The organism is Salibaculum halophilum, assembly GCF_002094885.1.
GTDB lineage: Bacteria > Pseudomonadota > Alphaproteobacteria > Rhodobacterales > Rhodobacteraceae > Salibaculum > Salibaculum halophilum.
Genome location: NZ_MSIT01000002.1, coordinates 57,672 through 171,368, shown reverse-complemented (window position 1 = coordinate 171,368; position 113,697 = coordinate 57,672). Strand labels below are relative to the sequence as shown.

At 64.9% G+C, this 113,697-nt stretch carries 109 protein-coding genes, 2 tRNA genes and 1 riboswitch (1 of these 112 cut by a window edge); of the genes, 45 read left to right on the top strand and 66 right to left on the bottom strand.

Features of this window, described 5'->3' with window-relative positions:
• Positions 1–592, bottom strand: the 5' portion of a protein-coding gene (locus tag BU124_RS02295) for a caspase family protein (protein WP_179141845.1). 1,133 nt of this gene lie to the left of the window's left edge; the window shows 592 of its 1,725 coding nt (coding positions 1–592); its start codon is at positions 590–592; its stop codon lies off the left edge, out of view.
• A 254-nt stretch (positions 593–846) separates the two neighbouring features.
• Between BU124_RS02295 and BU124_RS02290 the strand changes: the two genes are divergently transcribed.
• Complete coding sequence (locus BU124_RS02290) at positions 847–2,130, top strand: type VI secretion system protein TssA (RefSeq protein ID WP_084860830.1); 1,284 nt, start codon at positions 847–849, stop codon at positions 2,128–2,130.
• 545 nt (positions 2,131–2,675) lie between these two features.
• Here BU124_RS02290 and BU124_RS02285 read toward each other — a convergent pair.
• Positions 2,676–2,751, bottom strand: a tRNA-Lys gene (locus BU124_RS02285).
• A gap of 97 nt (positions 2,752–2,848) precedes the next feature.
• Here BU124_RS02285 and dapF point away from each other — a divergent pair.
• Both dapF and mtaB read left to right on the top strand, forming a co-directional pair.
• Positions 2,849–3,664 (top strand): diaminopimelate epimerase, encoded by an 816-nt coding sequence (gene dapF / locus BU124_RS02280; protein ID WP_084860829.1) that lies wholly within the window; start codon positions 2,849–2,851, stop codon positions 3,662–3,664.
• Positions 3,657–4,916, top strand: coding sequence for a tRNA (N(6)-L-threonylcarbamoyladenosine(37)-C(2))-methylthiotransferase MtaB (mtaB, locus tag BU124_RS02275; protein WP_084860828.1), 1,260 nt, complete (start codon positions 3,657–3,659; stop codon positions 4,914–4,916). The genes dapF and mtaB overlap by 8 nt, the downstream gene beginning before the upstream one ends.
• Before the next feature lie 271 nt (positions 4,917–5,187).
• Here the strand turns inward: mtaB and BU124_RS02270 are convergent, their stop codons facing one another.
• Entirely contained in the window at positions 5,188–5,973 is a 786-nt protein-coding gene (locus BU124_RS02270; protein ID WP_084860827.1) for an SDR family NAD(P)-dependent oxidoreductase, read from the bottom strand.
• 103 nt (positions 5,974–6,076) lie between these two features.
• Between BU124_RS02270 and BU124_RS02265 the strand changes: the two genes are divergently transcribed.
• From BU124_RS02265 to BU124_RS02245, 5 genes are all read left to right on the top strand, one after another.
• A complete protein-coding gene (locus BU124_RS02265; RefSeq protein WP_179141844.1) occupies positions 6,077–6,685 on the top strand; it encodes a TetR/AcrR family transcriptional regulator in 609 nt (202 codons plus the stop codon).
• 164 nt (positions 6,686–6,849) lie between these two features.
• Positions 6,850–7,449, top strand: a complete 600-nt coding sequence (locus tag BU124_RS02260; RefSeq protein WP_084860826.1) for a glutathione S-transferase — start codon at positions 6,850–6,852, stop codon at positions 7,447–7,449.
• A 215-nt stretch (positions 7,450–7,664) separates the two neighbouring features.
• Positions 7,665–8,231 carry a ubiquinol-cytochrome c reductase iron-sulfur subunit gene (gene petA / locus BU124_RS02255; protein ID WP_084860825.1) on the top strand — a complete coding sequence of 189 codons (567 nt, stop codon included), beginning with the start codon at positions 7,665–7,667 and terminating at the stop codon, positions 8,229–8,231.
• Positions 8,232–8,243: 12 nt separating this feature from the next.
• Positions 8,244–9,587: a cytochrome b gene (locus tag BU124_RS02250; protein WP_084860824.1), complete on the top strand. Its 1,344-nt coding sequence runs from the start codon at positions 8,244–8,246 to the stop codon at positions 9,585–9,587.
• Positions 9,588–9,604: 17 nt separating this feature from the next.
• Positions 9,605–10,426: a cytochrome c1 gene (locus tag BU124_RS02245; RefSeq protein WP_084860823.1), complete on the top strand. Its 822-nt coding sequence runs from the start codon at positions 9,605–9,607 to the stop codon at positions 10,424–10,426.
• Positions 10,427–10,476: 50 nt separating this feature from the next.
• Here the strand turns inward: BU124_RS02245 and BU124_RS02240 are convergent, their stop codons facing one another.
• Genes BU124_RS02240 through thiB form a run of 3 tightly spaced genes read right to left on the bottom strand, consistent with a single transcriptional unit; the run spans position 10,477 to position 13,611 of the window.
• Positions 10,477–11,172: a thiamine ABC transporter ATP-binding protein gene (locus BU124_RS02240; protein ID WP_245831586.1), complete on the bottom strand. Its 696-nt coding sequence runs from the start codon at positions 11,170–11,172 to the stop codon at positions 10,477–10,479.
• On the bottom strand, positions 11,156–12,658 hold the full coding sequence (locus BU124_RS02235; protein ID WP_084860822.1) for an ABC transporter permease family protein: 1,503 nt from the start codon (positions 12,656–12,658) through the stop codon (positions 11,156–11,158). The genes BU124_RS02240 and BU124_RS02235 overlap by 17 nt, the downstream gene beginning before the upstream one ends.
• A complete protein-coding gene (gene thiB, locus BU124_RS02230; protein WP_084860821.1) occupies positions 12,634–13,611 on the bottom strand; it encodes a thiamine ABC transporter substrate binding subunit in 978 nt (325 codons plus the stop codon). The genes BU124_RS02235 and thiB overlap by 25 nt, the downstream gene beginning before the upstream one ends.
• A 38-nt stretch (positions 13,612–13,649) precedes the next feature.
• Positions 13,650–13,750, bottom strand: a riboswitch (TPP riboswitch).
• Positions 13,751–13,826: 76 nt separating this feature from the next.
• On the opposite strand from thiB, the gene aroC reads away from it, so the two are divergent.
• Entirely contained in the window at positions 13,827–14,930 is a 1,104-nt protein-coding gene (gene aroC / locus BU124_RS02225; RefSeq protein ID WP_084860820.1) for a chorismate synthase, read from the top strand.
• On the opposite strand, the gene BU124_RS02220 is transcribed toward aroC, so the two are convergent.
• The 3 genes from BU124_RS02220 to BU124_RS02210 form a co-directional block, all read right to left on the bottom strand.
• Positions 14,927–15,829, bottom strand: a complete 903-nt coding sequence (locus BU124_RS02220; protein ID WP_084860819.1) for a DMT family transporter — start codon at positions 15,827–15,829, stop codon at positions 14,927–14,929. The two genes, aroC and BU124_RS02220, sit on opposite strands and share 4 nt — an antisense overlap.
• A gap of 127 nt (positions 15,830–15,956) precedes the next feature.
• Positions 15,957–16,244, bottom strand: a complete 288-nt coding sequence (locus tag BU124_RS02215) for an HU family DNA-binding protein (protein WP_084860818.1) — start codon at positions 16,242–16,244, stop codon at positions 15,957–15,959.
• Positions 16,245–16,374: 130 nt separating this feature from the next.
• Entirely contained in the window at positions 16,375–17,853 is a 1,479-nt protein-coding gene (locus tag BU124_RS02210; RefSeq protein ID WP_084860817.1) for an AMP nucleosidase, read from the bottom strand.
• 236 nt (positions 17,854–18,089) lie between these two features.
• Between BU124_RS02210 and BU124_RS02205 the strand changes: the two genes are divergently transcribed.
• Both BU124_RS02205 and BU124_RS02200 read left to right on the top strand, forming a co-directional pair.
• Entirely contained in the window at positions 18,090–18,944 is an 855-nt protein-coding gene (locus tag BU124_RS02205; RefSeq protein ID WP_084860816.1) for an SDR family oxidoreductase, read from the top strand.
• A 28-nt stretch (positions 18,945–18,972) separates the two neighbouring features.
• A complete protein-coding gene (locus BU124_RS02200; protein WP_084860815.1) occupies positions 18,973–19,746 on the top strand; it encodes an ion transporter in 774 nt (257 codons plus the stop codon).
• A 125-nt stretch (positions 19,747–19,871) separates the two neighbouring features.
• On the opposite strand, the gene dxs is transcribed toward BU124_RS02200, so the two are convergent.
• From dxs to BU124_RS02170, 6 genes are all read right to left on the bottom strand, one after another.
• The gene (gene dxs, locus BU124_RS02195; RefSeq protein WP_084860814.1) at positions 19,872–21,785 is read right to left on the bottom strand and encodes a 1-deoxy-D-xylulose-5-phosphate synthase; all 1,914 of its coding nucleotides are present in this window, start codon (positions 21,783–21,785) and stop codon (positions 19,872–19,874) included.
• Positions 21,785–22,642: a polyprenyl synthetase family protein gene (locus BU124_RS02190; RefSeq protein ID WP_425442440.1), complete on the bottom strand. Its 858-nt coding sequence runs from the start codon at positions 22,640–22,642 to the stop codon at positions 21,785–21,787. The genes dxs and BU124_RS02190 overlap by 1 nt, the downstream gene beginning before the upstream one ends.
• A gap of 3 nt (positions 22,643–22,645) precedes the next feature.
• Positions 22,646–22,888, bottom strand: a complete 243-nt coding sequence (locus BU124_RS02185; protein ID WP_084860813.1) for an exodeoxyribonuclease VII small subunit — start codon at positions 22,886–22,888, stop codon at positions 22,646–22,648.
• Complete coding sequence (locus BU124_RS02180) at positions 22,885–23,811, bottom strand: histone deacetylase family protein (RefSeq protein ID WP_084860812.1); 927 nt, start codon at positions 23,809–23,811, stop codon at positions 22,885–22,887. The genes BU124_RS02185 and BU124_RS02180 overlap by 4 nt, the downstream gene beginning before the upstream one ends.
• 174 nt (positions 23,812–23,985) lie before the next feature.
• A complete protein-coding gene (locus BU124_RS02175; protein WP_084860941.1) occupies positions 23,986–24,696 on the bottom strand; it encodes a response regulator in 711 nt (236 codons plus the stop codon).
• A gap of 4 nt (positions 24,697–24,700) precedes the next feature.
• Positions 24,701–25,201: a MarR family winged helix-turn-helix transcriptional regulator gene (locus BU124_RS02170; protein WP_245831585.1), complete on the bottom strand. Its 501-nt coding sequence runs from the start codon at positions 25,199–25,201 to the stop codon at positions 24,701–24,703.
• Positions 25,202–25,351: 150 nt separating this feature from the next.
• Between BU124_RS02170 and BU124_RS02165 the strand changes: the two genes are divergently transcribed.
• Positions 25,352–26,221, top strand: coding sequence for a branched-chain amino acid aminotransferase (locus BU124_RS02165; protein WP_084860810.1), 870 nt, complete (start codon positions 25,352–25,354; stop codon positions 26,219–26,221).
• Positions 26,222–26,614: 393 nt separating this feature from the next.
• The gene (locus tag BU124_RS02160; protein ID WP_143529860.1) at positions 26,615–27,475 is read left to right on the top strand and encodes an SH3 domain-containing protein; all 861 of its coding nucleotides are present in this window, start codon (positions 26,615–26,617) and stop codon (positions 27,473–27,475) included.
• Between the two features lie 333 nt (positions 27,476–27,808).
• Here the strand turns inward: BU124_RS02160 and BU124_RS02155 are convergent, their stop codons facing one another.
• The 8 genes from BU124_RS02155 to BU124_RS02120 all read right to left on the bottom strand — a co-directional run bounded on the left by BU124_RS02155 (position 27,809) and on the right by BU124_RS02120 (position 39,439).
• Positions 27,809–28,741, bottom strand: a complete 933-nt coding sequence (locus BU124_RS02155) for a DMT family transporter (RefSeq protein ID WP_084860808.1) — start codon at positions 28,739–28,741, stop codon at positions 27,809–27,811.
• 49 nt (positions 28,742–28,790) lie between these two features.
• On the bottom strand, positions 28,791–29,957 hold the full coding sequence (locus BU124_RS02150) for a PQQ-dependent sugar dehydrogenase (RefSeq protein ID WP_084860807.1): 1,167 nt from the start codon (positions 29,955–29,957) through the stop codon (positions 28,791–28,793).
• A complete protein-coding gene (gene queG / locus BU124_RS02145; RefSeq protein WP_084860940.1) occupies positions 29,954–30,988 on the bottom strand; it encodes a tRNA epoxyqueuosine(34) reductase QueG in 1,035 nt (344 codons plus the stop codon). Before queG ends, BU124_RS02150 begins: the two co-directional genes overlap by 4 nt.
• A gap of 102 nt (positions 30,989–31,090) precedes the next feature.
• Complete coding sequence (gene fzlA / locus BU124_RS02140) at positions 31,091–31,756, bottom strand: FtsZ-binding protein FzlA (RefSeq protein ID WP_084860806.1); 666 nt, start codon at positions 31,754–31,756, stop codon at positions 31,091–31,093.
• A gap of 64 nt (positions 31,757–31,820) precedes the next feature.
• Positions 31,821–32,564: a monofunctional biosynthetic peptidoglycan transglycosylase gene (mtgA, locus tag BU124_RS02135; protein ID WP_084860805.1), complete on the bottom strand. Its 744-nt coding sequence runs from the start codon at positions 32,562–32,564 to the stop codon at positions 31,821–31,823.
• A gap of 95 nt (positions 32,565–32,659) precedes the next feature.
• Positions 32,660–37,198: a glutamate synthase large subunit gene (gene gltB / locus BU124_RS02130; protein ID WP_084860804.1), complete on the bottom strand. Its 4,539-nt coding sequence runs from the start codon at positions 37,196–37,198 to the stop codon at positions 32,660–32,662.
• Positions 37,199–37,256: 58 nt separating this feature from the next.
• Complete coding sequence (locus BU124_RS02125) at positions 37,257–37,943, bottom strand: hypothetical protein (protein ID WP_084860803.1); 687 nt, start codon at positions 37,941–37,943, stop codon at positions 37,257–37,259.
• A 62-nt stretch (positions 37,944–38,005) separates the two neighbouring features.
• Complete coding sequence (locus BU124_RS02120) at positions 38,006–39,439, bottom strand: NAD(P)-dependent oxidoreductase (protein WP_084860802.1); 1,434 nt, start codon at positions 39,437–39,439, stop codon at positions 38,006–38,008.
• A gap of 215 nt (positions 39,440–39,654) precedes the next feature.
• Here BU124_RS02120 and BU124_RS02115 point away from each other — a divergent pair, with 215 nt between their 5' ends.
• Positions 39,655–40,458, top strand: a complete 804-nt coding sequence (locus tag BU124_RS02115; RefSeq protein ID WP_084860801.1) for an undecaprenyl-diphosphate phosphatase — start codon at positions 39,655–39,657, stop codon at positions 40,456–40,458.
• Here the strand turns inward: BU124_RS02115 and BU124_RS02110 are convergent.
• Complete coding sequence (locus BU124_RS02110) at positions 40,455–41,435, bottom strand: complex I NDUFA9 subunit family protein (RefSeq protein ID WP_084860800.1); 981 nt, start codon at positions 41,433–41,435, stop codon at positions 40,455–40,457. The genes BU124_RS02115 and BU124_RS02110 overlap by 4 nt on opposite strands.
• A 179-nt stretch (positions 41,436–41,614) precedes the next feature.
• Here BU124_RS02110 and BU124_RS02105 point away from each other — a divergent pair.
• The 8 genes from BU124_RS02105 (at position 41,615) to BU124_RS02070 (ending at position 46,500) form a co-directional block, all read left to right on the top strand.
• Positions 41,615–41,701, top strand: a tRNA-Leu gene (locus BU124_RS02105).
• 30 nt (positions 41,702–41,731) lie between these two features.
• Positions 41,732–42,343: a ribonuclease D gene (locus tag BU124_RS02100; protein ID WP_084860939.1), complete on the top strand. Its 612-nt coding sequence runs from the start codon at positions 41,732–41,734 to the stop codon at positions 42,341–42,343.
• A 13-nt stretch (positions 42,344–42,356) separates the two neighbouring features.
• Positions 42,357–43,325, top strand: coding sequence for a KpsF/GutQ family sugar-phosphate isomerase (locus BU124_RS02095; RefSeq protein ID WP_084860938.1), 969 nt, complete (start codon positions 42,357–42,359; stop codon positions 43,323–43,325).
• A 1-nt stretch (position 43,326) separates the two neighbouring features.
• Positions 43,327–43,923 (top strand): LPS export ABC transporter periplasmic protein LptC, encoded by a 597-nt coding sequence (locus tag BU124_RS02090; RefSeq protein ID WP_084860799.1) that lies wholly within the window; start codon positions 43,327–43,329, stop codon positions 43,921–43,923.
• Between the two features lie 4 nt (positions 43,924–43,927).
• On the top strand, positions 43,928–44,431 hold the full coding sequence (gene lptA / locus BU124_RS02085) for a lipopolysaccharide transport periplasmic protein LptA (RefSeq protein WP_342743712.1): 504 nt from the start codon (positions 43,928–43,930) through the stop codon (positions 44,429–44,431).
• A 1-nt stretch (position 44,432) separates the two neighbouring features.
• Positions 44,433–45,194, top strand: coding sequence for an LPS export ABC transporter ATP-binding protein (gene lptB / locus BU124_RS02080; RefSeq protein ID WP_084860797.1), 762 nt, complete (start codon positions 44,433–44,435; stop codon positions 45,192–45,194).
• 229 nt (positions 45,195–45,423) lie between these two features.
• On the top strand, positions 45,424–45,999 hold the full coding sequence (hpf, locus tag BU124_RS02075; RefSeq protein ID WP_084860796.1) for a ribosome hibernation-promoting factor, HPF/YfiA family: 576 nt from the start codon (positions 45,424–45,426) through the stop codon (positions 45,997–45,999).
• A 36-nt stretch (positions 46,000–46,035) separates the two neighbouring features.
• Positions 46,036–46,500, top strand: coding sequence for a PTS sugar transporter subunit IIA (locus tag BU124_RS02070; RefSeq protein ID WP_084860795.1), 465 nt, complete (start codon positions 46,036–46,038; stop codon positions 46,498–46,500).
• On the opposite strand, the gene BU124_RS02065 is transcribed toward BU124_RS02070, so the two are convergent.
• The 7 genes from BU124_RS02065 to cysQ all read right to left on the bottom strand — a co-directional run bounded on the left by BU124_RS02065 (position 46,488) and on the right by cysQ (position 54,403).
• A complete protein-coding gene (locus BU124_RS02065; RefSeq protein WP_084860794.1) occupies positions 46,488–47,912 on the bottom strand; it encodes a nodulation protein NodH in 1,425 nt (474 codons plus the stop codon). The genes BU124_RS02070 and BU124_RS02065 overlap by 13 nt on opposite strands.
• A 3-nt stretch (positions 47,913–47,915) precedes the next feature.
• Positions 47,916–49,613: a DUF5927 domain-containing protein gene (locus BU124_RS02060; RefSeq protein ID WP_084860793.1), complete on the bottom strand. Its 1,698-nt coding sequence runs from the start codon at positions 49,611–49,613 to the stop codon at positions 47,916–47,918.
• Positions 49,610–50,620 carry a glycosyltransferase family 2 protein gene (locus BU124_RS02055; protein ID WP_084860792.1) on the bottom strand — a complete coding sequence of 337 codons (1,011 nt, stop codon included), beginning with the start codon at positions 50,618–50,620 and terminating at the stop codon, positions 49,610–49,612. The genes BU124_RS02060 and BU124_RS02055 overlap by 4 nt, the downstream gene beginning before the upstream one ends.
• 128 nt (positions 50,621–50,748) lie before the next feature.
• Positions 50,749–51,792 (bottom strand): glycosyltransferase family 2 protein, encoded by a 1,044-nt coding sequence (locus tag BU124_RS02050; protein WP_342743711.1) that lies wholly within the window; start codon positions 51,790–51,792, stop codon positions 50,749–50,751.
• Between the two features lie 6 nt (positions 51,793–51,798).
• Complete coding sequence (galU, locus tag BU124_RS02045; protein WP_084860936.1) at positions 51,799–52,692, bottom strand: UTP--glucose-1-phosphate uridylyltransferase GalU; 894 nt, start codon at positions 52,690–52,692, stop codon at positions 51,799–51,801.
• Positions 52,693–52,805: 113 nt separating this feature from the next.
• Positions 52,806–53,606, bottom strand: a complete 801-nt coding sequence (locus tag BU124_RS02040; protein WP_084860791.1) for a 3-deoxy-manno-octulosonate cytidylyltransferase — start codon at positions 53,604–53,606, stop codon at positions 52,806–52,808.
• Complete coding sequence (cysQ, locus tag BU124_RS02035; RefSeq protein WP_084860790.1) at positions 53,606–54,403, bottom strand: 3'(2'),5'-bisphosphate nucleotidase CysQ; 798 nt, start codon at positions 54,401–54,403, stop codon at positions 53,606–53,608. Before cysQ ends, BU124_RS02040 begins: the two co-directional genes overlap by 1 nt.
• A gap of 131 nt (positions 54,404–54,534) precedes the next feature.
• Here cysQ and BU124_RS02030 point away from each other — a divergent pair, with 131 nt between their 5' ends.
• Positions 54,535–55,356, top strand: coding sequence for an ABC transporter permease (locus BU124_RS02030; protein WP_084860789.1), 822 nt, complete (start codon positions 54,535–54,537; stop codon positions 55,354–55,356).
• 12 nt (positions 55,357–55,368) lie between these two features.
• On the opposite strand, the gene BU124_RS02025 is transcribed toward BU124_RS02030, so the two are convergent.
• The gene (locus tag BU124_RS02025) at positions 55,369–56,004 is read right to left on the bottom strand and encodes an alpha-ketoglutarate-dependent dioxygenase AlkB family protein (RefSeq protein WP_084860788.1); all 636 of its coding nucleotides are present in this window, start codon (positions 56,002–56,004) and stop codon (positions 55,369–55,371) included.
• A gap of 155 nt (positions 56,005–56,159) precedes the next feature.
• Between BU124_RS02025 and dnaK the strand changes: the two genes are divergently transcribed.
• The 3 genes from dnaK (at position 56,160) to radC (ending at position 60,143) form a co-directional block, all read left to right on the top strand.
• Complete coding sequence (gene dnaK / locus BU124_RS02020; protein WP_084860787.1) at positions 56,160–58,079, top strand: molecular chaperone DnaK; 1,920 nt, start codon at positions 56,160–56,162, stop codon at positions 58,077–58,079.
• Between the two features lie 74 nt (positions 58,080–58,153).
• Complete coding sequence (gene dnaJ, locus BU124_RS02015; protein ID WP_084860786.1) at positions 58,154–59,305, top strand: molecular chaperone DnaJ; 1,152 nt, start codon at positions 58,154–58,156, stop codon at positions 59,303–59,305.
• Positions 59,306–59,351: 46 nt separating this feature from the next.
• Positions 59,352–60,143: a RadC family protein gene (gene radC, locus BU124_RS02010; protein ID WP_084860785.1), complete on the top strand. Its 792-nt coding sequence runs from the start codon at positions 59,352–59,354 to the stop codon at positions 60,141–60,143.
• 3 nt (positions 60,144–60,146) lie between these two features.
• On the opposite strand, the gene BU124_RS02005 is transcribed toward radC, so the two are convergent.
• The 3 genes from BU124_RS02005 to secA all read right to left on the bottom strand — a co-directional run bounded on the left by BU124_RS02005 (position 60,147) and on the right by secA (position 65,540).
• Complete coding sequence (locus tag BU124_RS02005) at positions 60,147–61,472, bottom strand: OmpA family protein (protein ID WP_143529857.1); 1,326 nt, start codon at positions 61,470–61,472, stop codon at positions 60,147–60,149.
• Between the two features lie 167 nt (positions 61,473–61,639).
• Entirely contained in the window at positions 61,640–62,698 is a 1,059-nt protein-coding gene (locus tag BU124_RS02000) for a hypothetical protein (protein ID WP_084860783.1), read from the bottom strand.
• 118 nt (positions 62,699–62,816) lie between these two features.
• Complete coding sequence (gene secA, locus BU124_RS01995; RefSeq protein WP_084860782.1) at positions 62,817–65,540, bottom strand: preprotein translocase subunit SecA; 2,724 nt, start codon at positions 65,538–65,540, stop codon at positions 62,817–62,819.
• A gap of 187 nt (positions 65,541–65,727) precedes the next feature.
• On the opposite strand from secA, the gene BU124_RS01990 reads away from it, so the two are divergent.
• From BU124_RS01990 to mutT, 3 genes are read left to right on the top strand one after another with little or no spacing between them, the layout of a single operon-like run.
• Positions 65,728–66,594, top strand: a complete 867-nt coding sequence (locus BU124_RS01990) for a peptidylprolyl isomerase (RefSeq protein WP_084860781.1) — start codon at positions 65,728–65,730, stop codon at positions 66,592–66,594.
• 3 nt (positions 66,595–66,597) lie between these two features.
• Positions 66,598–67,812 (top strand): bifunctional glutamate N-acetyltransferase/amino-acid acetyltransferase ArgJ, encoded by a 1,215-nt coding sequence (gene argJ / locus BU124_RS01985; protein WP_084860780.1) that lies wholly within the window; start codon positions 66,598–66,600, stop codon positions 67,810–67,812.
• Entirely contained in the window at positions 67,809–68,207 is a 399-nt protein-coding gene (gene mutT, locus BU124_RS01980) for an 8-oxo-dGTP diphosphatase MutT (protein WP_084860779.1), read from the top strand. The genes argJ and mutT overlap by 4 nt, the downstream gene beginning before the upstream one ends.
• 65 nt (positions 68,208–68,272) lie before the next feature.
• Here mutT and infB read toward each other — a convergent pair whose 3' ends face one another.
• The 6 genes from infB to pip form a co-directional block, all read right to left on the bottom strand.
• Positions 68,273–70,780 carry a translation initiation factor IF-2 gene (gene infB, locus BU124_RS01975; RefSeq protein WP_084860778.1) on the bottom strand — a complete coding sequence of 836 codons (2,508 nt, stop codon included), beginning with the start codon at positions 70,778–70,780 and terminating at the stop codon, positions 68,273–68,275.
• The gene (locus BU124_RS01970; protein WP_084860935.1) at positions 70,777–71,409 is read right to left on the bottom strand and encodes an RNA-binding protein; all 633 of its coding nucleotides are present in this window, start codon (positions 71,407–71,409) and stop codon (positions 70,777–70,779) included. The genes infB and BU124_RS01970 overlap by 4 nt, the downstream gene beginning before the upstream one ends.
• A gap of 21 nt (positions 71,410–71,430) precedes the next feature.
• On the bottom strand, positions 71,431–73,110 hold the full coding sequence (nusA, locus tag BU124_RS01965; RefSeq protein ID WP_084860777.1) for a transcription termination factor NusA: 1,680 nt from the start codon (positions 73,108–73,110) through the stop codon (positions 71,431–71,433).
• The gene (gene rimP / locus BU124_RS01960) at positions 73,110–73,703 is read right to left on the bottom strand and encodes a ribosome maturation factor RimP (RefSeq protein WP_084860776.1); all 594 of its coding nucleotides are present in this window, start codon (positions 73,701–73,703) and stop codon (positions 73,110–73,112) included. The genes nusA and rimP overlap by 1 nt, the downstream gene beginning before the upstream one ends.
• 142 nt (positions 73,704–73,845) lie before the next feature.
• Complete coding sequence (locus BU124_RS01955; RefSeq protein ID WP_143529856.1) at positions 73,846–74,355, bottom strand: hypothetical protein; 510 nt, start codon at positions 74,353–74,355, stop codon at positions 73,846–73,848.
• A 137-nt stretch (positions 74,356–74,492) separates the two neighbouring features.
• Entirely contained in the window at positions 74,493–75,467 is a 975-nt protein-coding gene (gene pip, locus BU124_RS01950; protein ID WP_084860774.1) for a prolyl aminopeptidase, read from the bottom strand.
• Positions 75,468–75,535: 68 nt separating this feature from the next.
• Between pip and ubiG the strand changes: the two genes are divergently transcribed.
• Positions 75,536–76,282, top strand: a complete 747-nt coding sequence (ubiG, locus tag BU124_RS01945) for a bifunctional 2-polyprenyl-6-hydroxyphenol methylase/3-demethylubiquinol 3-O-methyltransferase UbiG (RefSeq protein WP_084860773.1) — start codon at positions 75,536–75,538, stop codon at positions 76,280–76,282.
• Positions 76,283–76,289: 7 nt separating this feature from the next.
• Here ubiG and BU124_RS01940 read toward each other — a convergent pair whose 3' ends face one another.
• Genes BU124_RS01940 through BU124_RS01925 form a run of 4 tightly spaced genes read right to left on the bottom strand, consistent with a single transcriptional unit; the run spans position 76,290 to position 78,581 of the window.
• Positions 76,290–76,733, bottom strand: coding sequence for a MarR family winged helix-turn-helix transcriptional regulator (locus BU124_RS01940; protein ID WP_084860772.1), 444 nt, complete (start codon positions 76,731–76,733; stop codon positions 76,290–76,292).
• Positions 76,730–77,557 (bottom strand): carbon-nitrogen hydrolase family protein, encoded by an 828-nt coding sequence (locus BU124_RS01935; protein ID WP_084860771.1) that lies wholly within the window; start codon positions 77,555–77,557, stop codon positions 76,730–76,732. The genes BU124_RS01940 and BU124_RS01935 overlap by 4 nt, the downstream gene beginning before the upstream one ends.
• Positions 77,554–77,811 carry a glutaredoxin 3 gene (grxC, locus tag BU124_RS01930; protein ID WP_084860770.1) on the bottom strand — a complete coding sequence of 86 codons (258 nt, stop codon included), beginning with the start codon at positions 77,809–77,811 and terminating at the stop codon, positions 77,554–77,556. Before grxC ends, BU124_RS01935 begins: the two co-directional genes overlap by 4 nt.
• Before the next feature lie 29 nt (positions 77,812–77,840).
• Entirely contained in the window at positions 77,841–78,581 is a 741-nt protein-coding gene (locus tag BU124_RS01925) for a ComF family protein (protein ID WP_084860769.1), read from the bottom strand.
• A 14-nt stretch (positions 78,582–78,595) separates the two neighbouring features.
• Here BU124_RS01925 and BU124_RS01920 point away from each other — a divergent pair, with 14 nt between their 5' ends.
• A complete protein-coding gene (locus tag BU124_RS01920) occupies positions 78,596–79,429 on the top strand; it encodes a methyltransferase domain-containing protein (protein ID WP_084860768.1) in 834 nt (277 codons plus the stop codon).
• 55 nt (positions 79,430–79,484) lie between these two features.
• The gene (gene hemH / locus BU124_RS01915) at positions 79,485–80,549 is read left to right on the top strand and encodes a ferrochelatase (protein WP_084860767.1); all 1,065 of its coding nucleotides are present in this window, start codon (positions 79,485–79,487) and stop codon (positions 80,547–80,549) included.
• 87 nt (positions 80,550–80,636) lie between these two features.
• Here hemH and BU124_RS01910 read toward each other — a convergent pair whose 3' ends face one another.
• A complete protein-coding gene (locus tag BU124_RS01910; protein WP_084860934.1) occupies positions 80,637–80,828 on the bottom strand; it encodes a hypothetical protein in 192 nt (63 codons plus the stop codon).
• A gap of 148 nt (positions 80,829–80,976) precedes the next feature.
• Positions 80,977–81,570 carry a L,D-transpeptidase gene (locus BU124_RS01905; RefSeq protein WP_084860766.1) on the bottom strand — a complete coding sequence of 198 codons (594 nt, stop codon included), beginning with the start codon at positions 81,568–81,570 and terminating at the stop codon, positions 80,977–80,979.
• A 160-nt stretch (positions 81,571–81,730) separates the two neighbouring features.
• Between BU124_RS01905 and dalA the strand changes: the two genes are divergently transcribed.
• Entirely contained in the window at positions 81,731–82,297 is a 567-nt protein-coding gene (dalA, locus tag BU124_RS01900) for a divisome-associated lipoprotein DalA (protein WP_084860765.1), read from the top strand.
• Here the strand turns inward: dalA and BU124_RS01895 are convergent.
• From BU124_RS01895 to BU124_RS01860, 8 genes are all read right to left on the bottom strand, one after another.
• Positions 82,288–82,779 (bottom strand): L,D-transpeptidase family protein, encoded by a 492-nt coding sequence (locus BU124_RS01895; protein WP_084860764.1) that lies wholly within the window; start codon positions 82,777–82,779, stop codon positions 82,288–82,290. The genes dalA and BU124_RS01895 overlap by 10 nt on opposite strands.
• A gap of 82 nt (positions 82,780–82,861) precedes the next feature.
• Positions 82,862–84,058: a class I SAM-dependent RNA methyltransferase gene (locus tag BU124_RS01890; protein ID WP_084860763.1), complete on the bottom strand. Its 1,197-nt coding sequence runs from the start codon at positions 84,056–84,058 to the stop codon at positions 82,862–82,864.
• A 27-nt stretch (positions 84,059–84,085) separates the two neighbouring features.
• Positions 84,086–84,658, bottom strand: a complete 573-nt coding sequence (locus tag BU124_RS01885) for a LysE family translocator (RefSeq protein WP_084860762.1) — start codon at positions 84,656–84,658, stop codon at positions 84,086–84,088.
• The gene (locus tag BU124_RS01880) at positions 84,658–85,815 is read right to left on the bottom strand and encodes a CCA tRNA nucleotidyltransferase (protein WP_084860761.1); all 1,158 of its coding nucleotides are present in this window, start codon (positions 85,813–85,815) and stop codon (positions 84,658–84,660) included. The genes BU124_RS01885 and BU124_RS01880 overlap by 1 nt, the downstream gene beginning before the upstream one ends.
• A 1,262-nt stretch (positions 85,816–87,077) precedes the next feature.
• Positions 87,078–88,772 carry an AAA family ATPase gene (locus BU124_RS01875; protein WP_084860760.1) on the bottom strand — a complete coding sequence of 565 codons (1,695 nt, stop codon included), beginning with the start codon at positions 88,770–88,772 and terminating at the stop codon, positions 87,078–87,080.
• 84 nt (positions 88,773–88,856) lie between these two features.
• Positions 88,857–89,249 (bottom strand): hypothetical protein, encoded by a 393-nt coding sequence (locus tag BU124_RS01870; RefSeq protein WP_084860759.1) that lies wholly within the window; start codon positions 89,247–89,249, stop codon positions 88,857–88,859.
• A 75-nt stretch (positions 89,250–89,324) separates the two neighbouring features.
• Positions 89,325–90,284, bottom strand: a complete 960-nt coding sequence (locus BU124_RS14710) for a hypothetical protein (RefSeq protein WP_179141843.1) — start codon at positions 90,282–90,284, stop codon at positions 89,325–89,327.
• A gap of 131 nt (positions 90,285–90,415) precedes the next feature.
• Positions 90,416–90,949: a hypothetical protein gene (locus tag BU124_RS01860; protein ID WP_143529855.1), complete on the bottom strand. Its 534-nt coding sequence runs from the start codon at positions 90,947–90,949 to the stop codon at positions 90,416–90,418.
• Between the two features lie 125 nt (positions 90,950–91,074).
• Between BU124_RS01860 and BU124_RS14705 the strand changes: the two genes are divergently transcribed.
• Complete coding sequence (locus BU124_RS14705) at positions 91,075–91,242, top strand: hypothetical protein (protein ID WP_179141842.1); 168 nt, start codon at positions 91,075–91,077, stop codon at positions 91,240–91,242.
• A 643-nt stretch (positions 91,243–91,885) separates the two neighbouring features.
• On the top strand, positions 91,886–92,095 hold the full coding sequence (locus BU124_RS01855; protein ID WP_084860756.1) for a UDP binding domain-containing protein: 210 nt from the start codon (positions 91,886–91,888) through the stop codon (positions 92,093–92,095).
• Positions 92,096–92,225: 130 nt separating this feature from the next.
• Here BU124_RS01855 and BU124_RS01850 read toward each other — a convergent pair whose 3' ends face one another.
• Together BU124_RS01850 and hslO are read right to left on the bottom strand one after the other, a co-directional pair.
• A complete protein-coding gene (locus BU124_RS01850) occupies positions 92,226–92,807 on the bottom strand; it encodes a CoA pyrophosphatase (protein ID WP_245831584.1) in 582 nt (193 codons plus the stop codon).
• Between the two features lies 1 nt (position 92,808).
• A complete protein-coding gene (gene hslO, locus BU124_RS01845) occupies positions 92,809–93,795 on the bottom strand; it encodes an Hsp33 family molecular chaperone HslO (RefSeq protein WP_084860754.1) in 987 nt (328 codons plus the stop codon).
• Positions 93,796–93,865: 70 nt separating this feature from the next.
• Between hslO and BU124_RS01840 the strand changes: the two genes are divergently transcribed.
• Both BU124_RS01840 and BU124_RS01835 read left to right on the top strand, forming a co-directional pair.
• Positions 93,866–94,300, top strand: a complete 435-nt coding sequence (locus BU124_RS01840) for an NUDIX domain-containing protein (protein WP_084860753.1) — start codon at positions 93,866–93,868, stop codon at positions 94,298–94,300.
• A 46-nt stretch (positions 94,301–94,346) separates the two neighbouring features.
• Entirely contained in the window at positions 94,347–95,570 is a 1,224-nt protein-coding gene (locus tag BU124_RS01835; protein WP_084860752.1) for an argininosuccinate synthase, read from the top strand.
• Positions 95,571–95,662: 92 nt separating this feature from the next.
• Here the strand turns inward: BU124_RS01835 and BU124_RS01830 are convergent, their stop codons facing one another.
• Complete coding sequence (locus BU124_RS01830) at positions 95,663–96,508, bottom strand: esterase-like activity of phytase family protein (protein ID WP_179141841.1); 846 nt, start codon at positions 96,506–96,508, stop codon at positions 95,663–95,665.
• Positions 96,509–96,851: 343 nt separating this feature from the next.
• Between BU124_RS01830 and BU124_RS01825 the strand changes: the two genes are divergently transcribed.
• The 4 genes from BU124_RS01825 (at position 96,852) to BU124_RS01815 (ending at position 100,421) form a co-directional block, all read left to right on the top strand.
• Positions 96,852–98,213 (top strand): phosphohexomutase domain-containing protein, encoded by a 1,362-nt coding sequence (locus BU124_RS01825; RefSeq protein ID WP_084860750.1) that lies wholly within the window; start codon positions 96,852–96,854, stop codon positions 98,211–98,213.
• Positions 98,214–98,545: 332 nt separating this feature from the next.
• Entirely contained in the window at positions 98,546–98,809 is a 264-nt protein-coding gene (locus BU124_RS01820; RefSeq protein ID WP_084860749.1) for a spike base protein, RCAP_Rcc01079 family, read from the top strand.
• Positions 98,806–100,158, top strand: coding sequence for a hypothetical protein (locus BU124_RS14515; protein ID WP_143529853.1), 1,353 nt, complete (start codon positions 98,806–98,808; stop codon positions 100,156–100,158). The genes BU124_RS01820 and BU124_RS14515 overlap by 4 nt, the downstream gene beginning before the upstream one ends.
• On the top strand, positions 100,155–100,421 hold the full coding sequence (locus BU124_RS01815; protein ID WP_143529852.1) for a hypothetical protein: 267 nt from the start codon (positions 100,155–100,157) through the stop codon (positions 100,419–100,421). Before BU124_RS14515 ends, BU124_RS01815 begins: the two co-directional genes overlap by 4 nt.
• A gap of 45 nt (positions 100,422–100,466) precedes the next feature.
• Here the strand turns inward: BU124_RS01815 and BU124_RS01810 are convergent, their stop codons facing one another.
• Positions 100,467–101,351: a LysM peptidoglycan-binding domain-containing protein gene (locus tag BU124_RS01810; RefSeq protein WP_143529851.1), complete on the bottom strand. Its 885-nt coding sequence runs from the start codon at positions 101,349–101,351 to the stop codon at positions 100,467–100,469.
• Positions 101,352–101,683: 332 nt separating this feature from the next.
• On the opposite strand from BU124_RS01810, the gene BU124_RS01805 reads away from it, so the two are divergent.
• The 4 genes from BU124_RS01805 to BU124_RS14510 are packed head-to-tail and all read left to right on the top strand — an operon-like array spanning position 101,684 to position 104,982.
• Positions 101,684–102,637 carry a glycosyltransferase family 2 protein gene (locus BU124_RS01805; RefSeq protein WP_084860746.1) on the top strand — a complete coding sequence of 318 codons (954 nt, stop codon included), beginning with the start codon at positions 101,684–101,686 and terminating at the stop codon, positions 102,635–102,637.
• The gene (locus tag BU124_RS01800; RefSeq protein ID WP_084860745.1) at positions 102,627–103,295 is read left to right on the top strand and encodes an acylneuraminate cytidylyltransferase family protein; all 669 of its coding nucleotides are present in this window, start codon (positions 102,627–102,629) and stop codon (positions 103,293–103,295) included. Before BU124_RS01805 ends, BU124_RS01800 begins: the two co-directional genes overlap by 11 nt.
• Before the next feature lie 26 nt (positions 103,296–103,321).
• Positions 103,322–104,233 (top strand): NAD(P)-dependent oxidoreductase, encoded by a 912-nt coding sequence (locus tag BU124_RS01795; protein ID WP_084860933.1) that lies wholly within the window; start codon positions 103,322–103,324, stop codon positions 104,231–104,233.
• 56 nt (positions 104,234–104,289) lie between these two features.
• Positions 104,290–104,982 (top strand): O-methyltransferase, encoded by a 693-nt coding sequence (locus BU124_RS14510; protein ID WP_143529850.1) that lies wholly within the window; start codon positions 104,290–104,292, stop codon positions 104,980–104,982.
• Between the two features lie 173 nt (positions 104,983–105,155).
• On the opposite strand, the gene BU124_RS14505 is transcribed toward BU124_RS14510, so the two are convergent.
• The 7 genes from BU124_RS14505 to BU124_RS01760 all read right to left on the bottom strand — a co-directional run bounded on the left by BU124_RS14505 (position 105,156) and on the right by BU124_RS01760 (position 113,479).
• Positions 105,156–106,361: a hypothetical protein gene (locus BU124_RS14505; RefSeq protein ID WP_143529849.1), complete on the bottom strand. Its 1,206-nt coding sequence runs from the start codon at positions 106,359–106,361 to the stop codon at positions 105,156–105,158.
• An 89-nt stretch (positions 106,362–106,450) separates the two neighbouring features.
• Positions 106,451–107,827 carry a hypothetical protein gene (locus tag BU124_RS01785; RefSeq protein ID WP_143529848.1) on the bottom strand — a complete coding sequence of 459 codons (1,377 nt, stop codon included), beginning with the start codon at positions 107,825–107,827 and terminating at the stop codon, positions 106,451–106,453.
• Positions 107,828–107,872: 45 nt separating this feature from the next.
• Entirely contained in the window at positions 107,873–108,661 is a 789-nt protein-coding gene (locus BU124_RS01780; protein WP_084860742.1) for a 6-hydroxymethylpterin diphosphokinase MptE-like protein, read from the bottom strand.
• A 14-nt stretch (positions 108,662–108,675) separates the two neighbouring features.
• Positions 108,676–109,641, bottom strand: a complete 966-nt coding sequence (gene fcl, locus BU124_RS01775; protein WP_084860741.1) for a GDP-L-fucose synthase — start codon at positions 109,639–109,641, stop codon at positions 108,676–108,678.
• Between the two features lies 1 nt (position 109,642).
• Positions 109,643–110,761 (bottom strand): GDP-mannose 4,6-dehydratase, encoded by a 1,119-nt coding sequence (gene gmd, locus BU124_RS01770; protein ID WP_084860740.1) that lies wholly within the window; start codon positions 110,759–110,761, stop codon positions 109,643–109,645.
• 61 nt (positions 110,762–110,822) lie between these two features.
• The gene (locus BU124_RS01765) at positions 110,823–112,049 is read right to left on the bottom strand and encodes a glycosyltransferase family 4 protein (protein ID WP_245831583.1); all 1,227 of its coding nucleotides are present in this window, start codon (positions 112,047–112,049) and stop codon (positions 110,823–110,825) included.
• The gene (locus BU124_RS01760; RefSeq protein WP_084860738.1) at positions 112,046–113,479 is read right to left on the bottom strand and encodes a mannose-1-phosphate guanylyltransferase/mannose-6-phosphate isomerase; all 1,434 of its coding nucleotides are present in this window, start codon (positions 113,477–113,479) and stop codon (positions 112,046–112,048) included. The genes BU124_RS01765 and BU124_RS01760 overlap by 4 nt, the downstream gene beginning before the upstream one ends.
• Positions 113,480–113,697 lie beyond the last annotated feature (218 nt).

Genomic DNA, 113,697 nt, shown 5'->3' with positions numbered 1-113,697 from the left:
CAAGTTCGAGTGTGAAATCGGTTCCCGTCTCGCCCGATATCCGGCCGCCGGGTTGCGTGGCCATCACCAGAATTGCGTCGCGGACAGTTGCGGGCACACCGAGCCCGGATGCCATCCGTGCGGCCAATGGCGGCGTCAGGTCGATGCGGCGATTTGCGTCCAGCACAACGACCGCCGGTCGCGCGCCAGTTGCGAGCCGGTCCAGAAGCGGGGCCAGCGCCAGCCCTTTGGCAGCTGCCGTGCCAGGGTCGTCAAGCGGCAGGTCAATCGGGGCGATCAGGTTGGTGCCGTCAACGCGCAGCCCGTGACCGGCGAAGTAGAACAGAACCACGTCGGCGTCGGCAGCGCGGTTGGCAAAGCTGTCAAACGCCGCTGAAAAGGTGGCGCGATCGCTGTTAAGCAGCAATGATACCTCGAATTGCTGCTGCTCCAGCTGCGCGGCAATTTCTCGTGCATTTCGGCCGGCTTGCGGTCGCGGTGTTAGCGCGTCGTAATCGGCGTTTCCCACAACCAAGGCCAACCGTGTGCCCTCGGCACGGGCCACCGCACCGAGCGCAACCAGTGCCGCGCCGAGTATCAGGGCGTTCAGCAATGCCCCCGGGCGACAGCGACGGCGACCATTGACTAGGCGGGCGACCATTGACGACGCGTCCATCTTTATCCGAGTGCAGCTTATCGGAATTGTCCCGCCATGACGAGTCCCGCCGCGGCCTGTTGGCCAAGGGTTTGCCGGATTGTCTGGCGGCTGCTACCGTCCTAGGCGCAAGCTTTACGTCGTCTGGATTCCCGTATCATGCTCACCTGTCTGTCCCGATCAGCCGCCCTGCAGAGCGAGGCGCTCGTCCGATGAACCTGGAAGAATGTCTCGCACCGCTCTCCGAAGAGGACAGCTGCGGCCCCGATCTGTACGAGAAAGGTGACAGCGCCTTCGAAAGCTACCTGCTCGACGCCGAGGAACGGCTGCCGCAGAGCTTTTTCGGGGGCGATGGCAACCCGCGTCTTGCTCCGGGCGGGATCGACCTCGGGGCCGAGTGGGAACGGGTGGCCGGGCTTCTGGCGCGTTCGCGCGACCTGCGGCTATTGGCCAGCTACGCGCAGTTCTGTGCGTTGGCGCGCGACCTCGCGGCGCTTGCAGATTGTCTGGACCTGATGGCCGGCTTGCTCGAGGCGTTCCCCGACGCTGTACATCCGCGCATTGCAGAGGACATCATCGACCGAAACAATGCGCTCGAGCTTTTGGCCAGCCGTGCCACGGTCATCATGCCGCTGGAATTCACGCCGCTTGTGCGCGACCGACGGCTGCTCGATATCAGCCTTCGCAAGATCCTGCTGGGCCGTGGCGAGCGAGAACCGCAAGGCGATGAGGAGCCCGGCGATGCCGAGGCGATGGTCGCGGCGTTGCGCGCAGCGGAAAATGCCGATGCGGTGGCAGCGAACCATGCCGCGCTGACGCGCATCAAACAGGCGGTGGGTCGGCTCGAGGCGGTCTGCCTGACGAACGAGGCCCAGCCTTTTCGGCCCAATCTAGAGGATCTGCACGCACGGCTCGACGAGCTGATGACGCTGCTGGCCGAGGCGCGCCCGAAACTCGGGGACGGGTCTGACGATGAAACTACGGAAGCGGGCGAAGGCGATGATGTGCCCGCGCACACCGGTGCCGATGCGGCAGAGCCGGATACAGTGCCGGCGGCGGCCCCCGGGCGTATCGCGGACATGGCGCAGGCGCGCGCGGCGCTCGAGGCGCTAGAGACCTATTTCCGCACCCGCGAGCCGTCCTCGCCCAGCCTCATCTTGGTGCGCCAGGCCCGCAATCTCGTCGGGCGTCCGCTGATAGAGGCGATGGAGATCCTGGTGCCGGAAATGTCGGCGCGAGCGCGCATCGATTTCGGCCGCGAGAGCGGCTTCTTGCTGGGCATGGACCGGATGCGCGCCCTGTCGGAGATGGACAGCGAAGGCGAGGTGGCAAGCGCCGATCCCGCCGAATTCGCCTTGTCGGACCGCAAGGAGGCTGGGGCGCTGATGAGCGCGCTCGAGGCGTATTATACCAGTTATGAGCCCTCGAGTCCGATCCCGGTCCTGCTCACGCGCGCGCGACTCTCTCAACCAGAGCTTTACAGCCATCCTGGCTGAATTCCTGCCCGCGCCGGAATGAACGCTTCCCATGGATGATGCCGGGTGGCCGGCGGCCGACGCCCGGTTGGCTTCGATTGCAGCACGGCTTGGCGCTCTCAATGGACTCACCTCGGCCACGGTGTATGGCAGCGCTGCGGAAACCGACGTGCCACGACGCCAGGTTTCGCCGGCTCGCGCGGGAAAAGCTGGTCATCACACTGGGTATGCGGAAAGCGTTTGTGACCAGCATCCGGTGATCGTCGGCCAGCAGCGGCGCAGCCGTTTGTAGGTCCGACCCTCATTGAGGTCCCGGTGTCCCCATCGATCCGAGCGGGCGATATAATCATCGCAGCTCGATACGGAGGTTCCTGAAAGCGCCGATACGGGCTGAGACATCAGGTTACGGGCCCCCGCCGGCGCAGAAGACTATCGCAAACTGGCACGAGGGAGATCAGCATTACCAGGATCAGAACCGCCCAGTCAGCCCGTCACGCCAAACCGACCACGCGCGTCCTAGCAATTTACTGCAGCGTAGACGCTTGCAGCTAAGTTTCTGGAAACAGTGGTGAGCCGTGCAGGATTCGAACCTGCGACCCACTGATTAAAAGTCAGTTGCTCTACCAACTGAGCTAACGGCCCACTGAACCGCGTCTTTAGAAAGGGCATGGGCAGGGGTCAACCCCGGAATCGATACTATCGCTGGATTCGCCTCGCAGCCTCTACTATACGCCCCCGCATGGGCGTGACGGACCGCAAATCATTGGCCTTCATGAAGATGCACGGGCTCGGCAACGACTTTGCCGTCATCGACGCGCGGGCGGGTGCCCCGTGGCCGTCAGAGGCAACGATCCGGGCCATGGCCGACCGGCACAGGGGCATCGGCTTTGACCAGCTTGCCGTGATCGCGACAGCGGACGAGGCGGACGCCCATCTTACCTTCTACAACGCCGATGGCTCGCGCTCGGCGGCTTGTGGCAATGCGACCCGCTGCATCGCGCGGCACCTCATGGACGAAAGCGACATGTTGGCACTGACCCTGGCCACCGCCCGGGGGCAGCTGGCCGCGCGCGACGCGGGCGATGGCCTCACTTCGGTCAACATGGGGGCGGCCCTGACCCGCTGGGACGCGGTGCCGCTGGCCCGCGAGATGGACACGTTGGAATTGCCCCTCGACGGAACCCCGACCGCCACCGGCATGGGCAACCCGCATTGCACCTTCTTCGTGGCGGATGCCGAGGCCGTGGACCTGGCCGCGCGCGGCCCCGAGATCGAGCATCATCCGCTGTTTCCTGAGCGCACCAACGTGCAGTTCGTCCATGTGATCGGGCCGGATCACCTGCGCATGCGGGTCTGGGAACGCGGCACAGGGATCACCCTTGCCTCCGGCTCGTCGTCCTGCGCCACGGCCCATGCCGCGCACCGGCGCGGGCTGACGGGCCCGGACGTGCGCCTCGAGCTTGACGGTGGGACGATCCATGTGCGCATCGCCGCGGACGGCATCTGGATGACCGGGCCGACGGCGCATGTCTTCGACGGGGTCTGGCATGGCTGAGGCCCCGCAATTCACCACGCTGGGCTGCCGCCTCAACGCCTACGAGACCGAGGCGATGACGGACCTGGCCCGGCAGGCCGGGCTGGGCGAGGCCATGGTGGTGAACACCTGCGCCGTCACCGCCGAGGCCGTGCGCAAGGCGAAAAAGGAAATCCGCCGCCTGCGCCGCAGCAATCCCGCGGCGCCGCTGATCGTCACCGGCTGCGCCGCCCAGACCGAGCCCGAGACCTTCGCCGCCATGCCCGAGGTGACCCGCGTCATCGGCAACACCGAGAAGATGCAACCCGAGACCTGGGCCGGGCTGGCCCCTGACCTGATCGGCCGGACCGAAACAGTGCAGGTCGACGACATCATGTCGGTGCGCGAGACGGCCGGCCACCTGATCGACGGGTTCGGCACCCGCAGCCGCGCCTATGTGCAGGTGCAGAACGGCTGCGACCACCGTTGCACCTTCTGCATCATCCCCTATGGCCGGGGCAACTCGCGGTCGGTCCCGGCGGGGGTCGTAGTGGACCAGATCAAGCGGCTGGTGGGCAAGGGCTTCAACGAGGTCGTGCTGACCGGAGTGGACCTGACAAGCTGGGGCGCGGACCTGCCCGCGCACCCGCGCCTGGGCGATCTAGTCATGCGAATCCTTAAACTTGTGCCCGACCTGCCGCGCCTGCGCATCTCCTCCATCGACTCGATCGAGGCGGACCCGGCGCTGATGCAGGCCATCGCGGACGAGCCGCGCCTGATGCCGCATCTGCACCTGTCGTTGCAGCACGGCGACGACCTGATCCTGAAACGGATGAAGCGCCGCCACTTGCGCGACGACGCCGTCGCCTTTTGCGACGAGGCGCGCCGCCTGCGCCCGGACATGACTTTCGGTGCCGACATCATCGCCGGCTTCCCCACCGAGTCCGAGGCGCAGTTCGAAAGTTCGCTTAAGCTGGTCGCGGACTGCGGCCTGACCTGGCTGCACGTCTTTCCCTATTCCAAACGGGCGGGCACCCCGGCGGCGCGCATCCCCGACCAGGTGCCCGGCCCGGTGATCCGCGAGCGCGCGGCGCGGCTGCGCGCGGCCGGGGCGGACCGCGTGCAGGCACATCTGGCCGAGCAGGTCGGTCGGACCCATTCGGTGTTGCTGGAAAACAGCCGGATGGGCCGGACCGCGCAATTCGCCGAGGTCGCCTTTGACGCGGACCAGCCCGAGGGCGAAATCGTGACCGCCCGGATCACAGGCACGGCCGGAGAGCGGCTGGTCGCCTGACCGCCGCAGGGCCCGGGCCGCCGACGCGCTGAACGCCGCCGCCCTGCGCCCCGACGCGCGCCAGCTGGCTGCGCTGATGCGCGAGCCGCCCCACGAGGAGGTGTAGAGTGGAAAGGGGCTTTCGCTGCGCGATTCCCCAGGGCCTACCGGCGGGGCGAAGCGGACCTCGTCGCAGCTCGCGCCAAGGTCCGCTTTTACTGTTGTCCCCCAGTGCAAGAGCGCCGGGCCAGCATGAGTTTGGCGTATTGCGTAGCCTATTGACGCTCGCGCGTTACGCGGCCTTCTCCCCGAAAGCGCGCGCCAGGTTCAATACGCGGCGACGCGGCAAGAACGGCACGAGCCAGTTCATGGTAAAACGCAGCTTGCGGTCGTTGATGACAAGCAAGTCTCCTCGCGTCATCGCGTCATAGCCGATGCGGGCCACGTCCGGTGCCGTTGCGACGCCCTGTTGCACACCGTTCATATCTGTCATGTCGCCACGCTCGAAGAACTCGGTTGCCACGGCCCCCGGTGCCAGGTTCGTCACTGTAATGCCCTTTTCTTCAAGCTCGTTCGCCAAGGCGAGACTGAATGAATTCACGAAGGCTTTGCTCGCATGGTAGGTCGCTTGGAGAGGGCCCGGGATCATGCCCGCCGTCGACCCGACATTGAGAATGCGGCCGCTCCCACGCGCGATCATTTCGGGCAGGACCAGATGCGTAAGCGTCATGAGCGACTTGAGATTCACCTCCACGATGCCAAGCGCGGTGTCCAGATCAATGTCGGCGAACGCGCCGTGTTGGCTGAAGCCCGCATTATTGATCAGGATATCCACCGTCAGGCCGGCTGCCTTGATATCCGCATGAAGGCGCTTGGTTCCCTCCACGCTGCCGAGGTCGGCCGAAAAAACATGCGCCGTGATGCCATGGGCCTGTTCGAGTTCTGACTTAAGTTCGTCCAGCGCGGTCTGGCGTCGGGCGACAAGGATGACATCCCCACCGGCTTTTGCGTGCAGTCGGGCGAGTTCCTTGCCAATCCCGGCGGAGGCTCCGGTGATAAGTGCTGTATTGGTCTTCATCGTTTTTCCTTGCAGTTTGTCGGCGCTTGTTTACCCATGTATACGATCGCTTACATATAGCCGCTGCCTGAGTCAACAAGTGCTTACAAAAATGGGTGACGCCATGCAGGAAGATCAAACTCAACCCGACACCCCGAAACGCCGGAATGCCGAAGCAACGAAGGAGGCGATCCTTTCAGCGGCGCAGCGTCTGTTCAGCGCCCATGGCTACGATGGCGTTGGCACGCGCGAGATCGCAGCACAGGCCGGGTGCAATGTGGCGCTCGTCAGTCGCTATTTCGGATCAAAGACGCACCTGTTTCGCACGGCGCTCAAGGGCTGTGTGGATTTCGATCCCATGCTGGCGCTTCCCCGCGAACACTTTGCGGAAGCCCTCGCCGATCACCTGCTGTCCAAGGAAAAGAACCTTGCTGCTGCCGATCCCATGTACGCGGCGTTGCGCTCTTCCACCTCGCCGGAAGCGACCCTGATTGCGCGCGAGGAACTCAGCGACCGGATGACCCGTGTCTTGGCGGACTACCTGGGCGGCGGTCCGCAGGCGGAACGGACAGCTGCGCTGATCCTGAGCTTGATGGCCGGTTTTGATGTCGGGCGTCATCTTATTGGAAACCACGCCCTGGAACCCGTTCACGATCAGCATTTGCGTCCAATGCTGGCCGCGGCGATACGCGCAGTCATTGAAGCCGAACCTGAGGATCTGCCGAACGGCTGAAGGCACTTCGCCGCACAGCCTCGGGACAGGAACAAGATGACGCTCTGCGGCTGGCTTCAAGGGCCGGCGATTGCTGGCAATTGAACCTCCCCATCCAGACCATGGCCCAACACGCCAACCTGCACTACACTGACACACCGACGAATCCCGCAAGGACCGCTCCCATGAAACTCATCTGCGCCTCCGCCTCTCCCTATGCGCGCAAGGTGCGCGTGTTGATCCGTGAGGCGGGCCTCGAGGAGGCCATTTCCGAGCAGGCGGTGACGACAAGCCCTCTGGACAGCGCGCCTCAGGCCCTGGCCGCCAATCCGCTGGGGCGCATTCCGGCGCTGATCCGGGCCGAGGGACCGGCGCTATACGACAGCCGCGTAATCTGCCGCTACATCGACAGCCTGGCCGAGACCACCTTCTACCCCGAGGCCCGCCTGTGGGAGGTCCTGACACTGGAGGCGACGGCCGAAGGCATCCTCGACAGCGCCGTGGCCATGACCTACGAGGCCCGCCTGCGCGGCGACGCCGCCTGGCCGGACTGGATCGAGGCGCAATGGGCCAAGATCGACCGTGCGCTCGACGCGCTCGAGGCGCGCTGGATGAGCCACCTGTCCGGCCCCGTGACCATCGGCCAGATCGCCACCGGCTGCGCGCTGGCCTACCTCGACTTGCGCCAGCCGGACCGCGACTGGCGTGCGCAGCGCCCTGCCCTGGCCGACTGGGCCGGGCGATTCTCGGCCCGGGCGACGATGCGTGCCACTACTGCGGAGTGAGCCCGCGCAGCGCACCGGACCCCGTCATCGCGACAATTTGGCCCTCTGGACAGGGGTGCCACACGCCGCATCTGTTCCCTGCGACCGATTGGAAACTGGACTGCACCCGCATGGGGCGCTAAAAGCTGCGAGAATATCGCCATCTCAGGCGGCCCAAGACGATGCGAATGGCCCAGTCCCCCGGCCGGGCGTGAAGGAAATCGGAGTAGAACACCGTGTCAAACGCAGAAGACCACGAAGGAACCCGCCGCGACTTCATCTATTACGCGACCGCCGGGGCCGGCGCCGTCGTGACCGGCGCCGCCGTCTGGCCGCTGGTCAACCAGATGAACCCCTCGGCGGACGTGCTTGCGCTGGCCTCGATCCGGGTCGACGTCAGCACCGTCACCGCGGGCAGCCAGATGACCGTGCTGTGGCAGGGCAAGCCGGTCATCGTGCGCCGTCGCACCGAAGAGGAAATCGCCCGCGCGCGCAGCATTGACGACGTCGAGAGCCTGCCCGACCCGATGGCCCGCAACGAGAACCTCTCGACCGAAGTCGCCGCACTGGACGAAAATCGCACCCTCGACGAGGCTGGCGAATGGCTGGTCCAGATGGGCGTCTGCACCCACCTTGGTTGCGTGCCACTGGGCAACAATGCCGGTGATTTCGAGGGCTGGTTCTGCCCCTGCCACGGGTCGCACTACGACGCATCGGGCCGCATCCGGAAAGGACCGGCCCCGGAAAACCTTCCGATCCCCGTCGCATCCTTCGTCGACGACGTCACCATTCAGCTGGGTTAAGGAGAGCCGAAGATGTCCGGAATCCCCCACGATCACTACGAGCCGAAGTCCGGCGGCGCAAAGTGGCTAGAAAGCCGCTTGCCCGTCATCGGACTGATCCACGATACCCTCAAGATTCCCACACCCAAGAACCTGAACTGGATGTGGATCTGGGGGATTGTCCTGACGTTCTGCCTGGTGCTTCAGATCGCCACCGGCGTGGTGCTGGTGATGCACTACACCCCGCATGTGGACATGGCCTTTGCCAGCGTCGAGCACATCATGCGCGACGTGAACGGCGGACAGATGATCCGGTATTTCCACATGAACGGCGCGTCGCTGTTCTTCGTGGCGGTCTACCTGCACATCTTCCGCAGTCTCTACTACGGCTCCTACAAGGCCCCGCGCGAGGTCACCTGGATCATCGGCATGCTGATCTACCTGCTGATGATGGGCACTGCTTTCATGGGTTACGTGCTACCCTGGGGGCAGATGTCGTTTCACGGCACCGCCGTCATCACTGGCCTGTTCGGCGCCATCCCCTTCGTCGGCGAGGCGATCCAGACCTGGCTGCTCGGCGCCTCGTCGGTGGGTCAGCCCGCGCTGAACCGGTTCTTCTCGTTGCACTACCTGTTGCCCTTCATCATGGCCGGGCTGGTGATCGTTCACATCTGGGCCTTCCACTCGACCGGCAACAACAACCCCACCGGGGTCGAGGTGCGCCGCACCTCCAAGGCCGAAGCCGAGAAGGACACCCTGCCGTTCTGGCCCTACTTCGTGATCAAGGACCTGTTCGCGCTGGCGATCATCCTGGCCGTCTTCGTTGCCGTCGTCGGCTTCATGCCCAACTATCTGGGCCACCCCGACAACTACGTCGAGGCCAACCCGCTGGTGACGCCCTCGCACATCGTGCCGGAGTGGTACTTCCTGCCGTTCTACGCGATCCTGCGCTCGTTCACCGCGGATGTCTGGGTGGTGATGTTCGCCGAGTGGATCTCCTTCGGGATCATCGACGCCAAGTTCTTCGGTGTGCTGGCCATGTTCGGCGCAATCGTCGTGATGGCGCTGGCGCCCTGGCTGGACACCTCGTCGGTGCGGTCGGGCCGGTACCGCCCGATGTTCAAGTGGTGGTTCGCCCTGCTGGTCGTGGACTTCATCGTCCTGATGTGGGCCGGTGCCATGCCGGCCGAGGGTATCTACCCGATCATCGCCCTGATCGGGTCAGCCTACTGGTTCGCCTACTTCCTGGTCATCCTGCCCCTGCTTGGCGTGATTGAGAAGCCGGAAACCCCGCCGCAAACCATCGAGGAAGACTTCAACGCCCATCACGCGGCAGAGGACACGCCGGGCCGCCCCGTCGCCTCGCCGGCCGAGTGAGAAAGGACCGCACGACAATGATCCGCACACTCACCCTCTCTGCCGCTGTCGCCCTCGGGCTGGCCACTGGTGCCAGCGCCGCGGGTGGCGAGGCGCAGGTTACCGATTACGCCTTCTCCTTCGAGGGGCCCTTCGGCTCTTTCGACCAGTTCCAGCTGCAGCGCGGCCTTCAGGTCTACACCGAGGTCTGCTCGGCCTGTCACGGGATGAAATACGTCAACTTCCGCAACCTCAGCGACGAGGGCGGGCCGGACCTGCCCGAGGACCAAGTCCGGGCTTACGCGGAACAGTTCTTCATGAGCGACTTCCAGGCGCCTGAGAACCAGGATCTGATCGACCCCGAAACCGGCGACCAGAAGACCCTGACCCCGGCCGACCACTTCCCGGCCAACAACACCCAGGGCGCGCCGGACCTGTCGCTCATGGCCAAGGCCCGCGCCGGGTTCAGCGGCCCCTATGGCACCGGCATCTCGCAGCTGATCAACGGCATGGGCGGGCCGGAATACATCGCCTCGCTGCTGACCAGCTACACCGGGGAAACCAAGGACGAGGCCGGCACGGTCCTTTACGAGAACAAGGCCTATCCCGGCGGCTACATCAACATGGCCCCGCCGCTTTATCCCGACGGTGTTGTGTACGAGGACGGCACCGAAGCCACGGTCGAGCAGCAGGCGAAGGACGTCGCCGCCTTCCTGATGTGGACCGCCGAGCCCAAGATGATGGCCCGCAAGCAGGCCGGCCTGACCGGCGTCATCTTCCTGACGGTGCTGGCGGTGCTGCTCTATATGACGAACAAGCGCATCTGGGCGCCCCACAAGAAGGGCACTCGCGAGACCTGAGGGTAGCGCAGTACCGGATGAGGAAGGCCCGCCATCCCCGGCGGGCCTTTTCATTTGCCCAGATAGGCGCGGAGCGGGCCGGAGGGATCGTCCAGCACCTCGGCCACGGGGCGCGGCCGGGACACCTGCCCTTCCGTGACGACGCAGATCGCATCCGCCTGCGCGGCATCCTCGGGATCGTGGCTGACAAACAGCACCGTGCGCCCGGCCCCGCCGAGGACGTCCCGGCACAGCGCCATCATGTCGCGCCGCTGCCCCGGCCCGAGGGCGGCAAACGGTTCGTCCAGCAGCACCACGGGTTTGTCCTGCAACAGCACGCGCGCCAGCGCCGCCCGGCTTTGCTGGCCCCCCGACAGGGTGCCGGGCATCCGACGTCCCATGCCGCCCAGGCCGACGCGGGCCAAAGCATCCTCGACGCGGCGGGTCTCCTCGGCCGAGGCCCGCGCCCGGGTCGTCAGGGCCAGCGCCAGGTTGCGCGCCACGTCCAGGTGCGGGAAAAGGTTGTTGTCCTGAAACAGCATCGCGACCGGCCGCTCGGCCGGGGGCAGATCGTCGATCCGCGCCCCCGCCCAGCGCAGTGTGCCGGCGCTCAGCGGCACGAAGCCGGCAATGGCGTTCAGGGCCGTTGTCTTGCCCGACCCCGAGGGCCCCAGTAGCGCCACGAAACGGCCGGTTTCGACAGACAGGTCCGCCGCAAGGTCGAAGCCGCCCAGCGCAATCGAGATGCTCTCAAGTTTCAGCGCCAATGCGGCCTCCGCGATCAAAGAGCCAGAACAGCCCCAGGCTCAGCGTGACCAGCAGCAGCGCCGCCCCCGACGCCGCCTCGGTCTGGTAGGCGCCCATCAGGCGGAACATCGCCAGCGGCAGCGTCTCCTGCCCGCCCGAGGCAAAGAGCGTGATGACCCCCAGGTCGCCCATCGACAACGCCGCCGCCAGCCCGGCGGCGAACCCGAGGGGCCGGCGGATGCGCGGCAGGATCAGAACCCGCATGCGCGCCCAGCCGCGCAGGGCCAGCCCGTCGGCCAGCCGGCCGAACTGCGCCTCGGCGTCGTCGCGCGCCGCGGCCAGGATGCGCACCGCGAAGGGCAGCGCGAACAGCGCGTTCATCAGCGCCGTGACCGGCAGCGCCACGCTGGCAGGCCGGACAAAGGGGAAGACAACGATGAACAGCCCCGTGCCAAGCACCAGCGCCGTCACCGACAGCGGCACCACCGCCACCGCCCGCGACCAGCCCCGGCCATGGGTGACGATGGCCAGGGCCAGCGCCATGCAAAGCCCCGTCGACAGCAGCGCGACCGCAAGCGACCGCAAGGCTGCCAGCAAGACCGAGCCGGGCATCTGCGCCAGCCCCGGCACCCCGGACAGCAGGATCGCGCCCATGGGCAGGGCCAGGAACAGCGCCGCCGCCGCCAGCATCGCCGCATCCCGGCTGACCGCGCCGTCCCAGCGCGCGACCGTGCGGTCCAGCCCCGCCCCCAGCGCGTCGGGCACATCCACCAGCAAGAGCGCGCCCAGCGCGACCGCACAAACGCCAAGCTGCACCAGCGCGAGGGAGGCCGCGCCGCGCAGGTCGAACTCGAAGCGCACGGCCTGGTAGATCGCCAGCTCCAGCGTCGTCGCCTGCGGTCCCCCGCCCAGGATCAGGGCGACGGCGAAACTGGTGGTGCAGACAAGAAAGATCACCGCGAAGGCCCCCGGCACCGCGCGCCGCAGCATCGGCCATTCCAGCAGCCGCCCCACCGGCTGGCCCAGTTGCGCCGCCACGCGGAAGCGTTCCGCCGGGATGGCCAGCCAGCCGTGCAGCAGCATGCGCACCGCAAGCGGCAGGTTGAAAAAGACATGGGCAAGGATCACGCCATGAGCCCCGTAGATCGAGACGGGCGGCAGACCCAGCCCGCCCAGCACGGTATTGACCAGCCCCGCACGGCCGAAGATGGCCAGCAGCCCCATGACCGCAACGATCACCGGCAGAACGAAGGGCGCGCCCAGCAGGGTGATCAGCGCGCTGCGCCCGCGAAAGCGCCGCCGCGCCAGCGCGCGCGCGACGGGAATAGCCAGCCCCACGCTCAGCGCCGCCGAGACCAGCGCCTGCCACACGGTAAAGCGGAGCGCCGCCCAATCGGCGGCACCCAACCCGGCGATCCCCCCGGCCGTCCGGATCACGGCCCCGACGGGGATCGCGATCAGGGCCAGAACGACAAGCGCCGCTACCGGGCCAGCGCTGCGCGCCATTCCTCGAGCGCCGCGTCACGCTTGGCCGCGGCCTCCTGTGGGGACAGCAACAGCGCCTTGTCCGGCTCGATCAGCGTCTCGAAGCCGTCCGGCAGGCCCCCCGCGGGCACCACGGCCGGGTACATCCAGTTGGTCGTCGGGATGGCCGACTGGAAATCCTCGGTCAGCATGAAGGCCATGAACTGATCGGCAAGGTCGGGCACGTCGGTGCCGGCAACCTTTCCGGCGACCTCGACCTGCATGTAATGGCCTTCGTCAAAGGCCCAGGCCACCTTGCTGTCGTCCTCTTCCGCGATCAGGTGATAGGCAGGCGAGGTCGTGTAGGACAGAACCGCGTCGGCCTCGCCCTCGAGGAACAGGCCATAGGCCTCGGACCAGCCGGGCGTGACCGTCACGATGTTGTCGGACAGGTCCTCCCACAGTGCGCCGGCCGCATCGCCATAGGCGGTCTTGACCCACATCAGGAGGCCCAGCCCCGGCGTCGAAGAGCGCGGGTCCTGGATCACGATCGAGATGTCGCTGTCGGCCAGCGCGCGAAGCGAATCCGGCGCCGGGTCCTTGGCGTTGCCGACGAAGGCGAAATAGCCCCAGTCGAAGGGAAGGAAGTGATCGTCGGTCCAGTCCACGGGCAGGTCCAGATCGGGGGTGATCCCGTGTTCGGCGAACAGGCTCGTCTCGCGCGCCGCGGCCGTCAGGTTGGTGTCGAGGCCCAGCACGATGTCGGCCTCGGTGCGCGGGCCTTCCAGTTGCAGCCGCGACAACAGCGCGGCCCCGTCGCCCGCCGCCTCGAATTGCAGGTCGCAGTCGCAAGTCTCTTCAAAAGCCTCCTCGATTACGGGACCCGGGCCCCATTCGGTGACGAAGCTGTCGTAGGTATAGACTGTCAGCACGTTGTCCTGGGCCACGACGGGCGTGGCCAGAAGTCCTGCGATGACGGAAAGGGGGGTCTTCATGCGTATCCTCCATATCGCCGGACGGACGTCGGGGATTGAGGATCGCTCAACACCTTCCCTCCGCCGGTCTTAACCGGTTCAGGTTCAACGGGTTCGCATCGCGCGTCTCAGCCCATCACGGGCACCCCGAGGTAGATTGTAACCTAGGCCCTGCCGCCGGGCTTGGCAAGGCCGGGGCGGGCGGCTAGACGGGGCGGGTCAAGGGAGCGCCCGCCATGAGCCTGAACACCTACGGTCACCTGTTCCGCGTCACCACCTGGGGCGAAAGCCACGGCCCCGCGCTGGGGGCGACGGTGGACGGATGCCCGCCGGGCGTGCCGCTGACGGCGACGGCGCTGCAGCACTGGCTGGACCGGCGCCGCCCCGGCCAGAACAAGATGACGACCCAGCGCAACGAGCCCGACGCGGTCGAAATCCTCTCGGGCGTGTTCGAGGACACCACGACCGGCACCCCGATCCAGCTGATGATCCGCAACACCGACCAGCGCTCGAAGGACTATGGCGAGATCGCGCGGACCTTCCGGCCCGGCCATGCCGACATCACCTATCACCAGAAATACGGGCTGCGCGACTATCGCGGCGGCGGGCGCAGTTCGGCCCGGGAAACCGCCGCCCGCGTGGCCGCCGGCGGCGTCGCGCGCGCAGTGATCGAACAGTTGGCACCGGGCGTGCAGATCCGGGGCTACATGGTGCAGATGGGCGAAAAGACCATCGACCGCGCCCGCTTCGACTGGGCCACCATCGACGACAACGACTTCTGGTGCCCCGACCCTGGGGCCGTGCCCGAATGGACCGACTACCTAGACTGGCTGCGCAAGGACGACCACAATTCCGTCGGCGCGATGATCGAGGTCGTGGCGCGCGGCGTGCCCGCCGGGATCGGCGCGCCGATTTACGGCAAGCTGGACGCCGACCTGGCCGCCGCGATGATGAGCATCAACGCCGTCAAGGGCGTCGAGATCGGCGAGGGACTGGCCGCCGCCGCCCTGACCGGCCGCGACAACGCCGACGAGATTTTCATGGGCGACACCGGCCCCGAATACTCCAGCAACCACGCCGGCGGCATCCTCGGCGGAATCAGCACCGGGCAGGACATCGTGCTGCGCTTTGCCGTGAAACCGACCAGTTCGATCCTGTCGCCGCGCCGGTCCATCCGCACCGACGGCAGCGCGACCGAAGTCGTCACCAAGGGCCGCCACGACCCCTGCGTCGGCATCCGCGCCGTGCCCGTGGGCGAGGCGATGATGGCCGCGGTGCTCCTCGATCACATCCTGCTGGACCGGGGCCAGACCGGCGGCGACCGGGGCCGGATCGGCTAAGCGGCCTGCTTGGCCGGGCGTGCCGGTTTCTGCCTGGACAGTTGCACGGCGAGGATGCCGACGGTGATGATCGCCACGCCGATCAAGTCGCCCCGGCCCAGCGGCTCGCCCAGCAGCGCCCAGGCGGTCAACACCCCGAAGAAAGGTGTCAGAAAGTGGAACACCGCCGCGCGCACCGCGCCGATACGGTTGACCAGAACGAACCAGACCAGAGTCGCCATCAGGCCCGGCACGATCACGGTATAGCCGAACGCCACCCCCAGTTGCCATGTCCAGGTGACGCGGAAGGTTTCAAGCGACAGCGCCGCGACCCAGAGCAGCGCGCTGCCCACCAGCATCTGCAAGCCCACGATCATCAGGAAATTCCCGCCCGACGAGGCCCCGCGCACGGACATCGTCGCCACGGCCAGCGACAGCACGGCAACCGCGCACAGCGCGATCCCGTAAAGGTCGGCCCCGCCCTGCACGCGCGTGCCCATGATGATCGCCACCCCGGCGATGCCCGCCAGCAGCCCCATGACGCCCGGCACGGGCAGCTTTTCGCGGAAGACGGCCCAGCCCGCGATGGCCACGATGAGCGGCATGGTCGAGGCGATGATCGCCGCGAGCGAGGCCTCGACCGTCTGCATCGCCACGAAATTCAGCCCGAGGTAGAGCGCGTTCTGGCACACCCCGAAAACGATGGTGGCCATCCACTGGCGCCGGGTCAGGTGCCAGCTCTGGCCCATCATCCGCGCCAGGGCCACGCCGATCAGTCCCGAGATCAGGAACCGGATCGCCAGCGCGTGAAGCGGCGCGGCATATTGCACGATCACCCGCGCCGAGGTGAAGGCCGAGGCCCACATCACCGCGAAGGCAAGGCCTAACGCGATGGCCCTGATGTCGACCTCGGTCTTCATGGCGTCTGGATGTCCTTATCGTGGAGGCCGCGCTAGGGGACCACGAACCGCCCCCCTTGGAAAGGGCGCCCGGCACGAAAAAGGGCCGCCCCGGCGGGCGGCCCCGTTCCGCCGATCCGGTCAGGGATCAGGAATTCACGCTGTCCTTGAGCGCCTTTGCGATGGTCATCTTGACCACCTTGTCGGCGTCCTTCTTGATCTGCTCGCCGGTGGCCGGGTTGCGGACCATGCGCTCGGGGCGCTCGCGGCAGTAGATCTTGCCGACGCCGGGAAGGGTGACGGCCCCGCCGCCGGACACCTCTCGGGTGATGACCTCGCTCATCGCGTCCAGCGCCGCGCCGGCGGATTTCTTGTCGGTGCCCATTTCCTCGGCCAGTGCTGCGACCAGCTGCGTCTTGGTCAGGGGTTTTGCCATGTGTCGTCTCCTCGCTCTGCCCGATTTTTGGGGCTATTCTGCCGCTATTAAACGGCATCTTGTGTGTGCCCACAACGCCTAGTGTAAATCGGGGCGCAAAAAAACCCTATTTTGTTGGCATTTTTGCCGATCAGAGGAAGGCTGTCTCCTCGAACGAGCGCAGTTTCCGGCTGTGGATACGCTCCAGCGGCATCTCGCGCAGGTGTTCCATCGCCCGGATTCCGATCATCAGGTGCCGCGCCACCTGCGTCTTGTAGAAATCGCTCGCCATGCCCGGCAGCTTGAGTTCCCCGTGCAGCGGCTTGTCACTGACACACAGCAGCGTGCCGTAGGGCACCCGGAACCGGAACCCGTTGGCGGCGATGGTCGCGCTTTCCATGTCCAGCGCGATGGCGCGCGATTGCGATAACCGCTGCACCGGGCCGGTATGTTCGCGAAGCTCCCAGTTGCGGTTGTCGAGCGAGGCGACCGTGCCGGTCCGCATCAGCCGCTTGAGCTCGTAGCCCTCCAGCGCGGTTTCCCCGGCCACCGCCGTTTCCAGGGCGATCTGGATCTCGGCCAGCGCCGGGATCGGCACCCAGACGGGCAGGTCGTCGTCGAGCACCTTGTCCTCGCGCAGATAGCCGTGCGCCAGGACGAAATCCCCCAGCCGCTGGGAATTGCGAAGCCCCGCGCAGTGGCCGACCATCAGCCAGGCATGGGGGCGCAGCACGGCGATATGGTCGGTCGCGGTCTTGGCGTTCGACGGCCCCACCCCGATGTTGACCAGCGTGATCCCGGCGTTGCCCGGCCGTTTCAGGTGATAGGTCGGCATCTGCGGCAGCTTCTCGGGCATGGGCAGCGGCGCCTGCGGGTCGGTGATCTCGTCACAGCCCGGCGCGACGAAACCGGTATAGCCGCTGTCGGGATCGGCCAGCATGGCGCGGGCGAAGGCCTCGAACTCCTGCACGTAGAACTGGTAGTTGGTGAACATCACGTGGTTCTGGAAATGCTCGGGCGCGGTGGCGGTGTAATGCTGCAGGCGGGCCAGTGAATAGTCGATCCGCGGCGCGGTGAAGGGCGCGAGCGGGGCCGAGCCGTCGGGGTAGCGAAAGCCGATCCCGTTGACGATGTCATCATTCATCTGGGCCAGGTCCGGCACGTCGAAGACATCGCGCAGGGCATAGCGGATCGCCCCGTCCTGGGGCACATTGATCTCGCCGCGCACGGCGAAATGCACCGGCATGGCGGTGGTCGAGACCCCCACCGTCACCGGCTGATCATGGTTCTGTATCAGCAGGTCGATCTGCTGGGTCAGGTAGCCCTCGAACAGGTCCGGCCGGGTGATCGTGGTGGAATAGGTGCCCGGCTCGGCCACGTGCCCGAAGGACAGGCGCGTGTCGTTGTGGGCAAAGGTCGTCGTGGTCAGGCGCAACTCGGGATAAAAGGCGCGAAACCGCGTGTCGGGCCGCTCTCCCACCACGTTCTCGTTGAACGACCGGGTCAGGAAATCCACCGCGATGTCGTAGAGCTCGCGCAGCCGCGCCACGGCGCCGGCCGCGTCCGAGAAAGTCTCGGCTCCCGGCACCTCGGGCGTGCGGACAGGCAGGTCTGCGTCGGACGGGATCATCGCGGCTCTCCCCTTGGCGGCTATCAAAAAGCACCGCCTGCCCCTTGCAAAAGCGGTGCCTGTCGTGTGGCGGATCAATCAACGCTGACACTGACACCACATTGCCGCCGGCCGCAAGCCGTTGATCCGGGCGTTTCGCCGTCCTTTTCGTCACCCGGACCCGGGGTCGGACAGCGCCCGACGGGAAAGCGGACGCGCCTCTTGCCAGTCCGACGCGCCTGCCCCAACTAGGGGCCATGACGTGGCTCATTTCCTTCGGACACGGCTATTCGGCCCGCGCACTGGCGCAGCGGCTGGTGCCGCGCGGCTGGGACATCGCCGGGACCACGCGCAACCCCGACCGGGCCGCGGCGTTACGCGCCGAAGGGGTCACCCCGCTGCCCTGGGCGCGCGACGCGATCGATGCCGCGCTCGACGGAGCGACGCACCTGCTGATCTCGGCCGGGCCGACCGAGGATGGTGACCCGACGCTGGCCCTGATGGGCGATGCCTTGCGCACCCGCGCCGGGCAGTTCACCTGGGTCGGCTACCTGTCCACCACCGGCGTTTACGGCGATCACGGCGGCGCCTGGGTGGACGAGAGCACGCCGCTGACCCCCGGCACGGCCCGCGGCGAACGCCGCGTCGCCGCCGAGGCCGCCTGGGCCGACCAGGGCCTGCCGCTGCACATCTTCCGCCTGGCCGGCATCTACGGCCCCGGCCGCGGCCCCTTCGAGAAGGTCCGCCAGGGCACGGCGCGGCGCATCATCAAGCCCGGCCAGGTCTTTTCGCGCATCCATGTCGAGGATATCGCGCAGGTGCTCGACGCCTCGATCGCCCGGCCCGACCCCGGCGCGGTCTACAACGTCTGCGACGACGACCCGGCCCCGCCGCAGGACGTGCTGTCCTTCGCCGCCCGGCTGCTGGGCCGCCCCGAGCCCCCCGCGGTGGACTTCGACACCGCCGAGATGTCGGCCATGGCGCGCAGCTTTTACGCCGAATCCAAGAAGGTCAGCAACGCCCGCATCAAGACCGAGCTGGGCGTGACCCTGCGCCACCCCGATTACCGCAGCGGCCTGCGCGCCCTGCTGGCCGACGAGGCCGCCGAGTGACCGCGACAGATTTGCAGGATTGCGCGTGATGACCCTCAGACACAGAACCGCCCGTTTCATGGACCGGCCGCTGGTGCGCAACGTCATCATCGGCGTGATCGTCTTCAACGCGATCGTGCTCGGCCTGGAAACTTCCGACGCGGTCATGGCGCGCTGGGGGCCGGTGATCTACGCGCTCGACCGCGCCTGCCTTGCCGTCTTCGTGGCCGAGATCGGGGCCAAGCTCTTTGCCCACCGGCTGCGGTTCTTCGCCTCGGGCTGGAACCTGTTCGATTTCACCATCGTGGCCATCGCCCTGATCCCGGCGGCGCAGACCCTGTCGGTGCTGCGCGCGCTGCGCATCCTGCGGGTGCTGCGCGTCATCTCGGCCGCTCCGCGCCTGCGCCGCGTCGTCGAGGGGTTCGTCACCGCCCTGCCGGGCATGGGCAGCGTCTTCATGCTGATGGCGATGATCTTCTACATCGGCGCGGTGATCTCGACCAAGCTCTTCGGCGATACCTTCCCCGAATGGTTCGGCTCGCTGGGCCAGTCGGCCTACACGCTGTTCCAGATCATGACGCTGGAAAGCTGGTCCATGGGCATCGTCCGCCCGGTGATGGAGGTTTACCCCCAGGCCTGGGTCTTTTTCGTGCCCTTCATCCTGCTGACCACCTTCGCCGTGGTGAACCTGCTTGTCGGCCTGATCGTCAACTCCATGCAGGACGCCCACCACGAAGAGGCCGACGCCGCCACCGACAGCTACCGCGACGAGGTGCTCAGACGGTTGGAGGCGATCGAGAAGCGGCTGGACGACCGGCGCTGACCGCGCCCCTTCATCTTGGCAAATAAACTCATGGCCCCGGGGTCAGGGCTGGCGCGGCCGCGGGCTTGATGCGTTGCGCCGCAGATATCCCCGAAAAACCTGCGCGGCGCAGCCGCCCCGCTGGATCACGCCCGCTTGTCCATGACCCCGACGCCCAGCACGTCCAGCACCTTGGCCTCAATATGCGCAGCGTTCATCCCGGCCACGTCGTACATGTCGCGCGGGCTGGCCTGATCGATGAAGATGTCGGGCAGCACCATGGAGCGGTATTTCAGCCCCCGGTCGAACACGCCGTCCTCGGCCAGCAACTGCGCGACATGGCTACCGAAACCGCCGATGGCGCCCTCCTCGATCGTGATCAGGGCATCGTGATCCGCCGCCAGCGACAGGATCATCTCGCGATCCAGCGGCTTGGCGAACCGGGCGTCGGCCACCGTGGGGGTGATCCCCTTGCCGCGCAGCGCCTCGCAGGCCTTTTCAACCTCGGCCAGCCGCGTGCCGAACGACAGGATCGCCACACCCTGACCCTGCTGCACGATCCGGCCCTTGCCGATCTCCAGTGGCGCGGCCTCGGCCGGAATCTCCACACCCACGCCCTCGCCGCGCGGAAAGCGAAAGGCGATGGGGCCATCGTCATGCGCCGCCGCCGTGGCGACCATGCGCACCAGCTCGGCCTCGTCGGCGGCCGCCATCACGGTGAAGCCCGGCAGGGCCGAGAGGTATCCGATATCGAAGGACCCGGCATGCGTCGCCCCGTCGGCCCCCACGAGCCCGGCGCGGTCGATGGCGAAGCGCACAGGCAACCGCTGGATGGCGACGTCATGCACCACCTGGTCGTATCCGCGCTGCAGGAAGGTCGAGTAGATCGCGCAGAAGGGTTTCATCCCCCCCGCCGCCATGGCCGCGCTGAAGGTCACGGCGTGTTGTTCGGCAATGCCCACGTCAAAGCACCGGCTGGCATAGCGATCCATGAAGCGCGCCAGCCCGGTGCCGTCGGGCATCGCCGCCGTCACCGCGACGATCCTGTCGTCCGCGTCGGCCTGCTTGATCAGCGCCTCGGAAAACACGCTGGTATAGCTCGGCGCGTTGGAGGGGGCCTTCTTCTGCTCGCCCGTGACCATGTCGAACTTGGCGGTGGCGTGGCCCCGATCCTTGGCGCCCTCGGCCGGGGCGTAGCCCTTGCCCTTCTGCGTGATGGCATGGATCAGGACCGGCCCTGTCGCGCGCGCGTGCACCGTGCGCAGCACGGCAAGCACCTGGTCAAGGTCGTGCCCGTCGATCGGGCCGACGTAGGAAAAGCCCAGCGCCTCGAACAACGTGCCGCCGACTGTCATGTGCTTGAGCGCGTCCCGGGCCCGGCGCGCGCCCTCTTGCAGGGGCGGCGGCAGGAACGACACCGCCCCCTTGGCCGCCGCCTTGAGGTCCTGGAACGGCGCGCCCGCGTAAAGCTGCGACAGGTAGGACGACATGGCCCCGACCGGCGGGGCGATGGACATCTCGTTGTCGTTGAGGATGACGATCAGCCGCTTGCCAAGGTGGCCGGCGTTGTTCATCGCCTCGAAGGCCATGCCCGCGCTCATGGCGCCGTCACCGATCACGGCAACGGCGTCACCCCCTTCGCCGCCAAGATCGCGGGCGACGGAAAAGCCCAGCGCCGCGCTGATCGAGGTGCTGGAATGGGCCGCGCCGAAGGGGTCGTAGGGGCTTTCGGACCGCTTGGTGAAGCCCGACAGGCCGTCCTTCTGGCGCAGGGTGCGGATACGGTCGCGCCGCCCGGTCAGAATCTTGTGCGGATAGGTCTGGTGACTGACGTCCCAGACGATCTTGTCGCGCGGCGTGTCGAAGACCGCGTGCAGCGCTACGGTCAGCTCCACCACGCCCAGCCCCGCGCCGAGGTGCCCGCCGGTCTCGCTGACCGCCGAAATCGTCTCGCGCCTCAATTCGTCGGCCAGTTGCCGCAATTGCGCGTCCGACAGCCCCCTCAGGTCCGCCGGGATACGCACCTTGTCCAACAACGGGGTTTCGGGTGGCTGGCTCATCACTTCTTCCGCGCGATCACGTAGCGGGCCAAGTCCCGCATCATCTCCGCGTCTTCACCATAGACAGATAGGGCATCGCAAGCCTCTGTCACCAGGTCGGCCGCGCGGCGCTTGGCCGCTTCCAGCCCCAGCAGTGACACGTAGGTCGCCTTGCCCGCGGACTCGTCCTTGCCAATGGCCTTGCCCAGGGTCGCGGCATCGCCCTCGACATCCAGAACGTCGTCCCAGATCTGGAAGGCGCGGCCCAGCGCCGCCCCGTAGCGCCCCAGCGGCGCGGTCTCCGCCCCGGCCAGAACCGCCCCGGCCGTCGCCGACCACTGGATCAGCGCCCCGGTCTTGCCCGCCTGCAGCGTTTCGACCTGCGCGAGCGTCAGGGGCACTGGCGCGTCTTCGGCGGCAAGATCCATCGCCTGGCCGCCAACCATGCCGTGCACCCCGGCGGCGCGGGCCAGCCCGCGCGACAGGGTCAGGACATCGGCCGCTTCCCCCTCGGCCTGCGCCACCAGTTCGAAGCCCAGTGATTGCAGCGCGTCGCCCGCCAGCACCGCCGTGACCTCGTCCCAAGCCGCATGCACCGTCGGCTGGCCGCGCCGCAGCGCGTCGTCGTCCATGCAGGGCATATCGTCATGGACCAGCGAATAGCCGTGGATGCACTCGATCGCCGCGGCCGCGGCGATGGCATCAGCGATCCCGTGCAGGCGCGCACTCTCGGCCACAAGGAAGGCCCGCAGCCCCTTGCCACCCCGCACGGCATAAAGCATCGCCCGCGCCACGGGCAGGTCCACACCGCCAAGCTCGGCGGCGATGCGCGCCTCGGCCGCGAAACGCGCGCGCTCGACCGCCGCCTGCAACGCCAAGGCTCAGCCCGCGTCCAGCGGTTCGGTGCCGGTCGGGGTGCCATCGCCATCCAGCGTCAACTTGGCGACCTTCTCCTCGGCCTCCTTGAGCTTGGCCTCGCAACGCTTGCGCAGCTCGGCGCCGCGCTCGTAAAGGGCAATGCTCTCGTCCAGCGGCACCTCGCCGCGCTCCAGCTTGCCCACGACCTCCTCCAACTCGCGCAGGGCCTCTTCGAAACTCATCTCGGCAACGGGGCGGTCACTCATCGGGCATTCTCCATCAGGGCAGTAACATGGGCGGCCACGCTGGCGCCCAGGGCCTCCAGATCATACCCGCCCTCCAGCGCCGAGACCACACGCCCGCCGCATGTCTCGCGCGCGATCTCGCAAATCTTCCCGATCAGCCAGGCAAAATCGGCCTCGTCCCAGTTCAACTGCGCCAGCGGATCGGCCCGGTGCGCGTCGAACCCCGCCGAGACCAGGATCAACTGTGGCGCGAAATCCCGCAAACGGGGGAATATCTCGGCCTCATAGACCCGCCGCATCTCCGCGCCATCACTGTCGGGCGGCAGGGGCCGGTTCACGACAGTGTCGAAGGCGCCGGTCTCGTCCGGCCGTCCCGTCCCCGGCCAGAGCGGCATCTGGTGCGATGATATTACCAGTGCGCGCGCCTCGTCCCACAGCAGATCCTGCGTGCCGTTGCCGTGATGCACGTCGAAATCCACCACCGCCACGCGCGACAGGCCATGATGGTCGAGCGCGTGTTTTGCGGCCGCGGCGACACTGCCGAACAGGCAGAACCCCATGGGCGTCTCGGTTTCGGCGTGATGGCCGGGCGGGCGCACCGCGGCGAAGGCGTTGCCCGCCTCACCCGCCAGCACCATGTCCACGCCGCGGATCACCGCGCCCGCCGCCCGCCACGCCGCCGCGAGCGACCCCGGGGAAACATGCGTGTCCGCGTCCAGCGCCCGCGTGCCGGCCTCGGGCACCGCCCCGGCGACCCGGTCGAGGTGGGCCCGGGGGTGCACCCGCAACAGGTCGGCCTCGGCGGCCATGGGGGCCTTGACCCGGCGCAGGTCCATGCCCTCGAGCGCGCCGAGAACGGCATCCATCCGCGCCACCTGCTCGGGGTGGCCCGGTGGCGTCGCATGGCCGAGGACATCGTCGTGGGTAATCAGGGCCGTTGTCATGCCCCTTAGAAACCGCATCCGGCGGCGCGGCACAAGACCGCCCTTCATCTTGGCAAATAAACTCAAGACGCGACGGTCGCCGCCCGCACCCGGCCTGGCCCGCTAACCCGCCCGGTGCAGATGTCCCCGAAAACCTGCGACGCCGCAGCCGTCACATCTTACCAGCCGCCCGCTTCAGTCCGGGGCCAGCATGTAGCCGGCCCCGCGCACGGTCTGCAGATAGCGCGGCTGCTTGGGGTCGTCCTCCAGCTTGCGGCGCAGCCGGGTGATCTGCACGTCCACCGCCCGTTCCTGCGCCTGGCCGCCGCTGCGCCCCAACCGCGCGACCAGGTCGGCCCGGCTGACCGGCGCACCCGGCTGGTCCGAAAAGATCTGCAACAGCTGGCTCTCGGTGGCCGTCAGCCGCACCAGCTCGGCCCCGCGCCACATCTCGCCCCGCGCGATGTCATAGCGCAGCGGCCCCATGTGCAGCACCTTGGGCACCCCCGCGCCGGGCTCGGCCGCGGGCATGCGCCGCAGGATCGAGTTGATTCGCAGCAGCAGCTCCTTGGGCTCGAACGGCTTGGGCAGGTAATCGTCCGCCCCGGCCTCCAGCCCCGAGATCCGATCCTCGGTCCCGGCCCGCGCGGTCAGCAGCAGGATCGGCGTGGTTTGGTGCGCGCGCAGCTCGCCGCACAAGGTGATCCCGTCGTCACCGGGCAGCATCACGTCCAGAACGATCAGGTCGAAATCCAGCCCGGACAGGATGCGCCGCGCGTGATCGGCATCGCGCGCCGTGGTAACCAGGAAATCGTTCCGCGCCAGGAATTTCTGCAACAGCGCCCGGATGCGTTCGTCGTCATCCACCACCAGCAGGTGCGGGCTGTCCCCCGGTTTCTCCACCATCATCTCACACCTTCACATCCTTCATCTCGCGATAGTGGTGATGCAGGTCCTCGTCCATCATCGCCTCCAACACCTGGCGGAACCCGGCCACCGCTTCTGGGCCCGCGGCACGATAGGCCGCGCGCATCCGGTCGCGCTGGGCATCCGACAGGCGCTGTTCCAGCGCCCGGCCCGCGTCGGTGAGGTAGAGGTTGCGCTCGCGCTTGTCGGACCGCCCGATCTCGCTGGTGACAAGGCCATCCTTGATCAAGGTGCGCAACACGCGGTTGAGGGATTGCTTGGTGACCCCGAGGATCGACAACAGGTTGTTCACCGTCGTCCCCGGCCGGCGCCCGATGAAGTGAACTGCCCGGTGATGGGCACGGCCATAAGCCATTTCCGCCAGTATGCGGTCGGGATCGGCGGTGAAGCCGCGATAGGCGAAGAACATCGCCTCGATCCCCTTGCGCAGCTGGTCGTCGGTCAGGAACAAAAGCGCCTGTCCGCCCTCGGGTCCCTCCGCCACGTCTGCCTCCTCTTCACGCTTGCCGTAACAATACGTCAGTGTTGTTGACATTCCAAGACGTGATCAGTATCGAATCTAGGATTTTGCGAAATATTATGTCCGGTTCGGACTTAACCTGCGCAACAAATGCAAATCCTGGAGGAGAGTGCGATGACAGGGTCCTACGACGATCGCGACGGGAAAATCTGGCTGGACGGCCAGCTGGTGGACTGGCGCGCGGCCCAGGTGCACGTGATGACCCACGCGTTGCACTATGCCTCGTCGGTGTTCGAAGGCGAGCGCGCCTACGGCGGCACCATCTTCCGCAGTCGCGACCACTCGGAGCGGCTGCACTTCTCGGCCGGCGAGCTTGACTTCCAAATCCCCTACTCGGTCGACGAGATCGAGGCGGCCAAGGCCTCGGTGCTCGCCGCCAACGGTCTGTCCGATGCCTATGTCCGGGCGGTTGCCTGGCGCGGCGCGGGCGAGGACATGGGCGTCGCCTCGGCGCGCAACCCTGTCCGGCTCGCCATCGCCGCCTGGGAATGGGGGGCCTATTACGGTGACGCCAAGTTCAAGGGGGCCAAGCTCGACATCGCCAAGTGGAAGCGCCCCAGCCCGGAAACCATCCCGGTGCACGCAAAGGCGGCCGGGCTATACATGATCTGCACCACCTCCAAGCATGCGGCCGAGGCCAAGGGCTGTTCGGACGCACTGTTCATGGATTACCGCGGCTATGTCGCCGAATGCACCGGGGCCAACATCTTCTTCGTCAAGGACGGCGAGGTGCATACACCCAAGGCGGATGTCTTCCTCAACGGGCTGACCCGTCAGACCGTGATCGACATGCTGCAAGAAAGAAATATCCCCGTGCACGAGCGGGCCATCATGCCCGAGGAGCTGGAAGGGTTCGAGCAATGCTGGCTGACCGGCACGGCGGCCGAGGTCACGCCCGTCGGCCAGATAGGCGACTATCGCTTCGAGGTCGGCACACTTGCCCGGGAGATGGTCGAGGCCTACGAGACACGCGTGCGCGGCTAGGTCAGGCAGGCGCGGCGCGTGACACCCCCGGGATCAGCGCCGGGGGTGCCGGGGGCCGGGGTCAGGCCGAGCGCCCCCGTTCGATGCGCAGGAACTGCCTGAGTCGCCCGACACCATGCCCGCGGCGTTCGCGCTGAAGCTGCCGCGTTGCGGCGTTGGGGTGAACATTCCTCTGAATTTTCAGGAATGCCTTGGCCCGGGACGTGTCGTCACGGGGTTGCGGACGGTCCAAGATATGACGGGTCATATGGTCCTCCTCTCCGGTTTCATTCCGTTAGGTTACCATTTACGGGGTCCGATTGCACGCCTTCAACTGGACGCGGCAGTCGCGCAGGCCGTTCCGCGACAACAAGGTCGGGCTGCACGATGCCAAGCGCGGTCCGGAGATAGGGAGTGCTTGACCGCTCGGCCTCGTCCGGCGATCATTTCGCCACGACGCAGGCCACTTGGGGAATGCCGGAAAGGAAGGACCATTCCGTGCTCGGCAGGTTGAAATCAATATCCGCTACCATCTTGCTGTCACTTTCTGCTGCAGGTGCACCGGTTCAGGCGACGGCGCAGTTCGACGGGCACGGCCCGGATGCTTGGCAGGTGACCGGGGTTGCCGGTGATGACTGGTTAAACGTGCGTATGGGGCCGGGCAGCGACTACGCCATCATCGGGTCTTTTCCAGCGCGAGCCACAGGACTGGCACTGACCACCTGCGTGCCGTTCATGTCCGAACGCCAGGGAGTCATGTTGTCGAACGCTGAACGCAATTTACTCGATCTGCCGCCGCGGTGGTGCCTCGTGAGCGACGGGCAGACTCACGGCTGGGCCGCGGCTCGATTCTTGCAGGAGGCGCAGGAGCCGGCTGAGCAGGACCGAAACACTGACAGGATGACCGCCGACGCGGTTCTTCTCGTAGAGCGTCTTTATGCTCACCATAAACAGGCCATGCGTGGTGACGCTCTTGATCCGTTGGGCGCGTCGCGTGCGACGGATTTCTTCATGGCGGACATCGCATACGACCTGTCTCAGAGAACATGGCAGGCCAATCCGCTTTACGATGCTCAAGATACCGATATCAGCGATTTCCGCGTCACCCCTGACCCGCACCGCCCAATGTTTCGCGGCATGATCACGGTGCGGGCGGAGTTCTCGAACTTCGGGCAGCCGGAAACTGTGATTTTCAACCTTCGCGCGGATCCTGCGCAGCACGGCGCGCCGGTGCGCATCATGCGTATTGACCATGGTGGATGGAGGATTCCGTAAGGTTGGCAGCGCGATCGGCGGCAGTGCTCGGCTAATGTGACCCTTTGACGTCCACATTTCCTCTTGGGGTGCGGCCGATTATCGTACAGGCGCGAAATTACGCCGCGATCTGATGACCTTCCATTCTGGAACCCGCCAGCCTCTGCGCCAAAGCCGCCCTCCGACGTTTATGCGGACCAAGTAATAGCAAGTCGCGCAAAAGTGCGAACCGATTTCGCGCGCCTCAAACATGCGTAATCAAGAAGTTAGAGTGTGACGGGGGAATGCGAATGACCGCGACACGTTCCACTCAACTATTGGCGTGTGGACTATGAGCGTTAGGCCTCGGGACCATTATTGCAACCCCTTAGCGCTGACCTTGCGGCGGGCGGTGTGCTCGTTGCCCAACTGCCGTTCGCGCAGGACGATGACGATGCCAGCCAGGATCACAAGGGCCGCGCCCGCCATCATCGGCCCCGTCGGCACCTCGTCGAACCAGACGTAGCCGATCACCACTGACCACAACATCGAGACATAGGTGAAGGGCGCGACCACCCCCGCATCGGCCAGCCGGTAGGACGCGGTCAGCAGGATCTGGCCCAGACCGCCCACAAGACCCGCGCCGATCAGGAATGCCGCCTCGGCCGGATCGGGCCAGACCCAGCCGAACGGCAGGGTCAGAAGCGAGGCGCCCGTCGAGGTCAGCGAAAACCAGAAGACGATGGCCGCCGTCGTCTCGGTCCCGCTCATGCCCTTGACGAAGACCTGCGCCAGCGCGGCCAGGCAGGCAGAGCCCAGCACCATCAGCGCGCCCAGCGCCTCGGTCGTGTCCAGCCCGAAGCTCAGCCGCGGCCAGATGATGATCAGAACCCCCGCCAGGCCCAGCGCCACGGCGCCGATGCGGATCAGCCGCAAGCGTTCGCCCAGCATCAGCGCGGCCAGCACCACGAGGATCACCGGCGTGGCGAAACGGATCGCCGTGACCTCGGGCAGGGGCAGGTATTTCAGGCCGGCAAAGCCCAGCCCCATGGCCGCCGACCCGACCAGACCGCGCACCGCGTGATTGCGGATGCTGCGGGTGCGGATACCCCGCGGCCAGTCGCCGCGCCAGATCAGCCACGTCAGGATGATCGGCATCGCCAGGACCGAGCGGAAGAACATCGCCTCGCCTGCCGGCACACCCGGTGCGGCCTTGATGAAGGCGGACATCACGGTAAAGACCGTCACCGCGGATATCATCAGGAAAATACCCCGGACGGGGCTGGTGGCGGGCGTGGCGGCGAACATGGGGCGTGTCTACGCCCGGTGCCGCGAAATGGCCACCCAAGCGCGCGGGTCAGTCCGCCGGACGCACCCGCAGGATGCCGCCGTCATCCGCGTCGATAAGCAGCAGAACGGTGCCGTCCTCCAGCACCTCGACATCGCGGACCCGCCCGATGTCGCGCAACAGGCGCTCTTCGCCTGCAACGCGGCCCTGGGCAAAGCGCAGCCGCACCAGCCCGCCGGGATTGAGCGACCCGATCAGCAGATCGCCATCCCAGTCGAACCCACCGCGGCCGTTGTGAAACGCGATGCCGCCCGGCGCGATCACCGGGTCCCAGTAGTAAACCGGCTGCTCCATCCCCTCGCGCACGGCCGCGCCCGAGCCGACGTCGGAGCCGTTGTAGTTCACCCCGTAGGAGATTACCGGCCAGCCGTAGTTGCGCCCGGGCATGGGGCGGTTCAACTCGTCCCCGCCGGCCGGGCCGTGCTCGATCGTCCAGAGCCGCCCCCGCGGCCCGATCGCCGCGCCCTGCATGTTGCGATGACCATGGGACCAGATGGTATCCAGTCCCTCGCGCCCGACGAAGGGATTGTCGGGGGGCACCTCGCCCTCGGGCGTCACGCGCACGACCTTGCCGTAGGTGGTTTCAAGATCCTGGGCCAACTGCCGGTCGGCGCGGCCGAAATGCTCTCCGGTGGTGATATGCGCCAAGCCGTCGGGGCCGAAAACGATGCGGCTGCCATAGTGCATCGGGTTCCGCGAGGGCGGCTGTTGCACGAAGATATCGCGCACCTGCTCCATGCGGGGGCCATCGGCGCTCAGCGTACCGGTCGCGGCGGCAGTTACGGTGCCGCCCGTCACCCGCTTTGCATAGGTCCACCAGACACGGCGCGTCTGCGCAAAGTCGTCGCGAACGGCGACGTCCAGCAACCCGCCCTGCCGGCGTGCATCGACATCCGGCAAGCCGCTGATCGGGGCCGAGACCCCATCGGACCCGACCAGCCGCATCCGCCCCGGCCGCTCGGTGACCAGAAACCGGCCGCCGGGCAAGACGGCGATGCCCCAGGGATGCTCTAGGCCGCGCACCAGCCACCCGGCCTGAACTTGCGTGCTCTCCAGCGCCGGGGCGCGCGTCTGCGCCGGAAAGGCCGGCTCGAAGTCGGCGTTGGGGCGCCCCTGCTCCACCTGCGCGGCAAGCGGCGTTGCCAGCAGCGCCACGATCATGGCCAGTCGTTTCATTCGGTCCTCCCGTCCCTCAATCGCCCGACCGCCCAGCGCGCCGCATCCGCGACCGTCGCATCGGCGTCATCGCACAGCCCCTGCGCCACCGGCACCAACGCCGGATCGCCCGAATTGCCGATCGCGTAGGCGACATTGCGCACGAACCGGTTCCGGCCGATCCGCTTGACGGGGCTACCCGAGAACATGGCACGGAATTCCGCGTCGTCCAATCGCGCCAGCTCGCCCAGCCGCGGCGCATGCAGGTCCGCGCGCCCGGCATAGCGCATCTCGGTGGCCGTCTGGGCGAACTTGTTCCAGGGGCAGATCGCCAGGCAATCGTCGCAGCCATAGATGCGGTTGCCCATCAGCGGGCGCAATTCGGCGTCCACCGGGCCGGCGTGCTCGATCGTCAGGTAGGAAATGCAGCGCCGCGCATCCAGTTGGAACGGCGCGGGAAAGGCGTCGGTCGGGCAGATGTCCAGGCAGGCGGTGCAGGAGCCGCAGTTTTCCCGCCCCGGCGCATCCGGCTCGAGATCGGCCGTGGTGAAGAGCGCGCCCAGAAAGAACCAGTTGCCCAGGTCACGGCTCAGCAGGTTGGTATGCTTGCCCTGCCAGCCCAGGCCCGCCGCCTGCGCAAGCGGTTTTTCCATCACCGGGGCCGTATCCACGAAAACCTTGATCTCGCAGTCTTCCTGCGCAACCAGCCAGCGCCCGACCCGCTTGAGCCGCTTCTTGACGATGTCGTGGTAGTCACGGTTCTGGGCATAGACGGAGACCGCCGCCCGGTCGCGCTGCTCCAGCACCGCCAGCGGATCGTGGTCGGGGGTATAGGGCTCGGCCAGCATCACCACCGATCGCGCCGAGGGCCACAACGCCGACGGGTCCCCCCGCCAGCCCATGCGCTCGGCCATCCAGCCCATCTGCCCGTGCCGGCCCTCGGCAACGAAACGCTTCAGCCTTTCGGCGATCTCGGGAACGGCATCCGGGCGGCACACGCCCACACTGGCGAAGCCCTCGGCCAGGGCCTTGTCCACGAGCCGCGCCTTCAGATCCGACACACCGCCCCCTGCATCTTCTGGCCCGAAATATCCCGGGGAGCGCGAGGGGCAGCGCCCCTCGCCCGGGTCGACGCCGAAGGCGGCGAGACGGGATCAGAAATCCAGATCGGCATAATGATCCGGCTGCGGAAAGCCCGGCACCTGGTCGGCCAGGATCGACCGGAAAGCCGGGCGCGACTTGATCTTGGCATACCAGTCCTTGACCACCTGCGCGCGGTGCCAGTCCACGTCCGAGATGTAGTCCAGACAGCTCAGATGCGCGGCGGCGGCGAAATCGGCCAGGCTCATCTGGTCGCCGGCCAGCCAGCGGCGCTGGTCCAGCAGCCAGGCCATGTAGTCGATGTGATACTTGATCGCCTTCGCCCCGGCCTTGACGTTGGTGCTGTCGGGATAGCCCGTGCCCATGACCTTGCGGAACATCCGCTCGCCCATCAGCTTGGTCGTGACCTCGTCGTTGAACTTGTCGTCGAACCAGGCCACCAGGCGGCGCACCTCGTAGCGCGCCTCGGGCGTGGCGGGAAAAAGCGCCGGGTCGGGATGCGTCTCTTCCAGGTATTCGCAGATCGCCGTGCTGTCGGCCATGGTGCGGTTGCCCATCTTCAGCACCGGCACCTTGCCCGCCGGGTTGCGGCGCAGGAAATCCGGGTCCTTTTCCCAGTAGCGTTCCTCGACCAGTTCCACCTCGATCTTCTTTTCGGCCAGGCTCAGGCGCACCTTCCGGCTGAACGGCGAAAGTGGATAATGGAAAAGACGGTTCATCGCGGCGGTCTCGGTCAGGGGTCCTCCTTCCATGCCCGATGCGCGGGGCGGGTTCAATCCCGGGTCAGCGCTCGAAACAGTCGGCCCGGCCATCCCTGCGGATCGTCGCCGCCCCGTCCAGGATGCTCGTCGCCCGGCGGCGCACGAACTCCGAAGGGCGCGCCGCCGACCGGCCCTTGGGGTCGGGCAGTATCGCGGCAAGGCGCGCGGCCTGGACCGGCGTCAGCTCCGCTGCGCCGACCCCGAAATACTGCGCCGCTGCCGCCTCGACGCCGAAGACACCGTCGTCGAACTCGGCCACGTTGAGGTAAACCTCGAGGATGCGCCGCTTGGACCAGATCGCCTCGACCAGCGGCGTGACCAGCGCCTCGATGGATTTGCGCGTCCAGCTGCGCCCCTGCCAGAGATAGACGTTCTTGACCGTCTGCTGGCTGATCGTCGAGGCCCCGCGCCGGCCCCCGTCGGCCATGGCCGCCCGGATCGCCGAGATGTCCAGCCCCCAGTGCAGGCAGAAATTCGCGTCCTCGGCCGCCACGGCCGCGCGGGCCATGACCGGCGCGACATCGGCCATGTCGACCCACTCCTGCGCCACCCCGCCAAGGCGGCGGCTTTCCGACCACATGTACGGTGTGGTCGGCGGATTGACCGCCGAGAAAAGCGCAACAAGGAGAAGGATCGCGCTGACCACGGCAAACGCCCCCCTCCGAAGCCAGCGCCGCACTGCCGCGCGGAGGCGCGTCAGCCACGGCCCGCCGTCGTGCGGAACGCCCGGAGCAGCGTTCCCCTTTTCCGCGCGCTTCCTAGCCATGCGCCCATTCACACCGTTCGGCCCGGCCGGTCAAGCGCACGCATCGCCCCGCTTGCCCGGCCCCGCGAGGGCCGGGCGCGAAGGCCGTGGCCCGCTCACTCGGCCGGAACGGCGCTGTCCTCCTGGCCCAGCGGCGCCGACAGATGCGGCAGCATCTCCTTGGGACAGACCTGCACGAAGTTCGGCTTCTCGACGTCCCAGTGCTGCAGCAGGTCGGCGGCCTTGCGGCTGCCGGTTTCGGCGGCGTGGCGTTCGATCAGGCCCTTCAGTTCGGCCTCCCAGTGATCCACCGTGACCGGGCAGGTCACCAGCGTTTCCATGTTCATCAGGTTGCGTGCCGTGCCGTCGGGATCGTGCAGATAGGCCATGCCGCCGGTCATGCCCGCGCCGAAGTTCGCCCCGATCTCACCGAGAATCACGGCGACCCCGCCGGTCATGTATTCGCAGCCGTTCGACCCGCAGCCCTCGATGACGACATGCGCACCCGAGTTGCGCACCGCGAACCGTTCCCCGGCGCGCCCGGCGGCAAAGAGGTAGCCCCCCGTCGCCCCGTAAAGCACGGTATTGCCGATGATCGTGTTCTCGCTGGCCACAAGCGGGCTGACCTGCGGCGGGCGCACCACCACGGTGCCGCCCGACAGACCCTTGCCGACGTAGTCATTGGCATCGCCCGAAACCTCGAGCTTGAGCCCCGGCGCGGCAAACGCGCCCAGCGACTGGCCCGCGCTGCCCTTGAGCTTGACCGTCAGGTGGTCGGGCTGAAGATCGTTGTTCATGCCGAAGTTGCGCACGATATGGCTCGAGATGCGGGTGCCGATGGTCCGCAGCGTGTTCTGCACCGCGTATTCCAGCTGCATCTTCTCGCCGTCCTGAAGGAAGCGCGCGGCATCCTTGACGATCTGCGCATCCAGCGTGTCCGAAACCTCGTTGCGCGGCTTTTCACGGTCGTGGACGATTTCCTTGGCCCCGTCGACGGTGATCAGCAGCGGGTTGAGGTCCAGGTCGTCCAGATGTGCCGAACCGCGGCTGACCTGCGCCAGAAGGTCCGCGCGCCCGATCACCTCGTCGAGGCTGCGCGCGCCGATCTCGGCCAGGATCTCGCGCACCTCGGAGGCGTAGAAGGTGATCAGGTTGACCACCTTGTCGGCGTTGCCGGTGAACTTCTCGCGCAGGCGCTCGTCCTGGGTGCAGACGCCCACCGGGCAGGTGTTCGACTGGCACTGGCGAACCATGATGCAGCCCATCGCGATCAGGCCGGCGGTGCCGATGCCGAATTCCTCGGCGCCCATCATGGCGGCCATGACGATATCGCGGCCCGTACGCAGCCCGCCATCGGTGCGCAGGGTCACGCGGCTGCGCAGATTGTTCATCGACAGCACCTGGTGCGTCTCGGTCAGGCCCATTTCCCAGGGCAGGCCGGCGTACTTGATGCTGGTCGCCGGGCTGGCGCCGGTGCCGCCGTTGTGCCCCGAGATCAGGATCACGTCGGCCTTGGCCTTGGCCACCCCTGCGGCGATGGTGCCGACCCCGCTGGAGGCGACCAGCTTGACCGTCACCTTGCAGCGCGGGTTGATCTGCTTGAGGTCGTAGATCAGCTGCGCCAGGTCCTCGATCGAGTAGATGTCGTGGTGCGGCGGCGGCGAGATCAGCGTCACACCCTTGGTCGAGTGCCTCAGCCGCGCGATCAGGTCGGTTACCTTCATGCCGGGCAGCTGGCCGCCTTCGCCGGGCTTGGCGCCCTGGGCGACCTTGATCTCCAGTTCCTCGCACTGGTTGAGGTATTCCGCCGTCACGCCGAAGCGCCCGGACGCGACCTGCTTGATCTTGGCCGACGGGTTGTCACCGTTGGGTTCGGGCACGAAATGCGCCGGGTCCTCGCCGCCCTCGCCGCTGTCGGACTTGGCCCCGATGCGGTTCATGGCGACGTTGAGCGTCTTGTGCGCCTCGGGCGACAACGCGCCCAGCGACATCCCCGGCGTGACGAAGCGTTTGCGGATGCTTGTGATACTCTCGACCTCCTCGATGGGAACGGGGTTCCCGATCGGCTTGATCGCCAACAGGTCGCGCAGGTGAATCGGGGCCTTCGACCGCATGGCCGTCGCATACTGCTTCCACAGCTCGAAGGAGCCGCGGTCGCAGGCCTGCTGCATCAAGTGCATAGAGGTGGCTTCCCAGGCGTGCTTCTCGCCCGAGCGGCGTGCTTTGTAGAAGCCCCCGATGGGCAGGATGTCGGTGCTGCCGCGCCAGCCCAGCGCATGAACCTTTTCAACCTGCTTTTGCAGGCCGCCCAGCCCGATGCCCGAGATGCGGCTGTGCATGCCGGGGAAATACTCGGCCACCATGGCCCGCGACAGGCCCACCGCCTCGAAGTTCAGCCCGCCACGATAGGACGAGATGACGGAAATCCCCATCTTGGCCATGATCTTGAGAAGTCCCTGGTCGATCGCCTTGCGATAGCGCGCCACGGCCTCGGTCAGGGTCGTGTCCAGCAGGCCGCGCTCGATCCGGTCGGCCAGCGAATCCTCGGCAAGGTAAGCGTTGACGACCGTGGCGCCGCTGCTGACGAGCACCGCGAAGTAATGTGGGTCGATACATTCGGCCGAGCGCACGTTGATCGAGGTGAAGGTCCGCAGCCCTTTGCGCGTCAGCCAGCTGTGGACGGCGCTGGTGGCCAGGATCATCGGCATGGGCACCTTGTCGGGATCCTGATGCTGATCGGTCAGCACCAGATGCCCCGCGCCCGAGCGCACCGCGTCCTCGGCCTCTTCGCGGATGCGCGACAGCGCGTCGCGCAGGGCCGAGCCACCGGCGCCGGCCGGGAAAGTGCAGTCGATCTCGACCGCCGGGGCGTTGAAGGACGCCACCAGCGCCTCCCACTGGGCATTTCCCACGAAGGGGCTGTCCAGCACCAGGATCTCGGTCTGGCCGCTGTCCTCGTCGAGCACGTTCTTGAGATTGCCGAACCGGGTCTTGAGGCTCATCACCCGGAATTCGCGCAGGCTGTCGATCGGCGGGTTCGTGACCTGGCTGAAGTTCTGCCGGAAGAAGTGGCTCAGCGGGCGATACTTTTCCGACAGCACCGCGCTGGGCGTGTCGTCCCCCATCGAGGCAACGGCTTCCTTGCCGTCCTCGGCCATGGGCACCAGGATGCTTTCAAGCTCCTCGATGCTGTAGCCCGCGGCGATCTGGCGCTTGCGCAGCTCGGCCCCGGAGTGCAGCGGGGCCTCTGAGACCCCGGAGAGCTTTTCGTCCAGGTTGTTGATCTTGCCCACCCAGTCACCGAAGGGCAGGGCGCGGGCCAGCTTGTCCTTGATTTCGGCATCGTGGAACAGCGTGCCGCCGGCCATGTCGATGGCCAGCATCTGGCCCGGCCCGAGCGCGCCCTTCTCGACCACCTTCGCCTCGTCCGTGGGCACCATGCCCACCTCGGAGCCCGCGATCACCAGCCCGTCGCCGGTGACGACATAGCGCATGGGGCGCAGCCCGTTGCGGTCGAGCCCGGCGCAGACCCAGCGCCCGTCGGTCATGGCCAGGGCGGCGGGGCCGTCCCAGGGTTCCATCACGCTGTTGCAGTACGAATACATGTCGCGCCAGGCCTGCGGCAGTTCCGTGGCCTGCTTGGACCAGCTTTCGGGGATCATCAGCGTCTTGGCCATGGGGGCCGAGCGGCCCGACCGCACCAGCACCTCGAAGACCGCGTCCAGCGCCGCCGAATCCGACGATCCGCCCGGCACGATGGGCTTGATGTCCTCGGCCATGTCGCCGAAGGCCGCGCTGGCCATGCGGATCTCGTGGCTGCGCAGCCAGTTCAGGTTGCCCTTGAGGGTGTTGATCTCGCCGTTGTGGGCCAGCATCCGGAACGGCTGGGCCAACCACCACTGCGGGAAGGTGTTGGTCGAATAGCGCTGGTGATAGATGGCAAAGGCGCTCTCGAAACGCTCGTCCAGCAGGTCGGGATAGAACTCGGCCACCTGCTCGGCCAGCATCATGCCCTTGTAGATGATGCTGCGGCAGGACAGCGAGGCAAGATAGAGCTCCTTGACGCCCGCGGCCGCGGCGGCCTTTTCGATCCGGCGGCGGATGACGTAAAGTTCGCGCTCGAAGGTCTCCTCGTCCACGCCCTTGGCGTTGGAAATCAGGATCTGCTCGATCTCGGGGCGGGTCGCGTTGGCCTTTTCGCCCAGGCAGTCGACGACCACCGGAACATGCCGCCAGCCATAGATCGAATAGCCCATGCGCAGCACTTCGGATTCCACGATGGTCCGGCAGGTCTCCTGCGCGCCGAAGTCCGTGCGCGGCAGGAACACCTGCCCCACGGCCAGCAGTTCATCGCGGCGCGGGGTATGGCCCGTGCGCTCGACCTGGTCGTAGAAGAAGGACACCGGGATCTGGACGTGGATGCCCGCGCCGTCGCCGGTCTTGCCGTCGGCATCCACCGCGCCGCGATGCCAGACCGCCTTGAGCGCGTCGATGCCGTTCTGCACGACCTGCCGCGACGGCTTGCCGTCAACCGACACGACAAGGCCCACGCCGCAGTTGGCGCGCTCGTCCTCGGGCCGGTAGAGGCCGTTCTCGGCCACCCAGTCGCGCCGGGCCTGCTCGGTTGCGGCCCAGCTTGCATCGAACTTGGTCATGGTCTCGCTCCTCGTGTCGCGGCCGCGCGCCCGGGGGTGCGCCGCTCGGGGGTTTCGGTCAGTCCGCGGGCAGCGACGACATCACGACGCCGCAGCCGTATTTGGGATTGACGGAGAGAAAGCCCGGCTCGCCGGGAAAGATGAATTCGACGGGGCGCCCGTCGGTCTCGAAGCTGTCGTCGGCAGTGGTGTATTCGCTGACGCCCGACAGAAAGACGCGCCAGTCGGGATGGACGAATTCGCGCCCCTGCCCGCGCCACAGCTCGGCGCCGTCCGCGTCGCGGGCGGTGATCTCGTATTCCGTGCGCAGCAGCGTGACACCGTCGATCACCACGCTTTGCCCGGTCAGGCGATCCTCGCCGGTATAGCGGGTTGGGCCGATCTCGGCGCTTTTCGTGACGAAATCCCAGGTGTCGCGATCCGTGGCCAGAAGCTCGGTCAAGGATGCCGGGTCGGCGGGGTTGCTTTCCAGCCGCTCGGTGTGGCCCGAGGACAGGTGGAAACTCTCGATCCACTGCGCCTCGGAATCAACGCGCCCGACATAGGTTATCATCTCTTCGTCCAGATCCGCGCGGCGGGTGTGCCCCTCGGGGTCCTGCGCGCAGGTGAACATATGGCTGACCGTGCAGTCCTTGCCCTGGACGGTCACGAAGGCCTCGCAGCCCTGCGGCAGGTCGAATGTCTGGCCCACGGCCGGGGCCGCCGCCAGCATGGCGGCGATGGTCATCACTCCGGCTGTTTTCATCCTGCCCTCCTGCGCGGTGGTTTGGCGGCCGGGAATGCCACCTCGGCTCCCGGGGGTGCATCCTATTCCGCGGCGACCGCGGCGCCTTGCGACACGTGGTCCAGGATCGCGTCGGCGGCGTCGCGCCCGTCGCGGATCGCCCAGACCACGAGGCTCGCCCCGCGCACGATGTCGCCGGCGGCATAGACACCGTCGAGGCTGGTGCGGCCTGTGGTGAACTCGGCCTTGACGGTGCCCCAGCGCGTGACCTCCAGGCCCTCGACCCCCCAGAGTTTCGGCAGCTCTTCCGGCTCGAAGCCCAGCGCCTTGATGACGAGGTCGGCCTCTTCGATGTAGTCGCTGCCCTCGATCAGTTCGGGCATCTGGCGGCCCGTGGCGTCGGGGGCGCCGAGGCGCATCTGCTGGACCATGACCCCCTCGACCGCGTCGCCCGCGAAGCCCTTGGGCGCGGTCAGCCAGACGAATTCCACGCCTTCCTCCTCGGCGTTGTTCACCTCGCGCTGCGAGCCGGGCATGTTGTCGCGGTCGCGGCGATAGAGGCACTTGACGCTTTCCGCCCCCTGCCGGGTGGCCGTGCGCACGCAGTCCATCGCGGTGTCGCCGCCGCCGATGACGACGACCTTCTTGCCCTCGGCGTTCAATTCGCCGCTCTCGAACTCGGGGACCGTGTCGCCGAAGCTCTTGCGGTTGGAGGCGGTCAGATAGTCGATGGCCCGCACGATGCCGTCAGCCCCCGATCCCGGGGCCTGAAGCTCGCGCGACTTGTAGACACCGGTGGCGATCAGCACCGCGTCGTGGCGGGCGCGGATCTCTTCGAAGGGCAGGTCGCCACCCACGTCGCAGTTGAGCACGAACTCGACCCCGCCCTGTTCCAGCTGGTCGTTGCGGCGCATGACCACGTCCTTTTCCAGCTTGAAGCCGGGAATACCGTAGGTCATCAGCCCGCCCGCACGGTCGTAGCGATCATAGACCGTCACCTGGATGCCCTCGCGGCGCAGCTTGTCGGCGGCGGCAAGCCCCGCGGGCCCGGCGCCGATGATGCCGACGCTTTCGCTGCGTTCCGCATAGGGCACGATGGGCTTGACCCAGCCTTCCTCCCAGGCGGTATCGGTGATGTATTTCTCGACTTGGCCGATGGTGACGGTGCCATGGCCGGATTTCTCGATCACGCAGTTGCCCTCGCAAAGACGGTCCTGCGGACAGATCCGGCCACAGATCTCCGGGAAGGTGTTGGTGGCCTGGCTCAGCTCATAGGCCTCCTGCAAGCGATTCTCGGCCGTCAGGCGCAGCCAGTCGGGGATGTTGTTGTGCAGCGGGCAATGCGACTGACAGTAGGGCACGCCGCACTGGCTGCAACGCGCGGCCTGTTCCTTGGCCTTCTCGTCGGCGTATTCGGCGTAGATCTCGTGGAAATCCGTCCGCCGCAGGTCGGGCGGACGCTTCTCGGGCATGTCCCGTTCCACATCTACGAACTTGAGCATCTTCTGACCAGACACGTTCCGTCCTCCTGCACCAATGCTTGGCCTTCGCATGTAACCCGATTGGCGCCGGAAGAAAAGTCATACACCCTGACCTAATTACAGGAAATTCCCGACCGGCGCGCGCTGACGCCGGGCCGGAGCGATCATTTTAGGTCCGGGTCGGACCTATTACCCGGTCTTTCGCATTTCACGCCCTCGGTTAGAAACGGGGAAACGAATCAGGCCGGCCCATGTCTCTTTTTACGCTCGTCCTCGTCGCCGTGATTCAGGGCATAACGGAGTTTCTTCCGGTGTCCTCGTCAGGCCACCTCATCCTGCTGCCGCAGCTGACCGGGCGCGCGGACCAGGGCCTCGTCATTGACGTCGCGGTGCATCTGGGGACCCTGCTGGCGGTGATGCTTTATTTCTGGCGCGACGTGCGCGGGGCGGTCCTGGGACTGGGTCGCCTGGCCCGCGGCCGCGTCGATACGTCGGGCGCGCGGCTGGCGCTGCTGCTGATCGTCGCCACCGTCCCGGCCGTTATTCTCGGGCTTGTACTGAAACTGACGGGGCTGGACGCCGCGATGCGCTCCACGGCGGTGATCGGCTGGACCATGCTGATCTTCGGTCTCGCGCTCTACTGGGCCGACCAGACCGGGGGCGTGGACAAGCAGGCGACCGACTGGAGCCTGCGCGACGCGGTCGTCATGGGCCTGTGGCAGGCGCTGGCGCTGATTCCCGGCACCTCGCGCTCGGGCATCACCATCACCGCGGCGCGGCGGCTGGGCTATGCCCGCGAAGAAGGCGCGAAACTGGCCATGCTGATGTCGATCCCCGTGATCCTGGCCTCGGGCGTGCTTCTGGGGGCCGAGGTGGCGCTGACCGCCGACGCCGCGGCGGCCCGCGACGGGGCCCTGGCCGCCGCCATGGCCTTTGTCGCCGCGCTGGCGGCGCTGGCGCTGATGATGCGGCTGCTTCGGTCGGTCAGCTTCACGCCCTACGTGATCTACCGGGTGATCCTCGGCGTGGTGCTGTTGACGATCGCCTACACCTAGTCCCTGAGGTTGCGCGCCGAATCCTTGATCGCCGCATACTGGCCGGAGGGGCGGAACCGCCACAGGTAATCGGGAAGGATGGCCTCCATGGACTTGGGCGAAATGCCCAGATCCGCAAAGCCCCGCGCGCCCTCGGAAACAACATTGTCCTGTTGCAGTTGCAGCACCTGGTCGCGGCTGATCGGCCCCTTGAGCAGGCCGAAGCTCATCCGTTCGCCCAGCGCGAAGACACGCGCCATCAGCCCGGCCATCCAGAACGGCATGTTCAGGATCAACCGGCGGCGGCGGATCACGCCGAGCATCTGCTGCATCAACTCGCGAAAGGTGTCCACGTCCGGCCCGCCAAGTTCGTAGATGCCGGGCGCGGCCTGGCCCAGCGCGCCCAGCGTCGCGGCCTCCGCCACGTCATCGACATAGGCCGGCTGAAAGCGCGTGTCGGCCCCCACCACCGGCAGGACGGGGCTGTAGGTCGTCATCGCCGCGAAGCGGTTGAAAAAGGCATCAGTATGCCCGAACAGCACCGAGGGCCGCAGGATCACCGCCTGCGGCATGTGCGCCAGCACGCCGGCCTCGCCCGCGGCCTTGGTGCGGGCATAGGCGCTGTCGGCCTCGGCATCGGCGCCGATGGCCGAAATCTGCACCATGCGCTGCAGGCCTTCCTCGGCGGAGATCCGGGCGATGCGCTCGGCCCCTTCGGCCTGCACCGCGTCGAAGTTGTTCTTGCCGAAGGCGTCGAAGGTGCCGACGCAGTTGATCGCCACATCCGCCCCGTGCAGCACCGCGCGCACGCTGGCGTCGTCGCGGATGTTGCAGAACACCGGCACGACCTGGCCGACCACGCCGTAGGGTTTGACGAACATCGCCTCGTTGGGGCGGCGCACCGCGACGCGCACCCGCCAGCCCGCCTGCGCCATGCGCTGGGTGATGTAGCGCCCCAGAAACCCGGACCCGCCGAATATCGTGACAAGCTTGGACATGGTCCTACCCCTCGTGGCTGCCGTCCCCTCGCGTTTATCGCCCGGGGGGCCGACAAACAAGGCGGTTTCCGGCCGCGGCCCGGCAATCGCCGCGGCGGAGTTGGCGGCGCGAAAAACATGCCGGACCCGCGTTGACACCGCCGACGCGCGGGCGTAAATGCCTCTCCCACGACATCTGTGCCCAGATGGCGGAATTGGTAGACGCGCCAGCTTCAGGTGCTGGTGTCCGTATGGACGTGGAGGTTCGAGTCCTCTTCTGGGCACCATCCCTCCCCTAGCCGGAGATGATGGAAAAGATGGCAAACCACCTTTATAAGCGCGACCTTCCCGACGGGCTGGACCTTGGCCCGGTCGTCGCGATCGACTGCGAGACGATGGGCCTGAACCCGCACCGCGACCGGCTGTGCCTTGTGCAGATGTCGTCGGGCGACGGTGACTGCCACCTGGTGCAGGTCGAACAGGGCCAGACGGCGGCGCCCAACCTGTGCCGGATGCTGACCGACCCGGCAGTGATGAAACTTTTCCATTTCGGCCGGTTCGACATCGCGGCGCTGGATCACGCCTTCGGCGCGCTGGCCGCGCCGGTCTACTGCACCAAGATCGCCAGCAAGCTGACCCGCACCTACACCGACAGGCACGGACTCAGGAACCTTCTGCAGGAATTGCTCGATATCGACATTTCCAAGCATCAGCAGCAAAGCGACTGGGGCGCGGCCGACCTGACAGCGGCACAACTTGATTATGCCGCCTCGGACGTGCTGTATCTGCACCGCCTTCGCGAGGCCCTCGATACCCGCCTGGCCCGCGAGGGCCGCACCGAGATGGCCGCCGCCTGCTTCGATTTCCTGCCGATGCGGGCGCGGCTGGACCTTGCTGGCTGGCCGGAAATCGACATCTTTGCCCACTGAAATGGACCCGGACATGAACCGCGCGACCAGGTTCCTCGACACGGCCCGCGGCGTGATCCGAGCCGAGGCCGCCGCGCTGGAAACCCTGGCCGAAACCCTCGACGGCGGCTTTGCCGCGGCAATCGAAAAGATCCTCGACACCTCGGGGCGCGTGATCGTCTCGGGGATCGGCAAGTCGGGCCACATCGCACGCAAGATCGCCGCGACCTTCGCCAGCACCGGCACGCCCGCGCAGTTCGTTCACCCCGCCGAAGCCAGCCACGGCGACCTGGGCATGATCACGCGTTCGGACGTGGTGCTTGCAATTTCGAACTCGGGCGAGGCGCCGGAACTAGCCAACCTGCTGTCCTATACCCGCCGCTTCGGCATTCCGTTGATCGGGATGACCAGCCGCGCCGACAGCACTCTGGGCCGCGAATCGGACGTCCTGATCGCGATACCCCGGACCGGCGAGGCCTGCACCACCGGCGTCGTGCCGACCAACTCGACCACCATGACGCTGGCCCTCGGCGACGCGCTGGCGGTGTCGCTGATGGATCACCGCGCCTTCACCGCAGAGGACTTCCGCGCCTATCACCCGGGCGGTAAGCTTGGCACGCGGCTGACGCGTGTGCGCGACCTGATGCACGGGGCCGACCGGATGCCACTGGCGGGCGCGGACACCCCCATGAGCGACGGCCTGCTGACGATCAGCCAGAAGGGGTTCGGCGTGGTCGGCGTGCTCGATGCCGAGGGCGGCCTGGCGGGTGTCGTGACCGATGGCGACCTGCGGCGCAACATGGCCGGCTTGCTGGAGCGCACCGCGGGCGAGGTCATGACTCGCGACCCGCGGACCATCGGCCCCGACTCGCTGGCCGAAGAGGCCGTGGCGGCGATGGAGGACAACCAGATCACCTGCCTGTTCGTCGTCGATCCCGAAGGCTCGCGCCGCGTGGTTGGCATCCTGCACATCCACGACTGCCTGAGGGCGGGCGTGGTCTGACATGGCAGGCGCCGACCGGCTTCGCTCGCGCTGGGTCGCCATCCTGAAGGTGGGCCTGCCGCTGGCGGCGCTGGGGCTGATGTCGACCATTTTCCTGCTGGCCCGTGCGCCGATGCCGGACGGTGACATCCCCTACGCCGAAATCGAGGAGATCGCCCGCGACCCCCGCGTTTCCGGCGCGCAGATCACCGGTATCGCCGAGGACGGGTCCGTCGTCGAGGTCACCGCCGGGCAGGCCCGACCCGAGGGCCCGCTCATCCGGATCGAGGACCTGCGGGCCGACATCACGTCGGCCGGCGGAGTCGAGATCGCGATCCGCGCCGGCCGTGGCGAGGTGAACAACGCGGACCAGCGCGCGCGGCTTTTCGGGCTGACGCGGATCACCACCTCGAACGGCTACGAGATGGAGACATCGGGCCTCACGGCCGACATCGCCGTGGGCCGGATCGAATCCGAGGGGCCGCTGGAGGTCCGCGCGCCCTTCGGCGACCTGACCGCCGGAAAGCTGCTGATCGACACGCCCGATGCGGGCACCGGGCAAAGGATGCTTTTCCAGGACGGCGTTCGGCTGGTATACCGCCCCCAGCAAGGGGATTAGCGACGTGCATTCTTTCAAGACCCGGGCCGCGGCCCTGTTCGTCATACTGGCCGCGGCGGCCTCGGCCGGAACGGGGGCCGTGGCGCAGACCGACCTTACGCTGGGCGCGGTCAACGCCGACCCGACCGCCCCGGTAGAAATCACGGCCGACAGCCTGCAGGTGGACCAGGACACCGGCATCGCCACCTTTTCGGGCAATGTCGAGATCGGCCAAGGCGAGCTGCGCCTGTCCGCGGCGCAGGTCCGCGTGAATTACAACGACCAGAGCGGCGAGATCGACAGCCTTGCCGCCTCGGGCGGTGTCACCTTCGTCACCCCGACCGAGGCCGCCGAGGCGCAGCGCGCCGATTACGACATTGCCGCCGGGACGCTGCTGTTGCAGGGTGAGGTGCTGGTCACCCAGGGCGACAGCGCGCTGTCCGCGGAGCGGATGCGCATCGACCTGGCCACCGGCAGCGCCCGCATGGAAGGCCGGGTGCGCACGATCCTGACCCCGGAAGACGGCTAGCATGGCCGATACAGCGGGATTGAGCGTTACCGAGGGCAGCGCGGGGCTGCATATCCACCATCTGCGCAAGGCCTACCGCAAACGCCTTGTCATCCGGGATGTCAGCATGGAGCTGGGCCGGGGCGAGGTCGTGGCGCTGCTAGGGCCTAACGGATCGGGCAAGACGACCTGCTTTTACGCCATTGCCGGGCTGATCACGCCCGAGGGCGGACAGGTCGTGATCGACGGGCGCGACGTGACGACCCTGCCGATGTATCGCCGGGCCAAGCTCGGGATCGGCTACCTGCCGCAGGAGATGTCGATCTTCCGCGGACTGTCGGTCGAGGACAACATTATGGCCATCCTCGAAATCGCGGTGAAGGACCGGCGCCGCCGGCGCGAGCGGCTCGAGGAACTGCTCAGCGAATTCTCGATCGGGCATCTGCGCCGGGCCCCCGCGATGGCCCTGTCGGGCGGCGAACGGCGCCGGGCCGAGATCGCCCGCTGCCTGGCCGCCGGACCCAAGTACGTGCTGCTGGACGAGCCCTTTGCCGGGGTGGACCCCATCGCCGTGGGCGATATCCGGCACCTTGTGGCCGACCTGCGCAACCGCGGCATCGGCGTGCTGATAACCGATCACAACGTGCGCGAGACCCTGCAGATCGTCGACCGGGCCTATATCCTGCACGATGGCAAGGTATTGATGAGCGGCACCGCCGACGAGGTCATCGAGAACGAGAACGTGCGCCGGGTCTACCTCGGCGACAGCTTCCGCGTGCTTTGACGGCAGCCGGCCGCGCGGGCCGTGCTCGGCCATTGACAAGCCCGCCCGACCTGTCGCCAACTGATGGTGATGACACGGTTGGTACTCTCGGGCTTTTCTGGTGTCGCCTTTCTGGCGACGGGTTCGCGCAAGCTGAAGCACCCCCTGTCGTCCCCCACGACAGCATGACCGGGCAGCGGGCGCCAAGGCCCAGCCCCTTCTCGACTGTCGCAACCTGGAAGGAGAAGACATGCGCTATCAGATCACTGGCAAACAGATTGATATCGGCGAGGCCCTGCAAACCCATGTTCAGTCGGAACTGGGCGAGGTGTTCGAGAAGTATGCGGGCCGCCCCACCGACGCCAACGTGATCTTCTCCAAGAGTGGCAGCGCCTTTAACTGCGAGGCCGTCGTGCATCTTTCCACCGGCCTGACGACCCAGGCCAAGGGGCAGTCCCACGAGATCTACGGCGCCTTCGACGCGGCGCGCGACAAGATGGACAAACAACTCAGGCGATACAAGCGGCGCCTCAAGGACCACCACAAGGAGCGCGCCAAGCCGGTTGAAGTCTCGCAGGCCGGTGCGTATATCCTCGCCTCAAACAGCGACTCGGAGGATGCCGGCCCGGACAACGTCAGTTCGATGATCGTGGCCGAGATGGAGACACGGGTGCCGTCCCTCTCTGTCGGCGAGGCGGTCATGCAGATGGAACTGGCGGACGCCCCGCTTCAGGTGTTCCGCAACGAAGGACATGGCGGGGTCAACGTCGTCTACCGCCGCGACGATGGCAACATAGGCTGGATCGACCCGCGCAATTCGGGCTGACCCGTCCGCCGGTCGAAGACGGAAAGCGAGCGACAGATGCAAATCTCGGAAATCCTGCCCGCCGAGGGCACGAAGGTTATTTCTTCTGCCAGCAGCAAGAAGCAACTGTTCCGCTCTCTCGCCGAGATGGCCGGAGGCTGTTTCGAGGTCGACACCGCCTCGGTCGTCGATGCCCTGCTGGACCGCGAGAGCCTTGGCCCCACCGGCGTGGGCCATGGCGTCGCCCTGCCGCATGCACGGATGCCCGGCCTGGACCGCGTCTGCGGGCTGTTCCTGCGACTGAAAAAGCCGCTGGATTTCAATGCGGTGGACCGGCAGCCGGTGGACCTTGTCTTTGCGCTCTTCGCGCCGGAATCGGCAAGTGTCGAGCATCTCAAGGCGCTGGCGCTGGTGTCGCGGACGTTACGCGACGAGTCGGTCTGCTCGAAACTGCGGTCGAACGAGGACCCGGCGACGCTCTTCACCATCCTGACCGAGCACGCGACGTCTCAGGCGGCGTAATCGTCGAACCCGAACCCCGTGTAGTCGCGCGCGTAAACCTCGCGCGCGGCCACCTCGATATCGCGGCCGTAGATTTCGGACAGCACGGCGGCATGCGGGTCGGTGGGCTGAACAACCGTGGGCATCGTCGATTTGCCGACCTGCGCGGCGAGCACGGCAAGGTCGTCCTCCAGCCGGTCCTCGCGCAGGATCATGTCGGGCAGTGTGAACCCGGCGACCCCCTGCAGCACTGCCGTCTGGCTGGCCCAGTAGGGATCGACCCGGATGGCGGTCTGGCCGGCCAGATTCGCCTTGAGAAAGCCCAAAAATCCCAGAAAGGCCGCGCGGTGGTGCTGAGGGGTATAACCGCCATCCGGGTCGCCCTTGGGCAGGTCCAGTTTGAACTGCTGGCACAGGATCTTGCGAATCTCGATATAGCTGCCGGGCGCGGTTGACAGGATCTTGTCGCAGAAGGCGGCATGCGCCCGGGCCACGGGGTGGCGCACCACGGTGAAACCGCGATGGCCTGGCCGCGCGCGTTTCCATTGGCGCAGAGTCTTTTGGGTGAAGTCATGCTGAAGGGCCTCGCGCCCAGCGTCGTCCAGCCCGGCCAGCCAGTCGAGCACCGCCTCCGTCGGGCCGCCCCGGACTGGCATGAACACCAACGGCGAGTCCGCCGCGGCCACATGGCCGGGCACGACCGGGCCGCGGCGGGGTTCGAAATTCGGCGTGCGGTTGAGATTGAAACGATCCAGCCGCGCCAGCGCCGTCTCCATCCGGTCGAAGTTGCGCACCTTGTCGGCCATGGGCGCCGGGTTCTGCTTCTTGAGGCTCCGGTCCAGCGACTCCAGCCGCGCCGGACTTCCAAGGAACCGCGCCAGCCCGTTCATGACCTCGACGTCCTGCAAATCCTCGTAGGCCAAGTAGAAGGCGGTTTGCCCGGTCTTCTGCAGACCGCCCAGCAGCCGCACCTGGAAGGCCTGCAGGGCCTCGACATGGGCCTCGAACTCGGCGGCATCGAAGGTCACGTCGCTGGCGCGGGCGTGTTTGACGTTGGTCAGCTTCCACTGGCCGGTCGACTCGGCGATCTTGCGGCTGACATAGCTTTCGGCGGGATTGCGAGTAAGCACGATCTTGGCACAGCGCGGATCGGCCAGGACATCATCGAGCACGCGCGGATCGTGATCGTTGAAGAAACGGAACCCGTTGAGCCCGTCTGCCGCCTTGATCCGGCCGAGAAGCCGATGTGGGTCGGCGTCGCGTTCGGCCCGGGTCACGCCAAGCGTCTCTTCACGGTTGGGGTAGCTGATGAAAGCGGGGTTGAAGGCCTCGCCGTGGCAGGTCAGCCCCTCCAGCGCGTTGATGTTCGCCTCGAGGAAGTTCGAGCCGGTGCGCATCTCGGCGAAGACAACGAAATAGTCGAATTCGGCCATCTGTTACCTGACGAGATAGGGTTTGCGTTGCTGCCGGCGCGGCTGCTGCGGGGCCGGGTCGGTGGGGAAATCCCCCATCAGGTAGGGGTGCATGCCCTGGTTCTTCAGGTTCTGGAGGAACTGCGCGAAACCGGTCAGGTCCACCATCCGCGGCGCTTCTGTCACGCTGCTGCGCCGGGCCTCCGTGCCCATCTCGTCGAGCACCGTCTGCAGGGCCTCCATCGGGCTTTCGACGAACTCGGCCAGGCTCCAGATGCGGACCGGCGCCTTCGCCCAGTAGGACCGCAGGGCCGCCAGGTGCTCGGACTCGACGCGCTGAAGCTCGGCCGCCTCGGCCCGGATCTCGGAGAAGTTCCGGTTCGACAGGAACAGCGGGATCGACCAGGCGCCGGTGATCACGCTGATCCGGGCGTTCGGATCCTTGGCCAGGTCCCAGGTGATCAGCTGGCTGTCGCGCGGGCCGAACTGAAAGCACTGCCGCTCGCCCCTGGTGTTCCAGATCAGGTTCGTAAGGAACATCCGCGCATTGTGATCGCGCAAGCGGGGATTGTCGCACAGGGCGCCGGCGAAGGTTTTCTGCCGCTCCGCAAATTCCACACCATCCGCGGCAAAAAGATGCCCGTGCACGCGCGCCCCGGTGACCCTGGCCAGCCAGGGCTCGAAATCCTCGAAGAGTTCGGTGAACCCCTCGAAGACCGAATAGGACGCCGAGGTAAAGCCGTTTTCGTGCCCCTCGCGCGGAAGGCGGGATTGCATGAACAGCCCGGCCCGGCCGCGCGTGCGCCGCTCAACCGCCTTGGCGAAGATACGGTCGATCTTGCCGGGGTTCGGCTCGCTGCCCTTCATGGGGTTGGCCGATTTCAGGAAGGTGTCGTAAAGCAGATCGGCCTGCGGCCAGATCTTGCGCGCGACGAAACAGTCCGACCGGCGCAGCAGTTGAAGATGGTCGTCGTAGAAGATGTGCGGCTTGCCCTGGTAGTCGAATTTCGACAGCGTCAGCGACCGGCTTTCGACGTTCTGCGAATAGAGCCGAACGAGGGTCTGGAAATAGCTCTCGTCGGGGATCCAGACCCGGCGGAAATACCGGTCGTACGTCGGCCTGTCCGGGTCCTCGAGGATGGCTGACAGGGTCTGGCGCGTCAGGCACCACCACTGCGAGCCCATGTGCGGGACGATCCCCTCGGGCAGTTTGCGATGCAGCTTGAACCGGCGCTGGAACTCGACATAGCGGTCGAACAGGAACCGCTGCCGGCGGAACGAGAAGGGAAAGCGCAGCGTGAAACGCTCTTCGTCCAACCCGCCGATCGTCCAGGGCACATCCGCGGTGGTCGCGCTCTCGATGAAATCGGTGCGCGGCCGCGCGGCGAGGTAGTCCTGCAGGTCCGCCACCGGGCGCAACGGCAGGCAGGCCCCAGAGGCCAGGTAGGCATGGCGCACCCGCGGGAAGTTGCGCAGCAACTGCTCGGAGGCCGCCTGCGAGGCCGCCACCAGCCCCCAGGTGCCCCATTCGCAGCGGTAGCGCTTGCTGAATTCCACGTCCGGCAGGTCGGCGAGCGACTCGACGAACCTGTCATGCGTGGCCCTATCGAGATTGCGATCCACGTGGATCACCACCGGACAGCCCGCCGCAGACCAGTGGCGGATCACCTGTTCGGCGCGATGCAGCGCCGTATGGACCAGCATCACGATCCCGAGGCTCATGCCCAGTTTCCCTTGGACATCAGGCCCAGGATTTCAAGTTGCCGCCAGTTGATGTATCGCTCGGACCACTTGCACCAGAGGTCGGGATGTTCGGCCAGCCCCTCGGCATAGGCCTTGTATTCCTGACTGTTGGCGTAGTGCTGGCCGCGCTCGAGCTCCTCGCGGGCCTTTTCGGTAAAGGTATCGAGGAACTTGGCGTGCAACAGGACGCCCGAGGCCTTTTCCCCGCCCCATTCGTCGTAAACCAGGTTCAATCCCCGGGGCAGCAGCATGTGGGTCGAGCTGACATAGGCATAGCGCCTGTCCCACTTGACCAGCGGCGTCTTGTTCAGCGCGGGCGCGCGCCAGGGTTCCTCGGTGAAGAACATCCGCGCGCGCGGGCCGCCCTGGATCCAGAGATTGTAGTAGAGGTGATTCTTGGACAGCGTGTAGTTGCCCGCATCGAACCACGATGCGATCTCCAACGGGTTCTGCCCGCGCTGATACGGAATCGCGTCGATCCGGCCCTTGGGATACATGTCCAGCAGCATCGCCGAGAACGAGCGGATTTCCGACGCCTCCAGCCAGTCGGTCAGAGCGCGGATGGGACGGGTATCGCTGAAGGGGAAGACAAGGAACTCGTCCGGGTCCACAACAAGGGTCCAGTGACCATGGCCATACTTGCGCTGCAGGTAGTTGAGCCAGTCCACCCCAAAACGGGCCCGGCGATAGCTTCCTCTCGTGGTCCAGAGCGAGACATCGGGCTGCCCGGCCAGGTAATCCCGGCCGCCGTCGTCACTGTCGTTGTCCACGATGATGAAGTGGTCGACGCCGAGGTCGCGATAGTAGTTCAGGAAGTAGGGGAGCCGGATGTCCTCGTTCCTGAGGGTCGAAAAGACGATGATATCCGCCGGCCCGATGCGATCGGTCCGGTCGCGCACGACGCGCAGTTGCCGCGACTTGCGGCGCGCGCGCAGGTGCCAGCGCTTGCGCTGCAGACGAAGCCGATATGACTGCCAGACGCCCAAATATCACCTTTCTGCCCGCCCCGGGGTCCGGCGCCGGCCGGTCCCGCCCTGCGTTACCTGCGCGCCATGGCACAGATAATCGCATAAATCGTTTCCATTCATTAAACAATTGCACGGTTTAGGCAAGCTCACCGCCAGTCACCACAACTCATCAACCCAAGGGATTCAAGCTGTTCCGGGCCGTCGTAGCGGGTTGCATCGGGATGCCAGAAATCGACGCCCGCGATCAGGCTCTCGTGGTAGCGGGTGTAGAGCGCCGCGTTCTCGAAGTGCTGGCGGCGGTGCAGCTCTTCGGCCGACCGCGCCGCGACGTCCGGCAGGAACTTGCTGTGGATCAGCACGCCAGTAGGCCGCCCGGGTTCGAACACGCGGTTGAGCCGCAGCGGAAGCGCCTGGTGGGTCGAGGTGACATAGGCATAGCCGCGCCGCCACTTGACCAGCGGGGTCTTGTTCAGGGTCGGGGCGCGGTCGGGCTGGTCTGCGAAAAAGACCCTGTCGCGCGGGCCGCCCTGTATCCACAGGTTGTCGAAGACCGGATGGCGCCGCGCACGATAGCCGTCCGCGTCGAACCAGGGCAGATGGTCGCGCGGATCATCGCCGGCGGCGAAATGCCCGACATTCACAGGACCTTTCGGGAAAAGGTCGAGCATCAGCGCACCGAAGGCCACCCGCCCGGTCGCGTCGAGATGGGCGGTCAGCTGCCCGAGGTCACGCCCCCCCGGCAAGACCAGTAGCTCGTCGGCATCCAGCGTCAGGCACCACTTGCCATGGCCGAAACGAAACTGCAGGCAGGTGAGCCAATCGACACCGAAGCGGGCTTGCTTGTAACTGCCCGCCGCATGCCAGAATGAGACGTCGGGCTGCCCGCGCAGAAAATCCGCCGTGCCATCTTCACTGTCGTTGTCGACGATCAGGAAGTGATCCACTCCCAGTGCGCGGTGGTGGTCGAGGAACTGCGGCAGGCGCGCCCGTTCATTGCGCAGCGTCGCAAAGGCCAGAGTCGGCGCGGCCTTGATGCGCTCGGGGTGGACCCGACACCGCGCCAACTCGTGCCGGCGGCGCAGCGCCCGCAGCAGGAGGCGCCGTCGCTTCCAGCGCATCCGGTAGGCGTAGACCGGGGATCTAGGCGCTACGCGCGGCGCCGCCGCGTCCATCTCCGCGAAGATGGACACGACGGGCTACTGCGCCGCCCGGCGCGTCGACATCAGGTCGTGCAGGTAGTTACTGAATTCGGCGCCCAGGTCCTCGCGAGCGAGGCCGAAAGCGACTGTCGCCTGCAGGAACCCGGCCTTGGAGCCGCAATCGAAACGCTCGCCGCGGAACTGGTAGCCGAAGACCTCGCGCTCTTCGTCGATCTCGGCGGCGATGGCGTCGGTCAACTGGATCTCTCCGCCCGAACCGGTCTTGATCCGGCTGAGATTGCGCATGATATCCGGCGTCAGGATGTAGCGACCGATCACTGCCAGGTTCGACGGGGCATCCTGCGGATTGGGTTTCTCGACCATTCCACTTACTGGAAAGGATGACCCCATTTCACCATGTCCGTCCAGAACGCCATAAGAAGAGGTCTTGTCGCGCTGCACCTCCATCGCGGCGACCATGCAACCGCCGGTCTCGGCATGCGCCTCGACCATCTGTTGCAGGCAAGGCGTCTGACCTGCGATGACGTCGTCAGGCAGAATGACCGCGAAGGGCTCGTTCCCGATCAGCCGTCGCGCGCACCAGACGGCATGGCCCAGGCCCAGCGCCTTGTGCTGTCGGATATAGGCGATCGCCCCGCTGTCCATGTTGGTGCTCTTGAGGGTCTCGAGAAGGTCGTCCTTCCCGGCCTTGCGCAGGGTGTTTTCCAGATCCGGCGAATGGTCGAAGTAGTCCTCGAGCGCCGACTTGCCGCGCGACGTGACGAAAATGAACTCCTTGATCCCTGCCGCCCTTGCCTCGTCGATGGCGTACTGGATCAGCGGACGATCAACCAGCGTCATAATTTCTTTTGGAACCGACTTGGTCGCGGGCAGAAACCGGGTCCCCTTGCCCGCAACGGGAAAAATGGCTTTTGTCACTCGCTTTTTCATCATTCGTTACCTCTGAATTTCGGCGCTGGGCCAATGCCACCGCGCGCCCTTCTCGAATATCGGTTTAAAAGCGTCACCCTTTGCTGTCTCAAGGAAAAACCTCTGGCATGCGCTCAGGGATGGTTCATTTCTCTCAGCATTGCCTCCATCTTGGGCAGGTCCTCGGGATTGTTCAACTCCCAGAAAAGACGCCCCTGCGATGCGACTTCGACGCAAAGCATCGGCACGTCGCGTTCGAGGAATCTCAATTGCTCAAGGCCCTCGAGGTGTTCCAGAACACCCACGGGCCATTGGGCATAAGCAAGCAAGGCCGAGGGCCTGTAGGCGTAGACACCGACATGATGAAAGACGGGCGTTTCTGCGTCCTCGGCACAGCGGCCCTGGGCAAAAGGGATCACCTCCTTCGAGAAATATAGCGCCCGTTGACTGGCCCCGAATACTGCCGTGGTGCCGCCCACGCGCCCGGCGCGGCGGTCATCGAGAAGGGCATTGAGCGCCCGGCCATCGCAGCGCAGCACCGGGGTGGCGACCTCGGCCGACGGGTGATCGGCCAGCGCGGCGACGAGGTCCTCGATGAACCAGGCCGGGGTAAGCGGCGCATCGCCCTGAAGGTTGACGACGATGTCGTGGCCGCCACCCAGCGCATCCAGGGCTGCGGCGCAACGTTCGGTGCCGTTGCGGCAGGTCTCCGGGGTCATGACCACCTCGGCGCCGAACGCCTGCGCTGCATCGCGAATACGCGTGTCATCCGTGGCGACGACCACGCGGTCGACGCCCGATACATCGGCCGCGGCCTCCCACGAGCGCCGGATCAGGGTCTTGGCATCGCCGGTCGCGCCGGTCAGCGCCACCAGCGGCTTGCCCGGATAGCGGGTTGAGGCGTAGCGTGCCGGGATGACCACCAGAACGGACATCAGGCCGGTTTCAGCCCGACCCCCGGGGCATGGGCAATGAAGAAGGGGTTGGCAAAGCCCGACTTGCCATAGCGCAGCGGCTGGTGATCGTCGAAACGCACGACAGCCCCGCCCGCCCCGATCAGGACCGCGTGACCGGCCGCGGTGTCCCATTCCATGGTGCGGCCAACGCGCGGGTAGAGATCGGCCTCGCCGGTGGCGACAAGGCAGAACTTGAGCGACGACCCCGCGCTCGTGCTGTCCTTGATGGCGTATCGGGAGATGTAGTCCTCGGTCGCCTGGTCGCGATGCGACTTTGAGGCGACGACCATGAGCGCATCGTTGTCCGGCGTGCCGACCCGAACCGGACGGGTCGCGCCGGGCGCGGCCTTGTCGAAGGGGCCGGCCTCCTCGACCGACCGGCCGTCGGGCTCGGTGTAGAACAACCGCCCCTTGGCTGGGGCATAGACCACCCCGCGCACCGGGTTGCCCTCCTGCACATAGGCGATATTCACTGTGAAATCGCCGCGCCGGTGAATGAATTCCTTGGTCCCGTCCAGGGGATCGACGATCAGGAAGGTCGCGGCCGACAGATCGTGCGACGCCGTTTGTTCCTCGGTGACGAGGGCGACATCGGGAAAGGCCGCGCGCAGCCCGGCGGCGATATGCGCATCGGCGGCCTCGTCCGCGGCGGTCACGGGGCTGTCGTCGACCTTGCTGCGCACCTCGACGTCGGGGGCGTCATAGATTTCCATGATGAGGTCGCCCGCCTCGAGGGCAAGGCGGCGCATGACAATTGTTAGGGTCTCGAAATCCAAGGGCCTGCTCCTTGTTCACCAGCCGAGGCGCCGCGTGTTGATCGTTGTTCCTCGTGGTCCTATGCTATCGTCATAAACAATGGCAAGATTTTCGCGCGATCCGGGCGCGACGGCGACGCAGGCAGGTCACGATGTTCGAAACAAACAGGGCACAGTCACGCTCTCGCGGCGCGCTGGAGATGCTGGAGCTGATCTATCACTCCATCGTCCGCGACATCCGCAAGGAGCACCGGCACGCGGTGGTCGGGCTGCTGATGAACATCATGCAGACCATGGTCTTTGCGCTGGCCTTTTATTTCATGTTCTCCGTGCTGGGCCTGAAGGGCACGGCAATCCGCGGTGACTTCATGCTCTACATCATGACAGGGATCTTCCTGTTCATGACCCATATCAAATCCATGGGCGCGGTGCTGCGGTCCGAGGGGCCCACCTCGGCCATGATGAAGCATGCGCCCATGAACACGATCGTCACGATCACGGCCTCGGCGCTCAGTGCACTCTACATTCAGGTTCTGTCCATGGCGGTGGTGCTTTATCTCTACCACGCGATCATGACGCCGATCACCATTTACGACCCGATCGGAGCCATGGGTATGGTGATCTTGGCATGGTTCTCGGGCTGCGCGGTCGGGATCGTCTTTCTCGGGCTCAAACCCTGGCTTCCCGGTTTCGTCACCATCGCCTCCTCCATCTACTCGAGGGCCAACATGATCGCCAGCGGCAAGATGTTCGTGGCCAATACGCTGCCCAGTTCGGTGCTGGCGCTGTTCGACTGGAACCCGTTGTTTCACGCCATCGATCAGGCCCGCGGCTTCACCTTCATCAACTACAACCCGTTGTTCACTTCGGTGTCCTATCCGCTGATGATCAGCATGATCCTGGTTCTGATCGGGTTGATGCTGGAATTCTACGCGCGAAGGAATGCCTCGGCCAGCCACGATGCGGCACGGTGACGCATGTGACGCTCAGGTCACCACGCGCAGGGTCAGGTTGATCCGGCCCGCGTCCCTGAGAAGGGCCGAACTGCCGTCCTTGACCCGGTCGATCCCGTGGAAGAGCAGGCGCGCGTCGCCCGCCATGCGCAGCACGTCGCCCGAGCGCAGCCAGACGCTTTCGGTTTTGCCGCCGCGGGTGGCGTTGCCGATCCGGAACAGCGCCTCGTCGCCCAGCGAGATCGACAGCACCGGCTCGCCGAAATCAGCCTCGTCCCTGTCCTGGTGCATGCCCATACGGGCGCCCGGCGGATAGTAATTCACCAGGCAGCATTCCGGCGCGCGGGCGCTGCCCGACAGCGCCTCCCAGGCGGCCAGGACCGAGGGTGGAATCGGCGGCCAGTCCATGCCGTCGGGATGGTGGGGCTCGTAGCGGTAGCCGGCCTTGTCGGTGACCCAGCCGAAGCGGCCGGCCGCGGTCATCCGAACGCTCATGGTCTTGCCCGAGGGCGTGACTGGCACGAACAGGGGCGCCCGCGCGGCCACCGCGCGAATCTCGGCCAGCATGGCCTGCTGTTCCGCGGGCGACAGCCAGGATTGCCAAAGCTCCACCCCGCGCAGGCACAGCGTCGGCGGTACACCCGGACCGGTTTCCCCGAATTTGCTCATTCCATTGCCTTTCCCCGGCTTGCAGCCCCCGGCACCCCTACCTATATACGCCGTGATCCGGACCGGGGATGACCCCGATCCAAAAGAATCCATGAGGCCGGGGTGCCAAAACGGGCCCGGGCCGCTCAAACCGCCTGTAGGAAGGGATTTGTAAAATGGCCAAAGTCATCGGAATTGACCTGGGGACCACCAACTCCTGCGTTGCCATCATGGATGGCAGCCAAGCCCGCGTCGTCGAGAACGCGGAAGGGGCGCGCACCACGCCCTCGATCGTTGCCTTCACGGACGACGAGCGCCTTGTCGGCCAGCCGGCCAAGCGCCAAGCCGTCACCAACCCCGAGAACACCATCTTCGGCGTCAAACGCCTTATCGGCCGGCGCCTGGACGACAGCGACCTGGCCAAGGACAACAAGAACATGCCGTTCAAGGTTGTCGACGGCGGCAACGGAGACGCCTGGGTCGAGGCCAAGGGCGACACCTACAGCCCCAGCCAGGTGTCCGCCTTCATCCTGCAGAAGATGAAGGAAACCGCCGAGAGCTACCTCGGCGAAGAGGTCGACCAGGCCGTCATCACCGTGCCCGCCTATTTCAACGACGCCCAGCGTCAGGCCACCAAGGACGCCGGCAAGATCGCGGGCCTCGAAGTGCTGCGCATCATCAACGAGCCCACCGCGGCCGCGCTGGCCTATGGCCTCGACAAGAAAGAGACCAAGACCATCGCCGTCTATGACCTCGGCGGCGGCACCTTCGACGTGACCATCCTGGAGATCGACGACGGCCTGTTCGAGGTGAAGTCCACCAACGGGGACACCTTCCTGGGCGGGGAAGACTTCGACATGCGGATCGTCAATTACCTGGCCGACGAGTTCAAGAAAGAGCACGGCGTCGACCTGACCAAGGACAAGATGGCCCTTCAGCGCCTCAAGGAGGCCGCCGAAAAGGCCAAGATCGAGCTGTCCAGCGCCTCGCAGACCGAGGTGAACCAGCCGTTCATCTCGATGGGGGCCGACGGCTCGCCGCTGCACATGGTCATGAAACTGACCCGCGCCAAGCTGGAAAGCCTCGTCAGCGACCTGGTCACATCCTCGATCAAGCCGTGCAAGGCCGCCCTCAAGGACGCCGGCATGTCCACAGACGACATCGACGAGGTCGTGCTGGTCGGCGGCCAGACCAGGATGCCCAAGGTCTTCGACGAGGTGACCAAGTTCTTCGGCAAGGAACCCCACAAGGGCGTCAACCCCGACGAGGTCGTGGCCATGGGCGCCGCCATCCAGGCCGGCGTGCTGCAGGGCGACGTCAAGGACGTTGTCCTTCTGGACGTCACGCCGCTGTCGCTGGGCATCGAGACGCTGGGCGGTGTCTTCACCCGCCTGATCGACCGCAACACCACGATCCCGACCAAGAAGAGCCAGGTCTTCTCGACCGCCGAGGACAACCAGAACGCAGTGACCATCCGAGTGTTCCAGGGCGAGCGCGAGATGGCGACCGACAACAAGCTGCTGGGTCAGTTCAACCTCGAGGACATTCCGCCGGCCCCGCGCGGCATGCCGCAGATCGAGGTGACCTTCGACATCGACGCGAACGGCGTGGTCAATGTCTCGGCCAAGGACAAGGGCACCGGCAAGGATCAGAAGATCACGATCCAGGCGTCGGGCGGCCTGTCCGAGGATGACATCGAACAGATGGTCAAGGACGCCGAGGAAAATGCCGAGGCCGACAAGAAGCGCAAGGATCTGGTCGAGGCCCGCAACCAGGCGGAGAGCCTGATCCATTCGACTGAAAAGTCGATGGAGGACCACGGCGACAAGGTCGATCCGACCACGATCGAGGCGATCGAACTGGCGATCTCCGCGCTCAAGGAGGACCTCGAGGGCGAGGATCCCGAAAAGATCCGCTCGGGCATCCAGAACGTGACCGAATCAGCCATGAAGCTGGGTGAGGCGATCTACAAGGCCCAAGCCGAGGAGGCCGGCGACGCCGACCCCGAGGCCCCCGAAGAGGGAACGGGCGGTGCCGACGAGGACATCGTGGATGCCGACTTCGAGGACCTCGACGACGACAACAAGCGCGCCTGAGGGAAATCACGCTCCGGGGCTGGTCCGCACATCGTGGCGGGCCGGCCTTTTGCGACCCATAGGGGGAAACGCGAATGTCCAAACGTGACTATTACGAGATTCTCGGGGTCTCCAAGAGCGCCAGCGCCGACGACATCAAGAAGGCCTACCGAAAGAAGGCCAAGGAACTGCACCCGGACCGGAACACCGACAACCCGGATGCCGAGCAGCAGTTCAAGGAAGCTGGCGAGGCCTACGAGGTCCTCAAGGACGCCGAGAAGAAGGCCGCCTACGACCGCTTCGGCCACGCCGCCTTCGAGGGCGGCATGGGCGGTGGCGGCGGGCGCCCCGGCGGCGGCTTCCAAGGCCAAGGCGATTTCGCCAGCGCCTTCTCGGATGTGTTCGACGATCTCTTCGGCGATTTCATGGGCGGCCGCGGTGGCGGCGGACGCTCGCGCGCGGCCCGCGGCAGCGACCTACGCTACAACATGCGCGTCTCGCTGGAAGACGCCTATACCGGCACGCAAACCACGATCACCGTGCCAACCTCGGTGCAATGCGACAGCTGCGACGGCTCGGGTGCCGAGGGTGGCAGCGAACCTGTGACTTGCCCGACCTGCTCGGGCATGGGCAAGGTGCGTGCGCAGCAGGGCTTTTTCACCGTCGAGCGGACCTGTCCCACCTGCAACGGCATGGGCCAGACCATCAAGAACCCTTGCAAGGTGTGCCACGGCGCGGGTCGCGTGGAAAAGGAGAAACAGCTCCACGTCAACGTGCCGCCCGGTGTCGAGACCGGCACCCGCATCCGGCACGCCGGCGAGGGCGAGGCCGGGATGCGTGGCGGGCCGGCGGGCGATCTTTATGTCTTCATCGACGTGATCGAGCACGACCTGTTCGAGCGCGACGGCAACCACCTGTTCTGCCGCGTGCCCGTCTCTATGACCACGGCCGCGCTTGGCGGCGACATCGAGGTGCCCACGATCGACGGCGGCCGCAGCCGCGTGAAGATCCCGGCGGGCAGCCAGTCGGGCCGGCAAATGCGCCTGCGATCCAAGGGCATGCCCAGCCTGCGCGGGGGCGGTGCCGGCGACATGTTCATCGAACTGTCCGTCGAGACCCCGGTCAATCTGACCGCGCGGCAAAAGGAACTGCTGCGCGAGTTCGAGAAGCAGGCCGAGGACAACAACCCGCAAAGCTCAAACTTCTTCAAGTCGGTGAAGAATTTCTGGGAAGCCATGAAGGGGTAACCGGGCGTTAACACTTCGGAAAGGGAATCGGCGCAAGTCTGGTGTCATGTCGGACCAGCGCGCCTTTTCCGAAGCCCCCCTGCCCGGCCTGCAGCCGGACCTTCTGCCCGGAAATGACGAGGTGCAGGCGCTCACGCCCGTGCCCCCCGGTATGGGCAGGCGGCCGCCCTCCTACTTGGCCGATCACCGCAAGCGCCTGCGTGAGCGGTTCCGCTCCGGTGGGGCGTCGGCCATGCCGGATTACGAGTTGCTGGAACTGGCCCTTTTTCGGGCCATCCCCCGACAGGATGTCAAGCCGCTCGCCCGGCGCCTGATCGAGACTTTCGGCGACGTGAACGGTGTGCTCTCGGCCCCTGTCGCGCGTCTCGAGGCCGTCGCCGGAGTCGGCCCCGCCGTGGCGACCGAGTTGAAGATCGTCGAGGCGCTGGCCCACCGCATGGCCCGCGCAAAGGTGCTGCAACGGCATGTCATCAGCAGTTGGGACGCTGTGCTGGACTACTGCCACACGGTCATGGCGCATCGCGATACCGAGCAGTTCCGCATCCTTTTCCTTGACCGCAAGAACATCCTCATTGCTGACGAGGCGCAGGGCCAGGGCACCGTCGATCACGTGCCCGTCTACCCGCGCGAGGTCGTCAAGCGCGCGCTGGAACTCAACGCCTCGGCCCTCATCCTCGTGCACAACCACCCTTCGGGCGACCCGACCCCCTCGGAGTCCGATATCGACATGACCCGCCAGATCCACGAGGCCGCGAGCGCCCTCGGCATTGCCCTGCACGATCACCTGGTGATCGGCCGGTCGCGCGAATTGAGCTTTCGCGCCGAGGGCCTGCTTTAGGGCTCAGCGCCGCGGCCGCACCCACATCTCGACGCGCCGGTTGGCGCGTTGCCCCATCGGCGTGTCGTCACAGGCCAGCGGCATGGCCTCTCCAAAGGCATCCGTGGCCAGTCCGACGTTGAAGGGCAGGTCCCCGCCCAGCGCCTGCATCAGGTCCTCCTTCACCGCCTCGGCCCTGGCCGCCGCAAGGTCCCTGTTGGCATCGGCCGGGCCGCGTCCGTCGCTGAAGCCGACCAGAAGGATGTCACGCCCGTGGTAACGTCCGTCACGGATTGCCTTGGCCAGAAGCATGATGTGCGACCGCGACGGCGCGCTCAGCCGGGTCGACCCGGGGGCAAAACGGAAGGTGTTGGAAATCCGGACATGACGATCCATCGTGGCAGCTAGCCGCTGCAGTTCGTCCAGCGGCACCTCGTCGCCCGCCATGCGGATCGCGTTGGCCAGGCGCCGGCCCTGCGCCTCCAGCCGGATGGGCACACCGGCCAGATCAACCAGCCCGGCGCGGCGGACGACCAGCTGTGCCGCCTCGCCGCGCAGCCAGTCGAGAAAACCGGCAATCGCCGGATGCGGGCGCCACGGCGGACGATAGAGATAAACTGGATAGGTGAGTGGATAATCCTCGGTCCGGATTGTGCGGGGCGTGGCCCGGGCCGTCAGCCCGCAGGGTCCCGACAGGGCAAGCCGCTTCCAAGGTCCACGACGCGCGGCGGGCACCAGGCCCACCGCATCGGGATCAGCCGAAAGGGCCGCTGCCAGCGCCTCGTCGTCCCGATGCCAGATGATATCGGTGTCAGAACGCGCCGCTTCGGGCAAGAGCCACGACACGTCCGGGCCAATCGTTTCCAGAAGGTGCAGTTTCATGGCCCCACCGCTTTCGGCCCCGGCCAGGGGCGCCCCTGACAGGCGCTGCACCAGCCGCCCGATCGGGATACTGTCACGCTGCTGGCCGGCAGCGACCACCGGGACCAGCGCATCCATGGCCAGCACCTGCCCCCGACGGGTGCTGGCCAGATCCCCCAGCCCTGCCGCGCGCGCCCGGTCCCGGTCACGCGCCGACAGGGGATGCGGGGACAGGAACAGGTCAAAGGGCTGCGCCGGGAAATCGTCGAGCACATCATCCACAGTCGCATCTCTTAGAGCGAGGTCCAGCCGCGTGCCGGTATCGCGGCGATAGGCCTCGAGCAGCGCCGGGACAAGCAGGTGCCCTGCCTTTCCCTGCACCGCGACGCGAAGTACGGGCCGGTCGGAGTCACCGGGGCAGTCGGCGCCGTCGCAGTGAAGCCCCTCCTGCCAGAGCGAGACCCGGCCCGCGTCCGTCTGAAGAGTCATCACATCGCCGTCATGCGAGAGAAGCTGACCTGTCACCGCGACACCACCGTCGGGAGAGCGCAAGGTGATCGGGTCAGGGATGGCCGGACTGGCCGCCAGACTGAAAAATGCGGCGTAAACCGCCGCATTCTTCAACCCCCCTTGAACCGTTTGCCGCCGTCGCCTGCTCATCGCGCGGCGAGTTTCAGGTCCTCGAACATGTTTTGCAAGTAGAGATAGTCGCCCACCGCCGCGCAGTCGGGCATCTGCAGGCTCAGGTCCAGTGCTTCGGTCGCCCCGTCGGGTCGCACCTGGATGCTCTGTGCTGCCAGCGAGGCATCACAGTTCGCGTCGGTGATCCGGACCTCGGCGACGAGCGCGATATCGCCCCGATCATGCTGGCCCGAGGGAAAGGTATAGACCTCGGCCATGTGCGGGGCGTCGCCCGCTTCGGGGTTTCCCAAACGCATCATGAACCCGCCCTCGCCGGACAGGGCCCGCTCTGCATTGCCAGTGTTCCGGCGATGGATGTGTCCCGCATCGCCGAAGTCCGCGCCGAATTCATAAGCGCTCAGCATCAAGTCGGGCGCCCCGCGCCACTGCAGGACCGCCCGGTCGAACCGATCGAAATCGGGCACGGCAACGGTGCCGGCCCCGCCTGCACCGTCGGGAAAGGCGGCCACGATGACCGCCGTCGGGGCCAAGGCGGGCATGTCGACCGCCGCCCTGCCCTGCGAATCGGTTATGGCGCTGACCTGAAGGCCCTGATGGTGCAGGACAAAGGGGGTTTCGGCATGGCAGGGAGCGGTGACCTGTACAGCGACGGTCGCGGCCTTTTCGGGCGTGCCCGCGACACTGACCTTGCAGGCGTCGCCACTTGGGCGGGCCTCGGTGGTCGCGGCACCGGGCTTTTGCGGGACCGTGTCAGTTTCGAGTGCAGCCAGGTGAACCGGGGCAGTCGCCGTTTCGGGCGCGCGGGTCGTGTTCGGAAGCGCCAGCGCCGCATCAAGCTCGGGCACGGTAGGTGCCGAGGCCGCAAGCGACGGGCCGGAGTGCGCTTCAGCGGGCAACGGACCCTGCGCGGCGACCTGCGCGATACCGGCGGCCCTGTCGACCGGCGCCCCGTCCGGCGCCTCCAGGCCGAACCTATTGGCCAAGGCATCGCCGTTTTGCATGACGAAACCGATACCCAATGCGACGCTGAACGTGCCGGCGGCCATGGCGATCTGTTTGACGCGGGACATCATCCCTCGGTCTCCTTCCGACGCTGTGGTCTGAAAGGAAACTGGCGCCCGGCGGTGGCCTCAGAATGACCCAACCGCGGAGTCTTGGCGTCGGAATTGGGGCAGTATTATGCCCGGGCTGTCAGGCCAGGCGCCCGTGGCAGTGCTTGAACTTCTTGCCCGATCCGCAGGGGCAGAGCTCATTGCGGCCGGGATTGCCCCAGGTCGCGGGATCACTCTCGTCGAAACCGTCGCGCGTAGCGGCCCCGGCCGCGGCGGCCGGCGCGCCGGCCCGGGCCGGGCCGGCGTTCTCGCGCGAGGCCGCGGCCTGAAGCTGCTTTTGCTGCTCTTGCAGCTGCGCCATCATCTGCTTCTGCTCGTCCTCGGTCATGGGCCGGATTTGCGACAGCTTCTGCGTGACATCGGTGCGCAGCCCGTCCAGAAGCCCCTCAAACAGCTGGAAGGATTCGGTCTTGTATTCGTTCAGCGGGTCGCGCTGAGCATAGCCGCGAAACCCGACGACGGACCGCAGATGCTCCAGCGTGACAAGATGTTCGCGCCACTTGGTGTCGATGGTCTGCAGCAGGATCTGCTTTTCGATGTTGCGCATCGCATCGTGGCCGAAGGCCTCGGCCTTCTCGGCCATGTGCTTGGCGGCCGCCTCTTCCAGACGCTCGCGGATCACGTCGTTGTCGGCGCCGTCTTCCTCGGCCCACTCCATGACCGGCACGTCGATGCCCAGCTTGGCAATGACATCGGCATAGAGGCCTTCCGTATCCCACTGGTCGGCGTAAGTCTTGGGCGGCATGTGCGTGTCGACCATGTCGTCGATCACCTGTTCGCGCATGTCGCGGACGATCTCCGACAGGTCCTGCGCTTCCATGATCTCGCGGCGCTGGCCGAAGATCACCTTGCGCTGGTCATTCATCACGTCGTCGAACTTGAGCAGTTGCTTGCGGATGTCGAAGTTGCGCCCTTCGACCTTGGCCTGCGCCCGCTCAAGCGACTTGTTCACCCAGGGGTGGACGATGGCCTCGCCCTCTTTCATGCCCAGCCCCGAGAGCATTTTGTCCAACCGGTCCGAGCCGAAGATGCGCATCAGGTCATCCTCGAGCGACAGGAAGAAGGCCGACCGGCCCGGGTCGCCCTGGCGGCCCGACCGGCCGCGCAGCTGGTTGTCGATGCGGCGGCTTTCGTGGCGTTCGGTGGCCAGGACGAAAAGGCCCCCCGCTTTCTTGACCGCCTCTTCGTCGGCCTGATGCTCGGCCTCGATCCGCTCGCGGATCGCCTCGGGGTCACCCTCCGGGTCGGCCTCGATGGCCTGCATGATCTGGAAATCGACGTTGCCGCCCAGCTTGATGTCGGTGCCGCGGCCGGCCATGTTCGTGGCGATGGTCACGGCGCCCAGCTTGCCCGCATCGGCGATGATCTGGGCCTCCTGCTCGTGCTGGCGGGCGTTGAGGACGTTGTGCGCCACACCCGCCTCGGTCAGCAATTGGCTGAGATATTCGGATTTCTCGATCGACGTCGTGCCCACGAGGATCGGCTGGCCCTTGGCGTTGGCCTCCTTGATGGTCTCGACGATGGCGTCGAACTTTTCCTTGGCCGTGCGATAGACCGCATCGTCATCATCGGCCCGGTCGATGGGCTTGTTCGTCGGCACCTCGACAACGCCAAGGCCGTAGATTTCCATGAACTCGTCGGCCTCGGTCAGGGCCGTGCCGGTCATGCCCGACAGCTTGTCGTAAAGCCGGAAATAGTTCTGGAACGTCACGCTCGCCATGGTGACGTTCTCGGGCTGGATCTCGCAGCCCTCCTTGGCCTCGATGGCCTGGTGCAGGCCCTCGGACAGGCGGCGCCCGTGCATCATGCGCCCGGTGAATTCGTCGATCAGCACGACCTGGCCATCGCGCACAATATAGTCCTTGTCGCGCGTGAACAGCTTGTGCGCCCGCAGGCCCTGGTTGACGTGGTGCACCACGGTGGTGCTTTCGGGATCGTAAAGCGACTGGCCCTCGGGCAGCAGCCCCGCGGCAAGCAGACGTTGTTCGAGGAACTCGTTGCCCTCGTCGGTGTAGGTCACGCCGCGGGTCTTCTCGTCAAGCTCGTAGTGGTCCTCGGTCAGCTCGGGGATGACCTTGTCGATGGCGACGTAAAGATCCGACCGGTCCTGCGCCGGACCCGAGATGATGAGCGGGGTGCGCGCTTCGTCTATCAGGATGCTGTCGACCTCGTCGACGATGGCGAAGTTGTGCCCGCGCTGCTTCATGTCCGACAGCTCGGACTTCATGTTGTCGCGCAGGTAGTCGAAGCCGAGCTCGTTGTTGGTGGCATAGGTGATGTCGCAGGCGTAGGCCTGTTGCTTCTCGTCCTCGTCCTGCTGGGGGTAGACTACCCCGCAGGTCAGGCCCAACGCACCGTAGACCTTGCCCATCCACTCGGAGTCGCGCCGGGCCAGGTAATCGTTGACGGTGACGATGTGCACGCCCTTGCCCGTCAGGGCGTTCAGATAGGCCGGGAAGGTCGCCACCAGCGTCTTGCCCTCGCCAGTTTTCATTTCCGAGATGTTGCCCTGGTGCAGGAATATCCCGCCCATCAGCTGCACGTCGAAGGCGCGCAGGCCCAGGGCACGTTTGCCCGCCTCGCGGCAATTGGCAAAGGCCTCGGGCAGGATGTCATCCAGGCTCTCGCCGTTCTTGGCGCGTTTGGCAAGGTCCTCGGTGCGGGCCTTCAGATCGTCATCGGTGAGCTTTTCGAATTCGGGTTCAAGCGCGTTGATCTTTTCGACGATCGGGCGTGTCGCCTTGATCTTGCGGTCGTTGGCGGTGCCGAAGACCTTCTTCGCGAGTGTTCCGAAACCGAGCATTTTGTCTCCGCGGCCAGATGCTGGCCCTGGTGGCATCAAAGTGTGAGGAGGTTGGTTGTGCCAGACAGGCACGCCGCCTAAGTTCGGGGCCAAGACCGGCCCCCCTCGGGACCTGAAGGCGATGTAAGGGGCCGCAATTCTAGTGTCAACGCCGCGCGCCGACGCGGCAGATAAAGGACGGACCCCCATGTACGATAGCCTCAAGATCGCGACCCTGCTGACCGGACTGGTACTGCCCGCGGGCATGGCGCTGGCCCAGGATCAGGGCACGACCTCGGGCGACGTCGCCGCCGACACCGTGGTCGCGACGGTCAACGGGACCGAAATCACCCTGGGCGAGATGATCATCACGCGCCAGCAGTTGCCCGAGCAATACCAGCAATTGCCGAACGAGACGCTGTTCTCGGGCATCCTCGATCAGCTGGTCCAGCAGCAGCTGCTGGCCGACGCGCTTGAGGACACGCCTGCCCGCATCGGGATCGCGCTGGCCAACGAGGAACGCGCCCTGCGCGCCGGCGAGGTGGTCCAGGACATCTACGCCGACGCGGTAACCGAAGAGGCGATCCAAGCCGCCTACGAGGCCCGCGTGGCCGACATGGACGAGAGCATGGAATGGAACGCGTCGCACATCCTCGTCGAGACCGAGGACGAGGCCGCCGAGATCAAGACGCTGGTCGAGGATGGCGCCGATTTCGCCGAAACCGCGCAGGAACGGTCCACGGGACCGTCCGGCAGCAGCGGCGGTGAACTGGGCTGGTTCGGGCCCGGCCAGATGGTCGCCCCCTTCGAAGAGGCCCTCACCGGCATGGAAACCGGCGATGTCTCGGACCCGGTGCAGACGCAGTTCGGCTGGCATATCGTCAAGCTCAACGACACCCGCATGCAGGAGGCTCCCAGCCTTGACGAGCTGCGCCAGGAGATCGTCGGCCAGTTGCAGCAGGAGGCCGTGCAGGCGCGCCTGGACGAATTGAGCGAGACCGCGCAGATCGACCGCAGCGTGCCCGATCAGGTCGACCCCTCGGTGCTGGGCAACACGGGCCTTCTCGAGGACTGATCCATGGCGAAATCCCCCCTGGCGCCCGCGCGCTTTCCCGACCTGCCGGTCATCGAGGGCGCGCGGTTCGCCAGCGCGGCCGCCGGTGTGCGCTACACCGACCGGCCGGACGTCATGCTGGCCGAGCTGGCCGAGGGGACGACGATCGCCGGGGTCTTTACCCGCAGCGCGACCCGCGCCGCGCCGGTGCTCGATTGCGAGGCCAAGATCGGCGGGGCGGACACGGGTCGCGCCGCGATCCTGGTGAATTCGGGCAATGCCAATGCCTTTACCGGGGCGGCCGGGGCGGCGGCCGTTGATGCGCTCTGCCAGGGCGTGGCCGAAACGCTGGACCTTGACCCGGCGCGCGTCTTTACCGCCTCGACAGGCGTGATCGGGGAGGTCCTGCCCCACGACCGCATCCTCGACAGTCTTTCCGGCCTCGCGGGCGCTCTTGCCCCCGGAGGGATGGACGGGGCGGCCCGCGCCATCATGACGACCGATACCTTTGCCAAGGGCGCCATGGCCGAGGTCGATATCGGCGGTCGGCCGGTGCGCATCGCCGGCATCGCCAAGGGATCGGGGATGGTGGCCCCGGACATGGGCACCATGCTGGTCTACATTTTCACCGATGCCCGCATCGGGCAGGACGATTTGCAGACCCTGCTGCGCACCCTGACCGACCAGACTTTCAACTGCATCACGGTGGACAGCGACACCTCGACCTCGGACACGCTGCTTTGTGCGGCCACAGGGGCTTCGGGCGTGGATGTCACCAACAGCGCCGGGTTCACCAAGGCCCTGCACGACGTGATGCTGGACCTTGCCCAGCAGGTGGTGCGCGACGGCGAGGGGGCCAGCACGTTCGTCGAGGTACAGGTCAGCGGCGCCGCCTCCGACGACGAGGCGAAACAGATCGGCCTGTCCATCGCCAACTCGCCACTGGTCAAGACGGCCATTGCCGGGAAGGACCCCAACTGGGGCCGCATCGTCATGGCCATCGGCAAGAGCGGCGCGCGCGCCGACCGCGACCGGATCACCATCCGTTTCGGCGATATCCTTGTGGCGGAAAAGGGCTGGGTCGCCGCGGGCTATACCGAAGAGGCGGGCGCGGCCTACATGCGCAACGACAAGATCGTGATCGCGGTGGACCTCGGGCTGGCCGGGGGCATGGCCACGGTCTGGACCTGTGACCTGACGCACGGTTACATCTCGATAAACGCGGATTACCGCTCGTGACGACGGTTCTGGTCAGTGCCGTGGCCCTTGTCGATATCGACGGGCGGGTGCTGCTGGCCCAGCGCCCCGACGGCAAATCCATGGCCGGGATGTGGGAATTTCCCGGCGGCAAGGTCGACCCCGGCGAAACCCCCGAGGCGGCCCTGATCCGCGAATTGCAAGAGGAACTGGGCATCGACACCTGGGCGTCGTGCCTGGCGCCGCTGACCTTCGCCAGCCACGCCTACGCCGATTTTCACCTGCTCATGCCGCTCTTTGCCTGTCGCAAGTGGGAGGGCACGCCGCAGGGCCGGGAAGGGCAGAGGTTGAAATGGGTGCGCACGACCGCGCTGCGCGACTACCCGATGCCGCCCGCCGACCTTCCGCTGATCCCGATCCTGCGCGACTGGCTCTGACCGGTCCGCAACGCAAAAGGGCGCCCGCGTGGGGCGCCCTTTTCATGTCTTGAACTCGCAAAGCGTCAGAGGCTGCGTTCGATCTCTTCGCGTTCGAAGATCTCGATCACGTCGCCCTCGCGGATATCCTCGTATTTCTCGAAGGCCATGCCGCATTCCTGGCCCGAGATGACCTCGGTCACCTCGTCCTTGAACCGCTTGAGCGTCTTGAGCGTGCCCTCGTGGACAACCACGTCGTCGCGCAGCAGGCGCACCCCGGCGGACCGGCGCGCGATGCCCTCGGTGACCAGGCAGCCGGCCACCTTGCCGACTCCCGACACCTTGAAGACCTCGCGGATCTCGGCATAGCCGATGAAGTTCTCGCGCACCTCGGCCGACAACAGGCCCGAGGCGGCCGCCTTCACGTCGTCCACCAGGTCGTAGATGACCGAGTAGTAGCGGATTTCCACGCCCTTCTGGTTGGCCGAGTTCCGCGCCGGAGCGTTGGCCCGGACGTTGAAGCCGATCACCGGCGCGCCCGAGGCTTCGGCCAGGCCGATGTCGGTCTCGGTAATCGCCCCGACCCCCGAGTGCAGGACCCGCACGCGGACCTCCTCGTTGCCGATCTTTTCCATCGCCTGGATGATCGCTTCGGTCGAGCCCTGAACGTCGGCCTTGACCACGATGGGCAGTTCCTTGACGTCCTCGTCGGCCTTGGCCTTGGCGAGCAGCTGGTCCAGCGTCGTCGCGGCCCCGGCGGCGGCGCGCTTGTCCTTGGCGGCCTCCTGGCGGTATTCGGCGATCTCGCGGGCCTGGGCCTCGGTCTCGACGACGTTGAGCACGTCGCCCGCCTCGGGCGTGCCGTTCAGGCCCAAGACCTCGACCGGGACCGAGGGCCCCGCCGTCTTGACGCGCTTGCCCTGGTCGTTCTCCATCGCGCGGACCTTGCCCCACTGTTCGCCGACGACGAAGATGTCGCCCTGGTTCAGCGTGCCCTTCTGGATCAGAACGGTCGCGACGGGGCCGCGCCCGACGTCCAGCTGGGCCTCGATCACGGCGCCCTGGGCGGCGCGGTCGGGGTTGGCCTTGAGGTCCAGGATCTCGGCCTGCAGCGCGATCGCCTCGAGCAGTTCATCCAGACCCTGGCCGTTGATTGCGGAAACCTCGACATCCTGCACGTCGCCCGACAGCCCCTCAACGATAACTTCGTGCTGCAGCAAGTCGGTGCGCACCTTGTCAGGGTTCGCCGCGGGCTTGTCGCACTTGTTGATGGCGACGATCATCGGCACTTCGGCGGCCTTGGCGTGATTGATCGCCTCGATGGTCTGCGGCATGACCGCGTCATCGGCGGCCACGACCAGCACCACGATATCCGTCACATCCGCGCCGCGGGCGCGCATCGAGGTGAACGCGGCGTGGCCGGGCGTGTCGAGAAAGGTCAGCACGCTGCCGGAGTCGGTCGTCACCTGGTAGGCCCCGATGTGCTGGGTAATGCCCCCGGCCTCGCCGGCGGTGACGCGGGCCTGGCGGATGGTATCGAGCACCGAGGTCTTGCCGTGGTCGACGTGGCCCATCACGGTGATCACCGGCGGGCGCGGCTGCATGTCCTCTTCCTTGTCGTCGATCGTGTCGATGACCTGTTCGACGTCCGCGTCCGACACGCGCACGACCCGGTGGCCGAATTCCTCGATGATGAGTTCGGCCGTGTCGGCGTCGATGGTCTGGGTCTGGGTCGCCATGATGCCGTTCTGCATCAGCGCCTTGACCACATCGGCCACCCGTTCAGCCATGCGGTTGGCCAGTTCGCTGACCATGATGGCCTCGGGCAGCTGCACGTCGCGGATGACCTTCTCACGGTCGACCTGGCCGCCCATGGCCTTCTGCCGGGCGCGCTCCTGCTTGCGCTTCATCGCGGCCATGGATTTCTGGCGACCGCCCTCGCCGCCGCGCAGCGCCTGGTTCAGCGTCAGCTTGCCCGAGCGGCGGCCCTCGTCGCGTCCGCCCTTGCCCTTGGATTGCTTGTTCTCGCGTTCCTTGTCCTTGCGCGGACCGGCCGCTGGGCGGCCTCCGCCGCGGGGCTGCTGCTGGTCGGGCGCAGGGGCCGGTGCAGGGTCGGCGGGCGCGGCGGCCTTCCTGGCGGCCTCGGCCTCTTCGCGCTTCTTGCGCTCTTCCTCGTCCTGCTTGGCCTTGAGTGCCTCTTCGCGCTCGCGCTCTTCGCGCTCCTTGGCCTCGACCTCGGCGCGGCGGCGCTCGCGCTCGGCGGCTCGAGCCTTTTCCTCTTCCTCGCGCTTCTTGGCTTCTTCGGCCTCGCGCGACTTGGCGGCGGCGAGGGCCTTCATCCGCCGCTCCATCTCGGCATCCGAGATCCCGGCCGGGCGCTTGGACGGATCCCCGCCGGTCGGCTTCGATGCGCCGCCAGTGCCGGACCCGCCGGACTTGCCTTCCGAGGCACCGGGCTTGGGCGTGACAACGCGCTTGCGCTTCGTTTCGACCACGACATTCTTGGTCCGGCCGTGGCTGAAGCTCTGCTTCACGCTGCCCGACCGCGGGCCGCCACGCACACCAAGGGGTTTTTTGCCGTCACTATCGCTCATTTGGCTTCTGTATCCTTTCCGGTGGCGCCCTCGCCACCGACGTTTGCCCGCAAACCTTTCAGTCTTGCGGCTTCCTCTACAACACGGTCGCCGAGTCCGCCAGAGGCAAGCGCAGCGTGTATCACAGATTGACGCCCGAATGCCAAACCCAATTCGGTTGACGTCAGACAGTCGAAATAGCGCGCCCCGGTCGGCGTCCAGAGCTTGTCCTTGCCGCGCACCGACCCGTCCGAGGCCTGCAGCAGGGCGCGCACCGTCGCGCTGCCCGCGAGCCAGCCCTTGACCTTCTCGAAACCGCAGATCGCCCCGCCGGCCTTGCGCGCGAGCGAGATCGTCTCGATCACGCGACGGGCCAGCTGGCGCTCGATCTCGTCGGCCAGCCCGGCCGGCAGCGTCACCTTGCCCTTGGCGGCGCGGGCGAACTGCGCGGGCTTGACGGCCTCGATCACAGCCCGGTCCGCGGTGACATACATGCCGCGCCCGGGCAGCTTGCCCAGGATGTCGGGAACAACCCCGCCCTCCGGCCCGACGACGAACCGGATCAGGCCGGGTTTGGGCGCCGTTTCACCGGTGACGATGCACCGGCGTTCGGGCCCGTCCCGTTCCTTGGCGCGACCTCCGCGACCCATCGGCATCCAGAAGGCCCGCGATCAGGCCTCCTGCTCCTCTTCGTGGTCGGCCTGTTCCTCGGCCTCGGGCTCCAGATCGGCCGGATCGACCCAGCCCAGCATGACCCGCGCAGTCATGACCATGTTCTGCGCCTCTTCCAAGCTGACGTCGAAGGGTTCCAGAACCCCGTCATCCTTGGTGCGCTCGCCGTCGACCGTTGTCCAGCCGCCGGCCAGTTCCCAGTCGGCGCATGTCGCGAAATCTTCCAGAGACGTCACGCCATCCTCGGCCAACGCGAGGATCATCTGGGGGCTGAGCCCCTCGAATTCAACCAGACTGTCCTGCACCCCCAATTCGCGGGCGCGGGCCATGGCCTTGGCGTTCTGCGCATCCAGATACTCGCGGGCGCGGGCCTGAAGCTCGTTCGCGGTGTCCTCGTCGACGCCGTCGATGACCAGCAGCTCGTCCAGCTCAACGTAGGCGACTTCCTCGAGGTTGGTGAAACCTTCCGACACCAGAAGCTGGGCGAAGAACTCGTCAAGGTCCAGCGTGTCCATGAACAGCTTGGTGCGCTCCTCGAACTCGGCCTGGCGGCGCTTGGATTCCTCTTCCTCGGTCATGATGTCGATGTCCAGCCCGGTCAGCTGGCTGGCCAGGCGCACGTTCTGGCCGCGCCGCCCGATGGCAAGGGAAAGCTGATCCTCGGGCACCACGACCTCGATACGCTCGGCATCCTCGTCGAAGACCACCTTCGAGACCTCGGCCGGTTGCAGCGCGTTGACCAGGAAGGTCGGCATGTCCTCGTTCCAGGGGATGATGTCGATCTTCTCGCCCTGAAGTTCGTTGACCACGGCCTGCACGCGGCTGCCGCGCATCCCGACGCAGGCGCCCACCGGGTCGATCGACCCGTCATGGGAAATCACCGCGATCTTGGCGCGGCTGCCCGGGTCACGGGATACCGACTTGATCTCGATGATGCCCTCGTAGATTTCCGGCACTTCCATCCTGAACAGTTCGGCCATGAACTCCGGCGCGGTGCGCGACAGGAAGATCTGCGGGCCGCGCTGCTCGCGCCGAACGTCCTTGATGTAGACCCGGACGCGGTCGTTCGGGCGATAGCTTTCGCGGCCGATCTTCTCGTTGCGGCGCAGCACACCCTCGCCCTGGTTCAGATCGACGATGACGTTGCCGTATTCCTCGCGCTTGACCTGCACATTGAGGATCTGGCCGATCCGGTCCTTGAACTCCTCGTACTGCTTTTCGCGCTCGGCCTCGCGGACCTTCTGCAGGATGACCTGCTTGGCCGACTGCGCGGCGATGCGGCCCATTTCCACCGGCGGCACTTCCTCGGTCAGCACGTCCCCGACCTGCGGGCCGTCGGAAAAATCGGTGAGCGTCTGCCCGTCGCGAATCCAGGCCGCGTTCTGGTTCGGCTTCGGGGGCTCGAAATAGGGCTTGGCCTGATCGACGGTCATCTCGGCCTGGTAGTTCTCAAGTTCGTCGTCCGCGACCACGGTGCGCACGCGGGTGAAATCGGCGCGGCCGGTCTTGCGGTCGATGCTCACGCGGATGTCCATCTCGGCCCCGTAGCGCGACTTGGCGGCCCGGGCGAGCGACTCTTCCATGGCCTCGATCACCAGGGCCGGGTCGATCATCTTCTCGCGTGCCACCGCCTCGGCGGTTTGCAGCAACTCGAGCTGGTTGGCAGAGGTAATCGCCATCAGTGTTTCTCCTCGTCAGGACCGTTCAGCACGGTCTCCACTTCATCAAATTGTGTCTCGTCGATCTCGCCGGCGTCCTTGCGACCCTTTAGCACGTCGCGGATCAACTCATCGGTCAAAACCAGCTTGGCGTCGCTGAGCCAGTCGAACTGCAGACCGATGGTCACCGATTCGCCGTGGTCCTCGATCTCGATAAGGACGTCGTTGCCCTCGGTGCCGTGAAGGGTGCCCTTGAACCGGCGGCGGCCGTCGATCAACTGCTCGGTCTCGATCCGCGCGACATGGCCTGCCCACAGGTCGAAATCCTTGAGCCGGGTCAAGGGCCGGTCGATACCGGGGCTGGACACTTCCAGCGTGTAGGCATCGAGGATCGGGTCCTCCACATCCAGGACGGCGCTGATGGCGGTACTGATCTCGCCGCACTCGTCAACCTCTATGGTGCCATCGGGCCGCTGCACCATGACCTGCAGGGTGCTTTGCTTGCCGGTCATCAGGCGTACGCGCACCACCTCGAAGCCCATGTCCTCGACGGTGGGGGTGATGATTTCGGTGAGGCGGCGGTCCATCGCCGCGCGGGCAATCAGGTCAGACATGGTATCCAGGCAGGGCCTTGCAGGCACAAAAAAACGGGCGCGCGGCCCGTTCGATCTTTCCGGTGGAGCCTCGGGGGTGGAAGCCGAAGCGCCGCTATGACCCGGCATATAGGGCCAAAGCCGGGCCGACGCAAGAGCCGTGTCAGAGCCCCAGCATCTGGTGCAGCGCGGCGAGGTCCCCGGCGGGCAGTAGGCGTCCTCCGGTCAGATCGTGCAGGCGGGCCTGCCGATCCGCCTCGGCCTGCTTGACTTTGCGCGACAGCGCGGCGTGGCTTGCCCGGGCGGCTGCCAGTTCCACCTCATGATCGCCGCCCGGATCGGCTTTACTGTGCTCTGGGGCGGGCGTTGCTTGCAGCCGCGCGAGATGGCGCTCGGAGAACGCATGCAAGCGGGTCAGACGATCCAGGCGTTGCACGGCCTCACGATAGGCCCGCAACCGTGCCGGGGTGTTCTCGCCGGCGACACGGTCGACGGCGCGCGACGGCCCCGGCGCGTGACCTGTCCCAGCCGGAGTGACGCTGTCCATCGTTCCGTAACCGGTGCCGATACCCGCGGTCAGGGACACCGGCAGACAAAGCAGCAGAAAGACCAACAGGGCCCGCCGGGCAGAGCGCGCCCGGACCATGATCGCGTTTGGCAGCATGATACTCACCCGGTCTTCTTTGAATCCCCGCGGAGGCGATAGTCCCCGATTCGGGCACCCGGCGGGCCCGATCTGGGCCATTCGGTGACACGCCACGGCACCCGGCCGAATCGGACAATCGGGACCAGAGAGCCCGGGCGAAACAGTCAGCGCCGCGCCGCGATCCGGTCCATCGCGCGGACCAGTTCGGCACTGATCCCCGGTTCCGACAGCGCATGCCCGGCCTTGGGCACCATGACCAGCCGCCCCGCGGGCCATGCCTGCGACAGGCGATACGCCGCGGCGGGTGGGCAGATCATGTCGAACCGGCCCTGGACGATCACGCCGGGAATATGCGCGATCCGGTTCATCCGGGCCAGGATCGCAGTGTCGGCATCCAGAAAGGCGCCGTTGTGGAAATAGTGGCATTCGAGCCGCGCGAAGGCCCGGGCGTGATCGCCCGCGCCGTCCATGCCGGCCCCGTTGCTGTCGATAGAGGCCAGCGCGTTCTCCCAGCCGGCCCAGGCCCGTGCGTAGTGCGCCTGGTGCGCGTGGTCACCGGAAAACAGGCGCCGGTGATAGGCGGCGATCATCGCGTCGCGCTCGTCCTCGGGCACAAGGGCGGTAAACCGGTCCCACAACTCGGGCCAGAATCGACCCGCACCGCCCTCGTAGAACCATTCGAGCTCGGGCCCGGTGGCCAGGAAAACCCCGCGCAGGACCAGTTCGCGCACCCGGTCGGGGTGCTCTTGTGCGTAGACCAGCGCCAGCGTCGCCCCCCAGCTGCCGCCGAAGGCGATCCAGCTTTCGATGCCGAGCGTTTGCCGGATATGCTCGATGTCGCGCACCAGGTGCCATGTCGTGTTCGCCGCGACACTGGCATGCGGGCGCGACCGGCCACAGCCGCGCTGATCGAACAGGATCACCCGGTAGACGGCCGGATCGAAATAGCGCCGCATCGCCGGGCTGCACCCGCCCCCCGGCCCGCCGTGCAGGACGAGCACCGGCAGGCCGTCGGGATTGCCGCATTGCTCGACATAAAGGCTGTGCCCGTCGCCCACCTCCATCATGCGCTGGTCGAAGGGCTCGACCTGCGGATAGAGATGAGCGACCGCGCGCCGTTGTCCCGGGACCTTGTCCATGTGCATCCTATATGAAATCGCGGGGGTAATGTCCCGACCAGACGTGAGATGCCATTTCGGAGTGAGCGATGCAAACCGGACCCAGCACCATCGATGACGGCGAAGTCGCCAAGTTCGAGGCCATGGCGGCCGAGTGGTGGGATCCGCAGGGCAAGTTCAAACCCCTCCACATGCTCAACCCCACGCGGTTGGACTACATCACCGGCCAGATCGCCGCAGAGTTCGGACGCGACCTGACCGAGCGTCACCCCTTCTCGGGGCTGCGCCTGCTCGACATCGGCTGTGGCGGCGGGTTGTTGTGCGAACCCATGGCGCGGCTGGGGGCGACGGTCGTGGGTGCCGACGCCGCCCCGCGCAACATCCCCGTCGCGCAGGTCCATGCCACGCAGTCGGGCCTGAACATCGACTATCGCCACACCACCGCCGAGGCGCTGGCCGCGGCGGGCGAGACCTTCGACGTGGTCCTCAACATGGAAGTCGTCGAACACGTGGCCGACCCGCAGGCCTACCTGACCGCCTGCCATGATCTGCTGACGCCCGGCGGGCTGCACATCTGTTCCACCATCAACCGCAACCCCCGCAGCTTTGCGCTGGCCATCGTGGGGGCGGAATACGTCATGCGCTGGCTGCCCCGGGGCACGCATGACTGGAAGAAGTTCATCACGCCGGACGAGCTTTTCGCGATGCTGCGCCAGGCCGGCCTCGACCCGGTTGACCGCAAGGGGTTCACCTTCAACCCCGTGCTCCGGTCTTGGTCGATCTCCGAGCGTGATCTGTCGGTGAATTACGTCACCGCCGGTATCCGCCGGTCCTGAGCCCGCGTCATTCGTCCGCCGAGAGGTTGACGCGAAGGGCGCGCAGAACCGGCAGGATGGCGCGGACCTGCTCGGGTCCGATCTGGTCGACCGCTTCGGCGATGATCGGGGCGATGGCGGCCAGCGCGGCGTCCCGCGCCTTGCGGCCGGCCGGGCTGATCGTGACCATCTTGCGCCGGGCATCCTCCCAGTCGGGGCGGATATGGACATGGCCCGACGCCTCGAGCTTGCGCAGGGTGTTGGTCATGGCCCCTCGGGTCAGGTGAAAGGTGCGCGCCAGTTGCGCCGGGGATTTCTCGGTCTGGCTGCGCGCAAGATGGTTGAGCACCGAGAAATGGCTCAGTTCCATCCCGCGCGGCAAGGCCTTGGCCACGTTGTTGCGCGCCAGCTGATCGACCGTCAGGATTTCGCTGAACAGGGCAACGGCAAGACTGTCTGTCTGGGTGCTCATGGTCCGCTGAAGGTCCTGTCGCTGTGGATCGCGGGAAGGCGTCCGCGCGCATCGGCCACCTGAGCCAGATCGATATCAACGGTGAAGACGCCCGTCTGGGTGCCCGCGTCCAGCAGAACCTCGCCCCAGGGTGAGACGACCATGGAGTGGCCATGGGTGCGGCGGGCGCGTCCGGCGCACGCCGCGTGGGTGCCCGACTGCGCCGCGGCGACGACGAAGGCACCGGTCTCGATGGCGCGGGCCCGCAGCAGCGGTTCCCAATGCGCGCGGCCCGTGACCGGCGAAAAGGCCGAGGGCACCAAAAGCACCTCGGCTCCGCCCTGCGCCAGACGCCGGTAGAGGTGCGGGAAGCGCAGGTCGTAGCAGACAGACAGGCCGAGGCAGCCCAGCGGCGTCGGTGCCAGAACGGCCCGGTCGCCGGGGGCATAGCCGTCGGATTCGCGGTAGGTCTCGGTCTCCGACACCTGCACGTCGAACATGTGGATCTTGTCGTAGCGCGCCGAGATCTTGCCCGTGGGCGCGACCAGCAGCGACCGATTGACGAACCGCCCGCCCGTCCCGCCCGTCAGCGCGAGCGACCCTATCGACAGCCAGACCCCGAGAGCGCGCGCCCTGTCGCGCAGCCCGGCCAGGACGGGGTCTTCGGCCTCGTGGCGAAGTACCTCCTGCTGGTGGGCGCGGTCCAGGCTGACGCAGTTCGTCACTTCCGGTGTCAGGACGATATCGGCCCCCTGCGCCGCTGCCCTGTCCATCAACTCGGCAACGGCGGGCAGGTTTTCAGCGGGATCGTCGCTGGAACAAAGCTGAAGAAGCGCGGCTCTCACGCCGCCAGCAGACTGTCGAGCTTGCCGGCGCGGTCCAGCGCGTAAAGCTCGTCACAGCCACCGACGTGATCGTCGCCCACGAAGATCTGCGGCACCGTGCGGCCGCCATTGGCACGCTGGATCATTTCGGCCCGGCGGTCGGGGTCGCGCGCGATGTCGACCTCGGAAAAGGCGACACCCTTGGATTTCAACAGCCGCTTGGCCGCGTGACAGAAGCCGCAGAGCGGCGAGGTGTAGATTTCGACTGGTTTCATGACAGGCCCTCGATCGGTTCCCGTCCAATCTAGGCATCTTTGGTCACACGGGCCAGTGCCAGCACGCAGACCTCGGCCGCTCCGGCGGCAAGGCAGGCCTCGGTCGCGGCCGCGAAGGTGGCGCCGCTGGTCATGACATCGTCGACCAGGATCACCTTTCGGTCTTTCAACTGCCCGCCCCGGACAGCGTGTGGCACGATGGCCCCGTCTAGGCTGCGAAAGCGGGCATCGCGGTCGTGGCCGTCCAGCGGCGCGGTGAACCGGCGGCGCAGCAGAACGTCGGGCATGTAGTCGGCGGGCGCGATCTCGGACAGGCGCTGGGCCAGCACGGCGGACTGGTTGTACTTGCGCCGCGCCAGCCGGCGCCAGTGCAGCGGCACCGGCACCACGGCCGGGCGGTCTGGCCAAAGCGGCCGCCCCGCCCGCAGCAGCCAGGGCGCCGCGACCCGGGCCAGCTCGAGCCGGTCACTGTGCTTGAGCCGCAGCACCATCCGTCGGCCCGTGTCGCGATAGGCGAAGGCCGCGCGACCGCGCCGCCAGGGCCGGGCGACCCGCAGGCAATCGTCGCAGAGCGCGTCGCTTTCATCGGGCGTGCCGGGCTGACCCGGTAGCGGAGCCCCGCAGGCATCGCAGGTCAGACCCTCGATGAAGGGGGTGTCGCGCCAGCACGCCCCGCAGAGCGAGAACTCGACCGCCGTGCGGGCGTCACACATGGCGCACTGCGGCGGATAGACCGCCTCGACCAGGCTTTGAATTGCCGTTCCGATCATCTAGATCGCCCTTCATGAGCCAACCGCCCCGCCTGACCGACCGCGAGACCCTGAACCGGATGCGCCGCCGCGCCGACCGGCACGGCCAGGTATGGGTCCTACAAGAGGCTGCTGCCGACGAGGTTCAGGAAAGACTAGCCATGGTTAACAGGGAGTTTACGCGACCGGCCGTCGTCACCCCCTGGCCCGCGCTGTGGCAGGATCGCCTGCCCGGTGCCCGAATCGTGCCCGACACCGAGGTGCTAGACCTTTGCGAAGGCGACCACGACCTGATCGTGCACGCGCTCAGCCTGCACTGGGCGGATGATCCGGTGGGCCAGCTCGTCCAGTGCCGCCGGGCGCTTGCCCCTGACGGCCTGCTGCTGGTGACGCTGTTCGGCGGGCAGACCCTGCACGAGTTGCGGACCGCCCTTGCCGAGGCCGAATCGCAGGTCACCGGCGGCTTGTCCCCGCGCGTGCTGCCCATGGGCGAGGTGCGCGACCTGGGCGCCCTGCTGCAACGTGCCGGCCTGGCCCTGCCGGTGGCCGATACCCTGCCGCTTCGGTGCAGCTATCGCGACGTGCTGCACCTGATGCACGACCTGCGCGGCATGGGCGAGACGAACGCGATGCAAGCGCGCAACCGGGTGCCGCTGCGGCGCGACATACTGGCGCGCCTCAGCCAAGTCTATCACGAGGCCTATGCCGACCCCGACGGGCGCCTGCCCGCGACCTTCGAGATCATCACCCTGACGGGCTGGGCCCCCAGCGAGGATCAGCAGAAACCGCTGCGGCCCGGGTCGGCATCGCACCGGCTGGCCGATGCGCTAGGCGCCCGGGAGGTGCCGCTCAAGGACGCGGGCGATTGACCCGCGACACCGACACGCTAAGCCGAGACCAAACAATTCCAGGACACCGACACCCATGACCGATACCGAGGCCACACGCCCCGCCCATGCCCCTGCGGACCATCCGAAGATCAAGCCGGCCAAGGTGGGGGTCCTGCTGGCGAATCTCGGCACGCCGGATCACTACAGCTACTGGCCGATGCGCCGCTACCTGAGCGAATTCCTGTCGGACAAGCGCGTGGTGGATTACTCGGCCTGGCTTTGGCAGCCGCTTTTGCAGTTGATTATCCTGAGCAAGCGGCCCTTTGCCAGCGGCGCGGCCTACAAGTCCATCTGGAACGAAGAGGCCGGAGAAAGCCCGCTTCTGACCATCACCAAGGACCAGACCGCCGCGATGGCAACCCGCATGACAGACCGGTTCGGCGACGATGTCATGGTCGATTTCTGCATGCGGTACGGCAATCCCTCGACCCGGTCCAAGGTCCGCGAGATGGTCGAGGCTGGCTGCACCCGGATCCTTTTCTTCCCGCTTTACCCGCATTACGCCGGCGCCACCTCGGCCACGGCCAACGACCAGTTCTTTCGCGCCCTGATGCAGGAGAAATGGCAGCCGATCGCCCGAGTCGTGCCGCCCTATTTCGACGATCCCGCCTATATCGAGGCGCTGGCGCAGTCGGTCGAACGGGCCTACGCGGACAAGGACGACAAACCCGAAATCCTGGTGTGTTCCTATCACGGCATGCCGCAGCGCTACCTGACCGAGGGCGACCCCTATCACTGCCAGTGCCAGAAGACGACGCGCCTGCTGCGCGAACGGCTGGGCTGGGAGGACACCCAGATCACAACGACCTTCCAGTCGGTCTTCGGCCCCGAGGAATGGCTGCGGCCCTACACGGTCGAAGAGGTCGCGCGGCTGGCCGACGAGGAGGGCAAGAAGCGGATCGCGGTGATCGCGCCGGCCTTTTCCGCGGACTGCATCGAGACGCTGGAAGAGATCAACGAGGAGATCAAGGAAAGCTTCGAGGAGGCGGGCGGCGAGGATTTCACCTATATCCCCTGCCTGAACGCCGATGACGCGCACATGGACGCGCTGGCCGGGGTGGTTGAACGCGAGCTGCGCGGCTGGGTCGAGCGGGACTGACCGGGCTCGCCCGCGCGCACCCCGAACAGAAAAACGCCGCCGGTTTCCCGGCGGCGTTTTCCGAATGTCAGTCCCTGACGACCAGTATCAGTCGGCAGAAGCCGCCGCGGCGATCAGCGCGACCAGGATGAGCGGCACGATCAGGTTGGAGGAGGACCCGCCGGTGGTCTCCTCTTCAACGATGACCGGTTCCATCTCCATGACGGGCTCTTCCATGCCGCCGGCGAAGGCGGTCGAAGCGGTGCCGGCGAAAACAGCGGCGAGTGCGATCTTTTTCATGTTCATTCTCCAGTTCTTGCCCAAGGCAATGGTGTTGAGGAATCGCCATGGGCACCCAAGACTTACCTCGTGATTGCTCGTAAAACAGCATTTTTGACGGAAAGCAAAGCCACTTGGCGGGATTCTGCATGCGCGGCGCATCATGTCGTCAAATCAGCAACACTTGGGTGCCGACCTCGGCGTATCCGAACAACTCCTGGATGTGCTCGTTATAGAGCCCTATGCACCCGTTCGACGAGCGTCGCCCGATCTTGCGGGTATCGTGGGTGCCGTGGATCCGGTAGTAGGTCCATGACAGATAAAGCGCATGGGTGCCCAGCGGGTTGTCCGGCCCCGGTCCGACGTAGTCGGGCCAGTCCGGGTTCCGCTCTTTCATGGCCGGCGTCGGGCGCCAGCTGGGCCCTTCAACCTTGCGCACGACCTCGGTGCGGCCGCGGCGGGTCAGGTCCTCGGTGAGAGGCACGCTGGTCGGATAGAGCTTGTAGAGGCTCTCGTCCTCGGACCAGAAATGCAACGCGCGGCTTTGCGTATCGACAAGGATCGCCCCGCGGTCGAGGGTGCTGAAGTAGGGGCGCCAGTCGAGCTGTCGAAAGCTGGAGACATTGCGCCGGATGGAGCGCGAAATGTCGCCTTCCATCTCGGTCGTGTTGGCGGTCTGAGCGAGCGCGCCCGTGCCGGCCAGCGCGGCTGACCCGGCAAGGAAAGCGCGGCGGCTGCATCCGTCAAATCCGTAACCCGACATACTATCCCTCCGATCTTCTGTCGCAGGATGACGGGATATGGCCTATTTACCGCGCTCGCAAATCAAACAACTGTCAGGGCGGCGTCTTCACGCCGATGTGGGTTTGAATCACAACGAGCCTCGGGCTAGAGCGGGTCGGAAATCGGACAAGGAGTCCCCGATGCACCGCCTTTTCGCCCTTTTGTCGATCCTGCTGGCCGGTCTGGCAGCCTGCGCCCCCGTGGATCCGGCGCGGATCGGCCCCGACGGGCTGCCGCTGCCGCAGGTTTACCGGATCGACGAGGGCGACAGGGGCGCGATCCAGTTCCGCATGCTCGACAGCCTGAACACCCTGCGCGAGGCCGCCGGGGCACCGCCGCTGACCCTGAACGCCCGGCTCAACGCCGCCGCCGCGACCCATTCGCGCGACATGGCGGTGCAGAACCGCCCGTGGCACTTCGGCTCGGACGGGTCCTCGCCACTAGAGCGGCTGCGCCGGGTCGGTTATTCCGGCCAGCTGATCGGTGAGACGATTTCCGAGACCTTCGAGACCGAGTTGCAGACGCTCGCCGCCTGGATGGACAAGCCCGACACCCGCGCCGTGCTGCTGGATGACGCGGCCAACGAGATGGGATTCGCCTGGTTCCAGGAGGACAACGGCAAGATCTGGTGGACCCTGGTTTTGGGGAACGGCACCCGCACGGGCCCGGTGGCGCAGGAAAACCCGGTGCCCGACCTTCAGGGGTAGATCAGGATCGGGGTGCCGATCTCGACCATGGCGTAGATATCCTCGATCTCGCGGTTGGTCACGGCGATACAGCCGGCCGTCCAGTCCGCATCACCGCGGTTCAGCATCGGCGTGCCGTGAATGAAGATGTCACCGCCCGGCGGCTGCCCCAGCGCCCGCGCCTTGGCCCGGTCATCCGCGTTCGGATAAGAGATGCCCACCGACAGATGAAAGCTGCTGTTCGGGTTCTTGCGGTCGATCAGATAGGCGCCCTCGGGCGTGCGGCCATCACCCTCGACCTGCTTGTGGCCTTCGGGAGCGAAGCCCAGCTCGAAATCGAAGGCGCGCAGGACCTGCGCCTCGTGCAGCAGGTACAGCCGGCGCCGCCCCTTGTAGACGACAACGCTTGTGACGGGCGGCCCGTCGTAAGTTCGGAATTTCGACGAACAGGCCGTCAGGGCCGCCATGCTGGCCCCGGCAAGGAAAGCGCGTCTGGTGTACATGACTGCCCGATGCTGCGGTTCTTGTTTTCTGACATGATACCAAGACCGCAGACGCCGGCCCAGCGTTTTCGCAAAGCCCGGCTCACCTTCGCGTGAGCAGGGCCGCCACCTCGACATGCGCCGACCAGCGAAACTGGTCCACGACTTCCACCCAGTCCAGCGCGAAACCCGCTTGCGAGAGGCGCGCGACGTCGCGGGCGAAAGTGACGGGGTTGCAGGACAGCATGACGACGCGCGACAGGGCAGAGGCCGCCATGGCCTCGGTCTGGGCCGCGGCCCCGGCGCGCGGCGGGTCAATGACCGCCGCGTCGAAGGCGGTCAGTGCATCCGCCTCAAGCGGCCGGCGGAACAGGTCGCGCCGTTCATGCGTGACCTGGTGCAGACCGGGCGCCTTGCGCCAGCCGTGATCCAGCGCCTGGACCAGCGCCTCGGACCCCTCCACCGCGTGGACGTTCGCCATGGATGCCAGCGGCAGCGCGAAGGTCCCGCACCCGGCGAAAAGATCCACCACCCGTTTCGCGCCCTTCACACCGTCCTGCACCGCGCCCAGCAACGCCGCCTCGCCATGGGCCGTGGCCTGCAGGAAGGCGCCAGGCGGCGGCACCACCCGCGCCTGTCCCATGGCCAGTTCGGGCGGCTGGAAGGTGGCCAGGACCTCGTCGTTCCAGGTGATGCGGGCAAGCCCGTACGCGCGGGCCGTCTCGGTCACGCGCAGGCGAAGCGACCCGTCGAGCTCGCGCTCTGTCTCGATGCCCACGTCCAGCCCCGCGAGGGTCTCGGTCACCAGAAACGTTATCTCGGATTTGCGCGAGGCCGCCAGCTGCGTCAGCGCCACCAGGCCATCGCGCCCGGCGGTGATCGCGGGGCGGACAAGCTGGCAATCGGGTGTGTCGATCAGGGTATGCGTGCCGCGGGCGTGAAAGCCGATCATCGCGCCCTGCTTGGTGCGGCGCGCCTTGAAGGCCGCGCGCCGCCGGGATCGCGGCGGCGAGGTATGCAGCGCACGAAAGGGAAACGGCAGGCCCCGCGCCTGCAGGGCCTTTTCCACCACCCCGACCTTCCAGCGCGCCACGAAATCGTCTGACGCGTGCTGCATCTGGCAACCGCCGCAGGTCCTGAAATGGCGGCAGGGCGGCGCAACCCGGTCGGGCGAGGGCGACAGCACGCGCAGGCCACCGCCGGAGACCTCGACATCCTCGCCCGGCAGGACCCGATCGACCACGGTGCCATCGGCCAGCTGGCCGGTGCCATGCAGGGTAAGGGAGGTCACTTCAACCATGGGCCGCTCCGTCGGTAGAGTGTTCGGTTACAGCAACACCAGCCCCGAGAAAACCGCCAGCCCCACGGCCATGACCCGCAGGAAGACGGTTCGGGCCTGATCGTCCTGCATCAGGGTCGAAAGGAGGCTGCCCGCGAAGGTCCAGAACAGGCAGACGAAAAGGTTCACGCCGGAAAAGGTCAGGCCCAGTGCGGCCGCCCTGTCCCACGGGGCCAGCCCGTCGACATGGGCGGTCGCGGCGACGGCCACGGCCCAGACCTTGGGGTTGACCCACTGGAACAGCACCGCCTCGACAAGGTGCATGGGCCTGTCGCTGTCCGCCCGGGCCAGCGGCCCGGCCCGCCACAGCCCCCGGGCCATCCAGAGGATCCAAGCGGCCGCGACCAGTGACAGCACGATCCGCAGCGCCGGCAGGGTCTGCACCAGCCAGCCCAGCCCCAGGCCCGTCGCACAGGCCGTGACCCCGACGCCCAGCACCACGCCGGCCAGATGCGGCAGCGTCGCGCGAAAGCCGAAGCGCGCGCCCGACGCGGTCAGCAGGATCACGTTCGGCCCCGGCGAGAACAGCCCGAAGAAAACGAAGCCTATCAGCGCCGCCATTACAGCGACTTGAGCAGGTCGGCCCGCGTGCGCGTGAAGCCCGAGGCGATCCAGTCTGACTCGAGCCGTCGCAGCGCCGCGCCCAGGGCCGCGCCCTCGAACCGCGGTTGCAGGTCGGCGGCCGCGACCGGGAACACCTGCCCGGCCCCGGTCCTGAGCTTTTGCAGCGCCGCTGCGTCCAGCGGCTGGCCCAGCGCGGCCTGTCGCAACAGAAATGCCGCGGTTCCCTCCTCGACGCCAAGCCGATAGCCCAGCTCTGCCGGGTCCAGCCCGTCGAAGGCGGCGGCGCGCAGCCGGTCGCGGCGGCGGGCGTCTGCCTTGCGTAGACGTAGCGCCGGGGCAACGTCCTCGCCGCCAAGGCTGGCCAGCCGCGGGATCGGGTCCGGCTCGATCCCGGCCTCTTGTTCCAAATGCACCAGCACGGGCAGGACCGACGGATCGGGCCCGATGATCACGCGCATCAGCACCCCGGCTTGCGCCATGGCCGCAACGGCGGGCGCAGGGTCGGGCGCGGCCAGAAGGCGCAGCATTTCGTGGCCGATGCGTTCGCGCGACAGCTCCTTTACCCCTTCGGCATGTTCTGCGCAGGCGGCCAGGCCGTCGGCGTCCAGCCCCGCGTCGGGATCACCGAACAAGGCGTGAAACCGGAAAAAGCGCAGGATCCGCAGGTAGTCCTCGCGAATGCGCTGACCGGGGTCGCCGATGAAGCGCACCCGGCCCACGTGCAGATCGGGCAAGCCGCACAGCGGGTCATGCACCACGCCGCGGGCATCGGCATAAAGCGCGTTCATGGTGAAATCGCGGCGGGCGGCATCAGCTTCGATCGTGTCGGCAAAAGCGACAGTCGCCCGGCGGCCGTCGGTGGCGACATCGCGCCGGAAGGTCGTGACCTCGACAGGGCGGCCATCGGCCACAACCGTGACTGTGCCGTGGTCGATACCCGTGGGCACGGCCTTGAGGCCCGCGGCACCGGCCAGGTCCATGACCGTTTCCGGGCGGGCATCGGTGGACAAGTCCAGATCGTGAACCGGCGCGCCGATGAGGGCGTTGCGAACGCACCCGCCCACGAAAAAGGCGGCATGGCCCTCCTCTTCGAGCATGGCGCAGACAGCCTGCGCGGCCGTGTCGGTCAACCAGTCCGCCTGCAACCGCGTCATACGGACAAGGCCTTTTTCGGGAAGAAATCTCGTCGCAGGGTCAAGTTATCAGCCCGTTCTGATGGAGGTTTTCGCCGTGACGTTCGGACATCCCCCGCCGACTGTCAGCGGCTTGGATTTGGCCAGTTCTTCCCACCGGACAGAGGGGTCCAGAATTGTCGCCGACGGGTCGTTATGGGGACATTGTACCTAATGACATCTGCCTTTACCCGGGCGCCGCTGGCCACGTCGGACACCGGTCTCGTATCGCTGACCGGAACGCCCTGCGCAAGCATTTCCGGTGGGTAGAACGCGCGCTGGCGACAGCCGAGCCGCATGGCACCTTCGGGATCGGGCGGCGAGCTGGAATGTCGAAATTGACCGTCTGGGGCTGGCAAAAACGTTATCCCCCTGAGGGCTTGGGCAAGCCGAAGCGCGACAAAAGCACGCCGGCGAGAGTGCCGCAATTGCCTCGGGAGATAGGCTTGACTGTGATCGCGCAGCAATGACCAGCAGAACGAGTTATGATGTTCAGTCTCACGATTATGATCCACATCAAGAATGTGAGATTGCCCCGACCCCAAGCGCATCAGGCTTCGGGAGTGAAGGACCCCCGGCGCCGTATGGTGAGTACACCACTCCGAGCACTTTTCTTCCTGAATGAATGGTGCCGACAGCGATCTCGCCATTTGAGCCGCAAGTCGCGCATTGGCTTTCGAAGCAACCCCGATTTATGAAAGTCGCCAAGAGTATCTGCGGACGTCCCTGGCGCAACAGACTTGGAACCGTCCGGAAGCGATCGCTTTCCGTCGGACGCAGATTTTCAACTATTTTTCAGTGCGAGCATGTGGATGCTTCCATTGACTCGGTCGGTCGCAGGGCACAATGACGCTCCGGTACAACACGATTTATTTCGGGCAAACCTCAATTCATGCAGTCGTTCATATGGTATTTTTAGGGCGTCGTCCCTTATTGAATATCAATTCACGACGGCGTTCCGCGCCAATGGCGCCCAGACGTCTGGCCTTTCAGCCTTCTCGAAGCGACCCCCGGAAGCCATACCCCAAACCAAACCAGGAAGGCGGATCAAGGGCCCTGCCCTTTTGGAAGGCCCAGCTGTGAGGCTGGATAGCCTACGGGTGTCGCTGGTGCCTTTGGATGCCTGGCGTCCTGTTGATCGTGGCAAACAACTGTCGAGAGGCCGGATCAGCCGGGGTCCCGTTGTGTACGCAACAACATCTTGCCAGCCGCAAACTCCTGACGCGACACCTCCGCAACCTTTTTCAGGAAAACGGCAGGCCCTCTCCCGACAGCGCTCCGTCGCGTACCAAAGCCTCGGCCATGGACGTGAGCACCGACCTGTTTTCTGCGAGCACCGTCAAGGCCTGGTCTTCGGCGGCGTCGAGTCGGGCCCGGACATGGGCCTGCAGGGCGCGGTCGAAGCGGAGCCGCTCGACCCCGCGCTCGGGCGGGCCGTGCCAGACAGGTCCGGCCTCGCCGAGCCCGAGGCTGAGTTCGATGGCGACGGCGCGCCGGGTGGCCTCGGCGAGATCGCTGTCCTCCTGACCTCCGGCGCCGGCACTGGGCTGACCAAGCATCAACCTTTCTGCGGCCCGGCCTGCAAGAAGGCCGGCGATATCCGCTTCCAACTCGTCAAGATAAAGCCCGGACGGCCGTGCGGTCATGCTCGCCTCGCCGCCCGCCGCGGTCAGGCTCAGAAGGTTGACAGTTGCCCGCCCCGTGGCGTGGGCGACGATCGCGTGACCACACTCATGGACTGCAACTTGCCACCGGAGGCCGGGATCGAGCGGGGGGCGACGGTCGCTGATCGCCGCGGACAGGTCGTCGAGGGTCAGGGTACGCCGGACCCGGCGGGCCGTTCCGCGCGCATCGCGGACCGCTGCGGCGATTTCCGCGCCGGTCATCCCGGTTGCGATGCCGGTCAGGGCGCCCAGGTCCGCCTCGGCGAGGTCGCCGCCCAAGTGCCACCGGAACGCTTGGGGCAGAAGGTCCGGCGTCGGCTGGCGCATGGTCAGGGTCCGGTCGAACCGCCCAGGACGCCTGAGCGCCGCGTCGATCTTCTGCGGATGGTTCGTCGCGCCCATCACGACAATCCCCGGCGTGGTTTCAAAGCCGTCGAGACATTCGAGCAGGCCGCCGACGACCGAGTCGGTCCACGATGAATTGTGATCGTGGGGACGGCCACGGTCTCCGACCGCATCAAGTTCGTCGATGAAGATGATGCAGGGGCTAGCCTCGGCGGCGGCATCGAAGAACTGGCGCATATTTCGCAACAGGTCCGAAGAGCGGGCCCCGCCGGACTGCCACTGGCTGAGCGAGCTCGCCCGGACAGCCACGCCAGATTCGCGGGCGGGCAACCGCGGGATTTCGGTTTTCCCGCAGCCTGGTGGCCCGCACAGCAGGATGCCGCGGCTCACGTCGTCCCACGCGATTTGTCCGGCCTGCCAATCTTTGAGATCGGACAGCATCGCTTCGATGGGCGCGCGGATGTCCGGAGCGAGCGGAAATTCGGACAAGCCGGGCGTGTTATCATCGGGGAAATGTCCTGTCCGTCGAAGCCGCGACAAGGCCCCATCCAGCGCGGGCGCGCGGGTCGCCAGCGTCAGATCTTCTGCGCTCACCTGTTTGACGTCGGCCTCGGACAGGCGAGCGCGCAGATCCGCTCCGGACACGTCGCTATCCCGATAGACGCGCGCCATGACCTCGCGGAGCATGTCGAGATCGAACGGGGCGAGCGGGATCCGCGTGGTCACGACCGGCTGCAGGGCCTCGGGCAGCGCCGCCCGGGCGCCATGCGGGATCAGGATCGGCTGTCCGTGCTCAAGCGCGTGTCCGAAATCCTCGGAGAACTGGTCGAACAAGAGCTTCTCCGGCCGGCGGCCTTGAGCAACAGCGCCATCGACGGAACTCACGTGCACACGCGGCTTGCCCGGACACAGCTCATCGCGCCAGACCATCGCATCGAGCAGGCGGCTGACCAGGTCGTCTTGCCCCTGATCGATGCCGGACAGGACCGTGACCGCGCCCGGCGTCGCGACCGTCTAGCGGAACTCGTCCGGTGTCCGGAACGTGCGGGCCAGGCGAAGCACGTGCATCATCACCGGCACGCGCAAGCTGTAGCGGGTTTCACGCGCGGGCGGAGCCTCCGGACAGGGCGGCAGGCCGTCGTCCATGCCGTCTTGCTCGACCGCGTCGAGCAGACTGTCCACATCGAGCGGGTCAGCCGGGGCGGCAGACGTGGTTCGGGTCTTGCGCGCGCCGGGGTCGCGCTGTTCATTGACACCCCCGTCCTGCTCGCCATTCCGGGATCTGCTCGCCGCGAGGCATGTGAAATTCCGGTAAGCGGGTTCCATCAAGATGTCGAGAACGAGGTCGGCGAAGGCGCGCCAGTCCGGGATAGGCTGCGCATGGTTGGAGTCAGTGTCGTTGGTCATGGGGACCGCCTATCGAAAAACGGGAGATGCGCACGCCGCGTTCGCGGGCGGCGTGCCGAAGCGAAGACAGGCGGGTCAGCGGGCTTGGGTCTGTCCGGAGATCCGGTCCAGCTCGGCCTCGATCTCGCCGAGAATGGCGGGCCAGTAGATCTCGGACCGGACGTTGATCAGCCCGCGGTAGATCGTCTGCGGCACGACGAGGTCCGGGAAGTCGCGGGCAAGCCGCGCGTTCGCGGCCTTTTCCGCTGCGCAGGCCGCGTGTCCGCTGGGCATTTCGAGCAGTCGCACGAACCGGACACGGGCGGACTTCGGCAGGCCGAGCTGGTGCTTGAACCGCTTGCGCGGGTGTGCGCTGTAGCCGAACTTGACGACGTCGCCCGCAAGTCCGGGCAGGGAAATCCGGGCGAGGTAGATCACTGAGGGCTTCGACGACCAGCTCTCGCCGCATCGCGCGCAGTCGCATTGTCCGTGGCGCATGTTGACGCGCGCGATGCGCTGAACGTGGCCGCAAGCGTGCCTGTAAAGCCGGTAGGCCGGGTTACCTGCGAAATCCGACCCGATCCGGTGCCAGCCATGCGCGCGCGCCTCGTCTTGCTCGCGCGCGACAAGGCAGAGTGCGCAGCGCAGGCCGGTTTTTCCGCTCCGGACGCGCTGGATCAGCTCGAACTGTCGTCTGACCGTGTGCCCGCACGGCGCGCGAAAATACCCGTAGTGCCGCGCAACGGGATCCCTACGCAGGAACGTCAGTCCGGCCCCTTGTGCGTTTTGCTCCCGGTCACGGGCGGCACATCCGCCGCAACGCACCGCCGCGTCGCGCAACGCGGCGATCTTCACCGCCGTATATGCTCCGCAGGACAGGCATTCCAGGGCAAGATGGTACCGGTCCCGGACACGGCGATCGATGCGAAAGCCGCGGCGCGCGGCCAACTCGGCCCAGCTGGGCGGAACAGGGCGGTCATAGTCGCACCATGCGTCCGGCGGCACGTTGCGCGAGCGGTGGGGGATATGAAGCGGGGTCGCGTTGTCCGGAACCACGACGAAAGGCGTCGCCGGGACATAGGTCTGGCACGTATTGTCAGACATGACAGGTCTCCTGATTTTCGACAATCGAAGGCCGGGGCGCAGTTCTTACTTGCGCCCAACGGGCCGTTACACCTGTCGAAGGATCAGAAGGTCGGCGCGGGCATCACGTCTGCCGCGGCAAACTGACGGCCGGGGTTATCCGGATCGGGGTCGTCAAGCGCCGCGAAACGCTCGAGCCGTTCCAGGCCCTCAAGGATCAGCTGATTGAGCTTGAAATGCAGCGGGGTACCCCACGTCAGAAGAAAACGGTCCGCGTCCGCGGCAAGTGTCCGGAGATAGGCCACCTGTCCGGGATCATCCGAGACCATGACGATGCGAAAGAGCCGCGCCACACGCAGAATCTGCGCATCGCCATCCGCGTGGGTCGGAAGGGCACCCAGTTCCTCAATGGCGTCGAGCGTGACCCGCCGTGCGCGCTCGGCGTCCCGGATCCATGCGTCGAGCGCCGGATCCTGTCCGCAGTAGCCGTCGAGATCGCACTCAGCCGCGATCAGGTCATCCATCGCGTGAAGCACGCTGCGAAAGCGCCGCGCGACGGGTGATGAGGTGGGGAGGGGGCGCGATGCGCCTTTCAGCACGCCCGCAGGCGTGGTAGCCGAAAAAGTAGCCGTGGTCATCTTCTCAGCAGATGGCTTTGGTCAGGGCCGGGGCGGTGCTGGTAGCACCTTCTCGTTTCGCGAATATCGCATATGCGTTTAAATGCGCTATTGTCAATGGTAGACAGTCAGATTACTTGTCCCCCATGAGCAGAAAACCCGCATACCCCGTGAAAAAGCTTGTCGGCATGACCGAGGAGATGTCCGAGCGGATATCCGACTATCGCTTTGGGAACCGGCTTGGGTCCGAAAACGAAGCCATACGGCAGCTACTCGAAAAAGGTCTCGCATCGATTGAAGAGGCCGAAAACTAGCTTTCTCGTTGCGTCGGCTGGGTGGGAGTGTTTCGCTCTCCGGACAGATTGGACTGCCATTTATTGACGCCGCTGAACTACCTGAGGAGCCGATGGGCAACGCAACACAGCGAAATCCGTTGAAGATCAGCAATCGACCCGCCTGCGTCCGAGGAGAAAGGCGAATGTCCGGATCATTGCGTCCGCGCGCAAATTCGATGTGACGTGCGTCAAAGCACCTTAGGTACAACGGCTCGCGCCTTGCGGCGTTCTGATCCGAAGCAGGTGATCTTCGACCGGTCGCCGGCCCGGACGACGAAACGCGCGAGCGCACACGTTCCCAAGTTAGGAGGTTTCGGTGTCTCCTGACGTTTGCAAAGACCGCACGCTGGGCCAGAGACATGCTCCTGCACGACTTGCCCCACGATTTCGGTGCCGGCCAGACTCGACCTGAGTGGTCTTTTTCAGGCGACGTTGGCCCGGTATCTGATGATGACGATACCCGTCGCACCGTCGCACCCAGGCAGCGAGATGTCACCGCCGCCTGAGCCGATGTTGGGCGCGGCGTCACCGCACCGAGATCATCCTTTTCGGCCGGCGCATAAACGACGGCATCGGAGCCGTCGTCACGGGGCAGATGATCAAGGCCATGCTATGACGCCGCGTGCCCGTGGACAGCGCGCGGGTGCTGATCCACGGACTGGCATTCAAGGAGAACTGCCCCGACCTGCGCAACAGCCACGAGCTGGACGTGATCGCTGAACTTCGGGACTTCTTCTTGGCGGTTGATGTCCATGACACTTGGATCAATCCCGAGGCGGCGCGGGCGGGATACGGGTTCGCCCCCGTTCAGACGCCTCAGGCGGGTCTGTAAGACGAGGGCATACTATGCGTGGCGCACGACAGCTATCACGACCTTGGCTCCGGTCGCATCCGGGCTTTCGGCAAGCGGGGTCATGTCCCATATGACCTCAAGCATGTTTTGCCCACAGAGGCCGCCGACATCAGGTTGTGAGTAGTAAAGCGGTCAGGCTGCGCAGGATACGCGCGGTGGCGCCCCAGATGTAGTAGGGACCGCAAGGCACGGTGTAGTAGCGCCGCCACTGTCCCCGCCAGACCCGCGCCTCGACCCGGAACCGGGCCGGATCGGTCACATGCGCCAGCGGGACGCGAAAAATCTCGGCGACCTCGCCCGCCTCTGGGCGCAGGGGCGTGTCCCCGTCCACCAGTGCCAGGAAGGGGGCCACGGTATAGCCCGTCACGGTTTCGTGCGGCGGCAACGGACCTAGGATTTCGACCCTGTCGCGCGGCAGGTCGATTTCCTCCTCGGCCTCGCGCAGCGCCGCATCCTCGAGGCTGGCGTCCGCGGCGTCCTGCCGCCCGCCGGGGAAGGCGATCTGACCCGGGTGATGATTGAGCCGGGCCGAGCGCTTGGTCAGTATCACTTCGCGCCGGTCGGTGACGGGCACCAGAACGGCGGCAGGTCGCAGCGCCCGGCCCTCGGGCAGCATGACCCCCGGGGTCAGGTCGAAATCCGACGAGGCGTCCCCAGCGACGCGGACCGCGCGCGTCAAACGCTGTCGCAAGTCAGTCGTCACTGTCCGACCCGAGGCCCAAAGTCGCGGGATCGAGCCTGTAATGCGCGCCGCAGAACTGGCAATCGGCCGTCACAAGGCCCTCGTCCGTGGTCATGGTGGCGATATCCTTGGCCGAGTAGATCGACAGGCTGTTGCGCACGCGATCCTCGGAACACGAACAGCCGAACTGCACCGGCTGCGGGTCGAAGACGCGCGGGGCCTCTTCGTGGAACAGGCGCAACAAGAGCTCGGTCGGCTGCACGTGCGGGCCGATCAATTCGATTGTCTCGACCGAATCGAGCAGAATGTTGGCGCGCGACCAGTTCTCGCCCTCGTCGCCTTCGAGGATATCGTCCGGGGCCAGCAACCCGGCATCGCCCGATCCGCCCTGTGTCGCCAAGGGGCTGGCCTTTGGCATCTTCTGCAGCATGATGCCGCCCGCGCGCCAGGCTTCGCCCTCGCCGGCGATGGTCGAGCGGCCGAAATCCAGCGAAAAGCGGGTCGGCAATTGCTCGGACTGGGCGAAATAGGTTTCCGCACAGGTTCGCAGCGAGCCGCCCGAAATCGGCGTGATCCCCTGGTAGGGAACATTGCCCTGGCCCTGGTCGATCAGGATCGCGAAGTAGCCCTTGCCGATCTGGTCAAATGGCGCGCCCGCCTCGTCCAGCCGGTCGGCGTCGAAGCTGGCGTAGGCCCGGATATGGGCCGGCGCGCCCTCGGCCTCGGGCGCGTAGTAGTCGGTGGCGATAAGCCGGGCGGGACCATCGCCGCGAACCTGCAGGCTGAGTTTCCAGCGCAGCTTGATCGTCTGGCCGATCAGCGCCGTCAGCAGCGCCATCTCGGCCACCAGCGACTCGATCACCGGCGGATAGTCGTGCTGGTCGAGGACGCGGTCGAGCACCCCGTCGAGCCGGGCCACCCGGCCGCGCACATCCGACCGGTCTAGCTGGAAGGGCAGAACGGTATCGTCCCAGGCGATCTTAGAGCCGAGTGTCATGGGGTTTCCTAACCTGTCGGGGATTGGCATACCGCGTCCATCTAGGGGCGACAAGGCGAGGACCAAGGCCGTGATCAGACGCTACGGCGAAGCCATCCGGCCGGGCCGCCGCTATCGGCCGCGCCCCGGCGTTTACGCCGTCCTGCGGCGCGGGCCGGACGTCCTGCTGACCTGGCAGGCCGGGCTGCACCACGAGTTCCAACTGCCCGGCGGCGGCATCGACCCGGGCGAAAGCCCGCTGCAGGCGCTGCACCGCGAGGTCTACGAGGAGACCGGCTGGCGCATCGCGCGTCCGCGCCGGATCGGCGCGCATCGCCGCTTCGCCTTCATGCCGGAATACGGGTTCTGGGCGGAAAAGATCGCCCATGTCTACCTGGCCTTTCCGACGCGCCCGCTAGGCCCGCCGATCGAGCCCGAGCATAGTGCCGTCTGGGTGCCGCTGCCCGAGGCGCCCGCCCTGCTGGCCAGCGCGGGCGACGCGGCGGCGGTGGCCAGCTTGCTATGACCTGAAAAACCCGATACTTCCGCGCCGATCAAGAACGGAGAGCCGCATGTCCGCGCCCAAGAAAGTCGTCCTCGCCTATTCCGGCGGCCTTGATACCTCGATCATCCTGAAATGGCTGCAAACCGAATACGGCTGCGAGGTCGTGACCTTCACCGCCGACCTAGGCCAGGGCGAGGAACTGGAGCCGGCCCGCGAAAAGGCGGTGATGCTAGGGATCAGGCCCGAGAACATCTACATCGAGGATATCCGCGAGGATTTCGTCCGCGATTATGTCTTCCCGATGTTCCGGGCCAATGCGCTCTACGAAGGGCAGTACCTGCTGGGCACCTCCATCGCGCGGCCGCTGATCTCCAAACGGCTGGTCGAGATCGCCGCCGAGACCGGGGCCGATGCCGTCGCGCACGGGGCGACAGGCAAGGGCAACGACCAGGTCCGGTTCGAACTGTCGGCCTATGCGCTCAACCCCGATATCAGGGTCATCGCCCCCTGGCGGGAATGGGACCTGACCAGCCGCACCCGGCTTCTGGATTTCGCGGAAAAGCACCAGATCCCCATCGCCAAGGACAAGCGCGGCGAGGCGCCCTTCAGCGTCGATGCGAACCTCCTGCACACCTCGTCCGAGGGCAAGGTGCTCGAAGACCCCGCCGAGGAAGCGCCCGATTACGTCTATCAGCGGACGGCGCACCCCGAAGAGGCCCCCGAGACGCCCGAGATCATCGAGGTCGGCTTCGAGAAGGGCGACGCCGTGAGCCTCAACGGGGAGGGCATGTCACCGGCAACGATCCTGACTCGGCTCAACGCGTTGGGCGGCACGCACGGGATCGGGCGGCTGGACTTCGTCGAGAACCGCTTCGTCGGCATGAAATCCCGCGGCATCTACGAAACGCCCGGCGGCACCATCCTGCTCGAGGCCCATCGCGGGATCGAGCAGATCACGCTCGACAGCGGCGCGGGGCACCTCAAGGACAGCCTGATGCCGCGCTACGCGGAACTGATCTACAACGGCTTCTGGTTCTCGCCCGAACGCGAGATGCTGCAGGCGGCCATCGACCACAGCCAGGCGCATGTGACCGGTACCGTGCGGCTCAAGCTCTACAAGGGCGGCGTGACCTGCATCGGGCGCTGGTCCGATCACAGTCTCTACTCCGAGGCACATGTGACCTTCGAGGAGGATCTGGGCGCCTACGACCAGACCGATGCTGCCGGTTTCATTCAGCTGAACGCGCTGCGGCTCAGGTTGCTGGCAGCTCGCAAAGCCCGCGTAAAATAAACGGCAGTGCCGTGATTGACCGGATCTGCAGACCGGTGTGCCATTGGCGTGCTGCTTTGCACGGACCACGACGCCGCACGCGGCAAGAAAAATCACGGCTCCAGCAGGACTGCGCGGGGTGTCAGCAGGGGCATGCCGTTGTCGTCAGAGACCATGAGAAAACGGAGGGGACCACTCCGGTCACTGACCACGGCGACCCCTTCCAGGTTGCCGAGCTCTCCCGATGTGCTTTCCCAGATCGTAGCGGTGACAAGATCGTCTGAAAGTGCCCCATCGACGCGGCGCAATCGGGACGAAAATCGAAACATCCAGAACCGCCTCTCCAGTATATACAGGGTGCCGTCCGCGTCGAAATCGGCGCCAACGGGCAAGTACCCGCCCGTTTGCGCGAGCCGTGCCCGCATTTGCCACGCGCCATCCACGAGGCTTGCCACCGGTGTTGTCGCGCGCGCAGATGTCTCCGCAATCGCCCATAGCGTGTCACTGCTGTCGATGGCGAGGGCTTCAAAGCCACGATTGTCCCCGAGGGATATCGATTTGGGGAAGGGCCACGACGCTGTCAGCGTCTGTCGATCGAAAGCGTCGATCCGATGTCGCCCTTCGACAGAGACAAAACTCCGTCCCTGCGCCGACACGGCAAGCCCCTCGGCGTCCATCCGTTCGCCGTCCTGGCCAGCGGCCGGGCCCCTGGGCAAGTCGAAACTGTCCGTCAGAGTGAGACTCTCTGCGCTTATGTCGAGAACGGCATCAAAGGCGATCCCTTGATCGGACAGGATAAGCAGCTTGCCGTCCGATTCCGAGTCAACACCCGACCAGCAGCAAACGGGCGCCACTCGATCTTGTCGTGCATCGATAATTTGAAGATGAGTGATCCTCTCCGCGACTGCAAGCGAGGGCAACAGGAGCAAGACAAGCTGTCCGATCAGGGTCAATCTCATATGGGTTTTGGGGCCTTTATGTCCGAGGAGCCGGGCTGGATGCGCTCGCGCGCGCTGGGCGAGTCTGCCGCCCCCAGACCTTGCAGGGTGCGTGCAGCATGGCGTTGCAATACGGGGTTTCATCTCTTGTGACCACCACAGCGCGACTTCAGGCGTCGCACGGCGCCCGACTTTGTGCTGCTTGAGAGGACGGTGCCAATCCCACGGGGTCTTGGGCAAGGTTCAGGACCGTGCAGACGTCGCCCAGGGATTTGCGCAGGCGAACGCCAGAAAACCGGTTTTTCTGAATCGGAGAATTCGCTATCGAATGCTCCAACATCAATATTGATAGGGATTTCCAAGAATGCTGAGCTGTTTCAAAAGCTATGACGTGCGCGGCCGCCTGGGCACCGAGCTGACCGAGGAGATCTGCGTCGCCATTGGCCGCGCCTTTGCTCGTGTCATGGACCCCGGCACCGTGGTCACCGGGCGTGATATCCGGGCCAGCAGCGAGGGTCTTCAGGCCGCGCTGCACCGCGGGCTGGTGGACGAAGGCGTGCAGGTGATCGACATCGGCCTCTGCGGCACCGAGGAAGTCTATTTCGCGACCCCCCACTACGAGGCCGGCGGCGGGCTGATGGTCACGGCCAGCCACAACCCGATGGATTACAACGGCATCAAGATGGTGCGCGCGGGCGCCCGGCCGATCTCCGCGGATACAGGCCTGGCCGAGATCCAGGCTTTGGCCGAAGCCGGCGATTTCGGCCCGGCCCGGCCCGGCGGGCAGGTCTCGCAACGCGATCCGCGCCCGGACTACGTGGCGCATTTGATGGGCTACGTCGCGCCGGCGGACCTCGGGCCGCTGCGAATCGTGGTCAACGCCGGCAACGGGGCAGCGGGACCAACCCTCGACGCCCTGCTGTCGGCCCTGCGCGGGGCACCTCTGGACGTCGTCAAGATCAACCACGATGCCGACGGCAGCTTTCCCAACGGCATCCCCAACCCGCTGTTGCCCGAGAACCGTGCCGCCACGGCCGAGGCCGTGGTTGCCCACGGCGCGGACATGGGCGTGGCCTGGGACGGTGATTTCGACAGATGCTTTTTCTTCGACGAAACCGGCGCCTTCGTGGATGGCGAATACGTCGTAACGCTGCTTGCCAAGGCCTTTTGCGCCAAGGAGCCCGGTGCCGGGATCGTCTACGACCCCCGGGTGATCTGGGCCACCGAAGATGCGGTCAGACAGGCCGGCGGCACGCCGATCCTGTCGCGCGTGGGCCATTCGCACATCAAGGGCATCATGCGCGACCGCGACGCGGCCTACGGCGGCGAGATGTCGGCGCATCACTATTTCCGCGACTTCAACTATTGCGACAGCGGCATGATCCCCTGGCTACTGCTGGCCGAACTTGTCGCGCGCTCCGGTCGGCCGCTCTCGGGCATGTTGGCTGAGTTACGCCGGAATTTTCCGTCTTCGGGCGAGGTCAACTTCCGTATCGGTGATGTCGACGAAGCCGTTGCTGCCTTCGAGGCCACTCACGGCCCGCAGGCCCGCGCCGAGGACCGGCTCGACGGGATCAGCTACGACATGGGCGACTGGCGCGTGAACCTGCGCCGGTCCAACACCGAACCGGTGGTGCGGCTGAACGTCGAGGCGCGCGACGACTCCGCCCTCGTGGCTGACAAACTTTCCGAGATCCGGAACCTGCTGGCCGCCTACGCCGTGTAATACGGCTCACGCATGTGAAGGATGGCGTCGTCGGAAGCGGCTGATCTGGGCGACGAGTCCCCTCGCCGGCACCCGACCAAACGACCCAAGTGTCGGACGAAACCCACCGAGCAGACTTGCTCGGCGATCAAGCTGTGGGTGTTTTCGCACGTTCCTCGGGCATTCACCCGGTGCCTCGCAGTGACTGGCACAGCGGTGGTCGGTCAAACCCCTTAGCGTTGCCAGGTCAGCGTACACCCGGTTAGCAGCTTGCGAACGCGTTCGGGCAAATATCCCGATCAGGTTCATTGCCCTGTTGGTAGTGGCCTTCATAGCGAGAAAGGGACGTCAACATGGACATTTTCAAAGCGCATGCGCTCACGGCCGCCGGACCTGCTACCGACATTTTGCCAGTCACGCCCAGTGATTCCACCGACCTGCCCATCGTGGCGTCGGCTATTTATGTGGAAACGGGCGGCACCTTGTCAGTTGTCACCGTCCGGAACGAGACGCGCAGCATCGAGGTGGGTGACCTCTCCTTGCTACCCGTGGGCGTCCGGAGTGTGCGCTCAGCGGGCACCACGGCAACCGGCATCCATGCACTGGTGATCGCATGAGGCTGGACTACTCGCTCCATCCGGGTGGCGCAGTTATCCAAAGGGGCCGCGCATGGGACCCCACGCAGCTTTTTGCGCGCGGCCAAGGCGGGGTTCTTTTTTCCGCGCGGCGGGGACTGTTCCTGGATTCCGCAGGAACGGAACCCGCACAGGCACCCGGCCAATCGGTCGCGATGATGCGGGATTTGTCGGGAAACGGCAATCACGCTGTTCAAGGCAGTCCCAGCCAGCGCCCGATTTTGGGGCGGCATCCCGAACGCGGGGTGGTCAACACATACCCTGCGAACACTGCCGATCTTTCCAGTAGCAGCTGGGCATCAAACCGGCTGAGCACGACGCCCACATCACATACCACGTCAGGCGAACCTGCAACTGTACTCACCGCGACACAGGCGCATGTGTCGGGCGCCTTCATGCGCGGTGAAATACACAGTTTTACGGCGGGGACATATACCCTGAGCGCCATCGCCCGAGGCACAGGCTGGTTCGTGATGCGCCCGACGGTCGAATCGAATTTCGCCGATGCTGCCGGCGCGTGGTTCAATTTGGGCGCTGGCAGTGTCGCCACTGTGGCGCTTGCATCCGGCGCGAGCATTTTTGCAAATCCTCTCGCCTCCATTGTGCCTGTCGGGACCGGATATCGCGTATCGATCACCTTTACCGTGACCACCGCGGCACCCCTGACCATGCGATTCTACCTGGTTGACGGAGATTCGACGCTTGAGGTGACACCCGGCGCAGAAGTGCAACTTGAAGCACCTCAACTGGAAAACGGCACAGAGGTCACGCCATATCAGCGGCGGGTGTCACAATATGACATTATCGAAGAGGATCAGCGCTCCTTGTGGTATCTTTCCGTGGACGGCGTGGATGACTGGATGCAGCTTGCAGACCCCATCACGGTTGGAGAGACGTACATCGTGGGGGCGGTTCGTGACTGGCACACCGGCTGGCCGAAGCCGATCACCTTTGGCTCCGGCAGCGGAGCGTCAGTCCTCAACCTTGCGAATGGCATCTCATTGACCGCCGATGGTGCAGGGAACCGGGCGACCTTCGGGGCAACGACCGGCTGGCCGGTTCTTTCATCCGGACAAAACAGAGCCGATGTCGTGCAAGTTTCATCGCCGTCACACGCGCAGGCATGGCGAAATGGCACGGTGTACCCTGCAAATCCGGAGGTCACAGGTGATTTGACCCAGTTTGAGGGGTTCGACAGCATGTTCCGCGCGGGGGACGGATATGGTCTCGGTCGCTTTTACGGTGGGATCGTCGCGAGCGGTAATCTGGCCACCTCCGACCTCGCGCGTCTCCGTAGATATCTGGCAAAGTTGGGGGGAGTACCGGCATGATCCGTATGACCATCGTCGAGCATGTCGGGTTACCGGCAACTCTCACGGAGTCGAGCTCACCGATCTGGCAGGATGTTCACGGCAGGCAATTTCGCGTCGCGTCGGGGTTAACCGATGAAGCACCCGATCTGGCTTGGACCCCGGAGGACGGTGCGATGCCACGACTTGGAACCGCGGCAGCAGTGATCATCTCGGGGATGGACGGGCTGGCGGCGTTGAACGCCTTGGGATTGTCGCGACTGGCGATCGACCCGGACATGTGATTGCAGCACCCTCGGTGTCAATGGATGCCGGGGGTGCTGCTGGGATCAGTCGCCCGATACGCGCTTGAACGTCGGCGCCCCGATGCGGAACGTCGCTGTCCAAGGGCCAGACGACACCAACCTCAAATCGGGATCCACGAGCGCGGCGTCGGGCGAGCCAGTCACCGCGGTACCGGTAAAGGTGGCCATTTCTGGAGTGAGCGGCAAATCAGCCGAGAATACGAAGGCGCCCAAACTGGGTGAACGACCGTCGGCGCGCCACTGTGAGCCAGCCAGATTGGCTTGCCAGTTACCACTTTCATCGTCGTCGACCACCGCCAGGTCGGCGGTGAACTCCCAACGCTCGTTGGGCGTTGTTTCCACAAAGCTGCCTCTGCGCGCGAAGTTGACGTGCACGACTCCCTGCCCCCCGTTTTGCGTGATACGCAAGTCGATCCAGTCTTCTGTCACGTCCACCACTGCGGCAGCCCCGTCCGAATCGCGTGCGAAATAGATATCCCAATGATCTGGCAGACTGCCCGCGCCGCCGAGTTCGCCTATCGTGGCTCCCTGCAAGCTGTCGTTGGGCAGAAAATTTTCAGAGGCGTTAGGGACCGGTGTTTCTGCGGTCTGATCCGTTGCGATATCTTCGGCATCCGGAACCGCCTCCGCCTGAGCGGTTGATTGCGTTTGCCCGGAACCATCCGATTCAGCATCCAGGATCAAGGTCATCCCCGCGAGTATTCGGTCACAGTCGTCAAGCTGATCGCGGTTGATCTCGCACAGTTCACGCCATCTCGCCGCCGAACCCAGTTCACTGCGAGCAATACTCATCAGAGTGTCGCCCGCCTGCACCTGATATTCCTCCGCCTGTAGCGGAAGGCTCGACAGCGCGGTCATCAACATTGGGGTCAGACCAGCGACCGTTTTTTTGGAAGAGCGTGTTGTCATTCTAACCTCGCGGAAGTTACCGGCACGGATAAGTCAGAGTTCCTGTGCTTGGCGAAAGTTGTCAACCCGGCAGCCGCCGGCTTGGCGGGTCTGCGCCCGAGGCAGATCATACATCGAAGTGGTCATAGCGACCGTGCCTGTCTCTTAGGCAGTTCTGACGTGGCAAACCTTGCGATCCTATCATTGATCGCACAAGAAATGGGCGCGAGATCGCCTGCAGCCCAGTTCGAAGTCGAGACGCGCAGTCCCCACTAGACTTCAGTAGATCCGTCTTATACTTCAAGGCGGTGTGGGGTGATGTACCATGAGTTTGTGAACCGAGGACCGTCACAATGCGGGCAAGTATTGTAATCCGCGCGCTCAACGAGGCAAGGCATCTCCCTGATCTCTTGGAGATGATCAAGTTACAGCGCACAGTTGATCTCGATGTAGATGTAGAGGTCGTGCTGGTTGATTCTGGTTCGACAGATGGCACCATAGAAATTGCCCAAGATTACGGCGTCCGCGTTACCAACATCGCCAAGTCCGAATTCAGCTTTGGACGATCATTGAACAGGGGCTGTGCTTTTTCAACTGGCGACATCCTGGTCTTCATCTCGGGTCATTGCGTTCCGGCAGATTACGATTGGCTGCAAAACCTTTGCCGACCTTTGATAGATGGTAAAGCTGCATACAGCTACGGACGTCAGATCGGCGATGACGAGAGCAATTTCAGTGAACGCTTAATTTTTGCCAAATACTTCCCGGATTCGTCCGATATCCCCCAGAAAGGATTTTTCTGCAACAACGCCAACTCGGCTTTGCTTCGTACGATCTGGGAATCCAATCCATTCGACGAGGAATTGACGGGGCTCGAAGATATGGAACTTGCCAAAAGACTTGTTAGTCAGAACATGAGTATTGGCTATGTGGCCAACGCCGCGGTCTTTCACCATCATCGCGAGAGCTGGGCACAAATTCGGCGCCGTTTCGAGCGGGAAGCATTGGCACTACGCTTTATTATGCCGGAAGTTCACTTATCCCGGTTTGATGTCATGCGCTACGTGATCCGGAGTGTAGTAGGGGATTGGTGGACAGCCAGGCGTAACGGTGTTTATTCGACATCAAAAATGGAAATGCTGCGCTACCGTTGGAATCAGTATCTAGGGTCCTTCAAAGGTAATAACGAACATCGTCGTCTTTCTCAGAAGGCGAAGGAAAAATTTTTCTATCCACATAACTCAGACAAGGTCGAACAGGATGAATGGCTCAAGCCGGTGCGTCGCACTTCTCCCCATGAAAGCTAATAGCCAGCGCGTGTGTGGAAAAAATTTCCGTAAACTACACGGCAAGCCGCTTTTCAGGTGGATACTCGACACATTGCTGAAAATGGATGAGTTGGCCGAAGTTGTCATCAATACGGATGCCAGAGCGATATTGGCAGAAAATGGCTTGACGGATGGGCCGCGCGTTCGAATTCGCGATCGCAAGCCTGCACTTTGCGGAGATAAGGTATCAATGAATCTTATCCTGGCCGACGATGTTGCAGCTGTAGAGGCAGATACCTACCTGATGACACATACTACTAATCCGATGCTGTCGTCTCAGACAATTCAGGCGGCGCTTGACGCCTACCATCGGGAATTAGCGTCAGGTAACTGTGACTCCCTATTCACCGTCAACAAGGTTCAGTCCCGATTTTATCGGTCCGATGGCAGTGCGATCAATCACGATCCTGATAATCTAATACAGACTCAAGATCTTGAGCCGTGGTACGAAGAGAACTCCAATCTTTACATATTTTCACGTGAGAGTTTTGCGCGCACAAATGCGCGGATCGGCAAAAAGCCGGCATTGCATATCATGGACAAGCTGGAGGCAACGGACATCGACACGCCTGAGGACTGGTCCATGGCCGAAGCGATCCACCAACTCCGGACAGATGGAAAGGTTTTGCAGGCATGAATAGGATCCTGGTAACCTGCCCGCCCATGTTGGGCATGCTTGACGAGTTTCACGAGCCTGCCGAGGAGCTTGGTCTCAGGCTTCAAGCCGGAGCGGTAACCCAGACCATGAGTGTACCGGAATTGATAGACACCGTGCCGAACTTCGACGGCTGGATCATAGGTGACGATCCGGCCACCAAAGAGGTCTTTGAAGCCGGACATTCAGGAAAGCTACGCGCGGCTGTCAAATGGGGTGTGGGCGTGGATAACGTAGATTTCGCGGCCTGTCAGCGCATTGGTTTACCCATCACCAACACGCCTGGTGTCTTCGGAAGGGAAGTCGGTGATCTGGCCATGCATTATGTCACGGCCCTCGCTCGCGAGACATTCGTTATCGATCGTGGGGTGCGTGACGGCGGTTGGCCGAAACCGCGCGGTCAATCTCTGTGGTCGCGCCGCGCGGCCGTTATCGGCTACGGCGATATCGGGAAAAACGCAGTCCGGCGCCTGCTGGCCCATGATGTGACAGTCACTGTCGTCGACCCGTTTTGCGACCCGGCAATATTGCCTGACGGCGTTCATCTTGCGCCTTGGCCAGAAGCCGTCGAAGAGCAGGACTATCTGGTTTTCACCGCGCCCCTGACATCCGACACCCAACACATGTTCAACATGGATATCCTGGACCGGCTGAAACCCGGTGTGCGCGTTGTCAATGTCGGGCGCGGCCCGGTCATTGCGGAGGCCGCCCTCGTCACCGGGCTGGAGCGCGGGCTTGTCCATTCCGCCGCCCTTGACGTGTTCGAGGTCGAGCCACTCCCCATGGACGCCCCCTTGCGCGCGTTCCAGGACCGACTGATTTGCGGGTCCCATAACGGGTCAAACACCGAGGATGCCGTACGACATGTCTCACTCAAGGCGATCGAGCTGATGGCCGGGTTTTTGGGCCAACGCACTTAGGAGAAAGTGGGAGATTAATTCTTCTGTACTGTCACTAACAAAAGAAGGAAGCCAAAATGAAAGGTAACGTTGTAGAGTTTCTTGACAAAATTGGGTTGAAACAAACTGTTAAGAATGTCGCTATTGCAGTTGGCTTGCATGAAACTAAAGAGCATGGCCACGAATTAATGGTTGCGGAGATAAATCGGCTTGCCGCGCAAGGCTTAGATTTGACGGGTAGAACGCTTGTCGAGATTGGTACGACCCGAGAGGATGTGCCTGGGTTAGGTTCGACTTCAATCCTTGCCAACCTCTGTCATCTTCACGGCATTCAAATGATTACTGTCGACATGGATAGCGACAATACGCAATGTGCTAAACAGGAAATTCAAGGCTTGGGCAAAAGCTTTACGCCGGTCACACAGAAAGGTGAGGAGTTCCTTCAAGCGTTTGAGCGCCCTATCGATTTTATTTATCTGGATGCTTTTGACTTTGAGCACCCAAATCATTCGGCCAAGCGCAAGAAAAAATACGAAGCCCTGCTCGGAACAACCATTAATAACTCTGCCTGCCATAAAATGCACTTAGACTGCGCTTATGAGATTGTACGCCTTGCCAGACCCGGGACGATTGTTGTCTTTGATGATGTTTGGCGGGAAGCGGGCGTTTGGAGGGGAAAAGGAGAGACCGCCATTCCCCATTTGGTTTCACACGGATTCGAGGTTACCAGCATTGGCAAGAACTCGGCAACACTGGTTTTGAAGCGGTAGTCAATTTGCCGTGTCATCAAGTTAATCTCCAAAATTGGACTTACTTTTGTGGTGGTGAGTGCCTTTGAACTTTAGGTAAGATCGCAAAACCACTTAAATTTGATTAAGTGTGTAACGTGCTGAAATCGTTATCACGACAATCAGTCCGTATTTGCGTTTTTTGATGTTTTCATCTACCTATACTTGCGCCCTATTTTCGCGCCGGAAGCAGCAAAAAATACTTGTAGCAGGTATGGAAAAATTACCAGGAAAACAAAAGGGTATATTATAGGTCGAATTACCAGCGGCGAAATCAGGGGAAGCATAAAACCGAAACAAGCGAGTACACCAATCCGGGCAGCACCCATGTAAGTATTTGCCGGAAAAGCGTTTGCTTGAAGCCCTACAATGCACCCTAATACAAAGAGAAAAACTGGAGACGTATAACCAAAGTCAATGAAAAAGTCCCTTGCCGCAGTTGACCAAGGATTTTGGCCATACGACAACTGTGCGAAAATGGCGGCGATATCATTTCGAGACTCAATAAAAAGATCAGAATAGAAAATCGATAGATTATATCCACCGATTAAAAAATTCCGCCCCTGATTTTGGTCCAAAAATATGTCAAAGTAATAAGGGGGACTAGAGAAATAGCAAGACGACAAAACAAGCGCTTTAAGGTTGATCGATAAATCAGCGCCAATATCTGAATAGGATGCTCCGGCGCAATTATGCCGAAGAAAGCTTTCAGGCGCCTGATTAAAATTTGGCGACCTTGCCAAATAAAACTCTGCGCCCAGTATGTAGAACGCAAGAACAAGCGCAGAAGAAATTATTAGCATCCGAGACATTTTTGTTTGATTGACGGCAATATAAACCGCGAGACAACCGATTACTGCATAGACAATTATAGATCTGGCACCTTTCTGCAGGGAAAAATCAACGAGTGACACTAGTGCCAGCAGAAATATTAAGTAAGACGCCCTGAAATGCCTTCTTGAATAGGGAAACGATATTATATAAATTAATGTTAAATATGATAATGCGTTCAAGAGGCTATCGACTCCGCCCGAAGAGTACGCAGACTGCCAGTGTGATTGGCGAGCATCGCTTACATTTAAAAACTCTGAGATAACGGGTAGAGATCCCGAGGTGATATCAGTTAATATGACACCAAAAGAAAATACTGTAGTGATCCCGGTAATAAAAAGGTAGAGATATTGATCGTGTTTCGTGGCGTTTATCGTAAGCTCGGACTGTTTTGTCGTGTAATATGTTGTGAGGAAGCCAATAGTAAAAGCCGTGTGAACGCTCAGAATAAGAAATATTACATTAATCGAGGGCGAAAATGGAAACTGGAGAAAAGGATTGAAGCTTCCAGCCGCTACAACGAACAGCATGAGCGTAAAAACATAATCTACCCGCACGATAGGTACACGCCTAATGTGATAGAAAAATAGGCAAATGACTGTATATAATAGTACGAGTGTCATTTTTTTATCGCCATTAAGGATAGCAGTAGTACGGTTACAGGGGCTAATGATGTCCTCATCTCAAAAATAGGAAAGTTTAGTCGAAACGACCTATAACTGTTTATCATGCCAATCGGACAATAAATCATCACCAAAGCGATCATATGACCAACAGGAAATGCGTAAACCTCCAGCGTGGGCAACAGCACAGCGGCCAGACCCAAGAATACCGCTGCTGCCAGGCCGTTGGCCCAGTGCAACAAAACATGGTTCGTGGTGGCGTAGAGCTGTAGATGCATGGACCCCATACGCTCTATATACCCCGCAATTCCGATGAGAAGCCATAACAGAATCGGCACCTGAACCTCGGACCCGCGCAAGCCCGGGACAATTGGCAAGGCCAGGGCCACACCGATGACCATGAAGGCATGCAAAGCATAACTCAACATCATGCTGCGTTCTGCGATCTTGCGCTGCGCGCCCCGTTCGCCTTCGGCCTGAAGCCGGGCGAGCCGAGGCAGCTTCGTCATGAATGGCACTTGAGCAAATTGCCCAAGCGGCCGGATGATGGACATCGCGAACAGGAAGGCGGCCACATCCTGCGCCTCGCCGACCGTAGCGTAGTACAAACCGGCCCCCTGTGTCGCACCAATGAACAGAGTAGTGCCCAATCCGGTTCGCCAGATGCTTGGCCAGAGCTGGGCAAGGACCTCGCGGTCCACCCGGATTCGGCTGACAAAACCGGCGCGGTTGTTCTGGTCGCGGCGGCACAGCCATGCATTCCAGACGATGTTCAGACACAGCGGGATCTGATAGCCGATCGCGATCTCCAGCAGCCCGCCTCCCAGCAATAGGACCGAGAGCGCCGCAACAAACGCGAGCAGCCAGAAACAGGTCTCCCACCAACGCAAAAGGGGGATGCGGTCTATGCCCATGAGGTATGACACGTGCAATCCGCCATAAGCCCGGATCGCTCCGCCCAGGATGAAAGCTGCCAGCGCGACCCAGAGCTCTCCCGTTCCTGTATCGGCAATGAGCGGTGCCGCCGACCAAATTCCCATCGCGGAGAGCAACACAAGGGTCGCGATCCCGATCACGAGATGGGCGAAGACGCTCACGCCCCAGACGCGGCTGAACAGCTCCACGTTTGGGCTGCGGTGGGTTGAAGGGTCGGCAATGCGCATGTCCTGCACCTGCGTCGCCCCGCCGAGGGCATAGGCATAGCCACGCACCATCGGCTGATCGGTACTTGAAGCAATCAGAAGCTGCATCCCTTGCAGCGTAATGAAAATGAACCAGACTGCCGCCTCTCCCGGCGAGAAGGTCGCAACAATAAAGGGGGGAAGAGCAAAAACTGGAAGAGACTTCGCAACATACGTTGCCCAAGTCGACACACTGCGTCCTTGTAAAAAAAGTATAGAGATCGCGGTTCACCCATCTCAAAGATCATTTTTGGTCAGCGCCGACGCCCGATCTAACCCGATTTTCTCGAATACTTCCAGCTTCCCGCCTACTGTCGCATCGTACACCTTCCGACCATCCGCTTCAAAAGCCTGCCGGGCAATGGCATAGTCGATCTCTGACTGGTCCAGGTCCGGGGTTCCCCAATAAGTTCCAGCCTTGAAATAATTTGGGTCGAAATGATTGGTATCCGGCCCTTCGCGCTTTTGATAAGTGGCCTCTGGACCGTTGTACTTGAAACTGTGGTCCACACCGAAGAGTATAACCGGATCGGCCCCCATCCAGTATGCCAACTGCAAGGCAATATAAGTCACCGTAGCCGAGCTGCCAAAGCCCCGAACGGCATCTGTTGAAAACGCGTTGGACAGGTTTGTGTTGAAGAATCTCAGCTTCTTGCGATTCTCCGCCCGCAAGTACCAACGCGCTTTCCATGCCACGAAAACGGGTATTTCACTGCATGCGAAAGAGTCTTGGCTCTGCTTTGCAACCATGTTGTTGAGGCAAACCACCACCTCGGGGCGCCACTTTGTGCGCGAATAGATCATGTCGATCTTGTTCATCCCAATGGATGGAACATGTGCGAAATCGTCGAGTGGGGTCTGGTTCAAGCTGGGACCGTTGCCCACAACAAGCATCGGTTCGCCCTTTTGTTTATCTTTCAGCGCGGCCAAGGGCACTGAGTCTGCGAAGCGGCCGTAGGTGAAGCTATCGAACGCGTACCGCAGCGGGCGCGTGGCGAAGATGATTTGCTTGTTAAATGGAATCATTGCGTCGCCTTCAGCTAAATGTTGACAACCGAAGCGCCACGAATGGGGTCATCCTCGGCAAAATGCGTGCGGTAGACGGCCGCAATGCCCTCTCGCAAACCAATCTTAGGCGCCCACCCCATCTCGCGCAGCTTGTCGCCGGACATCAGCTTGCGCGGCGTGCCGTCGGGTTTGGTGGTGTCGCAGCGGATCTCGCCGTTGAAGTCCACGACCTCGCAAACCAGCTGCGCCAGGTCATGTATGGGGATATCCTCGCCCGATCCGACATTGACATGCACATCACCCGAATAGGTCTGCAGCAGAAAGACCAGCGCATCGGCGCAGTCATCTGCATGCAGGAATTCCCGGCGCGGCGTGCCGGTGCCCCAAATGGTGATATGATCCGATCCCGCCAGTTTGGCTTCATGCGCCTTGCGGATCAGCGCGGGCAGGACATGGCTGGACTGAAGGTCGAAATTGTCACCCGGGCCGTACAGATTGGTCGGCATGGCCGAGATCCAGTCCCGACCGTATTGCTTGCGATAGGCCTGCACCAGCTTGATGCCGGCGATCTTGGCAATCGCATACCATTCGTTGGTGGGCTCCAGCGGACCCGTGAGCAGGCTGTCTTCGGAAATAGGCTGGGGCGCGCGCTTGGGGTAGATGCAGGATGACCCCAGAAACAGAAGGCGCTCGACATCATTCAGATGCGCGGCATTGATGATATTGGCCTCGATCATCAGGTTCTCGTACAGGAAATCAACCGGATACGTGTCATTGGCCAGAATGCCGCCCACCTTGGCGGCCGCCAGCACAATCGCGTCGGGCTTTTCCTGTGACATCCAGTTGCGGACGGCGTGCTGGTCTTGCAGGTCCACAGTCTCGCGACCCGCGCGGATGACCTCGCATCCCTCGGACTCCAGACGCCGCACAACCGCGCTGCCGACCATCCCACGATGGCCTGCCACCCAGATGCGTCTGTCTTTCAAGGGATAGGTCATATCAATCCTCCAATGCGACAGGCACGCTTAGTCCGTGTTCATCCAACAGTGCAGAGCGGCGCGCAGCCTTGAGATCGTCCGCAACCATTTCCGCACACATGTCTTGTGCAGTAATCTCCGGTTCCCAGCCAAGTTTTTCCTTCGCCTTGGTCGGGTCGCCCAGCAATGTATCCACTTCGGCAGGACGGAAATAACGGGGGTCAATACGCATGATAACATCCCCCGGTTTTACTGCAGGGGCTTTGTCGCCATCAATCGCTATAACGGTGGCAACTTCGTCCAAGCCTTCGCCAGTGAATTCCAGCGTCAGCCCGAGCTCCCGTGCCGTCCAGTTTATGAATTCACGGACCGAATATTGCATCCCCGTAGCAATTACAAAATCCTCGGGTGTATCCTGTTGAAGCATCATCCATTGCATGCGCACATAATCTTTGGCGTGGCCCCAGTCACGCAGGCTGTCGATGTTGCCCATGTAGAGACACTGCTCCAGACCAATAGCAATATTGGCCAACCCGCGCGTGATCTTTCGGGTCACGAAAGTTTCTCCGCGACGTGGGCTCTCATGATTAAACAAAATGCCGTTACAGGCGTAAATCCCATAACTTTCTCGGTAATTCACCGAAATCCAATAGGCATACAGTTTCGCGACCGCATACGGCGATCGAGGATAGAATGGTGTTGCTTCACGCTGTGGCACTTCCTGGACAAGCCCATATAACTCCGAGGTAGACGCTTGATAGTATCGAGTCTTTTTTTCCATGCCGAGAAAACGAATAGCGTCAAGAATACGCAAGGCGCCCAATGCATCTACATCCGCGGTGTATTCTGGTGCCTCGAACGACACTGCAACATGAGATTGTGCGCCGAGGTTATAGACTTCGTCAGGTTGAATGTCGCACAGAAGCCGAGTAAGGCTGGAGCTGTCCGTCAAGTCGCCATAGTGCAGTTTAAGCCTTCTCCTGTTAGTATGTGGGTCTTCATAAATATGATCAATGCGCTGGGTATTGAACGATGAAGCACGGCGCTTGATACCATGCACCTCATATCCTTTTTCAAGAAGAAACTCCGCTAGATAGGACCCGTCTTGGCCAGTGATCCCGGTTACGAGTGCCTTTTTCATAAATTCCTGTCCCGTGTTCTATGAAGCTTGGTGACCTTTGGACGTCATAGCCAGTATGCCACTACACGGCAACCTGACCTGTTCGCTCGCACAAGGCATCCCCCAGCAGCGTCTCAAAGCGTCCAGTCACACGTTCAAGGTCGAAGGTTCGTTCCGCATAGGCCCGCGCAGCCCTGCCCATTTCGAGGGCAGTTTGGTCATCCGCCAGCACGCTTTGCACGGCTCTGACGAAGCCCTGCTTGTCGTCCGGTGGGACGACAATTCCCGCACCCGCCTCGGTGATGATGCGCGCCGCCAGATTGTCGGCGGGGGCGGCCAGCACGATCGGGCGGCCCGCGCAAAGATAGCTCAGCACCTTGGACGGGACCGAGAATTCGCCAGCATCCACCTCGATCACCGCAACAAGGACATCGGCCGAGGCCAGGACCTCCGGGAAATCGGCGAAGGGTTGCAGCGGCAGGACGGTCAGGTTGGGCAGGTCGGCCCCCTGCTTTGCCAGACGGTCTGCCCCGACACCGAAGCCAACCACGACCACGTCCAGGTCCTCTCCGGCATCCCGCGCGAGCTGCGCCAGAACGTCGGGATTGTGCTTGTTGGCCAGCGTGCCGGAATAAACCACCCTTCCTGGCCGGGTCAGGTCCATTTTTTTGGCCCATTCAGTGTCGCGGTGCAGGACAGGGATTTCGTCGATCACCCCCCAGTTCGGGATCACGCTGACCCGCTCGCGGGGGACACGCCAGCCGTCCGTGATCTTGAGAAACCCGTCAGTGATATGGATGACATGCGCGGCCCGTCGCATCTGACGTCGTTCTAGAAAGGAATAATAGGCACCGATGGCATGCCCCAGCCCCGGCAATTTCTTTGACAGGATGCGTGCGGCCGCAATGGAATAGAAATCCTGACACCAGAAAATGAAGCGTGCTCCCGCCCGCTTGCAGGCGCGTTGCAGATACTCCTGCGTTTCTGTGGGTGTATTGCCCGAAAGCACAATGTCGGGTTGCCGGTCGGCAACCAGGTCGGCAAGCCGCTTGCCATAGGCAATGTCGCCCGTCCGCCGCTTGAAGAAGTTCGATTTGGAATAGGCCCCGTCGATGCTCAGCCCGACGGATGCAAAACCGTCAGGGTCGTGCGGCAGTTTCGCGTTTCGACCTTTTGGCCCCTCATCCCCGGCGAAAAAGGCATAGGTGACACGCCAGCCCTTGCCGGACAACGCGCGTGCAAATTCTGCCGTAAACGGATGGCCTGCGTAGTCATGGACCATGACGTGAGGCGTGTCGGGCATGCTCATCCCTTCGCCCCTTGGCCGCGTGCATACCTGTCTTCGTAGCGCACGATGTCGTCCTCACCCACGTAGGACCCTGTCTGGACCTCGATCAGCACCATCGGTACTTTTCCGGGGTTTTCCAGGCGGTGTTTCGTACCCAGAGGGATATAGACGCTTTCGTTCTCGGCAACCAGTTTGTCCTCGCTGCCAACAACAACCTTGGCCGTGCCCGAAACCACGATCCAGTGCTCTGATCGATGATAATGGCTTTGCAAGCTCAGCGCAGCACCCGGATGCACGTGAATGCGTTTCACCTGGAAGCGTCCACCGACCGCCAGGCTCTCGAACCAGCCCCAAGGGCGGTGGTCTTTTGCAAAGGCGGTGGCCTGCGATACATTCTTCGCGGTCAACGCGGCGACCGCCTGTTTCACATCCTGCGCGCGGGACATGTCAGCCACCAGAACGGCGTCGTCCGTCGCAACGGCAACAATGTTCTCTAGACCAAGGCCCACGAGCTCAAGCTTTTCGCTTTCCGACCTGAGCAAGGTATCGGCACAGTCGATCGCGGTCGCCGCGCCGGACGTCCCAACACCGCGCTCATCGCGTTGGCCCTCGCGCCAAACCGCGTCCCAGCCCCCGAGATCGGACCAGCCGCCCTTGAACGGCACCGCCGACAAGTTCGGCGCCCGCTCCATCACCGCATAGTCCACTGAAATCGACTCCGCCTCTGACCACGGACCTTGCGCAAGACGCAGGAACCCAAGGTCTGTTGCGCCGGAGATGACGGCCTCGCGGATCGGATCAACCAGCCCCGGTGCATGGGCCTCGAACGCCTCTAGAATATCGCGGGCACGGAACAGGAAGATTCCGGAATTCCAGAGATACGTTCCGGCTTTCACCATCTCTTCAGCCTTGTCGGCCGTCGGCTTCTCGATAAAGCGCGTGAGAGGCGCAGGGCCGTCGGACCCGTCCCATTCGTCGTCCAGCTGAAGGTAACCATAGCCTGTTTCGGGTCGGTCAGGCGTGATACCGAAAGTTACCAATTGTCCAGTCTCGACCGCCGATATGCCCCGGTGAACGGCGGCATGGAACGCCTCGGTATCCGGCACGACGTGGTCGGAAGGTGCCACCAGAAGCACAGCATCAGGATCTTCGTTGGCAATATACATCGCGGCTGCAAGAACTGCGGGGGCTGTGTTCCTTCCGTCCGGCTCGATCAGAACCGCGCCGGGGTCGATCCCGACCGAAGTCAACTGCTCGGTCACGATAAAGCGGAAGTCGGTGTTCGTGACAACTATGGGCCTGGCAAAGCCCTCGCCAGACATTCGCCGGGCCGAAGCCTGAAAAAGCGTGTCCTCGCTCAAGAGAGAGGCAAATTGTTTCGGGTAGGTCTTTCGCGACAACGGCCAAAGACGCGTGCCGGACCCGCCGCAGAGCAAGATAGGATGGATCATTTTCACGACGTCTTTCTATCCACTCCGCGCAGACAGTCGGAGACGGGGAAATTCCCATGTTCCACCTCCCGGCCAGTCTGGCGTACGCGCCGCCCACGCCAACCTCGAACCATGGAAGATAAGGCAGCGCTCAAGGCATGGGTGACGAGGGCAGTTTTATATTTTTTGTCTAGAACAATCTCTTGGCGTTTGACCCACAGCATGACTCAACCCTCAAA

Coding starts and splice junctions, on each gene's coding strand:
- BU124_RS02290 (WP_084860830.1), top strand. CDS start 847: ATGAACCTGGAAGAATGTCTCGCACCGCTCTCCGAAGAGGACAGCTGC.
- dapF (WP_084860829.1), top strand. CDS start 2,849: ATGGGCGTGACGGACCGCAAATCATTGGCCTTCATGAAGATGCACGGG.
- mtaB (WP_084860828.1), top strand. CDS start 3,657: ATGGCTGAGGCCCCGCAATTCACCACGCTGGGCTGCCGCCTCAACGCC.
- BU124_RS02270 (WP_084860827.1), bottom strand. CDS start 5,973: ATGAAGACCAATACAGCACTTATCACCGGAGCCTCCGCCGGGATTGGC.
- BU124_RS02265 (WP_179141844.1), top strand. CDS start 6,077: ATGCAGGAAGATCAAACTCAACCCGACACCCCGAAACGCCGGAATGCC.
- BU124_RS02260 (WP_084860826.1), top strand. CDS start 6,850: ATGAAACTCATCTGCGCCTCCGCCTCTCCCTATGCGCGCAAGGTGCGC.
- BU124_RS02250 (WP_084860824.1), top strand. CDS start 8,244: ATGTCCGGAATCCCCCACGATCACTACGAGCCGAAGTCCGGCGGCGCA.
- BU124_RS02245 (WP_084860823.1), top strand. CDS start 9,605: ATGATCCGCACACTCACCCTCTCTGCCGCTGTCGCCCTCGGGCTGGCC.
- BU124_RS02235 (WP_084860822.1), bottom strand. CDS start 12,658: ATGGCGCGCAGCGCTGGCCCGGTAGCGGCGCTTGTCGTTCTGGCCCTG.
- thiB (WP_084860821.1), bottom strand. CDS start 13,611: ATGAAGACCCCCCTTTCCGTCATCGCAGGACTTCTGGCCACGCCCGTC.
- aroC (WP_084860820.1), top strand. CDS start 13,827: ATGAGCCTGAACACCTACGGTCACCTGTTCCGCGTCACCACCTGGGGC.
- BU124_RS02220 (WP_084860819.1), bottom strand. CDS start 15,829: ATGAAGACCGAGGTCGACATCAGGGCCATCGCGTTAGGCCTTGCCTTC.
- BU124_RS02215 (WP_084860818.1), bottom strand. CDS start 16,244: ATGGCAAAACCCCTGACCAAGACGCAGCTGGTCGCAGCACTGGCCGAG.
- BU124_RS02210 (WP_084860817.1), bottom strand. CDS start 17,853: ATGATCCCGTCCGACGCAGACCTGCCTGTCCGCACGCCCGAGGTGCCG.
- BU124_RS02205 (WP_084860816.1), top strand. CDS start 18,090: ATGACGTGGCTCATTTCCTTCGGACACGGCTATTCGGCCCGCGCACTG.
- BU124_RS02200 (WP_084860815.1), top strand. CDS start 18,973: ATGACCCTCAGACACAGAACCGCCCGTTTCATGGACCGGCCGCTGGTG.
- dxs (WP_084860814.1), bottom strand. CDS start 21,785: ATGAGCCAGCCACCCGAAACCCCGTTGTTGGACAAGGTGCGTATCCCG.
- BU124_RS02185 (WP_084860813.1), bottom strand. CDS start 22,888: ATGAGTGACCGCCCCGTTGCCGAGATGAGTTTCGAAGAGGCCCTGCGC.
- BU124_RS02180 (WP_084860812.1), bottom strand. CDS start 23,811: ATGACAACGGCCCTGATTACCCACGACGATGTCCTCGGCCATGCGACG.
- BU124_RS02175 (WP_084860941.1), bottom strand. CDS start 24,696: ATGGTGGAGAAACCGGGGGACAGCCCGCACCTGCTGGTGGTGGATGAC.
- BU124_RS02165 (WP_084860810.1), top strand. CDS start 25,352: ATGACAGGGTCCTACGACGATCGCGACGGGAAAATCTGGCTGGACGGC.
- BU124_RS02155 (WP_084860808.1), bottom strand. CDS start 28,741: ATGTTCGCCGCCACGCCCGCCACCAGCCCCGTCCGGGGTATTTTCCTG.
- BU124_RS02150 (WP_084860807.1), bottom strand. CDS start 29,957: ATGAAACGACTGGCCATGATCGTGGCGCTGCTGGCAACGCCGCTTGCC.
- fzlA (WP_084860806.1), bottom strand. CDS start 31,756: ATGAACCGTCTTTTCCATTATCCACTTTCGCCGTTCAGCCGGAAGGTG.
- mtgA (WP_084860805.1), bottom strand. CDS start 32,564: ATGGCTAGGAAGCGCGCGGAAAAGGGGAACGCTGCTCCGGGCGTTCCG.
- gltB (WP_084860804.1), bottom strand. CDS start 37,198: ATGACCAAGTTCGATGCAAGCTGGGCCGCAACCGAGCAGGCCCGGCGC.
- BU124_RS02125 (WP_084860803.1), bottom strand. CDS start 37,943: ATGAAAACAGCCGGAGTGATGACCATCGCCGCCATGCTGGCGGCGGCC.
- BU124_RS02115 (WP_084860801.1), top strand. CDS start 39,655: ATGTCTCTTTTTACGCTCGTCCTCGTCGCCGTGATTCAGGGCATAACG.
- BU124_RS02110 (WP_084860800.1), bottom strand. CDS start 41,435: ATGTCCAAGCTTGTCACGATATTCGGCGGGTCCGGGTTTCTGGGGCGC.
- BU124_RS02100 (WP_084860939.1), top strand. CDS start 41,732: ATGGCAAACCACCTTTATAAGCGCGACCTTCCCGACGGGCTGGACCTT.
- BU124_RS02095 (WP_084860938.1), top strand. CDS start 42,357: ATGAACCGCGCGACCAGGTTCCTCGACACGGCCCGCGGCGTGATCCGA.
- BU124_RS02090 (WP_084860799.1), top strand. CDS start 43,327: ATGGCAGGCGCCGACCGGCTTCGCTCGCGCTGGGTCGCCATCCTGAAG.
- lptB (WP_084860797.1), top strand. CDS start 44,433: ATGGCCGATACAGCGGGATTGAGCGTTACCGAGGGCAGCGCGGGGCTG.
- hpf (WP_084860796.1), top strand. CDS start 45,424: ATGCGCTATCAGATCACTGGCAAACAGATTGATATCGGCGAGGCCCTG.
- BU124_RS02070 (WP_084860795.1), top strand. CDS start 46,036: ATGCAAATCTCGGAAATCCTGCCCGCCGAGGGCACGAAGGTTATTTCT.
- BU124_RS02065 (WP_084860794.1), bottom strand. CDS start 47,912: ATGGCCGAATTCGACTATTTCGTTGTCTTCGCCGAGATGCGCACCGGC.
- BU124_RS02060 (WP_084860793.1), bottom strand. CDS start 49,613: ATGAGCCTCGGGATCGTGATGCTGGTCCATACGGCGCTGCATCGCGCC.
- galU (WP_084860936.1), bottom strand. CDS start 52,692: ATGAAAAAGCGAGTGACAAAAGCCATTTTTCCCGTTGCGGGCAAGGGG.
- BU124_RS02040 (WP_084860791.1), bottom strand. CDS start 53,606: ATGTCCGTTCTGGTGGTCATCCCGGCACGCTACGCCTCAACCCGCTAT.
- BU124_RS02030 (WP_084860789.1), top strand. CDS start 54,535: ATGTTCGAAACAAACAGGGCACAGTCACGCTCTCGCGGCGCGCTGGAG.
- BU124_RS02025 (WP_084860788.1), bottom strand. CDS start 56,004: ATGAGCAAATTCGGGGAAACCGGTCCGGGTGTACCGCCGACGCTGTGC.
- dnaK (WP_084860787.1), top strand. CDS start 56,160: ATGGCCAAAGTCATCGGAATTGACCTGGGGACCACCAACTCCTGCGTT.
- dnaJ (WP_084860786.1), top strand. CDS start 58,154: ATGTCCAAACGTGACTATTACGAGATTCTCGGGGTCTCCAAGAGCGCC.
- radC (WP_084860785.1), top strand. CDS start 59,352: ATGTCGGACCAGCGCGCCTTTTCCGAAGCCCCCCTGCCCGGCCTGCAG.
- BU124_RS02005 (WP_143529857.1), bottom strand. CDS start 61,472: ATGACTCTTCAGACGGACGCGGGCCGGGTCTCGCTCTGGCAGGAGGGG.
- BU124_RS02000 (WP_084860783.1), bottom strand. CDS start 62,698: ATGATGTCCCGCGTCAAACAGATCGCCATGGCCGCCGGCACGTTCAGC.
- secA (WP_084860782.1), bottom strand. CDS start 65,540: ATGCTCGGTTTCGGAACACTCGCGAAGAAGGTCTTCGGCACCGCCAAC.
- BU124_RS01990 (WP_084860781.1), top strand. CDS start 65,728: ATGTACGATAGCCTCAAGATCGCGACCCTGCTGACCGGACTGGTACTG.
- argJ (WP_084860780.1), top strand. CDS start 66,598: ATGGCGAAATCCCCCCTGGCGCCCGCGCGCTTTCCCGACCTGCCGGTC.
- infB (WP_084860778.1), bottom strand. CDS start 70,780: ATGAGCGATAGTGACGGCAAAAAACCCCTTGGTGTGCGTGGCGGCCCG.
- BU124_RS01970 (WP_084860935.1), bottom strand. CDS start 71,409: ATGGGTCGCGGAGGTCGCGCCAAGGAACGGGACGGGCCCGAACGCCGG.
- nusA (WP_084860777.1), bottom strand. CDS start 73,110: ATGGCGATTACCTCTGCCAACCAGCTCGAGTTGCTGCAAACCGCCGAG.
- rimP (WP_084860776.1), bottom strand. CDS start 73,703: ATGTCTGACCTGATTGCCCGCGCGGCGATGGACCGCCGCCTCACCGAA.
- pip (WP_084860774.1), bottom strand. CDS start 75,467: ATGGACAAGGTCCCGGGACAACGGCGCGCGGTCGCTCATCTCTATCCG.
- ubiG (WP_084860773.1), top strand. CDS start 75,536: ATGCAAACCGGACCCAGCACCATCGATGACGGCGAAGTCGCCAAGTTC.
- BU124_RS01940 (WP_084860772.1), bottom strand. CDS start 76,733: ATGAGCACCCAGACAGACAGTCTTGCCGTTGCCCTGTTCAGCGAAATC.
- grxC (WP_084860770.1), bottom strand. CDS start 77,811: ATGAAACCAGTCGAAATCTACACCTCGCCGCTCTGCGGCTTCTGTCAC.
- BU124_RS01925 (WP_084860769.1), bottom strand. CDS start 78,581: ATGATCGGAACGGCAATTCAAAGCCTGGTCGAGGCGGTCTATCCGCCG.
- BU124_RS01920 (WP_084860768.1), top strand. CDS start 78,596: ATGAGCCAACCGCCCCGCCTGACCGACCGCGAGACCCTGAACCGGATG.
- hemH (WP_084860767.1), top strand. CDS start 79,485: ATGACCGATACCGAGGCCACACGCCCCGCCCATGCCCCTGCGGACCAT.
- BU124_RS01910 (WP_084860934.1), bottom strand. CDS start 80,828: ATGAAAAAGATCGCACTCGCCGCTGTTTTCGCCGGCACCGCTTCGACC.
- BU124_RS01905 (WP_084860766.1), bottom strand. CDS start 81,570: ATGTCGGGTTACGGATTTGACGGATGCAGCCGCCGCGCTTTCCTTGCC.
- dalA (WP_084860765.1), top strand. CDS start 81,731: ATGCACCGCCTTTTCGCCCTTTTGTCGATCCTGCTGGCCGGTCTGGCA.
- BU124_RS01895 (WP_084860764.1), bottom strand. CDS start 82,779: ATGTACACCAGACGCGCTTTCCTTGCCGGGGCCAGCATGGCGGCCCTG.
- BU124_RS01890 (WP_084860763.1), bottom strand. CDS start 84,058: ATGGTTGAAGTGACCTCCCTTACCCTGCATGGCACCGGCCAGCTGGCC.
- BU124_RS01885 (WP_084860762.1), bottom strand. CDS start 84,658: ATGGCGGCGCTGATAGGCTTCGTTTTCTTCGGGCTGTTCTCGCCGGGG.
- BU124_RS01880 (WP_084860761.1), bottom strand. CDS start 85,815: ATGACGCGGTTGCAGGCGGACTGGTTGACCGACACGGCCGCGCAGGCT.
- BU124_RS01875 (WP_084860760.1), bottom strand. CDS start 88,772: ATGGTCTGGCGCGATGAGCTGTGTCCGGGCAAGCCGCGTGTGCACGTG.
- BU124_RS01870 (WP_084860759.1), bottom strand. CDS start 89,249: ATGACCAACGACACTGACTCCAACCATGCGCAGCCTATCCCGGACTGG.
- BU124_RS01860 (WP_143529855.1), bottom strand. CDS start 90,949: ATGACCACGGCTACTTTTTCGGCTACCACGCCTGCGGGCGTGCTGAAA.
- BU124_RS14705 (WP_179141842.1), top strand. CDS start 91,075: ATGAGCAGAAAACCCGCATACCCCGTGAAAAAGCTTGTCGGCATGACC.
- hslO (WP_084860754.1), bottom strand. CDS start 93,795: ATGACACTCGGCTCTAAGATCGCCTGGGACGATACCGTTCTGCCCTTC.
- BU124_RS01835 (WP_084860752.1), top strand. CDS start 94,347: ATGTCCGCGCCCAAGAAAGTCGTCCTCGCCTATTCCGGCGGCCTTGAT.
- BU124_RS01830 (WP_179141841.1), bottom strand. CDS start 96,508: ATGAGATTGACCCTGATCGGACAGCTTGTCTTGCTCCTGTTGCCCTCG.
- BU124_RS01825 (WP_084860750.1), top strand. CDS start 96,852: ATGCTGAGCTGTTTCAAAAGCTATGACGTGCGCGGCCGCCTGGGCACC.
- BU124_RS01820 (WP_084860749.1), top strand. CDS start 98,546: ATGGACATTTTCAAAGCGCATGCGCTCACGGCCGCCGGACCTGCTACC.
- BU124_RS14515 (WP_143529853.1), top strand. CDS start 98,806: ATGAGGCTGGACTACTCGCTCCATCCGGGTGGCGCAGTTATCCAAAGG.
- BU124_RS01815 (WP_143529852.1), top strand. CDS start 100,155: ATGATCCGTATGACCATCGTCGAGCATGTCGGGTTACCGGCAACTCTC.
- BU124_RS01810 (WP_143529851.1), bottom strand. CDS start 101,351: ATGACAACACGCTCTTCCAAAAAAACGGTCGCTGGTCTGACCCCAATG.
- BU124_RS01805 (WP_084860746.1), top strand. CDS start 101,684: ATGCGGGCAAGTATTGTAATCCGCGCGCTCAACGAGGCAAGGCATCTC.
- BU124_RS01800 (WP_084860745.1), top strand. CDS start 102,627: ATGAAAGCTAATAGCCAGCGCGTGTGTGGAAAAAATTTCCGTAAACTA.
- BU124_RS01795 (WP_084860933.1), top strand. CDS start 103,322: ATGTTGGGCATGCTTGACGAGTTTCACGAGCCTGCCGAGGAGCTTGGT.
- BU124_RS14510 (WP_143529850.1), top strand. CDS start 104,290: ATGAAAGGTAACGTTGTAGAGTTTCTTGACAAAATTGGGTTGAAACAA.
- BU124_RS14505 (WP_143529849.1), bottom strand. CDS start 106,361: ATGCTGTTCGTTGTAGCGGCTGGAAGCTTCAATCCTTTTCTCCAGTTT.
- BU124_RS01780 (WP_084860742.1), bottom strand. CDS start 108,661: ATGATTCCATTTAACAAGCAAATCATCTTCGCCACGCGCCCGCTGCGG.
- fcl (WP_084860741.1), bottom strand. CDS start 109,641: ATGACCTATCCCTTGAAAGACAGACGCATCTGGGTGGCAGGCCATCGT.
- gmd (WP_084860740.1), bottom strand. CDS start 110,761: ATGAAAAAGGCACTCGTAACCGGGATCACTGGCCAAGACGGGTCCTAT.
- BU124_RS01765 (WP_245831583.1), bottom strand. CDS start 112,049: ATGAGCATGCCCGACACGCCTCACGTCATGGTCCATGACTACGCAGGC.
- BU124_RS01760 (WP_084860738.1), bottom strand. CDS start 113,479: ATGATCCATCCTATCTTGCTCTGCGGCGGGTCCGGCACGCGTCTTTGG.